Raw genomic sequence first — 115,343 nt, 5'->3', positions numbered from 1 at the left:
GTTTTAAAGAGGTATTTTCGATAGAGATCAGCTAGATAATCATAGTTCTAATGCTTTTTTTGTTCCGCATTGAATGTTATGACTGGGGACAAAGACCTTTGTTTTCTCGTCAATGGCCGGACATAGGCATAATTATTTTTTGGAGCCTTTCCTTTTGCCACACCTGCTTTATATCCTCCAGCAGCAGCCGGAATGGCAACCAAGGTTCCATAGGTTCTCATCGCCCGTTCAATTGGGAAAGATACAGAACGCATTCCATCGGTAGATCCGGCAAAATGAACTGCGGCTGCATAATTGTTCAGCCGATCGTTACTGTCATTCAGCCATACGGAACCCGAATCTCCAGGTCCAGTTCGTCCCTGGGTAAAACGAATGACGGTTTGATCACGGAAAATCTCGATTCCCGAATCGCCCCTCACTCTTTGTTCCACGCCAATCGCCTCCACGACTCCTCTGGCGAAGCCGTTTGTTTTAGCCATTCTTTTAAACGTCATTCCCAGACGATAGCTCAATAAGTGCCCAGGCACGGTAATAAGACCACCACTTTGGTTAATCAGATACCTCGGATTAAGCAGACTATTTGAATTGGCAATAGCTATGGCAGAGTCCTGAAAGTTAACACCTGTCGTAGTAAGCGGGACAAATTGAAAAGCTCTCCCGATCTGATCCGCCGTTCTGCCGCCATCTGCCGGAGAAGGCTGAATGGTATTGTGAAATTGGTTTGTATTCGTTGGGACTAGGACATGGGCATTACTCAAAATAAACAAAGTATTATTCTTAATAACAATGAGTCCTCCGGTTCCTCCTGCAGTGGTGGGAACCGTCGTTCCTACACTGACCGCACCGGGCACGGGGCGCCATCTTTGGCGTGGGTTCGTTTGGGTAGGAGTCGCCGCTTCCCTTTTGAAGGAACCCACACCTAAAATTCGGATAGGTACCGCAGAAGCCTGACTTATATTATGGGTTACTGCCTGCAATTTGGTTTGCGTCACAGCCGAAAGATTTCTCAAGGTGTATACCACAATCGCCGCGCCCTTTGCCGGTCTATTGGGATCAGCATAACCTACTCCAATCCCTGTTACTCCGTTCCGTTTGAGCATCGTTCGCCATATCCGACTCTTCAGCTTGAAGGCTTGATAAAAGGTAGCCACAGCCACATACATCTCCTTTTCATAGTCAATGATGTATATACATATGACTAATCCGCACATCATGACTGTGCGTTTCCCCAGAACAGTGAAAAAGGTGTGGGCTGGAAGCAAACGACTGCTTTTATTGATCAGCCTTCCTAAAGAACTCTACCATTTCGATAAATGATTGCTGAGCTGAATGTACGTGATATCGGGGAGAGTACGGATCACTGAATCCGTGCTGTCCGCTGAATTTATGTACCCGGATATTATGGTTGTCTAAAGCTGAAATGAGCTCATCCACATTAAATGATATTTCTTCCTGTGGGAAAAAAAGTAGTGTTGGACAATGTGGAGTTATTTCCAAATAATTTCGAATACGAGAGCCATAGTATCCTACGATTCCATCAACATATTTTTCTTTGCTACACAGCCAGGCAATCGTTGCCCCGATGCTAAACCCGACGATAAATACCTTTTTATAGCGAGCTTGAATACTTAACAATAAACTTTCAATATGATAAGAAGCACGTTCGAATCCTATATTTTTTATGAAATGGGCATAGGCAGCTTCCTCTTGCGAATAGTCAAAAGGCGTTTCTTTGCCTATTAAATTTGGACAAATCACGTCATAACCCTCATCTGATAATAAGCTGCAATAATTTTGTATATGCTGGTTAATTCCATAAATCTCATGCAGCACGACAATGAGGGTGTCCGACTTCTTATCTATGCTTATCATGTTGCCCCCTAACCAGGTTTGAATATGGGAAAACAATTCATCCGGATACGCATATTTATACTCTTATATTAACAACCTGTAGATAAGCCTCTTCAGATATCGGAGGAGTATCTGGGATTATTGTGGTTTGAGGGATGATGTGGTTGCCATTTCCCGTCTTATCGAGTCAGAAAACTCATCAAAGGGCTTATTCTCTTGCCCGGGACCCTACGATATAAATCGCTATATTTCATCATTAGAAGTTTCCCATTCGAATATTCGCTCTTCGAGCACTTCGTAAGCATTATTCATAATTCCTAACCTCCCTTTTTTAGAAAATACTATATCCAATATGATCATTTCGCTATATATTTTTAGTTGAAATCTTGAGAAATGCTACCTGGCATACACCACTCATCCAATCAATTCTACATCTTCACCCTATGATATAATTCTCTCAGTATTATCGTATGGAAGGAGGATACAGATGTGGAGCAACAAGTATACGTCCGGTTCCCAGAAGAGGTGGACGTTGCAGAATTGACAGCAATGTACAGACGCAATCGGGAGTTCTTTGATACGTTTTCGCCAAACCACCAAGAAGAGCACTATACGGAGGAGCACCAGCTCCAAACGATTATTAAGAGTAAGGCTGACATGGTAGAGGATCGGAAATATTCCTTCGTAGTGTGCCACAAGGAAGACAATCAGATTATAGGCAGCATAGGTCTATCTTTTGTAGTAAGGGGACCACTTCAGAGCTGTATGATCGGATACAGCCTAGACCAAGCCTATAACGGCAAGGGTTATATGACGGAGGCGGTGAAGCAGGTGGTTCGCTACGCTTTCGATGAACTAAAATTTCATCGGATCGTCGGAGAAGCCTCTCCTCGGAATCCAGGGTCCATCCGTGTGCTTGAGAAGGCTGGCTTTCACAAAGAAGGCATTTCTCGAAGCAACGTAAAAATTAATGGAAAGTGGGAGGACCATCAGGTTCTGGCGATTATCAATCCATCAGAGGATATCTAAGTTTAGTGAATATTGGTCTCGAAAGTTAATGGAAAAGAAAAGTTATGACAACCTATTAGAATGCGTTAGTTGAATGACAACAGCGACAGTCTAAGACTTTACTTTTTAAGTCTTGTTCTGCCGCTGTTTGAATTTTTGCTCAATCTAAAACTTTATTTCCAATGCACATTTTACAGAAACTATATTCGTTTTGCTGGGAATCTCAGTGCATGATTTCTTTCTTATTCACCTTAACGCCGGATAAGGACTGATCAAACATTTCGAGAATAAAGAGGAAGCGCTCAGCTTCACGAAATACATGATCAGCTAATAGAGGATGGATAATGCTTTTTATTCGGCACTCGTCAATCAAATCACGCGCTGTTTTCTTAAAATCTCGCAAGGACTTAACAGAGATACGGTTTTCATCCACAAATTGACTCAGAAGTGGAACGGTCTGCGACTGTGGACGCATATAACTTAAATCAATCGCCTGAAACATCAGTGTATCAAAGTCATTACTAAACTCCCTAGCTTGTTCAACCAGTTTGCGTTCGGATGGATCCAGCAAATGGCCTATGAATTTTGCGTGATCGGCCATGATCTTTAAGAAAAAAATATTTTCATCAATAATAGCATCAGGTAATGGTTCAAGCGTTCCTGAATTGAGTTCCCCTAAACGATTTCTGAAATAATTCGCTTCCCGGCTTACATGATCTACCAGCAGGGGGAAATTGGTTTGTCCAGGAAGTTTGCATTGTAATATAAGCCCCAATACCATTCTCTTAAATGCCCAAATATTTGTCGCCGCATTCTGTACTTCCGTATTAAACCCTTTGATTGTATAAGGATCTGTATTGATATTAAATTCATACGATCTTTTCTCAATATCCTCAAAGATAGCGTAAAACCGATTGGCTTCTGTTTTAAGTTGAGTATCTTCCGCTCTAAAGCCTAACCCCAGAAAAAAGGAATGCTCCTTCATAATCCTGGACCAAAAACGTATTTCATCTAATGAGCGTGAAACAAATGCATCCAATGATATCCCTCCTCTAAATGAGCAAAAAAGCACTTACTTAGTCATATGGGATATGACAGGTCATTATGAATATCGAAGTTCAACGTCTCATACGAATCCAATTCCGAAATTGAGCCGGAGTTATTAAATCATTCAGGGTTTTCTTCCGCTACCAAGTCTACCCGAAACTCAAGCTGGTCTCTCATAAAAATTTTACCTGCTATCTTGGCCGATTCTGGCTTAATCTCCTCTACTATTCCCCCATGATCCTCACGAAAAATTAAATTCCATAATATAACTCATATTTGAATATATATCATTTAATGTTTGGACAATTATCCCACTCAAGTTCTATAATTCACTTGTTATTACATAATTTTAGGAGGAAGTCATGAAAAATCTTTATAAAAAACTAGGAACAATAGTGTTAGCTCTTCTTATTGGAGCTTCGGTGTTCTCATTGTTCCCCACTGTTACAAAAGCTGAGACTACAAATGTGACTTGGTCCGATGGATCTCTAACAAAAACCATAACTGAATGGAACCAAACCGATATTGCTAATGTAGGTAAAAGCTCAGGGAAATGGTATTGGGAGATAAAGCTTGATGGTGGATATGGTGAAGTTGGATTATTCGGTCCAGGCAAACCACCAATTAGGTATGAAGGGTATAACGGAGTAAATTATGGGCCTACAAATGACTCTATTAAAGCTGGAAGTTATAGTTACGGGAATGTGTATACAGTAAATGATGTTATATCTGTTGCTTTAAATCTAGAAAATGACACACTAACCTTTTATAAAAATGGTATCTCACAAGGGGTCTCGAAATATACTCCTTCTTCACTAGGTAAGACTGTATATCCTTATATAAGAAACCCTCAAGATCAACCTGCTACTTATACTGCTAATTTTGGGGCAAGTGATTTTAAATATCCAATTCCCGAAGGATTTTTGCCTTACCAAGAATCAAGTACATCAACAACACCTAATCCGTCCACAACACCGGATCCATCTACAAAACCCGATCCATCTACAACACCTGATCCATCTACGGCGCCTGGTTCATCTACAACACCTGGGTCGTCCACAACACCTGATCCATCGGATACAGATGGTTCCTCACAACCAACTGGTGACCGCGCCATTCTAACTGTAACGATGGACAATGGATTTGATAAAGAATTCGATCTGAGTAAAAAAGAATTGAATGCCTTCATCGCTTGGTATGACGCTAAAGATGCGGGCAGAGGTGCTTCATTCTTTGCCATCGATAAACATAATAATAACAAAGGCCCGTTCAGCAATCGCAAAGACTACGTAATCTTCAACAAAATTCTCACATTCGAAGTAAGTGAGTATTCAACCAAATAAACTTTATGAAGGACTTCATATCAGCTAATATGCCATTGAAGTCCTTTTTTCATCTACTCATATCTAAGTCACGCTTAAATTGCTTTACGGACAATATACCTTTTAGGCAAAAGATTTGTAAACCGCCTATTTTCAATAAACCTACACTTGCCTTCCAACTTGATTTGGATTAAGATCCATATTTTTAGTGTACACCTTGTTCATACTCTAATTAAAAGTCATTAATTATTATGCTTTTCCAAAGAAACGCTAGCTGTCAGGTAATGTCTATCTCATAACATGAAAAAAGCTTTCCATAGCCACCTTTGGGGTGATTATAAAAAGCTAATCTGCTTTGCGGCGACTGCACCACTCGCTTAAAATTTTTCAGGAAACTGTTTGACAATACCTTCTGTCAGGAAGTCCGCTAAATGAATCATATGGATCTCATTTTTATCGGTTGCGGCAATATCTGCTTTCCAGTCTCCTTTGATACAGTTAAGGACTATTTCCGTAATCAACTGAAGGTGCGTATACAGCATATCTTGTAGCGTTTTGAACTGCCAGTTCGGATTCGCTTCACTTAAAAATTTGGCGATATCATCGGCGTTTGTATGCCAATCCGCCTCTAGCTTTTTCACGTCCGCCTGATTGCCCGCTTTGGCAGCCGCTACGATTTTCCCTGCGATCAGAATATGCTCTCTCAGAAGATCAGCCAGCTCATTACCGGCAGCTTCCCCATAATAAGGCTTGATCACATTACCTATATCCTGTTGGTTCCGTAAAAGTCGGTCCAATACATCCTTTTGGTCTGGACGATTAGATATGGCGCTGACAATATAGCTTCTCGTCCATATCGTATGATCGATCCATACCTTCTGCATATCGACTTTCAGTTGCACCATTTTGGGGATTAGGCAAATGTTCCCCTTATCCTCCCCCGCCTTCGCTTGCACGACAACTAGTGGATTCATGCTAAAAACGAGCGCCAAGGTTAACGACAATGCCAGTAACCATTTATTTTTCACATTCTTCTGCTCCTCTTACGTTTGGATTAAACAGGCTGTCTTATTATGGTTGAAATATCTAATTCTATACCACCCCTGCAATCATCTTACAAAAACTTGATTTCGTATTTCAACACACAAAAAAGGCCTGCCGGTGGTAAGCCAGCAGAGCCTATGACTCCATGGTCCAAGTAAAAGAAGCAATTCTGATGAATAAAGCTACGTCCTGGAGTACCCGTATAATCGTTTCGAAGCTAAATCCTTTTTGGAAAATAAGCCTGATGGGCATAACCTATTTTGCCCGGTGGACCGTCAGGTTGACCCGATTCGTCTCACACATAAATGTGGAGAGATGAACAGGCTCATCGTTTGCATCAAAAGCAATCTTCAATATCCGGAATAAGTTCGCCCCGATATCACATTCCAGAAATTTCGCATAATCTTTAGTCGCACCGATCACATCAATGATCTTGTCATTGCTCACGATCTCGGTGTTATAATCCTCCGCCAGAATCTTGTAAGTCGATTCTTTCATTGCGATCTTTTTTTCCAAATCCGGAAACCGGGTCAGTGAATAATGGGCTATATCATAAAAAAGCGGGCGGTCATCTACATACATCAAGCGTTCAAGCTCCAACACAGGGCTGCCTTCTTCAATAAGAAGATGTCCAGCCACCTCTTCAGATGCCGGGATTACTTCGCTTCTTAATATCCGTGAGTTTGGAATCATGCCCAGCTGGTGGCTGAACTCTGAGAAACCGCTTACGGATAACAGTTCATTATGAAATTTGTTGGAGGCTACAAAGGTGCCTCTACGAGGAATTCGCGTCAGGGTTCCTTCCCGCACGAGCTCCTCAATTGCTTTCCGTATAGTGATTCGGCTTACACTATAAGTATCACAGAGTTCTGCTTCGGTTGGAATCTGTTCATCCGGTTTGTATCGTCCGTCCTGGATATCGTTCTTCAACATTTGCCTGATCTGCATGTACAGCGGCTGCGGGGTTGAAGGATTCAAATTCATGGTAAATTCATCCTTATCCATCAATGATTATAATAAGTATTATACATTGATGATCATCTCCAGTCACCATGCACCGAAATAACCTATCGTCTTCCCAGCTGTAATTGTCCCAAGCTCCAGGCAGTCCTCCGCTGAAAGCCCTTTCAATCGGCCGTAAAGGAACCCGGCAATGAAGGAATCCCCAGCTCCCATCGTATCCACGACGTTCACCTTACCCACGCCGTGCGGAAAGAATTGTTCCCCATCGTAAGCAAGCGAACCGTTCTCCCCCAAGGTAGCTACAGCAATCTGCGCTCCTCTTTGCTTGACCTCTACCAAAAGTTGGCGGATATAATCATCATCCTGAGTGTACGAAAAGAATGGATAGTCTACATAGGGCGTTAACGTTTGTACCCGATCATCCTGCAACTGATCCGAGAAATCAAAGGAAGTGATCAGGCCCTTTTCCTTAAAGAGAGGAAAGTACGGATCGGCATGGCCCCATATCCCTGAGTGGACAAGCTGATAATTGACAGCAAAATCGATCTCTTCTGCTGTAAGGAAAAACTGTGCCATAACTCCCTCGTCGTATTCGCCGAACCTCCGGTCATTCTCCACCATCTCCACGTGGGTTACCGCTGTTTTTCCGTCCTTTTTTAAAATTCGGGAAGTATCCACACCCTTGTCCTGAATAGCCTGGATCATGATCTCCCCATAAATGTCGGTGCCCACCCAGCCCAGATAGGCCGTCTTTGCACCCATTTCAGTTAAATAGACGGCAACATTCACCGGATTGCCTCCAGGATAGGCTTTGCCGCTTGCTTGATAGACATCCATGCAATTATCCCCGACTGTAATGATTCTCATCTTGCTCCCGCCTTCCCTGCTATTAAAGAATGAGCACTACGAAGTAGTGCTCAAATCAAATGCATCAATATAGAATGAACTAAGGCTGCGTATCTTAATATTCCATTTGGCGATAGTATCTTCTAAGTGTTAACGGATGATTTCTCTCACGCTCCAGGTAGGCGCTGATACGGCTTAGTACAGACCAGTTGATACTTACGGCAAAATGCTTTCTGAACTCCTCGCTAATGCCTTCCATGGCAAAGTCTTTGGTATCAATAATGGTCAGCTTCTTCGTAATCTTCTCAGCGAATCTTTCCACCCGATCCATTAGAGGTCTTGTCTCATCTTCGCCTTTCAGCAGAATAACACTGGTATCTTCAACCACAAGCTCAAGCGTGCCATGGAAGAATTCCGCCGCATGAATCGACTTCGCATGAATCCACTGCATTTCTTCCAGGATACACATCGCGTAGGAGTACGTGTTCCCCCACAGGTTGCCGGAGCCAACCATCATATGATAGTCAGTATCTTTATGTTCTTTTGCAAAAGCTTCCGCTTTAGGGTCAAAGGTTTTGACTGCGTCCAGAATCGCACGCGGCAATAAGGCAACTTCCTTCGTGAACTGTTCATATTGAGGGAACTCATTGTTGTTATACATGAACCGGAACACAACCATGTACAGGAGCATGAAGAATGTATCGAAGGAATGTTTCTCCGAGCCGGTTGTGATACAGTGATCTACAATTTTGGTTAATGGAGTATCCCTTTCTGCCACAAGTGCAATCGTAGTCGCTCCCCGTTCCTTACAGAACTCGGCTGCCGCAACAGTCTCCTGCGTGGTTCCCGACACAGACGTAAAAATACATACGGAATCCTTACTGAAATGTCTGTTGTTCATCACCATAAACTCAGCAGCAATCGCCGCATGCACATCGATGGTCGAGCTTGATTTCAGAATATACTCATAAGGATACATCATCGCAATTGTGCCACCCGCACCAATCAGAAAAATATTGCTGTACCCTTTCTTGGCAATCCCGTCTACAATCTCTTCAATTTGTCCTCTAAAGGCCAGGCCCTCTTGTTCCACAAGCTTAAGGAATAACTGTTCGTCAAAATTCAACATTTACGTTCCCTCCCTATACTGGATCGGTTCCTCTCCAATATCATCCATTTTTATTTATTATATATAGTATCATAACCAGACAGTACAATTATAACAACTATTTTTGTAAAATCTGAAGGAAATCAGCGAGTCAGCATCGGCCCCCTTCAGTTCATCCGGACTAAGTCACTATATTACTACTGTCATGACTGCTTTTAGATCCATACTTCTTCTCCCAGTAGTAATACACAGGCAACCCCGTTGCGATGACTATCGCCGCGGCAATCATGCCCTGCACTGGAGCCCACGTAAAGGTTCCCCAAGCCAGCCATCCTGCCCCAAGGATAGCCAGGATAGTAGTTACTCTCCACATTGGCATGCGGTAAATCGGGTTATAATCCTCTCTCTTACGGCATTTATAGACCGCGGCAAAGTCCAGAATGTTAATGACCAGCTGAATCAGCGTGAAATAACCCAGCAGTTCGGTTAAATTGCTGAAGAACACAAGAATACAGGCCAACGTAACCTGAGCAATAATCGAAAAGCTTGGTGTTTCGAATTTGGGATGAACTTTCGCAAAACGCTGAAAGAACAGCCCATCCTTCGCCATGGCATACTCCAGGCGAGGCTGAAACATAATGCAAGAACTCAAGGAACCCAGGATAACAATAATCGCGGTAACAGCTACAAAAGATGAGGCCATGCCGGATAATCCGGGGATGTACTTGACGGCGTCGGACACAGCGGAGCTGGAACCCATCAGTTTATCGAACGGCATTAGGCCGGTGACACATACCGCAAGCAGCGTATATAAACCCAATACAATCAGTACCGAACTAATTAAGGCCCGAGGGAGAACTTTCCCTGGATTTTTGAATTCTCCAGCCATAAAACAAATGGCGGCCATTCCCGTGTAAGCCCACGTCGTGGCAGATACGCCACCAATTAAGCTTGAACTTGTCGCTCCTGCGACGGGCGTGTAAGCAAAGTTGTCAAAGTTCATATACATGAGGCCCAGCACAATGACAATCAGGAAAGGGATGATTTTGATAGCCGTAATAATGACCTGAAAACTACCGCCTGCCTTAACACTACGGTAATGGATGGACGTGATGATCAGAATGATCGCTACTCCTAGCAGTTTACCGGCAATTCCAACGAAGAAAGGGAAGAAGCTCGCCAGGTATGCAACAATGGCCAGAGCCATAATTGAAATGGACGGAGGATCGAGGGCCCAGAAGGTTGCCCATCCGTATAGAAAAGCCAAAGGCCTCCATCCTGCTTTATTCAAGTATACGTAACCGCTTCCATTTTGCGGGTAGGCAGTCGCCAACTCAGCCAGCACCATGACCTGAGGAATCGCAATAACTCCACCAATAATCCAGGCTAGAATTGAGATCGAAGGCATACCCGCAGCTTTTGCGACATCACCGGAAGAGACGAAGATTCCGGAACCTACCGTAGTTCCAACAGCGATGGCTAGGGCCGACCAAAAGCCCAGTTTTCGTGTAAGAGAGTCATTACTCATAACGAGTTCCTCCAAATCAAGGTGATAAGACTTCCATTCCCCTTATTTTCCTGACTGATTCCCTAAGTACTTCCTGTGGATTCTGATAATAATTGAACCCCATAATCTCTAGTGTACAAGCTCCCTCGTAATGATGGCTCTGAAGACTGGTTAGATATTCCCGCCAATTCAGCACCCCATCATCCAGAGCAAGATGCGCATCAGACAAGCCGTCACCGTCAATCAGGTGGAAATGAACCATCTCCGCAAGTAGGGAGAAATAATCTTCGGGTGTCTCGTTAGCGAGCTGCATCGCTACGGTGTCGATCATCCCTTTTAATGACGGAGAACGGATCTCCTCCAGCATCCTCTTGATTCCCTTAGCATCGATAATTAGATTCGATTCGAATCGGGTCAGAGGTTCCAACGCTAAAGTCACCCCTTCCTTCTCCGCCACCCTGGATATCTGATAGATGGAGTCGCTTGCATATTTCCATGATTCCAATTGTGATACAGCGAAGTCCCCTATTCCTGAAGTCACAAGCATCATATTGGTCTCCAGCTCCAGAGCCGCGTACAGATTATCTATGAAGTATACGATACTCTTCTGCCGCAGTTGGGAATCGGAAGCAGCAATATTGAAGGGATAGACACACTGTTCCGGCGTATAACAGACGACCTTCATGTCTCGGGATTTCAGTTGCTGCCTTATGTGCCTCAAGTTGCCAAGAACATTCCGATAGACGTATAAATGAGGCTCGCCCGCCCACAACTCGATGTGCTCGATCCCGAGTTCAGTCACGTGATCTAGGAAGTGCTCGAAAGGAAAATGCCTATACGTAATATTCATTCCCGCAATCTTCATTTGCTTCACCCCCTCTCATGTAAGCGCTTTAATTTGTTATGTCTTGTATTATAACTAAGGGTTACAAAGATTTCAATGCCTTTTTAAAAATAAATAAAAGCCATTCAGCCGGTTCTTAATGTGGGTTGCTCAGCTCCTATAGGGGCAAAAAAAAGCAAGCCTCAACGAGTACATTTGCTCGTTTGGCTTACTTATCATCCCCCTTATACCTTACACTTGAGATGTGGGGCGAATTACGATCTCGTTCACATCAACGTCAACCGGCTGCTCGATCGCGTACGCAATGGCACGGGCAATCGCCTCCGGTGGCATTGCGAACTGGTCACGAGACTCTTCGAGCCGGGTCCTCACCTCCAGATTCGTCACACCTTCAGCGAAATTCGTCCGAACCAAACCGGGTGAAATGATCGTTACCCGCACCTTATCACCAGCTTCCTGTCGCAAACCCTCGGAGATGGCGCGGACGGCGAATTTCGTGGCGGAATAAACGGACTGGTTTGGTACAGTTTTATGTCCCGCTGTAGAAGCAATATTGACGAAATGTCCGGAACCCAGCTTGCGAAAGACAGGCAGTGCTGCGGCGATGCCGTACAAAACACCTTTAATGTTGACGTCGATCATGTTCTCCCAATCCTCTACACGCAAGTCATCAAGGGGGGAAATCGGCATCACGCCGGCATTGTTCACGAGAACGTCAATCGTGCCGAATCGCTCACATGCCAAATGGATGAGCTTGTTTACGTCCTCCCGCCGTCTGACGTCTGTGCTAGCATACACGACTTCACCCCCAGCCTCCGCGATACGGGCCGCAAGAGCTTCAAGACGATCAGGTCGTCGTGCCCCAAGTACGACTTTTGCCCCATGCTCAGCCAGTAAAAGCGTAGTCGCTTCACCAATCCCACTGCTTGCACCCGTAATAACAACAACTTTATCTTTGATTCCGGACAAGGTTGTATTCTGGATTAATCTCATAGTCGAATCCTTCTTTCATCTGGAAATTGTCTTTCGCCTTGAATTATAAGAAATATCAAAATAAAGCAGGTAGACGATTCATACGCGTTCCTTGCCTAATCCTGTCTAGTTTGAGTTACAATATTCATATCAGCTTAAATGAAAAAGGATTGGTGAATAAGTTTGAACCAACTCATTACGGAGTTAGCTAAGCAAATTGCACGGCATACGTCTACGGACGGTTTACACCAAACTGCGATTTCAGAGCTTTGTTTCAGGCGCACATCCGCGGAAACGGAACCGACGCATACCCTCAACATGCCCTCTCTTTACGTAATTGCCCAAGGCTCTAAAACCGTCACATTTGTTGGGGAAAGCTTCATATGCGATTCGTCCAGTTATATGGTCGCATCCGTACATCTACCAGTGATTGGGAAAATTACTCATGCTTCTCCGCAGTTGCCGTACCTAAGTTTACAATTAACACTTAGCCCTGATGTCATTATAGATATAAGCAAGAAATCTAGTTCACAGAAAAAGGGAGACACAGGAAGGGGCATTTTGGTTAATCCGTCCACTTCCTTTCTGTTAGATGCGATTCTACGCCTCGTCAATCTTTTAGATTCACCCACGGATATCGAGATACTAGCTCCACTCTACATCCGGGAGATATTTTATCGTGTGCTGGAGGGAGAGCAAGGAGCGCTCCTCAGGCAGTTCGTTGTGATCGGAAGCTATGCACAAGGTATTTCAAATGCAATACATGTAATCAATCGTGACTATTCTGAACAGTTAGTCATTGAAGAGTTAGCAAAAAAAGTGAACATGAACCCAACAACCTTTCACAAGCATTTTAAAAGAGTAACGGGTATGAGCCCACTACAGTATCAAAAGATCATTCGATTGCAGAGCGCACGTCGGCTGATGCTCAAGGAAGGCTACGATGCTGCTACGGCAGGATTTCGCGTCGGTTACGAAAGTCCTTCCCAGTTCAACCGAGAATACGCCCGCTTATTCGGACGCCCACCGATGAGAGATATCAGTCACCTGCGTGACATAGAATTCAATATTGGTTCTGCCTTAAATAATAAATAGCCCATCGCCCTGTAATTTGGAAGTAAAGTACACCGTTAAACTAACCGGCAGTAATCCGTAACGGGTATCCTAGACCTCGGATTATAGGGTCTGTCTCGTAGATAATTCCCTAACTTGTCCTCTCTCAATTATTACCCTGTTCCCCGTTCTTTTCCATAAACACAGGGACCAACAAACGGCGCCTACGAACCCAGGCGAACTAAAATTCTCCGTAACGTAAGCAATTTCTTTAATTAAAAAGCTCTGCCAACCATAAGGTTAGCAGAGCTCTCTATCTAATTTAATTTCGGGCAAATCTCGGAAGAAACTTGATGAATGCGGGATGTATACAATCTTTTCAAAAAGTTACACCCAACATGATTTAAGGATGATAACCAAAAGGATATAGAGCACCAAGATTGCTGTTGTAGAAGTCCACGCACCGCAAACAGCTGGACCTGCGCATCCACTCATAACTTTAGCCCTCCTTTATTTGTCGTCACCTTAATATATGTGTGAATACACACTGTGACTGGGCATGCAGGTAAATAGAAAGAAAATATCCCGCCACCAGTTAAGGTTAGCGAGGAGTTACTCTGCTTATGTTTAAGCTCCTCCAATGCTAACTTCGCTCCGTCACTCTCTAGCCACATCTGTTTTGCCTTGTCCCGCTCAGGACTCCGTTCTCTCGCCATGTTACACAATCACCACCCCCACGAATGTAAATGCAATTATTTTAATTTATTTAATAATATGATGTGACCTTTGGCAAAACAAAGAAAGCCCCGAACCAGAAAAGGTTGGAGCTTTCTTCCTTTGTTTGATAGCTTGGTTTAATTAAAGTTCATCTGGGGCACGGCAATAGCGGAAGTCCGCAAAAATGCCACGCGTGGCGGGCCGCTATTCAGCCGGAGGATACGCTGATAATCAGGGGGACGTTACAGTATAGCGGCCGCAGCTTCACCATATTTGGGCATTACTTCAACAATTGTTTGCTGGTTCGTACCTGCCTCTACTACAGGAGCTAAATATACACTCATTTCATCAATAAGTCCTTGCAGTTAAAATTCTAGTGCTTTCTAAATTGAAACTCCCATCCAAATTGCTATCTGAGCGTCAGCACCAACTCCATCAGTCCACTATTTGTAGCGGGTTGAGTTTTTCTAATTGATTACTATCGATATTCTTTCTCATCTCCAGTATTTCCACTGTACCTATGGGCATGAGGAATTCTACCGTTTACTGTTGTATACCCTTCAAAATGATGGTAATGCCCGCCACCAGTCAAGGGAATAGCTGGTCCTGTAGTTCCTCTAATTAAATGCGTATGTTGATCGTTAAATGATGTTTCTGCATAATAATTATGAACATGCGGAACACCACTTGGAGCTGGTTCTGTTACCCCAGCGTAATGATGGTAGTGTCCCACATCAAGTGATGTATTCCCTTTAAAAGGATGTACGTGAACATTAACTGGTCTACCATCCCACGAACTAATAAAAAGCTTATGCGAATGGTTAGAACCGGAATCACCGGAATGAACAACAAAACCTGTTATTGGTATTTCCATCAGTAGCCTCCTCTCTTTATCAACTGCCGTATACTATGAAAGAGGTAGTGTAAATGTTCAAAAGGTTATTGGGGTTGGTTTCCACTATTCGGGTGGGTGGCTAATAGGCTGTCAGAGCGTGTGCATGCCCTCTCTCTGTTCTCTTCTGCACTCCTTCCGGCATTCCCATGTAACGGAAAGAGCACTCAAAATGGCTTACATCCTGTCGAATAAATGCAAAAGAAAAAGCACTCCGTTTAGAGTGCTCACTTTATTTTACATACAAATTGAACCGGCCAATCCTATTTGTGAGATGTTAGCTGCATTATTTGATATCATATAGAACTTCCCATTTTGGAAAACTAGATAGGTGAAGTCTCCATAAGTTGAGTTTTGAGGGTTAGTCTCGGGTGATACAGAATGTATAAAGACTCTACAAACTCTTTGCCCACTATTAAGTGTAAAGTCAACCGTTTGATTTATAAACGAGGCCACTTGATTTGGATTTAGTAGATACGTCGGTCCTCCTAACCCACGTTTCCCACTTTGTCTATTCTGATTTGCATTCTTCATTTTACCCACTCCCTCAGGAATTTTTTCGTTACGGTGTATGCTATTCAATTTTCCCTTAGGCGTTAATGCATAGTTAATATTTGTGTTTTAGCCCAGTTTTGAATTCTTCCGGCGCCGTTACACGTAATGAGTCAAAAAAACTGAGCATTAGCAAGAGAAAAAGCACCCTGCAGGATGCTCCTTTGCTATTTGCCCTTTCGAAAATGGCCACATTGCAAAACGTACCATTCTCGTCTGCTTGAAGCGTGAGACTGTGAAGCTTCCACCCTCCAGATAACGATATCCCGTAGTTTAGAATTATCCTGCCCCCATAAAGTTAGGTATCTTGCTCTAAGACAAGCAACCTAACTTTTATGTCCTCTGTGCGCTTCCCATCTTTATCCCTAGCTTCTTAATAGCTGGTATCTTACGGTGGCCTATTGAAGCATGTTGACTGAAAGGCGACGTTAAGTTAACGGGTAGTCTATAAGAGTTATAGCCTGACAATAATCAACCACATCCACTTTAAAACAATCAGACCGTGGTTATAGTGATCTCGCTAAAATAATGTCATAATTAGGATGAAGAGATAAAAGAACTTGCGGATAGTCGTCTAAATTTATATACCAAAATACGATTTTATGGAATCGGCCTCTATAAAGTCAGAGTTCAGTATATACTAAGTCGTTGATACCCTTCGACAATACTTAATGAATTTTCACAATCGATTGGAGGTAAAGATTATGATTAGAGCTGCTAAAATGGAAGATTGGAAAGGTATATCCAAACTATTAACACAATTAGGTTACCCAGATACCGAATTTTTTATTAAAGATAATATGGAACGGCTTCTTACTCATCCTGACGAAGAATTAATGGTCTAAGAAGATGAAGGGTGTATCGTTGCCTGCATCTCGATACATTTTACCCCACAATTAGGGATAAGAAGAGATACCGCATTGATTAGTTATCTTGTTGTTGATTCCACAATTAGAAGTAAAGGAATTGGAAAAAAGTTGGAGGAATTTGCCACCGCTTCTGCTAGAAAAAGGGGATGTGAGAGCATCCAAGTTCATTGTCATTCCAGAAGAATAGATGCTCACCGATTTTATGAGCGTCAAGGCTATAAAGAGGCTCCTAAGTACTTTTCGAAAAGATTAGACAACGACGGATCAAACACTCGCTAGAAAATAAATTTTTCAACAATAAGAAGATATTGATGGCAAGAGAAGCAGCACTGAAATAATTGAACTAACGGGAAACGTTATTCAATGCAACAGCGACAGGTCTAGAGCATATTTCCCCGTCTTAGACTTTCGCTATTTCTTTTATTGTAGTTATCAAAACTTTATTTTTATCGAACATTTAAAAAAGTGGATGCTTAGCACCTTGAATATCCGTCTGTAAACAATTTTTTAACTAAAAAGTTCTGCCGACCCATTAAGGTTAGCAGAGCTTTTATATTTATTTAGAGTATTCACTTACTTCAAACGTGAGGATACGATCATACAGCATGTAATCCTTTCGGCTGCTGAATGGGCCTTTGTTGTTATCGTGCTTATTGATTGCGTATGAAGCTGATCCAGAACCAGCCTGTTTGCCTTCGTACCATGCAATAAAGTCGTTGACCTCTTTCATACTCAAATCAAATTCCTTCTCTAAGCCAGTTGTCATGGTGACTATCCAGGATTGCGCGATCTCCAGTAGTTGGCTCTGGGTCAGGTTGACTCCCTCCTCCTTGTGGAGTGGCAGATGCCTCATTGGAGTACTCAGAATCAACACCATTCAACTTAGCACTAACAACAAAATAATATTTTGTTCCATTGGTCAAACCTGGAATGACGAAGTTTCCATATGCGTCTTTTGTGGCAGTTGCAGTTTCGTTGTATTTACCTGATTCTGTTCCGTATTTTACTGTGTAGCTTTCTGCATTCTCAATTTTATCCCATTTTAAAGTAACCTGGCTGTCTCCAGGCGTTGCTTTGAGATTAGTGGGAACATCAATATCTATTAGTTCTCCATCTTTATCAATATCAATTGAATCAAGGTTAATTCCTCTTGTTTCAGTACGGACCACTGTAGATATTTCAACTGTATGAACTTTGTTCTCTAGTCCTGAAGTTTCAAAAACCAATGTTTGCTCCTGTTGTTTATCCAAGTTCATGTTAAAATGCTTATCAATTCCATCTATCGTAACTTTAACATCTTTGGCAAATCTAAAGCTGCCTTCATTATGCACAAAGCTCATTAATCGTAGTTTCGTTCCTAGAAATTTAAACATCACTTTACCACTAATGTCAGGCCCAAGTTGATGATGTCCATCACCCTTGTATCTTCCGCTTACATTTTCTGAATAGCCCCAGCCTGTGCCAATATATTTGATTTGTTTAGCAGTATCATTGTATCTTTCCCATCCGTCTTCAGGAGTCTCTAGCCGGCTTCCAATAGAAGCTGCGTATGTGTTGGCAGTGGAAAAGATAATAACGGAGCATAAAAATGCACTCATTAATAATCCAATTCTTCTTAAAAGTATCTTCATCAAAAAATCCCCCTAATTAATCTCTGTTAACAGATACTAAGGTAATATATTCCTCAAAACATGTCTAAACATAAACTTGCTGATCTATAAATATAATCTAAATATTTGCATATTTATTTTTTATTGGGTATGAAAGAAGGGCTCATACTGTTCAAATACCAGTTGAGCCCTTCTTGACATCTACTCTAAATTCAAACTGCTTACGGAAGAAATAAGATCCGTTAATCTTGATCGACTCCGGTGTGTATTTTTCGACCGGTCTGCCGTAGTCCACGATATCTATCAAATCCTCACCCAACGGATGAACAATATATACTTTCACTTGGCTTAATGCAACTGCAAATAGTTCTACATCGGACTTTAACACTTTATATGTATGGTTCATGCTGATCACCTCAATTAGCTATTCGATGGATTCTGTGGTAATTCCTTCAACTACAAAAAAGGCGCTCGTACCGAACAATTGGGTAGATCCTTTTTAGTGGTTTTGGATTAATGATTATACCGTGACTCTCTCTGCCTTTATGCTGGTACCTTGCTGTATGATTTTTGCAAAATCCCCAACAATAATAACACCATATTCAGACTCGGATACTCTTATTTCCTCTCGACTTCCGTCTTGAAATTCACATGTAAAATAATAATAACGAACAGAACTATTTTCTAGCCAATTCATTCTTTTATCAACAACTTTTGCAACTCGTTCAATTTTGGGTTTCTTTAAATTTCTTGCTTCTTCGCGTCTTAAAGGTAACATTAAAAGCCAAAACAAAATTACTAGAAAAGCAATAAAAGAAAGGAAGCCTAATAAATATTGCATACAAATTCAACTCCTTAGAAGTAAATTCTACAATATTCAAAACATAAAAACACCCCACCAACTTAGGCAGTAGGGTGTCACCGATGTTTTCAGATTGAAGAGCGTTGTTTTCTTACGTGTGAAATTGTTTATAAACGAAAATAAGAGTTATTAGATACAATATTAGTATTTAATTCTAATCGTTACTGTTTCCACTTCATCACCAAATCTATCAACAACCGATATCTCACCAGCATATGCTCCAACTCCAACATACGAAATATTTTCTGGGTCTGGGAATATTTCAATAAGCCCTCTTGAGGATACTGTAAAATCATTTGATTTTCCACTCCCCATGTAGTACCAATAACCTGGACCATATCCTAATTGATAAGTCTCATTCGGATGAAGAGTAACTGTATACCTAAGCGGTTTTGCATCAGCAACTGATGTAAAAGAAGAGAAGCTTGATACAGATAAACCAGTTGTTATAAGCACTCCTAAAAATAATGAAATAAACATTTTCTTCATAATAAGTCCCCTTTTCTCAGATATAGATTTACTATAATTTACCACAGATAAATTTGTCAAGAATTTTCTGGAAAATAAATTTAAGAATTCATAAATAAAAGACACCCCACCAACTTGAGTCAGTAAAGTGCCCCTATGGGTTTGGATTGCACAACGGTGCTTCCGTATGTGTTGTTATAAGCATAATTAGTTTGGGTTATTTTGTAAATACTATATATAGATTATGCTGATCACCCCGATAATTCATTCGGTGAATAGTGTGGTAACTCCTGCAAGGAAAAAATTCCCCGCCAAACAATAAAGGTTTAGCGGGGATTTGCTTTGCTTACGTTTAAGCCCCTCCATGTTGTACTTGAGGCTGTATATCATGCGAGTGAACAGGTACAGTAACAATTAACAAAAAGCTAGCCGCGATGATCAACAGTGCCATTTTTTTAACATAGTTCATCCACTCCTCAAATTCTGATACAGCGTTCAGGCCCCACCAATTGGATCATAGTATGGAGTAACCTGATGGCTATTCGACTGAACAGGCACAGTAACAATTAACAAAAAACTAGCTGCAATGATTAGCAGTACCACTTTTTTTAACATTGTCTAACCACACCTTTTCAATGAATTTTGAGTATTTTTCCTTTGTTTCAGGAATTGCATGGATGCGGAAATGCTCAAACATTCCTCCACAGTTTAAATAATAAGTCTCATTATTTAGTGTATGATAACTTTCCAACGAATACATCAAATATTTAAAACCATCTTCGTATGAACCTTGATGTAAATAATAATAAGCTAGCTCATAACTCAAACGCGCATACTGCTCTGGTATAACTTGTTTCGTATACATATCCGTTGATGGCTGTTGCACAAAAGAAGCAATAATCGTTTCAAACCGTTTAATTATATCATTAACATCTAACATATATTGGTTAGCTGCAAACATTACGTTCAAAAGCTTTACAATCATTTCCTTATCGACTTTATCACTTGATGCAATAATGTATTGAACGTAATCGTTTAGCACACTTACATCCCCAGATAAAAGCTTATATATGTAAGTATTACCTTCTGCCCAACTTTTGAATAAGCTGATCCAGTGTCGGGTATCCTCGTCAGTCTCCTTTACCCAATCTAAATTAGCGTAGGAGTATGTATACTGTAGGGCTTGGTGGTAATCGCCCTTAGCTTCGCAAGAACCTGAACACAACAAATCAGCATAAGCGATGTACACAAACAGTGGACGACTTAGTTTCTCGGAAGACTCATCACGTATTCGACTCTGCTGTTGGTGTTCCAAAGTATATTGAATTTCAGCTTTAGTCCTCATTGTTCTAGCAATATCCTCTACCTTGTCCCATTTACGCAAAGACCTGTACACGTTAGCTAAATCCTTCAATGCGTCAAGCTGGTCTATTTCATCAAGGCGCTCAACAAAAGCTTCAAACACTGCTGCTGCCCTGATATTACGGCTTTGGTCGTCTCCAACTTGAATCGTGAATATACGATATTGGCAGACTGCCAAACGTTCAGAATGTTGATATTTCTCCGCTTCAGCTACCCCCTCATAGAGCAGTAATGCAGCCGCATTTCTTCCCTGCGACAACAATTCTTCTGCAATTTCAAATAGCTTGGGTGAATACAGTAGATTATCCATGATAGCTCCCACTACTCGGCGGATCGCCTCCAGCTTGTCCAACTCCGCACATCGAAACAAAAGCGGCTCGATTCGCCTCATATTGGGTGGATGATCGATGATGTAGTTTTCTATAAATAGATCATAAAAGTGACCTTCTGGTAAGCCCATAGCCTCAGTGATTAAATCAAGCTGGTTAACAGACATGGACTTATTCCCTGTCACAATGGCGCTTACGATTCCCCTATTCATGCCTGCTATATGCCCAAACTGCGTTAGACTCATGCCCTCTTGTTGTAAATATCTATCTAATTCCGCTCGAATCGTAGGTGTATGCTTCATGTCATAGCCACCCTTCGCTTAGAAATTCCAGTATTTTATAATCATTTACTATTTTTGTCCATAAATTAACCGGTTGTCAATATCTTTTTTGCGAATTATGTAGAAATACTACGTTTGTCATAGGAGCACTTCTGTAAACAAAAAAAGCACGACCTCCAAAAAGCTTGGAAGCCGCGCTGTGCTTGAGTTGATAGCTATGCTGGTGAAGGGAATTGAACCCCCGGCCTGCGCATTACGAGTGCGTTCCGGTACAGTTCCCGTTAGTACCCACATACCCCCAAAGTCTGTAATTATTGAATTACGTTCGCCCTAATGCTCTCCAAAGTCCCCTTCTCGTCTCCTGCGAGCATGATGTTCTTTTGATTGTAATCCCAGCCCTCCAGATGACGATATCCCGTAGTATAGTTATCCGCCCCCATAAACCTAACTATTATGTCCTCTGTACGCTTCCAGCTCCTTAATAGATGGCATCTTACGGCTGTCTGCTGAAAGCTTGTAGACTGAACGGCGACGTTAAGCTAATGGACCTCTCCACAATATAAACATAGTTGCAATGGATTGGTATGCGACCATCTTTTGACAAGAACAGTACATATAAACTGTGGAATAGCAGCATATTACAGTTGACCGATATCTAGAAGGGAACTATATGGCATGGTTGACAAGTTAAAAAAATGGCTGTTTAAACAGCCTTCACGATCTAAAAATGGCATGAACTCTGAACCAGTTAATGACGAAAAATCGACTAAAATATCCAAAGAGCTGAGTGGCACGCTTAAGGAAAATGTGACCATACTGAACCAGGAAATAGGGCATAGCGGGGATTTCATTCTTCGTTGTTTGAATGATAAGCAGGGCAATCCGGTTCTCGCTATAGGTTTTCTTCAAGGCCTGATTGATCAGCAAATTTTAACGACACTGCTAGAGGAACTCACTGCAGGTATTCGTGATGGAGATGTCTCTGATCATAATGTCGAAAGTTGGTTGATGGATCGTATTCCTATTGGGGGTATAACTTGTCTTGACAATGAGCAATCGCTTATCCATGCCGTTCTTTATGGACAGGTGGCTCTCCTCGTCGAAGGCAGCACCAAGGCCTTTGCTGCTTCTATCAGTGGAGGGGCTAAAAGAGCAGTTGAGGAGCCAACATCACAGACAGTAGTTCGCGGCCCTAAAGAGGGGTTTACGGAGGATATTTCCACAAATATTGCGCTTCTCCGGAGAAGGATCAAATCAACTGAACTCCACTTTGATTCTCGAATTATCGGATCATACACACAGACGAAGGTATCGGTAGCATATGTTCGAGGCATTGCAGATCCAGAGGTGGTTAAGGAAATCTCCAGACGGTTAGACTCCATCAACACTGATAGTATACTCGAAAGTGGATATATCGAGGAATTTATTCAAGATGGGGTATGGACACCTTTTCCAACCATGTATAACACTGAGCGTCCAGATACTGTAGCAGGTAGCCTGCTTGAAGGGCTGGTAGCGATATTAGTTGATGGGACTCCATTTGTGCTGATTGCTCCCGTAACCTTTTTTCGATTTATAGCATCCAGTGAGGACTACTACCAGCGTTATGATCTGGCATCTTTTCTTCGGATCGTTCGGACATCATCCTTTTTCTTGGCATTGCTATTACCTTCGTTCTACATTGCAACAACTACGTTTCACCAGGAAATGCTGCCTACAACACTGCTTATCACTCTGGCTGCACAGAGAGAAAACACACCATTGCCAGCCCTGCTTGAGGCGATGTTAATGGAGCTGACCTTCGAGGTTATCCGCGAAGCAGGTGTACGAATGCCGCGCGCCGTAGGGCCTGCAATCTCTATCGTTGGGGCATTGGTTCTTGGACAAGCTGCTGTACAGGCGGGATTGGTTTCCGCAGCTATGGTCATTGTGGTATCATTCACAGCTATCTGCAACTTTGTGCTACCTGCCATCAATATGGCGGGGTCTGTTCGTTTGCTCAGATTTGGACTCATGCTGGTGGCAGGTTTATTTGGGTTATACGGCGTTTTGGCGGGAATGGTCCCCATCCTCATTCGATTAGTAGCTTTAAATTCGTTCGGTGTTCCTTATATGGTACCGATCGCACCTTTCTATAAGAGCAATATGAAAGACATGTTAGTGCGTGTACCTTGGTGGAAAATGAAGAACCGGCCGGAAATGATTGGGGATGTCAATCCAGTAAGACAGGCAACGGAACAGGAATCATATGCAGAACAAGCGGGGGAACACGGAAGAGATCCCATGGCGTAAGGAGGAACCGATATGTCCCAATTAGGCAGGTTTATTTTGGCCTTGATCATATTATTCATTTTGGCAGGTTGCTGGAACCGAGTCGAACTGAATGAGCTGTGGGTAACTGCGGCTACAGGAGTAGATATGATGGACGACGGAAAGTGGATGATGTCCTATCAGATTATTGTTCCCTCCGCCCTTGCAAGTGGTATCGGAGGAGGAACGGGAGGGTCTTCTCAACCGGCATCCCATGTATTCTCAGTAAAGTCGAAAACCTATAACCAGGCCTTATCTTACAGCAATTTGAAAACATCAAGACAAATTTACTTAGCACATAATCGTGTTGTATTTATCGGTAAAAGAGCGGCTGAGAAAGGAATGGACCGTTTAATCGATTTTTATCTTCGTAATACAGAAGCGAGGGAGATGGTAAATATGATTGTAACGGATGGACTAGCATCCGATCTATTAAAGAAATTGTTGCCGCCTGATAAACTTCAAGGCGCCGCCATGGCTGAATTGGTCGATAAGGAGAGCGATATTTTATCGGTGTTTCCAAAGGTTAGGGTTTATGATTTCGTATTAAGCATGGACTCGGATTCCAAATCTATTGGAGTACCTGTCGCCGAGATGATCGGAGAAAGGGACTATCAGGATGAGAAGGAAGCAGAGAGTCTGGATGTCTTCAAAAAAACCTCGGCCCCGCTCAAGCTGGCATTAACTAAATTGGCGATATTCCAAAACGGAAAGCTCAAAGGGTTTCTCGGCAAGGAAGAGAGTCTGGGTGTATCTTACCTGTCTCAAAAGGTTAACAACACCGAAATTTCGTTCCCATGCAGCGAACAACCAGGTAGGGAAATGTACTCTTCCATACTAGTAAACTCTGCTAATATAAAGCTTACACCCAGAAAAACGAGTTCTCATTACACTATGCAGGTTAGAGTGAAAATTAACGGGACTTTAAATGAAACTACATGCACTAAGGATATGTCCAAGACGCAGACCATGCATGATCTGGAAGAAGAGATTGCTAAAGAAGTGACCAGTACGATAAATGAGGGTTGGGCTAAACTTCAGGAACTTGGTGTAGACGCAACTGGTTTTGCTGATCGAATTCACCGGAAGTTCCCAGGGGAGTGGGAGACTGTGAAAAGCAACTGGGATCAGGAGTTTAAGAAGATAGAACTGGACATTCGAGTGGAAGCACGGATTCAACGTCCTGGACTCCTACAGAAGCATATCGGAAGTCAATCCTAACCCATTTGTATAAAGGGGCTTAAACAGTATGAATAAAACCGTCACCAAGGTATCCGGGTTAGCTATCGCCTTTTCCTTGTTTCAGGTAGGCAGTACAACGTTATTCCTATTGGGGGGTAAAGCCAAGCAGGATGCATGGCTAGCCATGTTGATCGGTGCACTTGCAGGCTTCGTACTGCTTATGATGTACTTATACATGCATAAGCTTGACCCACACCGGGATTTGTATGAGCTTCTATGCCATTATTGGGGAAAATGGGTTGGTAGTCTGGGTGGGCTTTTGTTCATCAGTTACTTTGCTTATGAAGCTTCCAGGAGTGTCAGGGACATTGGTGAGCTCGGTGCATTGACATTGCTGAACAAAACCCCTACTGAAGTCATTACGCTTATAGCGTTAATTGTCTGTGCTGATGGGGTACGGTTTGGACCGAGAGTCTGGTTCCTTGCAAGTCATATATTTCTGCTTCTGTTGGCTTTGGGTTACGGCATTCTACTATTGCTTACTCCTTTTACGGGACTTATTCACTTTGAATTTTTGTTTCCTGCACTGGAGAACGGTTTAACTCCCGTAGTGAAGGCTGCCATTCCCGAGATCGTGTCTTTTCCCTTCGGGCAGACGGTTCTTTTTCTTGTGCTGTTCAAGCTTGTCACGGATAAACGTAAATTACAGCGGTCGATCGTCATTGCTTACTGGATCACTGCTGTGTTCCTTATTGTAATGAATGAACTAACAATCCTGGTTCTAGGTCCGGAATGGGCAGCCTCAAGCACCTATCCCTTATTTGAGGTTACTCAACTAATTCATCTTCCGAAGATCGTTGAGAGAGCTGATGTCCTGTTTTCGATGGTTCTATTTATTGGAATCGGAGTCAAAACAGCTGGATTTATGTATGGGGCCGTCATTGGACTTCAAACGATAACCCCCTTTAGATATAAGCCTGCGTTACTGTTGCTAAGCATCATCATATATGCTCTTACGTTTCTCTCCCCAAGGTTAACTGAATTTTTGTGGTTCGGTCTCCATGTAGCTTTGATTCAGATCTGGCCTATCTTTCAGATTGCACTGCCTGTCCTCCTTTTCCTGACCATGCTAATTCGGAAGAAGAAGAAAAGGGCTTATAATTAGCAGCTGTTCTAGTTACGAACATGTTAATTTGCCCGCAACGGTAGAAGTGGTCAGTAGAAATAGAAACATGCATGCCTATACCAGAGGTCAAGCATATCAGTGCACTAAAGACCAGACTTCGAGAAGTTTCCTATTTTTCCCTTTGGTTAATAAGCGGGGTAAATAACCATCAACTATTGGGCTTGCGGGAAACGATGCTCAATAAGCACAAGGAGACAGCAGCGATAATTGTAGCTGTTTCTGTTCTAAAATAAAACTAAAAGACCTTCATATCATTGAAGTGCACCAGACAGCTTATTTTGTATTATTTGTAAGGCAGCATTGCTTTTAATTACACATAAATTTTTCACTTCTGGGAATCATAAATTTGTACAAGGGGTACTGTACAACATACTGTCCTTAGATTGTTCAACAAAAATCCCCGCCGACCAGTTCAGGTTAGCGGGGATTTGCTTTGCTTACGTTTAAGCTCCTCCAACGGTAACTTGAGGCTGGATACGATGGTGGTGGTTAAAGGCTTGATTAGGCACAGTTACAATAAACAACAAAAAGCTAGCCGCGATAATCATAAAGGCTGTTCAGAAAACGAATTAATCTCCGCTTCAAATCGAGGAGTATTTCTTCTACATCTATGCTATATTGGTTTGCGGCAATTATAACATTGAGCAGATTTGATATCTTCTCGTTTTCGTTAGTCGCTGATGTCGCTACAATATATTCTAGTGTTTTTTCTAAATGGGCATATTTTTATAATTAGTACTAAGTACTATTATCAAGTGTTATAATCAAGCCATAAATTTTAATGGAGTCCACCCAGCACATAATCTCAGCAAAGGAGTACATTTATGAAATTTAATGATTTTTTTGTCGGACAAACATTTAAAACCAAGTCCATAAAGATAACTAAAGAGAATATCACGAGATTTGCAGCTGAGTTCGACCCGCAATACATGCACTTGGACGAAGATAAAGCAATGCGGGGAAGATTTAATGGAATCATCGCCTCAGGAATCCAAACGCTAGCAGTTTCTTTTAAGCTTTGGGTTGAAACAGGTATTTATGGTGACGATGTCATTGCGGGAACTGCTTTTAACAATATCAGATTTATAAAACCCGTGTACCCGGAAGATGAATTACATACAATTGTGGAGGTGACTGAGCTTAGGGAAAAACGAAGTGAAACAGGAATAGTTACTGTTTTGCTGACCACTTTTAATGACAAAGAAGAGAAAGTCTTTGAAGGTGAATTGTCTGCTTTAGTTAATAAATAAAATGAAAGGCTGTTCTATCCTTTGTTGAGGAGACACTTGATAAAGGAATCACTGCTGAACCTTCCGGATTAGATAAAAACGGTTTGGAAGAGCCACAAATTCAAAAAGTTTTAAAGTATTTTGAAAAGGTGCTCCTCATTAAAAGGGGAACACCTTTCTTACTAAATTAATATATAAAAGAATAAGGTACCAGATAATATCTATCTGGTACCTTTAAATCAATTAGAGGTAATAAATAGGGTCTATCTATACATGTTTGATGCTGGTGAAGGAAATTGAACCCCCGGCCTACGCATTACGAGTGCGTTGGAATAGAGTTTTGATGGGTTTTACAAGGCTCCTATAGCCTATCCAACAATAAATAGGGTTCCGTCAGGTATTACAGATATCCGTATTTCGGTAGAAGATTTGGTAGAAGAAAATAATTGAGCCAACAAGTACAAGGCAGATGCCTTAATGGTCTCAAGTCCCTCCGTCTCATCTCCAGATCCTTCATAGCAGCATCCTACGGTCGCCTGCTGAAAACTGTAGGCTGAACCGCGACGTTAAGCTATACCAGCTAATAGCTTGTCAAGATTACCAGTAAAGTGATTCTAAATCATGTGGTATAGTTAAAATGAGCATGCCAAATAACCCTCCAATTTCCGTTGTGTCTTGGAAGGTTATGCCAATGATAATCTTTTAAATTGGACGAAATTCCTTTTTGTTTTTCAAGATTGCATAAAGCCAATGGATGAGCTTATTTGCACATGCGATTAGAGCTACTTTATGTGGTTTTCCTTCTGCTCTCTTGCGATCATAGAACGCTTTGATTCGCATATTTCGGGAGCGTATAAGCCCACACTGGACAGCCATTACCAGTGCGTAACGCAACTGCCTGGAACCACGTTTCGTGATTCGGTTTCGAGTTGCTGTAAATTTACCGGAAGCAAAGACACTCGGGTCAATGCCTGCAAAAGCCACTCTTTTTAGGATGATCAAATCGGTTGACTTCTCCAATTTCAGATAAAATTGTTGCAGCAATTTTATGCCCAATACCGGGAATCGACTGAATTAATTCATACTCTTCAATTTCTTCAGCCAGAGCATCTATGTTCTGTTCCAGTTCAGCAAGATGCTCTTAGTACTGAAGAATAAGGGTAATAAGAACTTTCAAATTGATTAAGTGGCTTGCATACATGGTTTGCTGAAATGGGTTTTGCTTTGCCGCGTCTAGCAGTCGCTGAACCCGTTGGTTAATCCAGCCCTCTGAACGCCCCCGTTTCGAAGAAAGTAGTTCTTTCATCTTAGCTTTGAGTGTAATTTCATCCGTCTGCAAAACTGAATATGAGGTTGGAAATTTACTTAAAAACCGTAGTGAAATACGGGAATACATAGCTCCAAAGACGCCTTTGTAAGCTGGGAAAACCTGATCTAAAACGGCTTGGAATTGCAGCTTCGTCTGTACACACATCTTTGAAAGGGACTCATACTGTCTTGTAAGATAGCGCAGATTGAGAAGTTGCACACCTCTTTTTTTAAAAGGTTCAAACTCTTCCTTGTAGTACAACTCTCCCAATAGGTAAGCGTCCGCAGCATCCGTCTTTACTTTACGAAGTTGAGACTTTCTAAGCCGATTTGAGATGAGCGGATTAATGATAATGTAAATGTAGTGATGTTCTTCTAGGAACTGAACAACGGGACTTTGGTAATGGCCGGTTGCTTCTAGAATAAGCAGAGGACGTAGTTTGGATGCAGTCTCAACATCCTTCAAAACTTGATGTAAATTTGCTAGGCCATCACGAGTGTGCTCGAAGTGGAATGTCCCTCTGAAGGGCTTTCCGCGCGCTAAAAAGGCTTGTCCATGACTTTCTTCTTTTGAAATATCTAGACCGACAACTGGATTCATTTCATCTCTCCCTGTAAGTTTAGATTCCCCGGCATCCCTAAGGTTCTTCTTGTCGCTCCATAGCATCGCTTGTTATACGGGATCTTACGTCCCAACCAGCCTCAATCATGGTCATGACAAGTAGGGCGAACACTATAGCGCTCGGGATCAAGTCCCACGGGCAGGATAGTTCAAATACATGGTATCATGTGGTGAGTAATTAATGGAGCTCACTTCCATCTGTTAGGCTGTAAAAACAAACGCTTGTGCCGCCTCAATTATCACTTTTTGGTGACTATATCACAAAAAAGTGGGTACTATTTTTCTTGTAACTTTTCCCCCATACTATCGTTCATAGGAGGTTCATGAAACAGACAGAGCATTCTATACCATATAAATCATTATAAAAGGAGTGTAATAGAATGGGGAAATTTGACGGGAAGGTAGCAGTTGTAACCGGAGGTACAAGCGGCATCGGTCTCGCGTCGGCACAACAGTTCGTAAAAGAAGGGGCTTACGTTTTTATCACGGGACGCAGACAACGTGAACTGGATGAAGCAGTAAAGCAGATCGGAAAGAATGTTACAGGTGTCCGAGGTGACATATCTAAATCGGAAGATCTAGATATATTATTCGAAACAGTTAAGCGAGAAAAGGGACACTTGGACATTCTCTTTGCAAATGCCGGACTAGGGTCATTTCTTCCATTAGGAGAAATTACAGAAGCACACTACTACAAGACTTTCGATGTCAACGTGAAAGGAACCATCTTTACAGTACAAAAGGCATTAGCTTTGTTTCCAAATAAAAGAGGTTCGATTATTCTAACGGGATCCACTGCTGGCTCGACGGGGATGCCAGCGTTTAGTATCTATGGTGCATCCAAGGCAGCGATCAGACAGCTCGTCCGCAGCTGGATTCTTGATATGAGAGGGACCGAAATTCGTATAAACATCCTTAGTCCGGGAACAATCGTAACGCCGGCGTACGATGAGTTATTTGGCTCTGAACTAGATCATTTACTGGAACAGGCAAAAAATGATATTCCGCTCGGCAGAGTGGGGCAGGTTGAAGAGATCTCCAATGCTGTCATGTTCCTAGCCTCTAATGAAAGCAGCTATATGAACGGCGTTGAATTATTCGTAGATGGCGGAGTAGCTCAAGTTTAACCAGGACATAATAATTTTCAAACGACAAAGATTTTTAAATCAACTTAAATGCGATTGTATTATCCCCTCCATGTAACGTTCAATTTTTCCTTCAGTGATCCTTGAAGGATCAAGCGATACATGAAGGGGATATTCTTAGATCGGGAGATGGTGCATTGATATGAAAACATTTTTCTGTGAACTGGAAGTTACACTAGAGGTTATCGGAGGAAAGTGGAAGGGGCTTGTTCTGTACTATTTAATAAAAGGACCTAAACGGACGGGAGAGCTCAAGCGACTCGTTCATAATATATCGCAAAAGATGCTGATTCAAACTCTTCGGGAACTGGAAACAGACGGATTAATTCGCAGAAAGATGTACAATCAGGTACCGCCTAAGGTGGAATATTCAACGACGGAACTGGGTCAATCACTTGAACCCATTTTGAGATCGCTTTGTGATTGGGGGGGGAATTACGCAGAGCAATCCTTCGCTCCGGGCGAGATTGAGATTTTGTATCTGGATTAACTGTCGGGGGACAAGAGCATAGTCCCATTTGAAGTCGCTATTTTAGCGGCTTTTTTGTTTTATCGTTTTACGTTGATGTTTTCGAGTGATGAGCAATATTCTAGTACAGGTTACTTCGTAATTAACAAGGTGCACTACAAAACTAAGGACACAAAACTTGTCTCAGAGATTAATAAGTACGTCTTGGATTATGGCAAAAGCATCATGCCCCAGCTGTTGCCAGGAGTCTGAGCAAACAGGTAAGCGGTTGAGGCTAATGACAATGAACCCATTACGCTAACGGGAAACGTTAGTTCAATGAAACAGATGAAGCAGCGACAGTCTAGGGCATATTTTCTCGTCCTAGCCTACCGTTGTTTCTTTTATTGTAGTTATCAAAACTTTATTTTCTGCGAACATTTAAAGTTGGTTCATATCAGTTCCGCCTTAAATGTCCGTCTGTAAGCAATTTTCCAACTAAAAAGCTCTGCCGACCTTAAGGTTAGCAGAGCTTTTTAATTTATTTAGAGTATTCACTTACTTCAAACGTAAGGATACGATCATAAAGCATGTAGTCCTTACGGCTGCTGAATGGACCTTTGTTGTTATCATGTTTATTAATGGCATATGAAGCCGATCCAGAACCAGCCTGTTTGCCTTCATACCAGGCAATAAAGTCATTAACCTCTTTCATGCTCAAATCAAATTCCTTCTCTAAACCGGTTGTCATGGTGACTACCAGAATAGCACGATCTCCCACCGGGTTATTGGGTTGAGAGGTTCCTGGATCTCCCGGTTGGCTTGGAGAGGTTCCTGGATCTCCTGGTTGGCTTGGAGAGGTTCCATTATCGCCAGGCGTATATTTCTCAAAGACTGAAAAGTATACGGATTTATTAGAGCCACCTGCAACATATATTGAATTATTCAAACTAATTGCTGACAAGAATCCCCTTGCAGTCGGCATGCTGGTTACTTTAGACCAAGTGTCTGTCTTAGGATTGTATTTTTCAACTTCAGCTGTTCCTGGTCCGCTTATTGTATCAGTAGCTGTATTACCTCCAATGGCATATATTTCATTATTTAGTACAGCCGATGCCAACCCCATACGTGGAGTGGACATCGGTGACTTTGTTGTCCAGGTATTATTCTGAGGATCATACACTTCAATAGAAGAAAGCATCCCTTTTGATTCGTTAATACCACCTATGACATACACCTTTCCATTTACTAATACAGAAGTTGTATATCTACGAGGAGTGGATAAATGAGCCTTCTCTGTCCATATGTTGGTACTTGGGTCATACTCGTAAACTTTGTCTGATGAATCGGTATACTTGGTGAATCCACCAATTACAAGAAGCTTTCCATTTACAAATTGAGCAGCATAACCAGCTACATCATTAGGAAATGATTTTCCTTGTGTCCACTCATTTTTCAACGGGTCATAGATATCTAATTTGTTATTTATAGGCTCGCCACCTACAATGTATATTTTACCATCATATACAGCAGCGTTAACCGTTCCTCTCACTGCTGGAAGTTTTCCCTTTTGTGTCCACGTTTTAGCTTCGGGATCATAAACATCAATCGTGTCATAAAATTTGTTCTGGTCATGTCCCCCTATTGAATATATCTTTCCATCAATAGCTAAAAGGTTTACTCTGTCGATTTTTTTAGTTAAATCGGTCACGCTTGTCCATTCATTTTGTTCAGCAAATATTTGTGTTCCTGTTGACAAAAAAACTATGCAAATAATAAAAACGGTAAATACTTTTTTCAAAACAATTTCTCCCCTCCGTGTTCTTGTATGCATAAGATTACTCGATTCAATCTAGTGAGTCTAAACATAAACTTGCTTATCTATAAATATAATCTATATATTTGCATATTTAATTTTTATTGGGTATAAAAAAGACTCTATTGGCCGTCAACCGTTAGAGTCTCTCATCCTTATTTCACTATGAATCTTACCTTTGTTCCATCAGCATACTTATCTAACTGATGACTTACCCATGATCCTGCTCCCCGGTTATCACTAGGGGTTATGTATCTGATATCAGCACCTGCGCCACCTTCAGCACACATTGCCATTGGCCACTCGTCGCGATCATATCCTTTTTTAGTCGGATAGCCTTTGAGCGACTCCCTTCTGTTTTCTTCAGCTCCATCACGGTCAATCGTACATACAGCAGAATGTCCAGCTGCTATTCCATCTCTAATATGCGCCCTGGTTTCAGGGTAGCGTGAACTTGGGAACTCCAACGTATACCCAGCTGCTGTATGTTGGTTGATTGCTGTCGGTTCAGCATAAACACCTTGTACCGAGAAAATAGCAGCTAGTAAAAAACAATTAATCCTCTTACGATTCCTTTTATCATACGACACCTCCATAGTATTTCAAATCTTCTCAATACTATATTGGGAGACATGTCGAAGTATCGCATAGCTTGTCGCAAAACAAAAAAGCCTATCAGTGTATAGAGTGACAGAGAGTAATTACTGCTATAAAAATTTAAATTCTCATTTCAACTTTTATTTGAATATATATACATTAATGTTTAGACATACCTTTTTCTTTTTTGTATGCTTACCAAGCAAATAAAACAAAAGGGGCATATTTATGAAAAAACTAGCATTAACATCTTTGTTATCCTTACTTCTTTTACTTGGTTTTAATCAGAATATCTACGCCGCTTCAGTAGGTGAAAAATTAACTTCTCCCGAAGCTGGTTGGACAAGATTTGATGACAAAGACCCTAATATCATATACCGAGGAAATTGGAGAGATAATCCTGGTTCTTTATACTACTCCTCAAGTATGAAACTCACAAGTAGCATTGGTGATACAGCTTCTTTTCCTTTTTTCGGAGATAAAATAAGGATTATCACCGATTCAAATACAGACCATACAAACAAATTAAATATTGAGATTGATGGTGCATTAGAAAGCTTCACACTTAATAGAAGTGCTGGAGGACAGTACTTGGTCTATGAAAAACTTAACCTAACTAATAAATGGCATACTGTGGTAATCACAACAACTGAAACAAAAGTTTCTTCCATTGACGCTATTGATATTAGTAAGGACGGGTTATTGGGTGATTCTACTATCATCGAAAGAGTGAACGTAACTCCTGAAGAATCAAGCGTTGTACTGGACTGGGGCCAAATGGGACTAGCAACTACATATTCAATTAAAAGATCAACGATTTCTGGCGGCCCCTATAAGACAATAGTCGACGATTTAAAACAACTTAAATATAGTGATACCGATGTTATTAATTTCAAAAAATATTATTATAAGATTGAAGCATATGATGATTCAGGCAATTTAATCTATGCTACTAAAGACTATAGTGTGACTCCTCCTTATGCTGCCGTTGAGAGTATGGAAGGCTTCACACCTCCCATCGGTACAACTGCCAAGGCAACTAGCACTTATAGTAATCAGACCGCAGATAAAGCATTGGATAAAAGTTTAGATACAAAATGGAATGCGTCAGTTCCTGTCGCTTCACTTGAGTTAAATTTTCCTAGGCGTTTGAAAATGAATTTTATTCAGTTAGCTGCCCAAACAACGCCTCAAGCTCAAGTTGATTATACTATTTTTGGACTAAAGGATGGAGAATGGACTCAAGTAAGCCCTGTCTCAACTAGAACTGTGAGCGCAAATACACAAATGAGAGTATTAGATCGTATTGATATTACTGAGGGCGTGTACAGCGCTATTAGAATTAATGTTGATGCCCGCTCATCATGGGCTTCCATTCATGAAGTAACGCTTGGTATTATGAGTGAGTTACCCATCGATCCAGATTTCCCTGGTACCGAAACGCCAACTCCCGATCCGAACCCAACACCAAACCCTAAACCTGAACCGTCTAATCCTAGCGTTCCAACCGAACCATCACAACCAACTAGTGACCGCGCAATTTTGGTTGTGACACTGGATACAGGGTTGGAAAAGGAATTCGACCTGAGCATGAAAGAAGTAAACTCTTTCATTTCTTGGTACGAAGGTAAACAATCTGGATCAGGTACAGCATCTTATGCTATTGATAAGCACAATAATAACAAAGGTCCATTTAGTACCCGTAAAGACTACGTAATCTTCAACAAAATCCTTACGTTTGATGTTAGCGAGTATTCAACTAAATAAACAACAAAGGACTCCATACTGGTTACATACCAGTGGAGTCCTTCTTCACATCTACTCTAAATTCAAATTGATTCCGTATGTAATAAGCTCCGGCAATCTTGACCGAATCAGGCGAAACCTTTTCTATAGTGCCACCATAATCTACAACCGACACCATATCCTCTCTCAACGACTGAACAACGTACACTCTTGCTTGATTTAAAGCAGCAGCAAATAGTCCGATATCGGACTTTAACACTTTATATGTATGGTTCATGCTGATCACCTCAGGATAGGTAATTAATGGATTGTGTAGAAACCCCTTCAATGTATAAACCCGCCGACCAGTTAAGGTTAGCGGGTATTTGCTTTACTTACGTTTAAGCACCGCCAACTTGGTCAAACAATTGTACGATTTGGCTATGGTTATTCGACTGAACAGGTATAGTACCAATAAACAAAAAGCTAGCCGCAATGATTAGCAGTACCATTTTCTTTAACATTATCTAACCACACCTTTTCAATGAATTTTGAGAATTTTTGTATTGTTTCAGGAACCGCATGAGTACGGAAATGCTCAAACTGCCCTATACAGTTTATATAAAAACTCTCATTATTTAGTGTATGATAACTTACCATTGAATACATCAAGTATTTGAAGCCATCGTCGTATGTACCTCGATGTAAATGATAATACGCTAACTCATAACTCAAACGTGCATACTGTTCTGGTATAACTTGTTTCGTATACATATCAGATGACGATTGCTGCACAAAAGAATCAATAATCATTTCAAACCGTTTAAGTATATCATTCACGTCTAACTGGTACCGATTAGCAGCAAGTATTAAGTTCAACAGTTTAGTAACCATTTCATTATCGACCTTTGAGGCAGCAATGTATTCTACATAATCCGGAAGTACACTTATCTCCCCGGACAGGAGTGTATTAACATAAATATTGCATTCTGCCCAGTTTTGGAACAAGCCAATCCAGTGTTGGGTGGCCTCGTCCGTCGTCTCTTTGACCCAACCTAAATCAGCGTAGGCATATGTATATTGTAGAGCTTGTTGATAATCGCCTTTGGCTTCACAGGCACTTGCGCACAACAGGTCAGCATAGGAAATATATACAAACAACGGTCGACTTAGCTTATTGACAGACTCATCCCGCTCTCGACTCCGTTGTTCATGTTTCATTGAATATTGGATTTCTGCCTTGGCTCTCATTTTCCTCGCCATTTCGTCAACCTTGTCCCATTTACGCAAAGACCTGTATACATTAGCCAAATCCTTCAACGCATCAAGCTGGTCACTTTCATCCAGCCGTTCGACAAAAGCTTCAAACACCGCTGCCGCCCTAATGTTACGACTTTGATCGTCTCCAATTTGAATCGTGAATATGCGATATTGACAGACTGCCAAGCGTTCAGAATGTTGATATTTCTCCGCTTCAGCTACCCCCTCATAGAGCAGTAATGCAGCCGCATTTCTTCCCTGCGACAACAATTCCTCTGCAATTTCAAATAGCTTGGGTGAATACAGCAGATTGTCCATGATGGCTCCCACCACTCGACGAATCACATCCAACTTGTCCAACTCTGCACAGCGATACAAAAATGGCTCGATTCGCCTCATATTCGGAGGATGGTCGACGATGTAATTTTCCACGAACAAGTCGTAAAAGTGACCTTCTGGTAAGCCCATAGCCTCAGTGATTAAATCAAGCTGGTTAACAGACATGGACTTATTCCCTGTCACAATGGCGCTTACGATTCCCCTATTCATGCCTGCTATATGCCCAAACTGCGTTAGACTCATGCCCTCTTGTTGTAAATATCTATCTAATTCCGCTCGAATCGTAGGTGTATGCTTCATGACATAGCCACCCTTCGCATAGAAATTCCAGTATTTTATAATCATTTACTATTTTTGTAAAGGAATTAACCAGTTGTCAATATCTTTTTTGCGAATCATGAGGAAAGGCTACGTTTATCATAGGCCACTCCTGCCGACTTGGCATTGAAGCATCCGTTTTAAGTTCGTTTACCCTTGTCCCTGCTCACAGTTCGACCGTCGCACTAAAACACTACTTATCCCCATTCCGTCCTTACGCATAGATTGCGTCCTGCTTGCATGCGTCCACAAGCCTTGTGTTATCAAATTCCAAACACTACGGGCATAATAGCGCTCAATAAGTTTACTCAAAACCAACTTAAAACAAGATGAATCCAATCAACCGCTTCTAAGATTTCTCTTACTTGATCCACTATTAGCATTCAAGAAGCGGCATTAAGAAACATTGGGAATTCTAATTACAGGGGAACCCATGAACATTGAAAAATCCACTTTACTATACTAAAGGGTAGAAAAATGGTAGAAGATTGTCCAAAATCACAAAAAAGCGCAGCCTCCAAAAAGCTTGGAAGCCGCGCTGTGCTTGAGTTTTATAAGATGCTGGTGAAGGGAATTGAACCCCCGGCCTACGCATTACGAGTGCGTTGCTCTACCCCTGAGCTACACCAGCAGGTCAGTGTGACTGACAACAAAAACTATTATACTCTTAGTTACATAAAAATCAATCACTTACATCAACTTTATCAACTAAGATTTGGATTTAATTCTGTAACATTCCCTGCCGTGGTTCCGGATAGCTTATCTGCGACGGATCGCAGCTTTTGGCGACTGGAGGAAGGCTTGTCACGGCGATCATCGATTTTGACCGAAGTGGAAACGCGTTTGGCTCCTGCTAGGAATGGCGCTTCGTGTAGCGCAGCAATAGCGGTGAACACATCGTCCAACGAACCTTCAATAATCGTACTCATAGAGGTAAGTTCATAGGTAATTCCCTTTTGCGTCTTCAACACTTTTTGCATTTGAGCAACGTAGTCGCTCAGGCTCGTACTCCCCGTTCCAATCGGGATTACTGTCACTTCTGCAATGGCCATCACCAAGTTCCTCCTTTAAATTGAAAAAATCATCTTTTTTAAAATTCTAAAAACTCAGTCGATAAAGCAACCTTGTTCTTCAAAAAAGTTCCATATGTATACGGCTTATTTTAGTAGGAAACATCTTTATCATTTATTGTACCGTTCACTCCGTCTCAATTCAAATACAGCCCGCGACTTCTCTGCATATTTTGATTTTCCATTCCTTTTCCTTTACGTATGGCTTCGAATGTTGCTATAATACTCCTTGCACTTATTTGAAATTTTAAGTTTATATACACAATATGTTGGGTTAAATATTCATAACACCTCTAAATATAGTGATGTAGCCGATGATTCCTACGGAAACCATCTTTTTTCCTTCATTGGCAGGCGCATCGCTATTTCTATGTTATTGGATTACATACAGCCCCAAAATGCTGTCTGACCATCGCTTTTTTCACCAGTTTCTTTTCTCAGATCATTTTCATGCCTATTCCCTAAGTATGAATTCCAAATCAAGAAAGCGAGGAATTAATCCTATGCCACAACTCGTAACCAAACCAAACAATCGCCAGTTGGCCTTTGATGAAATACGTATATCCGTATATGCTGACCGTGTACTCAGCGGGCTGGACAAGCTGGATAAAGATCGACTCATTCGCGGTGTAACTAGTAAGCTCCGCCGGGACGAAGTCACTGGAGATGAGATTAGCAACGCATTTGCAATGGCTGCTCTAGAACTGGTTAGCAAGGAAGAACCGGACTGGAAATTTGCCGCTGCGCGTGCTTTGCTCACTTCCCTATATAAAAAAGCGGCTACTCACCGCCGTTACAAATCCTATGCAGACGAGCCTTACGGCGCTTTTTATCCACTGATCACTGATTTAGTTCAAAAAGGAATCTACCGTCAGGAACTGCTTGACTGCTACACCAAGGAGCAGATTGATGAGCTCGGCGATTCCATAATGCCGCAGAATGACCTGCTGTTCGACTATATTGGACTGTTGACGCTGTCTGAGCGCTATTTGGCCAATGATTTTGACGGACGCGTAATGGAGCTTCCACAGGAACGCTACATGATTATTGCAATGTACCTGATGCATCAAGAGCCTGCCGACAAGCGTATGGAGCTGGTCAAGGAAGCATACTGGGCGATGAGCAACATGTACATGACCGCAGCTACACCAACCATGTCTAATGCCGGAAAAAAGGTGGCCGGACAGCTCTCCAGCTGCTTTATCGACACCGTAGACGATTCATTGGAAGGTATTTTCGATTCCAATACCGATGTAGCCCGTCTTAGCAAAATGGGTGGCGGTATCGGCGTATACCTCGGTAAAGTACGGGCGCGCGGCTCCGATATCCGTGGACATAAAAATACAAGCTCTGGCGTTATCCCTTGGATTCGCCAGCTAAACAATACAGCTGTTAGCGTAGACCAGTTGGGTACACGCAAAGGTGCAATCGCCGTTTACTTGGACGTATTCCACAAAGACATTCTGGCGTTCCTGGACCTGAAGCTGAACAACGGTGACGAGCGGATGCGTGCACATGACGTGTTCCACGGCGTATGTCTGCCCGATTTGTTCATGGAGCGGGTCGAAGCACGGGGCGAATGGAATCTGTTCTGTCCGCATGAAGTGAAGAAGGTGATGGGCTGGAAGGATGACAAGGGTCGTCCACTGGGACTGGAGGATTTTTATGATGAAGCCTTCGGTTCAGGCTCCTTCCGTGAGAAGTATGAGGAGGCGTCACAGCATCCGATCCTCTCTCGTATTACGGTGCCTGCCATTGACATCATGAAGCGTTTGATGAAATCACAGCTGGAAACAGGTACGCCGTACATGTTCTACCGCGATACGGTAAACCGTGCTAATCCAAACCGCGCCCATGGTATGGTATATTCCTCCAACCTGTGCACGGAAATTATGCAAAATCAATCTGCAACGGTAGTGGAAAAAGAAGAACTGGTCACCAAGGATGGACAAACACGCATTGTTATTTCCAAAATTCCTGGCGACTTTGTTGTGTGCAACCTGAACTCCATCCATCTGGCTCGTGCGGTTCCGGCAGGTGTGCTGGATCGTCTCGTACCGATTCAGGTACGTATGCTGGATAATGTTATTGATATCAACAACATTGAGGTGCTGCAAGCACAATACACAAACAGCCAATATCGTGCTGTCGGCTTGGGTACATTTGGGCTGCATCATCTGCTCGCACTTGAGGGCATCCGCTGGGAGTCCGATGAAGCGGTAACCTATAATGATCATTTGTATGAAAAAATTAACTACCTGGCCGTAAAATCCAGCATGGAGCTGGCGAAAGAAAAAGGCCGTTATGCCAAATTCGAGGGTTCTGACTGGTCGACCGGGCATTATTTCACTTCCCGTGGCTATACAGACGGTACACGTGAAGGCAAATTCGTCACTACGTCCGAGTGGAGCGAGCTTGCGGAACAAGTCCAACAAAACGGTGTCCGTAACGCATGGCTGTTCGCCATTGCGCCTAACGGTTCTACGTCCATTATCGCAGGCTCTACCGCTAGTATTGATCCACTGTATGAGTTGCTTTCCTATGAAGAGAAAACAACCTACAAGATCGCTAACCCTGCACCAGATTTGAATGAAAAAACCATCTGGTACTACAAAACAGCTTTCTTGCTGGATCAACACGCTTCAATCAACATGGCTTCTGCACGTCAGCGTCATATTGACCAAGGTCAAAGCTTTAATCTATATGTACGCCCAGATATTAAAGCTACCGAATTTTTAGCGCTGCATATTCATGCCTGGAAATCGGGTATGAAGTCGACCTATTATGTACGCAGCCGCGCACTGACGATTGAAGAATGCGAAAGCTGCGCATCCTAAACTAAAGGAGAGAGGCTCTCATGCAGTTACAAAAGATTTTTAACACGGAAGCGCCTAACCGCTCTACCCGTATTATTGAAGGCGAAAACTCCGGTATCCTGAACTGGAACGATATTCGGATGCCGCATATGTACAAACTATATAAAGTACTGCTGCTGAACCACTGGATTCCAGATGAAATTCCGATGTCCAAGGACGCGTCCCAATTCCCTATGCTGGATGCCGAAGAGCAGCGCACATTCAAAATTAATATTGGCCTGCTAGCTGTGCTGGATTCCATGCAAACCATGTTTGTCGGAGATGTAAAACGATATTTTACCGATTCCTCGCTGGAAGCTATTTCGGCCATTATCGGACAACAGGAAGTCGTGCATAACCAGTCCTACTCTTACGTGCTGTCTTCCCTGGTATCAGAGCAGGAGCAGAAGGAAATTTTTGAATACTGGAAAAATGATCCTGTCCTGCTGGAGCGTAACACATTCATCTCGGACATTTATCAAGAGTTCCGCGATGAGCAGAACCCGCAAACCTTTTTCCAAGCCATGGTAGCGGATTTGATTCTGGAAGGCATATTCTTTTACAGTACATTTGCTTTCTTTTACAATTTGGCCCGTGACCAAAAAATGATGGCCACCAGCCAGATGATCTCGTATATTCAGCGCGACGAAAATCAGCATTGCTACTTCTTTGCCGAAGTGTTCAAGCAGCTTTTGGCTGATTTCCCTGAGTTGAATACCAAGGAAAATACGGACTATGTCTATCGTATGATCAACCGCGCTGTGGAACTGGAAACGAATTGGGCGCATTACACGCTCAAAGAGGTTCGCGGCATTGACTTGAACGAGCTGAGCGATTATATCAAATACATGGCAAACATGCGCCTGAGACTTCTGGGTATGGACAAAGCATACGAAGGTGTAGATGTAAACTGTATGCCTTGGATCAAGCCATTTTCCGATGAAGCGCTGAATGCAACAAAAACGGACTTTTTTGAAGCAAAATCACGCAATTATGGCAAGGTCGGAGATGACAACGGATTTGACGATTTGTAAATCATAAACTACAAGCCTTAACTCGGTTATTGCTGAGCTAAGGCTTTTTTCTATGGGGATGAAACTTGCGTAAATATGCAAAAAATTCATGAAACATATGAATTACTATTCATATTTTCCTAGTTAAACACGATATATAGGAAGGTGAAATAATATAGTAAGGAGCATATTATGAAAAGCAAAGTCAAAAAAAGATTGGGATTACAATCCAAACTCTACTTCATCTTGCTCATTCCTTTAGTTGTGATTGGCGTCATGATTCTGTGGACGACCAAACTATCTATTCAGAATGCTTCTCTATCAACCATGCAGCTAAACAATGAAGCGTTGGCGGTGAATACGGCCAAGCTACTGGACAAATCAGCCGTCAAAAGCTTAAACACGAATCCATCCGAGCAGAGCAGTGAGTATAAAAAACTTCGGAACGAGTTAAATACGCTCAGGCTGCAAAGCGGAGTCCTGTATATGTATATGTACAATCGTGTTGGCGATGAGTGGAAGCTTACAGTGGACGGAGCTGCTTGGGACGACAAAGACTACAGTCCTTTTGGAAGTCCTGTAAGTTTTACCCGTAAAGAAACGGCAGATAGATTGAAACAAGGGGAGACGGTAACTACAGATATCACAACGGACCCTGATTGGGGAACGATGTTTTCTTCCTTTACACCCATTAAAGATACAGATGGAACCATCATAGGCTATCTGGGAATCGACAGATCCCTAGCCTCTGTAACTGAAGTATACGAGAAAACCTTGCCTGAGGCCTATCGGCTAGTTATCCCTGTGGTCTCCATCATTCTGATCATTTCCATTGCGGCAATGATGCTGGTAACACGTCGAATACTACGTCAAGTGCGGTTTATTAAAGATACACTGGAGCAAGTAGCTGATGGCAATCTTACGGCTACATCGCAGCAAGTTACGTATGATCAGCTAGGTGAAATCAGCGGCTTGACGAACCGGATGGTAGAAGCCATGTCCAATATGATTGTGGACATTCAAAGCAGTTCGAGTACACTTCAGCAAGCATCCGAGAATATCGTCGTGACATCAGAAGGAACCCTTCACCAAACCGAGGAACTGTCCCGCACACTCCAACAAATTGCCGATGTATCTACAAACCAAGCAGATCAAACGATAGAGTCGGTTCAGCAATCTGACCGCTTAGGACAAACGCTGGATGAAGTCGGAAGCCATGTGCACCAATTTACGGATACGGCGCGCCATCTCAATGAAGTCCGTAATCAGGTAGCCAGTGAACATGAACTGCTATTGGAGAAGGGACGAGAAAGCGCTCTGCGAATCAAGCAAATGCAGCGTATGTCACACGCGCTAACTGAAAAGTCCCGCGAAGCAGCTAACATTGGACAGCAGGTACAGGGCATCGTAAAGCAGACGCAGATTTTATCCTTTAATGCCTCGATTGAAGCTTCGCGTGCAGGGGAAGCTGGTAAAGGTTTTTCTGTCGTAGCTCATGAAATGGGACAACTTGCCCAACAATCTGCCATATCTATTCGTGAAATTGACGAAATCTTAAGTAGTTTTGTCGAGCAAATTGAGCAAATGGGCGATCAATTTGATGAAAATATAAACACTGTCAATGAACAAGAAAAACAAATTGCATTATGTCTACAGTCTGTTGATAAAGTCACCCAGGTATCAGAGGAAGTTGAGGAACTGGCTGCACATCTGGCCCAATTGACTACAGAAATGCAGGAGGTACGTCACAGCGTAGATCAACATCTGAAGCACACAGCCAGCGCGGCGCAGCAAACTGCCGGAATGACAGAAGATGTATCCGCAAGCGCACAGAAGCAGGCCCTAGCGGTAAAAGAACTATCCGAAGTAGCCCGTAATCTGACCACACTCTCCAACAATCTACAACGTCATGCTGATCAGTTCCGGGTGAAAAATTCCGACCAGTAATGATTTCGGTGAACTGTGACCCGTAAGATGGACACTTGATTGAAAGTGTCCATCTTACGGGTCATTTTACAGACGAAAAGGAGTACACTCAAAAGGAGCATTCGCTAACATAGCGAATGCTCCTTTGAGGTTAGAAAGCCGAGCTGAGTACACCTTTATCCAGGTAGATGCATACATATATAACCTAAAGGTCTATATAAGCACTTAAGAGTTATAGCCGTTATGCCCACGATGGGGGAGTCGCAGCTGTTTTCTTCGGCTTCATATAAGAAGGATAGCCTCCCGTATGCTGGAGCATTTCAATTTCACGCAAAATACGCGGCAAGTCAGCGACCGAGTTCATCACGATGTGGGCCCCTGCCCTTTTCAAACCATATATACTTTGTCTGCGTCGTTCCTCGGCTACCCTATCGTCCACTTCACAGCTTGTAGTGTGGTTCGCGGCCAAAGCACTCTCGTTATGGTTCAACACACCAATCGTCCAAACGCCGGCATTCCGTCCTTCTTGCATATCGGCTGCTGTGTCTCCTACCTTCACAATATCGCTAAGCGGGAATACCTGCAGGCGATGTGCAATTTCATAGATCATCCAAGGATAAGGCCTCCCCTGCGAAACTTCACATGGGGCTACCATACAATCCAGCGTATAGGGTGACTGTGCAGGCGTGAATACATGACTTAGCATTTCCATCGGGCAGGATGCAGTAGCGCCTGACTGAATGCGGCGATCTTGAAGCTCCTGCAACGCCCTATCTATACCGACAGCAGTCTCAGCCCCTTGGATCAAAGAGCGAAGAACAGGGACAAGCTCAAGATAAATATGCTCAATATCCACTCTGCCAGGATGCGCACCAAAGCACTCCAACCATTTTCTACGAACCTCTGAAAGTCCGAGCACATTCGCAATATGATCCCGGATGGGCAGTCCCCGTCCATGAGATACCTGCTCTTCAGTTACCTGTATACCCTTCCATCTGAAGATGTCGCACATTCCCTGGATTAAGCCCCGACCTCCGGGGTCTAACAATGTACTTTCCAGATTAAAAATAACCGCCTGTATCATGCAATCCCCGCCTTTCCGTACCGCGGCTATCCGCAATCTTTATTTTGCTTAGGAACATGATACACAGCTAACGTAAACTCAAATGTCGTAAACGGTAAGCGGATTGTAATTGAGAATAAATTCCTTCAATGGTTTTGATTTACCGATTGAAATGAGGAGGGAGTCGCAATATGAGACAGCCTTGGAATGAATTTAATTCTAAAATGCCTTGGCGGATGGAGCTTGGTTGTTATGCGCTGAATAAGCTTGCCTGTGGAGGATTGGTTTTTGGTCTGTTATGGGTCTACTGCTATCTGACAGAGGAAATAACGGGATTGCCTGTGAGTATAGCAGGCAATAGCGGTGAACTTACCGCGCAGTTATGGGCCTATGGCTTTGCCCTTCCGGCGGCTCTTGCCGCTGATGCACTACGTGATCTTTTACCCTGGCTTCGCAAGCCTGAGCAGTTCACGCTATATCTTGCCGTAGGGTTCAGTGTCTTTCTTCTGCTAGGATCTTTGATGTCGCCTGCTGGAACGGGCATCTCGTTGAGCAACGGCATGGCAGGTGCAGGGATTACACTGCTCTATTATGGCGGAAGGCACTGGCTGAACCGTGAATATGGAGTACAGATCATGCTGGCCTTCCTCCTGCCACTGCTGCTATGGATTATAGGGCTTCAATGATGTCGCCAGCTACCACTGAGGCGGGATGCTGGCGATGGCGCGCGGCCGTTTCTCCAGCCGCACCATGCAGATACACGCCAAAGGCTGCTGCCTGTGAAGCGTTCAAGCCTTGGGCCAACAACCCTGCGATGATGCCTGTCAGCACATCGCCCGCACCGCCTGTCGCCATCCCGGCGTGGCCTGTGGTATTGACGTAGGTCGCTCCGTCGGGACACGCAATGACCGTGCGTGCTCCCTTGAGCACCAGCGTGACTCCATGTGTCCGGGCGTACTCCCGGGCATGGGTGATACGGTCACGCTGCACCTCCGCTGTCGATATTCCCAGCAGACGTGCCATTTCACCGGGATGCGGCGTTAACACGATTGCCGCATCTCTCGACTTCCATGCATCCAGCTCAGGCCCCGCCGAGGCGAGGATGTTCAAGGCGTCCGCGTCAAGCACGAGCGGACCGCTGTATTCCTCCCATAGGCGGCGCAGCCAGCCAGTGTCCCCTGCGAAGCGGCCGAGGCCAGGCCCGACGGCCAGCACATCGCGCGCCTGCGCGAGCTGTAGCAGCTCATCTGCGGAGTCGGCGTTCCATTCGCCGTCGCTGCCTGTTGCTGCGGCAGCGAGCATCAGCTCTGGTGCGGCGCCAATGACGCGTGGCAACAGCGCTTCTGGCACCGCCCACGTCACAAGCCCGCTGCCTATGTGCAAGGCGGCACGTGCGGCCAGCAGGCCCGCACCGCTCATGCACAGGCTTCCGCCTGCGACCAGAACGTGGCCGTAGGTGCCCTTGTGCCCGTCCGGCACACGGCTGCGGCTGACGTCCACGTCCAGCGCGTCGCGCAGCGTATCGCTGGTCAGGAGCCGCAGCTGCACGCCACGCTCACGGGCAAGGCCGGGCGGGATACCGATGTAGCGTACCACCACATCACCAGCGTTTCCGGCGCCCGGATATTGGGCGAGCCCACACTTCAAGTAGGCAAGGCATACGGTGACACGCGCATGAATGCACGGCTCGTGCAGCGCACCTGTGTCGGCGTCGAGTCCGCTAGGCACGTCTACCGACACGATCGGCGCGCCGCTGGCATTAGCCTCGTGAATCAGCGAGGCGTAAGGTTCGCGCGGTGGACCTTGCGTGCCTGTGCCCAGCAGGGCATCGACGATGCCAGAGGCACCGCGCAGGTCGAGGTTATCCCGACCATAGAGGATAACCGGGATATCCAGCGCCGCGATGATATCGCGCTGGGCAGCCGCTTCACCGCGCAGCGTTGCAGGCGGCTCGGCATACACAACGGTGACGCGCAGACCTGCATCGGTCAGATGGCGGGCTGCCACCAGTCCGTCACCGCCGTTGTTGCCTTTACCTACGAGGATATACCAGTGTGCTCGTTCACGTACGCCATATTGCCCACCGCTCGATGAATCCGTCCGTATAACGCCGCCATGTCCTGGTACATCCCCCGGTCCTGTGTGTGTGACCTCATTTATGCCATCGCTTGTTCCACGTCTCTCCGCACAAAGCTTCAGTACCTCGTCAGCTACTGCTCGCCCGGCATTTTCCATCAAGATCAGGGCCGGGATTCCCAGTTTGTTAATCGTGTACCGATCCAGTTGCCGCATTTGTTCGGCGGTCACCATATACATGCTTTTTCGCCTCCCATATAGCCATCCCTGTTGATTAATATCCGACGGTAAAGCGGGAATTGACAAATTCCCCTTCTACTAACTCATCAATCAGGGCTACCGCATAATCCTCGACAGAGATGCGACTATGACCTAATTCATCAACCACCAAATGATCCAAGCCAATACGGAACTGTCCTGTACGTTTACCTGGTTCAATAATTCCGGCAGGACTGCAATAGGTCCAGTCTACATCCGCAGCACGGTACAGCTCCAGGGCATCAGCGTGCGCAGCCGCCAGCGGCTTCACTTCCTCCGGAAACTCAGCGGTATCCATGAGACGCTCACCGGATTCTGTTTTCAGACTGCCCGCTCCGCCAACGACAAGTATGCGCTCCGCGCCGGAACGCCGTGTTCCTTCCAGTAAAGAACGAGTTGCTTCGAGCAGTTCCTCCTCAGCTCCAAACTTGGGACCATAGGCGCTAATGATAGCATCGTGCCCTTTGGCTACCTCTGTAACGGAATTCGGGTTTAGAATATCCGCCTGAACCACCGTCAAATATTCACTTTGCTCCGTCACTCGTTGCGGATCGCGCACTGCCGCCGTCACCTCATACTTACGCTTGATCGCTTCCTTTACTAACGCTTTGCCAATTGTTCCTGTCGCTCCAAAAATAATTACTTTCATATTAAGTTGCCTTCTTCCTATCTATAATTTTCTTACTGTTAATTATCCGTTTTATAACTAGCTCAAACTCGTACGGGATTTTCAGCTTACAGTCCCCCCGGCTGGCGCCAGTACATCCCTTCTGACCCCGGACTGACCAGTTGGAAGCCGAACTGCGCATATAACCGGTCGGCTGGCTTATCCGCAATCAGCGTTGCAAAGCTGCCCGCCGGAACCTCCCGTCTTAAATACTCCATAATCTCTTCCATAAGCTTACGCCCATAGCCCTTCCCCTGATGGGAAGGCTTGACTGCAATATCCGTAACCAGAAAAAACACACCGCCATCACCGCTCACCCGGCCCATCCCGATCAATTCCTGTCCAAGACGTAGCGTTACAGTAAATAGGCTGTTCGGCAGGCCCTTAGCTGCCGCTTCTTCCGTAATTTGCGATAAACCAGCCTCCTTGCGTAAAGCCCGATATTCCTCGACGGCTGGAATGGCGTAATCTACGCGAAGCAGCTCGTACGGTTGATTCGATATCTCATGATGTTCTGTTGCAAATTCAATTTTTTTATTCATGCCGAATCTTCCTTCCTGCTGTAATCTTGTCTATTTTACCAAAAAATACTTCATAGTTCTTGGTTTAGAGATATACAAGCCCTTGAAATGCCTGTGTGGTCTGTGCAATAGTGTAGAAAGAACAATGGAAGGAGGGATTGCGGGTGTCCCCGACGGACTTCGCGGCATTAGCCGCATATATCTCACCCGGTCTGATCGCCTTCCTGCTGGCGTTGTCCTTGCTGGTATGGCTGTATGTTCACAGTGCAGCCCAGCTTCGCAATTCGCGTCAGCAGCGGCTCGAGGAATTACAGGAATCACTGCGTATCTATGGCCGGTTAGCTGGTTATCTCCAAACGGCTACCCAGAACGCGATCAACAACAGTGAAAAGCAGCAGCACCAGAATGGACTAATCCATGCTCTTCAGGAGGCTAAGGCCGCCCCCTATTTGACCCCTCACCTTCAAGAGCAGGTTCAAGCATCCCTTCGGGAATGTGATCCATTCCGCCGGGAATTGCTTCTCAAATCACTGGAGCGTGAAATGAACAAACTGATCGAGGAACGACGACTTGTTCTACTGGAATCCCATGCTCCAGGCTGGGGAACAGCATTATGGAAACTATTGCGCCCAGCGGCCGGTCCGCTGGCGCTGGCGGGAATGGTCTGGTTAATCTCAAGATTGGTTATAGAACTGATAACCTACAGTCATGTCGATGTTAGTCTACCCGACACCACACAATCTGCCTCATGGCTTATAGGGTATGCATGGATAAGGTTCGTTTCTGGCTTAATCGCCTTGCTGTATGTCTATCGTCTGATGACCCTGCGTAAACAAAATGATCTGGACGTGACGGCATCCCATTTCCCAACAAGCCTGTTGTGTATGGTCATCGCCGTTGTCGCCCTGTTTCAGTGGCTCGGGCCAGAAGCATCTCCCTACATACTGGCTGCACAGCTTGTGCTGTTCTTGATTGGCTTCCGACTTACCCGAGGTCGCTCGCGAAGTGATCGTCCTTATGTGGGTCATCCCGGCTTGATGAAGTCCGATGGTTCGCAGCACCAGGAATTACACACAACTGACAAAGATACAACCGCTGATACTTCTGTGGCTGATGAACATATGCGGTCCTAAACACCAGGTGCGCCTGAAATAGATCCCGTATACATCCCGCAAATCACATACCATCACAGGACATCCCAACACACAAAGAAAGAGTTCATGGGGTGTCCTGTTTTTTGAACAATTTTTGGCTTTTTGCCGGGTTAGGCTTGTGCCAGCGATCAAGGAAAGGGTATATTGTTTATATAAATGTAAATCATATCGTTTTATATGTATGAATATTGAAAAAAATCCATATATGTTAAACTACCATCAATTTATGATGTGCGTTAGAATTGGAGGAATTATGCAACTGGACATTTCTGAAAAATCACTTCCCGTTTATGAAGCGCTGGCCAGTGAGGTTCGGCTGAATATGATTGTTCTGCTTGCGGAGAAACCGATGAATATACGTGAGCTAGCGGAAGCGCTGGGACTCAGTAGTGCGATTATGACAATGCATGTTAAGAAACTGGAAAGGGCATCCATTATTTCGACTAAAATGCTGCCCGGACGAGGCGGGGTTCAGAAAGTATGCTCATTGGCTACGGACAAAATTGAAATCGCCATGCCACGCTATCAGCAGGATGTACGGCAATTTCATCAGACGGAGATTTCCGTCGGACACTTTACAGATTTTGAGATTCAGTCCACCTGCGGTCTAGCCACCGTCGAAAAGATTATCGGAGAATTTGATGAGCCTCGTTCATTCTTGGACCCTGAGCGCTTCAATTCCAAAATTCTGTGGTTTAGCCAAGGGTATATGGATTATAAAGTGCCGAATTTCCTATTGTCCAGTCAAAAAGCTGAGGAACTGGAAATTTCAATGGAATTATCATCAGAAGCCCCATTTACCAATGATAATTGGCCTTCAGACATCACATTTTTCCTAAATGATGTGAATTTGGGCACTTGGACCAGTCCAGGGGATTTTGGGGATAATCGTGGTAAATATACACCTTCATGGTGGCCTGATTTTATCAATCAGTATGGCCTACTTAAGAGACTTCGCGTTACGTCTGAAGGCACCTTTATGGATGGCAAGCAGATATCCGATGTGACTCTAAGCGACGTGCTGATTGACCAGAAGCAATGGAAATTCCGTATCGCTATTTTGGATGATGCCCAGCATATTGGAGGGGTAACCCTGTTCGGTACCGGATTCGGTAACTATAACCAGGATATCCTGTTCCGTTTGTACTACAAACCTGCGGAAAACCATACCAAAACAGCAACGGTAGAAGCTGGCGAGAGCAGCAAGTAATCATTAGACCCCTTCAAAACCTGAACACGGCGTTTTGCCCATGCCTTTCTTGGGAGACAAAGCGCCGTGTTTTACTTTATCCTCTTTTACTGGTCCTTCGACCCTTTTTTGCCATGCGCTGTGTAATTAACGTACAGGTTCAATACATACCGGTGAAGGAACCTCCAATACATATCCCGTTCGGGTCAGCCGTCCATCATCCTCATGGATAGCAAAGGATACAATGTTGTTTCCCTCCTGATTCGCCACTAGCAAATAACCAGACAAGATGTTGAAGTTACGCGGCGTACTGCCGAAACTCTCGACCCATTCAATCGTCTTCAGCTTCCCGCTGTCTAGATCGACATGGTAGAGTACGATGCTGTCATGTCCTCGATTGGATACATACAGAAAACGTCCACAGGGAGTAATCCGAATATCCGCTGCTGTATTTTCTACATCGATAATGCCTTCTGGCAGTGTGGACAGACTTTGCAGCAAGGTAAGCTTACCATTACGTTCGTTATAACCAAACACAGCGACGGTATTATTCAATTCATTGGCGACAAAGGCATATCGACCCGAGGGATGAAAAACCAGATGACGTGGGCCGGAACCAGGTGGCAAATCTGTCTCACGGTGGGTTACCAATTTCCCATCCTCTGTCAAACGATAACCTATAATCTGATCCAGCCCCAGATCACATACCATAGCATACTGTCCTGAAGGATCAGGAATAATCGAGTGTGGATGTGGCGCATCCTGACGGTCCTGGCGAATCCCTGACCCCGTATGCTGAACCTGCCCCGACATGTCTCCCAGTCCTCCTGCTTCTGTCGCAGGGAATACAACGGCATTGCCCCCAGAATAGTTAGAAGCCAGCACATAGCGTCCATCTGTTGTTACGGATACATAGCAAGTATGTGCTCCCTCCGTTCCTTTTCGATCCAAAGGATGCAATTCCCCCGTCTGGGTGTTCACCTGATATGTGTACAGTTCGCCTTGGTCTGTCTCACTGGCAGCATACAACTTCGCCCCATTCGGATGCAGTGCCAGAAAAGAAGGTCTCTCGATTCCTTCCACACCTCCAACCATACGCAAATCACCATTGTCCATATGCAAAGCGCCTATATAAATTCCTCTTTCTTCACGAGACGCATAAGTTCCTATATAAAACAACTGCTCATTCCGCTCTTCCATCCGATCTCAGCTCCTTTTAGCGTATTACTTACATGTTATCCGACTTTTAAGTTCTACTTTTTATCTGGTTATAAACTTATCATGCATTATTACCCAAGATTCTGCCGTTTCATTAACAAGTGGCTATGTATGCAAAAAAATAGCCTCTTCCGCTGCAACCTGTGGTTCATAAGAACGTCACAGTTCACACCAAAAGAGACTATGTTTACAGAGAAAATAACGTTAAACCGCTGTGGATTGCGTATCTCTACTTTTCCATTTTACAGCCAGCCCCAAACTAAGCATGAGAATGACCGCCCCAAAAATGTACGGCAAATTGATATGCACCTCAAACAATGTACCCGCAAGCGCAGGTCCCAGAATATTACCAATACTCATATAAGCATTGTTCATCCCGGCTGCAACTCCCTGCTCATCTCCTGCCATTTTGGATAAGGCCGTATTAATGGCTGGTCGCAGCAACGATGTAGCGGTAAAGAAGATAAGTGATACTCCGAGTACATAATAAAAGTTCCCTGAGAGCAGCATAAGCACAAGGGAAATCGCGGAAAACAGAAAAGAACCGATAATCACACCTTTTTCACCAAAACGGTTCAACATCGGACTAATGACCGCAGCTTGAATCACGGTCCCGACCAATGCACCTACCGTAATAATGATAGCAATATCACGTTCATTGTAATGAAACTTGCCTGTTACAAAGAACGGAAACATCGTTTCAAAATGCGTCAGGCCAAAAGTTAACGTGAATATCATAATCAGCAGCATAAAGTACGGCTTGCGGAAAGACAGCGCAAACTGTTTAATCACATTGTCACGTTTTACCTTAACATTTCGAAACTTCAACTGCTTCTCCAACGACAAGGTTTCGGGCAGTAAAATCAATGAAATCAGTGCCGCTAAACCGGATACCGCCGCCGAAACGTACAAGGGTGTACGAAGCGAGATATCTGCCAGCAAACCACCTACACCAGGACCGATCACAAAACCAAGCGACATAGCGGCCCCCAACAGCCCCATTCCTCTGCCTCGGTTATGGACTGTTGTGATGTCGGCAATATAAGCCATCATTGGAGGGATCATAAATGCCGCTCCTGCACCCCCGAGCAAACGGGAAATATACAGCATCGTCAACGAGTGTCCAATCGCAAACAATACAGAAGACACCGTCATGATGACCAAACCGATAATAATCATTTTTTTACGTCCGTATTTATCGGACCATTCCCCAGCTAACGGCGAAAATATAAACTGGGTCAAGCCAAACACGGCAACCAGATAGCCTCCCGTTTCACCACTGCCTCCCAAGGAACCCATGAACTTGGGGAGGATCGGAATAATGAGTCCAATCCCCAGCATGGCAATAAACATATTAATCATCAAAATGACGAGCGGCCCCATTTTCAACTGTTGTGAATCCGACATGTTGCGTTTTGTCCTCCTCAGGTTCTTTATTTCGTATACGAATTTCTTATTTTGCAACTATTTCAGCAAAACTCTTCATTATATTAATAGAGCGGGAGGCAAATAACAATCATAAAATACTTCCGATAACCCTGAATGTTACCTTTGACAAGGTAGCAAAAAGGAACAACCACTAAATCATGAGGTTGTCCCTCTTATAACGTTTCACCATCCTTTATTTTTGTACAATAGCGATCGCAATATCATAATCAAATTTCTGAATTTCTGAGGATGGAATATCAAAAGGGTTCACCGGCTTCAGCCGATTCGACTCGATCCAATATACCCCCTCTGTCGTATTACGCTCATAGCCATTACGATCCAACCAAGCAAATAAGTCATCATAAATCGTATTTAATCGTTCCCGATCTCCCTGAAAACGGGTCACCGCATACTCTCCTTCAGGCACCTCAATGCGTTCAAGACTATCCGGCACTTCATTCCACGAGAACACTTTAACACCCACCTTGACTGCCGTACTTCCATTCTCTTCAACAACTGTCCATTGGGGAGTTAACACATAGCCTATATCTGCGTCCAAACGACCTGAGTGGTTCTCTGGAACGTTCTGTTGCACTTGTTGCCACTGTCTGCGTACCTCATCACCCAATTCTGCAAAAGGGGCTTGCGCAGTCAGCGCTGCTACCTTGAAAGCCGATATCCGCTGAATAACTACATCGAGATTTGAACTCATACGGTTTCCTCCTCATCAAGTGGATACTACCAAACTTCCTATATCCTTATGGTGAATCTTCGAATAGCTCCTGCAACAACTTTTCCTTGTTATTCAGAAATTGTTTGGTGATGATGTAATGATCGGTTTCCTCTAGCGTCCGTGTGTCGATCCCTTCATGTGTCAGATGATACAGGACCGAATCTGGATAAGACATCAAGATGGGGGAATGTGTAGAAATGATAAACTGCGATCCCTGCTGCACAAGCTCATGAATCCGTGCAAGCATGGCCATCTGGCGTAAGGGCGAGAGTGCTGCCTCTGGCTCATCCAAAATATACAATCCTTGTCCTCCAAACCGATGCACAAATGCAGCAAAAAAAGACTCGCCATGCGACTGCTCATGTAGCGACTTCCCCCCATACGAATCTCGAATGGGCCGTCCTCCTCCTTCTCGATCCAGCTCGTCGATATGAGTCGCCACATTATAGTAGCTCTCCGCCCGGAAAAAGAAGCCGTCTCTCGGCTTTTCGATCCCTCTCACCAACCGAATATGCTCATGCAGCGCGGAATGCGTGGCTTGTGTAGAAAAGTTAAAATTTTTAGTGCCACCCTCCGGATTAAATCCCCACGCGACCGCGATTGCCTCCATAAGCGTCGATTTACCTACACCGTTTTCTCCAACAATATAGGTAACGAAAGGATGGAATTTGAGTTCATTCCACTGTTGAAGAGCCTTTAAGTTAAAAGGGTATTGGCTCCTGTCAGCATCTGGAGGCCATAATAGCTCCAATCGACGTATAAAAAGATTACGATCCCATATACTCATATCCAGTCAGCTCCAATGCCAAGCAATTTACTAGGTATTCCATCATTATATTGGAATTATTTACAGCAATCAATCTGAACTCCCATTTCGTAACCCTTCTGTTGTTATTCAAGCTATTATTACAGGTATAATATAACGAAGCCTTTTATTTGGGCAGGAAATTTTTCGCGCATTATCAGTCTCAATCTTATCCTTTTTCAAGCAGGTGAATCTATGAAGTCAAATCACAAACCGATCCAATCCTTTAAAATCGTACAGTATATGATGACCATCTATAGGCAGCGATTGACGCGTATTTTGCTACCGCTGGCTGTACTGGCTTTTATTATATGGGAGGCTGGACGAGAGCTAAAAGACTTTAATCTGGCACGGATGCTTCATGAGCTGCGGCGAATGGATGCCACGTTTCTCATCGAAATTGGCTTGTTCTCCCTGGCAGCCGTGGCAGCTATGAGTGCTTACGATTATGTAATCAGGCATCATTTTAAGCTTCAGGTTAAGCCTGGAACGACATTCCGGTACGCCTGGATCTCCAATACCTTCAATAATGTCTTCGGCTTCGCCGGCTTTACAGGAGCTGGACTGCGCACTGTGCTGTATAAAAAGAGCGGTGTGCCATTGGGTGTTATCACCTCGGCGGTCGTATTTCTTTCGCCTGTCGTTATTACCGGACTATCTTTGCTGGCTTGGGGCGCTATTGTCCATCTATATCCAGTGCAGCCTGTGCTGGATGCTCACCCATGGCTTCATTGGGCACTGTGGGGAATGGCACTATACCTGCCTCTATTTCTGATCATGCAGCGCTCCAAAAAGTATGCCACCTGGTTCAACAAGGGAGAAGGACAGCTCTCCTGGTTCACCATCTCTGCCTCCATTGGCGCCTCTCTGCTGGAATGGCTTCTGGCTGGTCTTACCTTTGCATGGATCGGCTCGCACTTGCTCCATGAGCTGCCGCTCCATGCTGTGTTCGGTATCTATGTGATAGCCGCAATTGCAGGGTTAATCAGTCTTGCACCCGGAGGCGTCGGCGCATTCGATATTATTGCCTTGCTTGGGCTGCAAATGGCAGGAGCCAACTCGGACCGGGCGCTGGCTGTGCTGCTGGTCTTTCGCGTCTTTTATTTCATCATTCCGTGGCTCATCGGCCTGGTATTAGCCGCGCTGGAAATGATCCCGCGTAACGAGCGCCTGAGCCAGCTCGCTGAGACAGGCTGGGATTACTCCCTGAATGCCTGGCAGAAGGTATGGGGCTGGCCTGGTCAATTTCGGTTTTTAGCCGATCTGGGGGTGTGGGCGCTTGGCAAGCTGGTACTCATCTCTGGCGTAGTGCTTCTGTTGTCGGCCGCTACGCCTGGTCTACTGTATCGGCTCCGTTTTGCTGAACATTTGCTCACTCTACCCGTTATGCGCTTATCGCATGAAATCTCGGTCATCATCGGAATTATGCTTGTCGTTTTGTCCCACGGAATTTCTCTGCGTATTCGCAGAGCATTGCGGCTAACATTGATACTGCTGCTGACAGGAGCCATTTTCACCTTCACGAAAGGTCTGGATTTTGAAGAAGCCTTATTTTTGCTGTTCGTAGCGTTAATGCTGTGGATTTCGCGTTCACGATTTTATCGGGTCAGTGCGCCGCTGAATCGGCACAACATTTTAATATGGGGCGGATTATCTCTACTCGTAACTGGTGCTTATTTTATAATCGGGGCAGGCTCCAATACTCCATTTATGCGTCATTTGCATGCCAAGGTCCACCTGGACTTTTTTATGAACCGCAGCGATTACGGAGTTACAGCCGTATTTAGTTTGATTTTGGCATGGGTATTCTTGACGGTGTATTTCTTTCTTCGTCCTCAACGTAGCATCAGCAATCTACCCGACGCACTGGAGCTGGTTAAGCTAAAAGAATTTTTGGAACGACAGGGTGGTAATCTCGTTTCTCATATGCTTTTTCTCGGCGATAAATATCTGTATTGGACCAAGGACGAACAGGTAGTTCTCCCCTATGCTCGCAGTCGGGACAAACTGATTGTATTAGGTGACCCCCTCGGTCCAAAGGAACGTGTGAGTGAAGCCATTCAGGAATTCCAACGGTTCGCGGATCGCTATGCTTTGACGGCTGTATTTTATCAAGCATCACCGGAATATTTGTCCATCTATCACGAGAACGGCTATCGCTTTTTTAAATTGGGCGAGGAAGCGCTCGTGCCGCTGGAGTCCTTTACACTAACGGGCAAAAGCAATCAGGCGCTGCGAAGCGCCAAAAATCGCTTTGACCGCGAAGGCTATTCATTCGAAATGATCCAGCCTCCTCTAGAGGCGTCATTGATTGAGGAGATGCGTCATATTTCGGATATTTGGCTGGACGGGCGCAAGGAGAAGGGATATTCACTCGGCTGGTTCAAAGAACCTTACCTTCAGTTGGCTCCAATTGCATTGCTGAAAGACTCTGAAGGGAAGGTTATTGCTTTCGCCACGATGGCCCCTGCCTATGATCATGGGCAGACGGTCTCTATCGATCTGATGCGTCACCTGCCTGACACACCCAATGGAACGATGGATTACTTATTCACACGGGTCATTGAGTGGGCCAAGGAGAGTGGATATACGACATTTAATCTGGGCATGGCACCGCTGTCCCAGGTAGGACAAAGCGAAAAGGCACTGCGCGAGGAAAAGCTGGCTCGACTTGTTTTTCAATACGGGGGACATTTTTACGGCTTCCAGGGGCTCCGACGCTTCAAGGATAAGTTCAAGCCGCAGTGGGAGCCGCGCTATCTAGCCTATCCAGCTTCTGTTTTTCTACCGATCCTGACGCTGGAACTGGTGTATCTCGTGTCCAAACGCTCAGACTAAACGAGGTACGAAATAAAAGGATTTTGACAGTTCAAAACGACGTAAAAAAGGGTGTTCCTCGCCACAATGGTTGCAGGAACACCCTTTTATATTCACTATTCGTCTTAGAAGCTGCCTTTTACAACAACGTCAGACAGTGGGAAACGTCCTGATGGACGTGCTGGTACTTGTGCTTTACCTACACTAATAAGCATGGTTGGCAGGTAACGTGCCGGAATATTGAATTGCTCGATCAATTGTGCTGGAATAAATCCACCCATTGCGCAAGTATCGTAGCCCAAAGATTTAGCAGCCAGCATAATGTTTTGTGCTGCAAGAGCAGAGTTCAGAATCGCTGCATCGCGAGCTACCTGCGGGTTTTGGTACGCGCCATTGATTTGTCCTACCAATGCGTCACGGATTTCCGCTGGCAATGCTCCTGCTTCTACCGCTTGATCATAAATGACAGCATTACGGTTCGCTTCCAGATCACCCAGTACGGCAATCGTAACAGAGCTCTCTGCTACTTGACCTTGGTTGTAGGCGATAGGCAACAATTTTTGTTTGTCTGCTTCGCTTTCGATAACGAGGAATTTCCAATGTTGAAGGTTCCATGCGGAAGGAGCTTCTACCGCGGCAGTCAAGATTGCTTCCATATCTTCCTCTGGCATTTTAAAATCCTTTACATAGCTTTTTACCGCGTGTCTTTCACTAATAACAGATAAGGTTTCATTTTTCCGGCTGCTCGACATTCTGGGCACACTCCTAATTTCTTAATATATATCTTGAATCTTCATTAACTTCCCAAACTACTGCAATTATAAAAATGATAGTGAATGATGTCAATATGTTTAAGTATGACCCCGCACTCAAAATACAGTACAATACGGATAAAGACATGCATATCGGCAAATGCCTGCCGATGGGACAAGACACGATGAGTTCATACTGTTCTCATTTGAATTTAAAAAGGAGCGTTACTATGATCGGATCGTTTAAAAAAACGGATATTGCTTTATTTGCCGCCTGGGTAGTAGCTTGTGTGGCGACATTGGGCAGTCTGTATCTCAGCGAGATCTTGGGATATGAACCTTGTAAACTGTGCTGGTTTCAGCGTATTCTGATGTATCCCCTGACCCTTCTACTCGGAATCGCATATTTTCGAGGTGACACAAAAATACGGATTTACGTTATGCCGTTAGCTATCATTGGAGGTGCGATTTCGGCCTATCATTTTATCATTCAGCGTATCCATGCAGCCGCCAAAGCAGCCACGCAAACTTCGACGGCTTGCGGTAGAGTATCCTGCGAACAGGATTATCTGAACTGGCTGGATTTCATCACCATTCCTTTGCTTGCACTCATTGCTTTTATCCTTATTATTGTAGCGATGGGTTATGTCATGCGCCAAGAGAAAAAATCTGCTGCTGGAGAGGTACAAGCACAAGAACTCGCATAAGATGAAAGAGACCCGATTATAGGGCCGGTTACCACCAAGAGGCGTATAATCCGCTTGCCGGAGGAAAGACTGTAACTAAATATATCCATTGCATATGTGCTATAATGTAGAAGGTTTGCAGTCTGTCCAATAACGCTTATATTCCTTATAGAGGGGGCCAGTCCATGTTTCATATCAGCACCCCATTGCTGCAATATGGCGCAACTTTCGGTATGATCTTAATCGCTATATCGGCTATTTTCATCCGTATGAAGACAGGTCATCGCCCGATTAATGCCAAAAAAATCATCATTCCTCCGCTCGGCATGAGCACCGGTTTTATGATGTTTGTGGTACCGGAAGTACGGGTTCCCTGGCTTTGGGCGCTGGGCGCTTTTCTGGTCGGCTGGTTTATTTTTTCCTACCCGTTGATCCGCAGCACTAAATTTGAGTTGCAAGAAGGGCTGGTTTTCGTGCAACGCTCACGCACCTTCTTTTTTATCCTGATCAGCCTACTGATCGTCCGATTGCTGCTGCATGAATTTATTCAGCATTACATTACCATTCCGCAAACAGCAGGGCTATTTTTCATCCTAGCCTTCGGGACCTTGTTACACTGGCGGCTTCGTATGTATTTTCAATATCGTCAGTTCGTTCCGGACGAGACGGAAGTCCGCATCTGACCAACGGATATTTAACGTGCACACTCGCATGTTGCTGTATAGACCAAAAAGACACGTTCTCCCCACAGGAACCGTGTCTTTTTGGTCTTTTTAGTCTATCGGGGGCTGCCGCTTCTCTCTTTTTACATTTGATTGTTTTCTCCTGAATGATTAATATAATGGACGATGTTATGAACCTGCCGTATTAAAATTAGAGATGAGGATTACGATGAATAAAGCAAAGATTCTTATTATTGAAAATGATGCTCCGATTACCGACTTGCCTTCGTACGGACCACCGGATGCATTACTACCGTCTTCGGAGCCGGATACAAATTTTAAAAAATGGGTGGTTAAGCATGATACGTAAAATCAGCATCAAATTTCTGATCGGTTTTTTTCTGATTTTTTCGCTTTCTTTTGTCGTGCTTAATCAGACAGTCAAGGAATTTATCCGGACAAGCAATCAGAATCTGGTTACCTCCGAACTCGTCGGACTGAAAAATAATAGCAATGTGTATGTACGCCAGGCTTTCCTGATTAACCATTTCAGCAGCAATGAGCTGTATTTTGGAGAAATCGCCAGGGAGATAGCCACTAATCTGAACCATACCACGGACAGCAGTATTGGCGTGTATACGGTGGAAGGCAAATTGCTTTATGCCCCAGACAGCTCCATATTTCAGCAGCAAATGCAAAGCGATCTGCAGCAAGCGATTGACGGCAATACAGCGTACAGCATTACTTATGATCGTAATAAGACGACTGTTCTTTTCTCCTATCCGGTTGTTATAGACGGTTCAAAGGTGGGCATCCTGCGTTTTTACAAAGATTTCAGCTCACTTTACGAACAAACTGGACAGATTCGACAGATTACCCTCTATATTGCCCTAGCGATTTTTGCGGCAGCCTTTCTGTTTTCCTATATTCTTTCCAGGCATATTACCATCCCGCTGACCAGACTGACGCAGGCCTCCACCGAGGTAAAAAACGGAAATCTGGATATCCGCCTACATTTTAAACGCAGGGATGAAATTGGCCGACTGGCTGAGAATTTTAACGATATGATTGGTCAAATTAGCAGACAAATTCATATTATTGAGAAGGATCGGGACCATTTAAAGCAGCTTCACCAGCAGGAAAAGCGCTTTTTTGACAATATTACTCACGAACTGAAAACGCCGTTAACCTCCATTTTGGGATATGCGGAGCTGATCAGGCTTAACGGTGAGAAAGACCGTGCTTTTTTTGATAAAGGAATGAATCATATTATCGAGGAGAGCAGGCGCCTGCATGCGATGGTGCTAAAACTACTGGAAGTTTCACGCAAAAATATCATGCTCCAAGAGCTTGAACGGGTGGATATCGGGCTGATCCTGCAGGATGTGTGTGAATCAATGATGATCCGCTCTCAGCGCTATAAAAAAACCATTGAATATGAGATTAATGAGGAATTGATCATGTTGGCCGATCGGGACAGAATCAGACAGATGTTCATCAATTTGATAGATAATGCGATTAAATACAGTTTGCCTTTTTCGGCAGTATCGGTAAAAGCGGTGCGGGCAGAAGAAAAGATTCGCTTGATCTTCAGCAATCCAAGCGATCCAATTGAAGCAGAACATCTGTCACGCCTATTACAGCCGTTTTATCCGGCTCATTCCGACAGCGCCGAAGAAGGCAGTGTAGGATTGGGACTCAGCATTGTGAAATCTATCGTTGAAGAACTTGCGGGTTCCATCTTAATTACAAATGAGCATAATGAAACTATCGTTACGGTAGAATTTAAAGCGCTGGAAACCGCGGGGAACGGAGAATGAATAATGGGCAATAAATATAAATATGTTGTAATGCCGCTGGTCGTATCTCTCGTGATATTACTGCTGTCAGGATGCGGTTCAGAACCAAAAACAGAGACTGTCGTCATCGCCGACAGCAATGAAGTTTCCAGTACCGATCAAAGCTCTCGTCCGTTTCAGGTCCAAAAAATATATCGGCTTCCGGATCGTTTTGCAAATCGGGGCCAGCTGCTGGGCTGGTCGTCTGGAGATGCCATCATCGCATCGTTCGGGGCCATGACCATACTGAAGCGAGGCACGCTGGAACGTTTAACTTATCCGTATGAGCAAAGCAAGGTCATATCCGAAATCGACAAGGTAACTTCCAATACAATACTTTCCCCCGATGGGAAATATATTTGCGAAGTTTCCCCTTCTTCCTCGGAGACAACCTTAAAGCTTATTTCCTTGCAGGATGGCAAGGAAAAGGAAATAGACAGGATCAGCACCAGAAACGAATCTTATGTACAATATGTTTCCTGGTCGTCCAACAGTTCGTATATCAGCTACCTGGTAGAAAACCTGGTTGATCATGGAACTGATAGCCTATACATCTACGATGTTGGGTCTCAAACTTCCAGCAAATATCAGTTAAAAGGGATCCTAAAGGAAGACACACTTTTGAGTGTTAACCTTGCAAATGATGGCCGCAGCGTACTGCTACAGTTATTTGGTGCAAAACAAGGCCAGAAAAAGGTGCTAACCCTTGGGAAGGTTTCGGGAAAGAATATTGAATTTCAATACGAGCGTCAGATTGGTGGAGATTCAGTAGCCTGGATGAATAACGACCAGTTTGTGTTTCTCGGAACGGATAATTCATTGTACGAATATGATCAGCGAAACGGCGAGCTCTCTGTCATTTTGGAAAAAGTGCTTGATTTTGAATTTTCGCCTGACAGGAAAAATATCGCATACACCGTGTATGATCAAAATGTCACTTACGTAGCCAAGGTGCAGGGAAGAAATATACTGTACAACGAACCGGTGTATCGCGGAATTGTGCCAACGCATATGTATTGGAATCCGAACAATAAAAGTGTACTACTTCAAGGACAAAAACAGTTGGATTCCTCGCAGACTGCGCCAACGGATTCTCCTAGTAAGGAGTCATTGATCATTGAGTTGAAATAGCGATTAGGATTTCTATATTTGTGGATGTCAAAAACCTTACTTCGGTTGTTCAGCCGGAATAAGGTTTTTCTTTTTGCAACCGTTGTGACAATTTGTTTACATGTTGATCAAACTTTCGCGACATCTTTTTTCTATAGTAAATGAAGCAAGATCATTAGCCTATAAGGACAAGGAATGGACCATAGTGAATGAAAATCCGAATCTGCACCTAAATCAACCCATAAAACGTTATATGACCGGTCTGGATGGGCTAAGGGCCATCTCTGTGCTTGCTGTTATTGCTTATCATCTTCATCTTAGATGGGCAGAGGGTGGGCTGCTAGGAGTGGAGATTTTCTTCGTCCTGTCAGGCTATCTGATTACGGATCAGATCCTTTATGAATGGAGGACACGCAACGGTTTTTCCATTGTGCGGTTCTGGATCAGACGAATGCGCAGACTACTGCCGGCAATGCTCTTTATGCTGACTGCAGTGGCATTGTGGCTTTTAATTACCGATTTTTCCAGACTGCAAGCATTAGAAGGCCATTTTGTATCCTCGCTTTTTTACGTAAACAACTGGTATCTCATTTTTCATCATGTTTCATATTTTGAGAGCTTTGGCCCGCCTTCTCCAATTGGGCACCTCTGGTCACTTTCCATTGAGGAACAGTTTTACGTCATCTGGCCGCTTGTTCTACTGATCGGTCTGTGCCTTGCGCCGCGACGAGGCAGACTGATGTTATACATTCTGAGTTGCGCCGTCGTATCCGCCATAGCCATGGCCGTTATATACGAACCCGGAACCGATCCGAGCAGGGTATATTACGGGACGGATACGCGGGCGTCTGCTATTTTGATCGGAGCGGCTCTGGCGGTTGTCTGGCCCAGTTGGAGACTGAGCAACAATGTATCTTCTTCATCCCGCACCATGCTGGATATGACTGGCGTGCTGGGCATTGTAATGCTGTTTATCCTGATTGCTCAGACCAACGAGTATGATGATTCGCTGTATCGCGGCGGTTTTCTTTATTTATCACTCATTACTGTGGTTGTTATCGCTGTACTGGTTCATCCAGCCAACCGACTGGAACGATTACTCGGCTGCCGGCCTCTAAGCTGGATCGGTAAGCGATCTTACAGTCTGTATATATGGCATTATCCAATCATTATTTTATCAAGTCCCGTGGTAAATACCGATGATGCCAGCTATATGCGCATGGCTCTGCAGGTGACGGCCAGTTTCATAATGGCGGGTCTTTCCTACAAATACATCGAAGAGCCCATCCGCCGTGGGACCTTTTGGACTGGCCTGCAATCACTCCGCAGGTCAGGCGCTGGCAGCCAGCTAGGCCTTGTCGTCATTGTTATCGCCATCATTCTGGTCCTGGCATCATGGAAGACGGATTCACCAGCTCCATATCCTGTACCTGATGCACCAGCGGCCGTAAGCCGGGACCCCGTCCAGACAGAACAACTGCAATGCAGCTGTTCCGATGAAAATCATCCCGCTGAAAATACAAGCCACTCCGCAGAAGGAGCGGGGATCACTGCGATCGGAGATTCCGTTATTCTGGATGCCGCCCCGTTTCTGGAAAAGCAGCTCCCCGGTATGATCATTGATGGCAAGGTGGGCCGGCAAATGTCACAGGCAGGTGATGTGCTTGATGGCCTGCGGGAACAGGGTAAACTTGGCCATAAAATTATTATTGAACTCGGCACCAACGGCGTTTTTAACCAGAGTCAACTGAAGTCCTTACTGGCTTCACTGCAGGACTCCCAGCAAATTTATCTGATAACAACTAGAGTACCAAGAGGTTGGCAGAATACCGTAAATGACAATCTGCGTGAAATTGCTGGTGAATTTCAAAATGTCCAGCTTATCGACTGGTATTCAGCCAGCGAAAACCGGGACGATCTATTTTATGGTGATGGTGTCCACCTGAAACCAGAAGGCGCTCAGTATTATGCCTCGTTGTTAATTGATGCTATCAAACAAGATAAAACCTACTAGCATGTTAAAGGAAAGGATGAACTAGCTATGAACAAAAAAAATGGATGGATGGTAAGCGGATTATGGGGATTTATGATTATCCTTATCTTTTTAGGTGCCATAGTTCTCCATATGCACGCAAAGCAAAATTCAGATGATCACGAATCCCGCAGCAAGGACTCTTCTCTATACAATCTTGATAAGATGCAGACTGCTGCACAAAAGCGTGCGGCTTCTAGCACCAGCGGGGAACAAGCTCAATCATCTGCTTCCTTAAACGGCGAGGGCGTCACGATGATTGGAGATTCAGTTACGGTCGGAATTGAGCCTTATTTAAAAGAGCAGCTTCCGAATATGACGGTTGACGGTAAGGTTGGCCGGCAGATGTCTCAAGCTGTAAAAGTCATTAATGAATTGGCCGCCCAAGGCAAACTGGGAGACCAGGTCATTATCGAACTCGGCACCAATGGTCCGTTTAGCAAAAACCAACTGCACGACGTACTGCAATCCCTTTCCGGAGCCAGACAGGTAATCTTGGTCACCACCCGGGTTCCGAAAGGATGGCAAAACACGGTGAATGACACGATTGCACAGGTCGCCGATGAGTTTAACAACGTCAGCGTGATGGACTGGTATTCGGCCAGTGTAGGCAAAGACGAATACTTTTATAAAGATGGTGTCCATTTAAAACCAGATGGTAGCCGATATTACACTTCACTCCTCGTAGCAGCCTTGCAAAAATCTTAATACAGAAAGGGGCCTGCGCGTCTATAAATCTGGAAAGGAAGAATGACATGACACAGAGGAAAAAGAGGATATTGATTGTAACGTTGTTACTTGGGGTCGCTACTGTAAGCTTTATCTTTTATTATTTCTTTTCCATTTACAAAGGGTTAGAAGGACTTAGTAAAACCCCGGAAAACTCCCCATTTGTTAAAGTGAGCACTGATAAAGTCGAAGCACTAAAAGCACCGGAATGGGGGGGAACCGAACCTGTAAATATTTTGCTGATGGGCGTGGATACTCGCGAGAACAACAAGGGCAGTGTACCCCGATCCGATAGCATGATGGTCGTTTCGTTGAATCCTACCGATAAGCATATTCATGTGTTTTCGATTCTTCGAGACACTTATACGGATATTCCTGGGCACGGCAAAAATCGAATTAATACCGCTGTTACGCATGGACCTGATACGGCGATGAAAGCAGTCAGCGAATTGCTGGGAGTGCCAGTTCATTTTTATGTATACACGGATTTCCAGGGGTTTATTAAACTCGTAGATGCTGTAGGCGGACTCGATTTTTATGTCGAAAAGGATATGTACTATGAAAGCAAGGCCGATCTGCATGAGTATGATATTAATTTAAAACAGGGACAGCAGCATTTCGACGGCAAAACGGCGCTTCAATATGTCCGTTTTCGTCATGATGCTATGTCCGATTATTCCAGAACAAAAAGACAACGGCAATTTATTACGGCATTAGCCGAGAAGGTAAAAACAACGACTTCCATTATGAAATTCCCTTCTATTCTTGAGGAAATCAGTCCGTATATCGATACCAATTTGTCAGTCTCTGATATGTGGAATTTGGCTTCAGTAGGGTACCAAAGTACATTAAACGGAAATGAACAAATACCGCCAATGAAGCTATTAAAAGAAACTTATGTGGGCAAGGCGGCTGTTCTGGATGTAAAAAGTCGAACGGATTTGAAGCAATTTGTGCAAAGTATCATAAATTCCGACTCCTCAAATTCGATTACAGACAATTCTTCGGGGCAGGAGCAGAAAACAGATTTTGAATAGGGTTAGACAATATATTAGATCGTATTTGCCGGACAATAGTCTGTTAAATGCTCTTTGTGAATAAAGAAGAGCATAACATGATCTTCCGGTTATCTATAGGGGGAAAAAGAATGGGTACAAAACAGATCGTAAGGTTCTGCTTGGCATTAACTATATCCGCCGCCATGCTTCTGGAGATCACTGCTCCGCACATGGCTATGGCTGATGCTGCGCAACGTGCAAAAAGCACGTTGTTGAACGATAAGAGTGAACCAACAAAAATAATTTCAACGCAGGTTAAAAATACCCCGACACTAAAATTGGATAGCCATGTGGCATCCATGACGAAGAAAAGAACCATTAAGGCTAGATTTAAGCTTCCGAAGGGTACCGATATAAAGAAAATAAGCTGGACCTATGGTGGCAAGCCATTATCGGAATGGAAATCGTACAAGAATCGCGGTTATAATGGCGCCCCCTTTATCACCGTTACTCAGGTCAAAGCCGTACACGCAGAAGTCACTGCCAGTATCAATTTCGGTCTTACCTATGGTACGGAGAATCTTTCCGAACCGAGTCTGCAGCGTCCACTGTACGCATCATTGATGGGAACCTATGAACTGGCTGCAGTAGTCAACGGCAAAACCGTTGCCCAAGCACCTATTAAGTTGGTCCCGTACGACAGCTTCCGTACCTATGATGAACTGAAGCCGGAGATTGATGCGATTACGGCACAGGCAGCTCAAAAAAACGACAGATACATTAAAACGTTGTCGATCGGCAAATCCGTTGAAGGCCGCGATATTTTTATGACTATGGTTGCCAAAGATCAAGCAACGATTGACAAATATCAGAATGTAACTCACCCTGCCATGCTAAATGATCCTGCAAAGCTGGAGAACGATATTCAATCCGGTGCATTCGGAGATTATCAAGTGCCCATCTGGATCAACAATATTCATCCGAATGAAGCGCCGGGCTTTGATGCGATTATCAATTATTTTAAGACTATGGCACTCGATAAAAATGTTACGTACAAGACCACCTTGTCCAATGGAAAATCGAGTACGGTAACTCTCAATATGGATGATGCGCTTGAACATGTGTTTTTCCTGTTCCTGTATACAGAAAATCCAGATGGAAGGGTTCATACCGAACGTTATAATGCTGAATATTTTGACTTAAATCGGGATAATTCATATCAAACCCAGCCTGAAACACGCAGTATCACAGAGCAAATCGCCAAGTGGTCGCCGATTTCTTTCTTAGATCTGCATGGGTTTGATAAGAATTTTCTGATCGAGCCTACCACACCGCCTCACGATCCGAATATTGAGTACGATCTACTTATGGATAACATGGTAGAACAGGCCAAAGCGATGGGTGAAGCAGGTATAGCAAACACGAAGTATGATTACTACCATATTCCTTATGAAGAACATCGTAAAACAGTTGAAAATCCTAAATATGTTTCCAAGGGGACTTCTTCAGGATGGGACGATGCGTCTCCAGCCTATACAGCTGTCTTCGCCATGCACCATGGTGCAATGGGACATACGCTGGAAACACCTGAATCGAATGAAGAGTCGACCAAAGCATTGTATTATAGTGTCGCTGCAGCAACTGATTTTGTTATGCAAAAGAAAGAAAAGTTATTTTTGAACCAGCTAAAAGTATATGAACGTGGAATCAATAATATCGATGATCGATCCGTAGATCGGTATCTAGTCAATGCAAAAAATCAAGTCATTGGTCGCCCCCGTCACGGTAATGAGAATTTTTTTCCTGAGTATTACGTTTTGCCGATCGATAAAAGTCTTCAAAAAAATCCGCTGGAAGCCTATCGGATGATTGAGTATCTTATCCGCAATGGAGTAACGGTTGAACGCTCGACAGAGGCTGTAAGTACTGCTGGCAAGACCTACCCCGCGGGTTCATTTATCATAAATATGCATCAGGCTAAACACGGCATCGCAAACATGGTTTTATATGACGGTATTAGCGTCTCAGATTATGCTTCGGTAGCTGGCGAGATTGTGCAGGACTTTCCCGTCATGCGAGGATTTGAACGTGATGTGATTAGAGAAGCCGGCGTGTTTGCGGGCAAAACGACTCCGGTGACTTCCGTATCGATTCCGGCCACATCATTGCCGAATGATTCTGCCTATGTTTTAATCCGCAACACCAATAACGATGCCATCAAAACGGTCAATGAATTACTTAAATCCGGCAAAGTGGTTACGATGCTATCCAAAAGCGGAACAGGATATGAAGCGGGTGACTTTGCAGTGGCCTATGATGATCTGCATCCGCTGGTGTCAAAATACTATCTTGATGTCACGGCATTCGGCAATAACAAACCCGTTGGCAAAGTTCTTAAACCTTCTACGGTAGCCGCTCTCGGCGAACCAGCTTATGTGCTCAAAAATCTCGGTTTTAAAGTGACCGATGATCAGCAGCATGCCGATGTGCTCGTGAATACATTCGATTCCGACAAACTTGTTGAGAAAGGAAAGCCATACATTGCTTATGGGAATATGGGGATGGGTAACGTGAAAAACTGGATTCCTCAATTTGCGTTTGCTGGACCGACATGGGAAAGATACGAAGGGGTCTTCCTGGCGAATGTCCAACAGGATCATGTGATTACAGCCCCTTACGATAACGAAGAATATTTCTACACCGTTACAGGTTCTTACATTACGAAGCTACCTAAAGCCGCAAAAGTTCTTGCAACCATTAGCAATAAAGAAAACTTCTTCAAAGCGGGCTGGTGGCCAGGTCACGATGCTGCAAGAGGAAAGATCATGGCCTTCACCTATATGGAAAACAAAAAGAATATCACAGTTTTCTCCAACGATCTAACCAATGGCGCTCATCCGCAGCATCAATTCCGACTACTGGCCAATTCGATTTTCAATGCCGTTCCCAGCAAACCCTGAATGATTTTGCAAACAACCTTATTCCGGTGATCAGCCGTGAGTAAGGTTGTTTTTGTGATAAGGGTTATTGTCCTCTGTGACATTTTGTTTACAACTTGATCAAATTTTAGCGACATCTGAAGGCTATATTTGGATTAGAACGTGACATGAATCCTGTTTACAACAGGGATTTATGGAATGTATGAATTCAATATTTTAGGGAGGAATGTAATTTGCTAAGTAGCATCAAACTGACAAGCAGATCTGTCAGAAAATATGAGGGGGACACAAAGGTTGAAGATCCGGTTGCTAATAACATGGATAATAAAGCAGCGGACACATCAGGGACCACCTCATCTCACGACAGTACAGAAACCGATAATCTCCCCCAAAGCTCTGTGACAGAGCCACGGAGAAAGACACACAGCATCAAAGGACGTCTCGTTGCGCTTGATGCTGCGCGCGGACTGGCCGTGCTGGGAATGTATTTGCAGCATTTCGGATCAAATCCAAGCGTTTCTGCAATTGTTTCCGGAAATACCACCCTATTATTTGTGTTGTGCGGCGGTATCTCCTATTCTATTATGGGACAGCGTATGATGGATCGGGGAGCAGAGGCGACCGCTTTTCGTGCACGAATGCTGGCCCGTGCGGTGTTTGTTGATATTATTGGTTATTTGCTTATTATGCTGAACACTTCATACGGCATCATTTTGCCTGCCTATGCAGCTATGTTTGTGTTGGCCCTCATGTTATTTCGTCGTTCGACCCGCACCATTGTCACAACAGCAATAGTTTTGCTCGTAACGGCCCCGCCGCTAATGATTCTTGGATCAAGCATTTTCTCAAAAGCTTATCTTCTTGGTGATATCGCGGGAGGTCCGATGTCTGCCCTCGCCTTGACTCCTGCATTTGTTGCTGGTATGGCCATTGGCCGCGTTGACCTCACCAGATTACGTACAGCCCTCTCACTCGCAGGCAGCGGTATCGTTATGCTTGTTATTGGCAAAGTAATGGCCGCTTTTGTGCTTCCGAATTGGAATCTTCACTTTGAACAATGGCTTATAAGTGTGCAAGGAGCTGCTCCTGTACAGCCGGATGAATACGCAATTTGGCCTCTTAATACGGAATCACCGATGTGGCAGCTCCTTTTGGGAACGGCTCCGCACACCGCTTCGACATTCCAGACGATGATAGGATTAGGAATTTCATTTCTGGTAATGGGAGTTACGTGCCTCGTATCCAAAAAAACTTCCGCTGTATTAATGCCTTTCGCAGCAGTCGGACGTGTCGCCCTGACCATGTATGCCTTTCAGTTTGTAGTGGTGTGGATTCTTGATCTGACAAAGATTGGGCACAGTCTGGATGGAATTCCGTTCGGCAACGTAATGATCGCAGTTGCAACACTACTACTAGGATTATTGATTGCTCAGCGTCCTGTTGGTCCGCTTGAAGGATTGATGCGCCGCTTTGACCGATTGTTCAGCTCTACCCAACCAGTCTCACAAACAGTAAAGTAGATAACCTTCTTGATACTCTATATAACGGACTGATCAAAAAAGATACCAGATAAAAAGTTCTCTATCTGTATAAGAAGCCTACAGAAGGTGTCTAGATTAACTAGGGTAATAAGATAATCATTGAACAGAGTTATAAGGAAGGAACTAATTCCTTGCTATTTTCCCCCGGATTATCCGGGGGACTTATCCCCCGCCGTTTTAGCAACACCCAGTATCGAAACTGGGATTCCTTTGACTGTTTTCTGAATTCTGCTTGTCTCGCTGATTTTTCTAAGCTGCTATATAGTCTTTGTTTTCTTATCCATCCAATACGCTCCTATCGGACACTCCTGACTGCTTCAGATCTTGAACAAAGATATCGAACATTGGACTCATTTTATGACACCCTTATTTTTCGCATAAGACCAATGAAGCCATCTACTACACGTATGTATTATGAAAATTCACATTCTTTGCCGTCATTGAGCTACATAAAAGTGCCAACCGGAATTGTATTATCCCTAGCAGATATATTGTTAACGCCTAGAGAATGGGCGTGTGCAACCTAAATGTAACTCGCTGGACTTCAATCGCTCGCGGCGGGCATTTTACTGCCATGGAAGAGCCTGAGCTTTTAGCTCAGGACATTCGTGCCTTCTACAAACCTTTTAGAGCAAAAAATAAATATTAACCAAGGTCCGCCCCGTGCATTAACTGGATTAATAAGAAGAGCTATTATAAGCGGTCGTAATCTAACGGGAAACGATAGCTTAATAAATACAAAAAGAAGAGATGGCATAAGCCATCTCTTCTTTCATCTATATAAAGCGGGTGATGGGAATCGAACCCACGCTACCAGCTTGGAAGGCTGGAGTTCTACCATTGAACTACACCCGCAAAAAAAGTGGTCGGGATGACACGATTTGAACATGCGACCCCCTGGTCCCAAACCAGGTGCTCTACCAAGCTGAGCTACATCCCGAAATAGATGCCGGTGAGAGGACTCGAACCTCCACGGTTTCCCTCACGATTTTGAGTCGCGCGCGTCTGCCAATTCCGCCACACCGGCTTATGAAATTAATGGCGCGCCCTGAGAGATTCGAACTCCCGGCCTTTTGATTCGTAGTCAAACGCTCTATCCAGCTGAGCTAAGGGCGCAAATATGGAGCGGACGACGGGAATCGAACCCGCGACCCTCGCCTTGGCAAGGCGATGCTCTACCGCTGAGCCACGTCCGCAAAAACAGGTATGCGCGTGGAGGGACTTGAACCCCCACGTCAAAGACGCTAGATCCTAAGTCTAGTGCGTCTGCCAATTCCGCCACACGCGCATACAATGATAATGGTGAGCCATGAAGGACTCGAACCTTCGACACCCTGATTAAAAGTCAGGTGCTCTACCAACTGAGCTAATGGCTCTTAATGGCTGGGGATATAGGATTTGAACCTATGCATGACGGAGTCAAAGTCCGTTGCCTTACCGCTTGGCTAATCCCCATTATGTAATCAACAGGGCGATTAATGGGACTTGCACCCACAAATGCCATAGCCACAATTCAGTACGTTAACCCATTCGTCACGACCACCATGGCAATAAAACTGGTGGAGGATGATGGATTCGAACCACCGAACCCGTAAGGGAGCAGATTTACAGTCTGATGCGTTTGGCCACTTCGCTAATCCTCCAAAATGGTGCCGGCGAGAGGACTTGAACCCCCAACCTACTGATTACAAGTCAGTTGCTCTACCAGTTGAGCTACACCGGCATATTAAATTAAATGGCGGAACTGACGGGATTCGAACCCGCGATCTCCTGCGTGACAGGCAGGCATGTTAGGCCTCTACACCACAGTTCCAGAGGCATTTCCAACAGGAAGTTAATTGCGGGGGCAGGATTTGAACCTACGACCTTCGGGTTATGAGCCCGACGAGCTACCGAACTGCTCCACCCCGCGACATCAAAGATATTTCTTAATACTATTAATGGTGGAGGCTGAGGGGATCGAACCCCCGACCCTCTGCTTGTAAGGCAGATGCTCTCCCAGCTGAGCTAAGCCTCCATACTACTATGACCCGTAGGGGATTCGAACCCCTGTTACCTCCGTGAAAGGGAGGTGTCTTAACCCCTTGACCAACGGGCCATGCTATAAAATAATTCTGGCGGAGAGAGAGGGATTCGAACCCTCGAGACGCTTTTGGCGCCTACACGATTTCCAATCGTGCTCCTTCGGCCAACTCGGACACCTCTCCATATGGCTCCCCGAACAGGACTCGAACCTGTGACAACTCGATTAACAGTCGAGTGCTCTACCAACTGAGCTATCAGGGAATATTGGTGGAGCCAAGGGGGATCGAACCCCTGACCTCCTGCGTGCAAGGCAGGCGCTCTCCCAGCTGAGCTATAGCCCCATCTTAGAAATAACAATTAATTCTGACTATGTAGAGGTCAGTCTTACAGGCGAAAAAAAATCCCCAGAGAAGGGGCTTATGCTTGGCGGCGTCCTACTCTCCCAGGACCCTGCGGTCCAAGTACCATCGGCGCTGGAGGGCTTAACGGTCGTGTTCGGGATGGGTACGTGTGGAACCCCTCCGCTATCGCCACCAAACATGAATTTGCCTCGCAAATTCTTCCGTAAGCTTATTCGGTTCATCACGGATCGTGTGAATGAATAGCCATACGCTTGTCGTATGTACTTCTACATACCTTCAAGGTTACACCCTGAAAACTGGATCCGAAACTTCATTGCGCCTTATCTTTAGGATAAGCCCTCGACCGATTAGTATTGGTCAGCTCCATGCATTACTGCACTTCCACCCCCAACCTATCTACCTCGTCGTCTTCAAGGGGTCTTACTAATTGGGAAATCTCATCTTGAGGGGGGCTTCACGCTTAGATGCTTTCAGCGCTTATCCCTTCCGTACATAGCTACCCAGCGGTGCTCCTGGCGGAACAACTGGTACACCAGCGGTACGTCCATCCCGGTCCTCTCGTACTAAGGACAGCTCCTCTCAAATTTCCTACGCCCACGACAGATAGGGACCGAACTGTCTCACGACGTTCTGAACCCAGCTCGCGTACCGCTTTAATGGGCGAACAGCCCAACCCTTGGGACCTACTTCAGCCCCAGGATGCGATGAGCCGACATCGAGGTGCCAAACCTCCCCGTCGATGTGGACTCTTGGGGGAGATAAGCCTGTTATCCCCAGGGTAGCTTTTATCCGTTGAGCGATGGCCCTTCCATGCGGTACCACCGGATCACTAAGCCCGACTTTCGTCCCTGCTCGACTTGTAGGTCTCGCAGTCAAGCTCCCTTCTGCCTTTGCACTCTTCGAATGATTTCCAACCATTCTGAGGGAACCTTGGGGCGCCTCCGTTACTCTTTAGGAGGCGACCGCCCCAGTCAAACTGCCCACCTGACACTGTCCTCGTACCGGATTACGGTACCAAGTTAGAACCTAGATACGATCAGGGTGGTATCCCAAGGATGCCTCCCTTCAAGCTGGCGCTCAAAGTTCTACGGCTCCCACCTATCCTGTACAGATCGTACCCAAATTCAATATCAAGCTGCAGTAAAGCTCCATGGGGTCTTTCCGTCTTGTCGCGGGTAACCTGCATCTTCACAGGTATTAAAATTTCACCGGATCTCTCGTTGAGACAGCGCCCAAGTCGTTACGCCATTCGTGCGGGTCAGAATTTACCTGACAAGGAATTTCGCTACCTTAGGACCGTTATAGTTACGGCCGCCGTTTACTGGGGCTTCGGTTCATAGCTTCGCCCGAAGGCTTACCACTCCCCTTAACCTTCCAGCACCGGGCAGGCGTCAGCCCGTATACTTCGCCTTGCGGCTTCGCACAGACCTGTGTTTTTGCTAAACAGTCGCTTGGGCCTTTTCACTGCGGCCCCCTCGGGCTATTCACCCTACCGAGGCACCCCTTCTCCCGAAGTTACGGGGTCATTTTGCCGAGTTCCTTAACGAGAGTTCTTCCGCGCGCCTTAGAATTCTCTTCTCGCCTACCTGTGTCGGTTTGCGGTACGGGCACCTTCTCCTGGCTAGAGGCTTTTCTTGGCAGTCTGAGATCATGACCTTCGCTACTGTAATTTTCGCTCCCCATCACAGCCCAGCCTTACGATGTGCGGATTTGCCTACACATCAGCCTCACTGCTTAGACGGACATCCATCAGTCCGCGTCACTACCCTACTGCGTCACCCCATCGCTCATAGCGGATTACGGTGGTACAGGAATTTCGACCTGTTGTCCTTCGACTACGCCTATCGGCCTCGCCTTAGGTCCCGACTTACCCTGAGCGGACGAACCTTCCTCAGGAACCCTTAGGCTTTCGGCGGATCTGATTCTCACAGATCTTTTCGTTACTCATACCGGCATTCTCACTTGAATGCAGTCCAGCGCTCCTTCCGGTACACCTTCAACCCGCATTCAACGCTCCCCTACCCCTGATGCAAAGCATCAAGCCATAGCTTCGGTGGTGTGTTTAGCCCCGTTACATTTTCGGCGCAGAGTCACTCGACCAGTGAGCTATTACGCACTCTTTCAATGGTGGCTGCTTCTAAGCCAACATCCTGGTTGTCTGTGCAACTCCACATCCTTTCCCACTTAACACACACTTGGGGACCTTAGCTGATGGTCTGGGCTGTTTCCCTTTCGACAATGGATCTTAGCACTCACTGTCTGACTCCCGGAACTAAATCTATGGCATTCGGAGTTTGACTGAGCTTGGTAACCCTTGCGGGCCCCGCACCCAATCAGTGCTCTACCTCCACGATTCTTCTTTCCGAGGCTAGCCCTAAAGCTATTTCGGGGAGAACCAGCTATCTCCGGGTTCGATTGGAATTTCTCCGCTACCCCCACCTCATCCCCGCATTTTTCAACATGCGTGGGTTCGGGCCTCCAGTGCGTGTTACCGCACCTTCACCCTGGACAGGGGTAGATCACCCGGTTTCGGGTCTACGTCCACGTACTCATTCGCCCTATTCAGACTCGCTTTCGCTGCGGCTTCAGCTCTTCACCTTAACCTTGCACGGGAACGTAACTCGCCGGTTCATTCTACAAAAGGCACGCCATCACCCATAGATCGGGCTCTGACTTCTTGTAAGCACACGGTTTCAGGATCTATTTCACTCCCCTTCCGGGGTGCTTTTCACCTTTCCCTCACGGTACTGCTTCACTATCGGTCGCCAGGGAGTATTTAGCCTTGGCAGATGGTCCTGCCGGATTCATACGGGGTTTCACGTGCCCCGCACTACTCGGGATCCGTCTCGGAGGGAACAGGTTTTGAACTACAGGGCTTTTACCTTCTCTGGCGGGCCTTTCCAGACCTCTTCATCTAACCGGTTCCTTTGTAACTCCATGTGAGACGTCCCACAACCCCAAGGAGCAAGCTCCTTGGTTTGGGCTAATCCGCGTTCGCTCGCCGCTACTGACGGAATCACTATTGTTTTCTCTTCCTCAGGGTACTTAGATGTTTCAGTTCCCCTGGTCTGCCTCTCACTCACCTATGAATTCAGTGAGTAGTGACTGTCGATGAAGACAGCCGGGTTTCCCCATTCGGACATCCCCGGATCAAAGCTTGCTTACAGCTCCCCGAGGCTTTATCGTTGTTCGCCACGTCCTTCGTCGGCTCCTGGCGCCTAGGCATCCTCCGTGTGCTCTTTGTAGCTTAACCTAGTATCTACATAGTAAATACGATTTGCTACCTTTATTTCACTTGTTTACACAAGATCAGCTTAAAGGAATATTCTAAAACGCAATTTCGTTTCGGTATCCAGTTTTCAAGGTGCAATTCGAGAGTTTGAACTCTCAAAACTGAGCAACGAGTGAGTAACAGGCCTAAACCTGAGTTTTGAAGCTTACGCTTCATATTTGAATGTTTCCGTTGCAGGAAACGATTCTCCATAGAAAGGAGGTGATCCAGCCGCACCTTCCGATACGGCTACCTTGTTACGACTTCACCCCAATCATCTACCCCACCTTCGGCGGCTGGCCCCTTGCGGTTACCTCACCGACTTCGGGTGTTGTAAACTCTCGTGGTGTGACGGGCGGTGTGTACAAGACCCGGGAACGTATTCACCGCGGCATGCTGATCCGCGATTACTAGCAATTCCGACTTCATGTAGGCGAGTTGCAGCCTACAATCCGAACTGAGACCGGCTTTTCTAGGATTGGCTCCACCTCGCGGCTTCGCTTCCCGTTGTACCGGCCATTGTAGTACGTGTGTAGCCCAGGTCATAAGGGGCATGATGATTTGACGTCATCCCCACCTTCCTCCGGTTTGTCACCGGCAGTCTGCTTAGAGTGCCCAGCTTGACCTGCTGGCAACTAAGCATAAGGGTTGCGCTCGTTGCGGGACTTAACCCAACATCTCACGACACGAGCTGACGACAACCATGCACCACCTGTCTCCTCTGTCCCGAAGGAAAGGCCTATCTCTAGACCGGTCAGAGGGATGTCAAGACCTGGTAAGGTTCTTCGCGTTGCTTCGAATTAAACCACATACTCCACTGCTTGTGCGGGTCCCCGTCAATTCCTTTGAGTTTCAGTCTTGCGACCGTACTCCCCAGGCGGAATGCTTAATGTGTTAACTTCGGCACCAAGGGTATCGAAACCCCTAACACCTAGCATTCATCGTTTACGGCGTGGACTACCAGGGTATCTAATCCTGTTTGCTCCCCACGCTTTCGCGCCTCAGCGTCAGTTACAGCCCAGAGAGTCGCCTTCGCCACTGGTGTTCCTCCACATCTCTACGCATTTCACCGCTACACGTGGAATTCCACTCTCCTCTTCTGCACTCAAGCTCCCCAGTTTCCAGTGCGACCCGAAGTTGAGCCTCGGGATTAAACACCAGACTTAAAGAGCCGCCTGCGCGCGCTTTACGCCCAATAATTCCGGACAACGCTTGCCCCCTACGTATTACCGCGGCTGCTGGCACGTAGTTAGCCGGGGCTTTCTTCTCAGGTACCGTCACTCTTGTAGCAGTTACTCTACAAGACGTTCTTCCCTGGCAACAGAGCTTTACGATCCGAAAACCTTCATCACTCACGCGGCGTTGCTCCGTCAGGCTTTCGCCCATTGCGGAAGATTCCCTACTGCTGCCTCCCGTAGGAGTCTGGGCCGTGTCTCAGTCCCAGTGTGGCCGATCACCCTCTCAGGTCGGCTACGCATCGTCGCCTTGGTAGGCCTTTACCCCACCAACTAGCTAATGCGCCGCAGGCCCATCCACAAGTGACAGATTGCTCCGCCTTTCCTCCTTCTCCCATGCAGAAAAAGGATGTATCGGGTATTAGCTACCGTTTCCGGTAGTTATCCCTGTCTTGTGGGCAGGTTGCCTACGTGTTACTCACCCGTCCGCCGCTAGGTTATTTAGAAGCAAGCTTCTAAACAACCCCGCTCGACTTGCATGTATTAGGCACGCCGCCAGCGTTCGTCCTGAGCCAGGATCAAACTCTCCATTAAAGACGTTACAAAGTAACGTCAACCTGTTTCATCTTCATCCACTCCAATGAGAAGAACCGAAGATGAAACAATATAGAAAGAGCGATTAGCTCATTTTGAAACTGACGAGATAAAATATCTCTTTGTTGCTTCCATTTCATACAGCCAGATAGCATGTACCAAAATTTCAGCATTGGACTTTATAAATAAAATCCGTACTCACTCGTTGTTCAGTTTTCAAAGATCAAATTCTTTTTCACTGCGTTTTTCAGCAGCTATAAGATCATATCATGTTCATTTCAAAAATGCAAGGGTTATTTTATTCTTTTTTATTAAAATCATTTCACCCTAATTATTCTTTTTTGAAACGGCTGTTTTATTGTCAGCTCAAATAATATACCACTTCGCTTTACTGATTACAACATGTAAAAAATACCAATTAAAAACCACTAACTGATTTTTGAAAGTCGGCTCTACTACTGTATCCATCAAACTTTTGAATTTGTTTTTCTTCATTATAATTATCGTGAGTATTTGACTGGATCTATTGCACTTGAAAAATGCTTTTCATGCATAGCGATTAGATATATTACAGGCCTAGACTGGGCGATCAATAATGCAGGCGGTGCTTTAGAGCAAGCACCATTAGCTAAAGTCAGGGTAATGACCTTCCTTTTTGAGTACCATAAAAATTAATGCATTCAGGTGTATATTGGAACATGAAAATTGAGATCCAACAAATGCTTGCAGAGAATCAATTGTCAACGTTTCTTCAATAGTTGGTCTGAAAGCATTTCTGGCATACGGTGCTTACGTGGCATCAAAACATGCAATTCAAAGTCTTACCAATGCAACTGCGCTTGATTATGCAAGTCAAGGCATTCGTATCAATACTGTAGCTCCACGACAACCCAATAGGGCAGTTGAATATCAAGGAGTGCTAGCAGTTATGCTGTATTTGTACCAATTGAAGCCAGCTGGCGATTTCAAAAGTTGCAAAAGGTATTGCTTGGCTTCTCTCTGACGAAGCTTCCTATATAATATAATTGGATCTAAGTTAACGATTGATGGTGGCTTGATGCTTTTTAAAATTACTTCCCCCAATAAATAGCATCCTTTACATTCACATATACGCTTTCCCATCACCGTCCGCATCCCCCTATATCCCCCGTACCTCTGGATCAGTGCCAGGTTCGTCTTTTCTTCATCAGAAAAACGACCTTCTTTTATAGGCTGTCAGTCCGGTCATCCTCACTACATGCAGAAACGGGGATATGGGGCCATTAACAGAATCAAATCCGCGTCAGAAAATTCTTTTTAGAATGCACGCGGCAAAAGAGACTGTCCTCTGGACAGCCTCTTTTCTGTAATAGGTCTAACTCATTTAATTCGCTAGTCTGTAGGTTACTGATGGATGCCTGCTTTTATTGCTGGGTCAAGATGATAGGACCGTCTGCTGTAATTGCCAGCGTATGCTCGTATTGTGCCGACAAACCACCGTCCAACGTACGTGCGGTCCAGCCGTCCGCATCAATTTTACTGCGGTATGTGCCTGTGTTGAGCATCGGCTCAATTGTAATGACCATGCCCTCTTTCAAGCGTGGTCCACGGTGCGGAGGTCCGTAATGCGGAACCTGCGGTTGCTCATGCATTTCTTCCCCGATGCCATGCCCAATAAATTCGCGTACGACCGAAAAGCCTTCCGCTTCCGCGTAAGTTTGGATCGCATGGGAAATATCCCCGATCCGATTACCAACAACAGCTTGCTCAATCCCTTTATACAGAGACTCTTTGGTAACGTCCAACAGCTTTTGGGCCTGCTCAGACACATTCCCCACCGCATACGACCAAGCGGAATCTGCCAGCCAGCCATTCAGGTTCACAACCATGTCGATCGTCACGATGTCGCCGTCCTTCAATGGTGTTTTGTTCGGAAAACCGTGGCAAATCACATCATTAGGGGAACCACAAGTTGCAAACTGGTAGCCGTTATAACCCTTTTGCTCCGGCGTTGCGCCGTGCTTCTTCATAAATGATTCTGCAAAGGCGTCAATTTCCAGTGTCGTAATACCTGGCTTAATCATTTTAGCAATTTCCCGGTGGCAAGCAGCCAAAATTTCGCCGGCTTTTTTCATATTTTCAATTTGTTCTTTGGTTTTAATGATAATCATTAAATGTTCTCCTTCTTATCCATGTTCGTTCCACTTTTCACTGCTTCTTTTTTTCTGCTTCTATTGTAACGCTAAAAGCAGTGAAATGGAACCGATGTCAATTGATACCGTTTACAAGGGCTTAAACGGGGTTTATAATACTCCATAATTTGTATACAAGTATGCAAAATTATTTGCAAGATAGGAGTATTCTATGAAATATCCAACAACCTGGTTACAGGGCGCATCGCTTGGAGAGAGGATTGCTTGTGAACTCCGACTTCAGATTATACGTGGTATGCAGACACCCGGCACTGTTCTATCTGAAAATCAGATTGCTACCGATTTTGGTACCAGCCGTTCTCCTGTGCGTGAAGCCATGAAAGTGCTCTCAACCGAAGGACTTATCCGCTTGGAGCGCATGGGGGCGGTTGTGATCGGCATGACACCCGATGATATGGAGGAGCTATTCGACGTACGAATGCTGATTGAGCATTTTGTTGTTCAAAGGTATGTACATAGGGATAATACCATATTGGTAAACACTTTAAATCAGATGATCGACAAAATGGAAGTCGCTCTCAAGCACAGAGATATCGCTGAATTTTCACTTCAGGATTTTAATTTTCATGAAGCTCTGGTTCTGGAAGCAGGCCATACCCGTATTCTCCATACCTGGAATGGTATGAGACAGTTGATCCTGACGGTTATGCTGGCTGCGACAGAACAACGTTTTGCGTCTAACATCGAAGAATCTCAAGTCACGATTCACAAGCACCGCACCTTTGCAAATGCTTTAAAACAAGGAAATGATCAAGAATTATCCCGACTCATTGAGGAACATTACCGAGACACTCGCAACGCGGTTAACGATAGTGTTTTGTCCTCCTATAGAAAGACATTATCCTAGCCGGAACATACCCGACAAAGAGCCAATTGTATCGCGTCTTTATGCCCACTCCAACTGACGCGGTTCTCTTTTCAGACTAAATTGTCGACAAGTATACAATTAACTATACATATTAGCACCTTTACTCTTTGAATGTTATGGAACCATCCTCTCCCTAGTCGCATTCGGTTTGATTATACTGCTGGATGTGTTAATTTAACGATAATAGCTAATAAGGTAAGTGAAGGGGAGAATGAATATGACTGAAACCCGATATATGATCGGCGTCGATATTGGCACGACCAGTACCAAGGCAGTGCTTTTTGAAGAAAACGGCAATATTGCCGCGCAGCATCATGTGGGCTATCCACTCCATACACCTGAGCCAGATGCGGCAGAACAGGACCCTGAAGATATTCTCAAAGCTGTCGTAGAGACGGTGCAAGAGGTCATGACACAAAGCGGAGTACCCGCCGAACATGTGCTGTTCGTCTCCTTTAGTTCGGCTATGCACAGCGTACTGGCGGTGGACAAGAACGGTAAACCACTGACCGCCTCCATCACGTGGGCAGATAATCGTAGTGCCAAATGGGCTGAAGCGCTCAAACATAAATACAATGGACACGATATTTACTTACGCACGGGAACGCCCATTCACCCCATGTCACCGCTGACAAAACTGATGTGGATTACACGAGATTTACCGGATGTAGCGGCCCAGACGTACAAGTTCATTTCTATAAAGGAATATGTCTTTGCCCGGTTATTCCACCAATATGTCGTGGATCACTCGATCGCCTCTGCTACCGGACTCATGAATTTGAAGCAGCTGGATTGGGACGAGGAAGCGCTCACTATTGCAGGTGTGACGAAGGAGCAGCTGTCCGAGCTGGTACCGACAACTCATGTGCTAAAAGGACTGGACGCAGCCTATGCACATGACATGGGCCTGCTGGAGACGACCCCTTTTGTGATCGGGGCCAGTGACGGTGTCTTGTCCAACCTCGGTGTGAATGCAATCAAACCTGGAGTTGTCGCTGTTACACATCGGCACCAGCGGAGCCATCCGTACTGTAGTTGATAAGCCTCTCACCGATGCGAAAGGGCGCTTTTTCTGTTATGCCTTGACCGAAAAGCTGTGGGTCATCGGCGGCCCGGTGAACAACGGCGGTATCGTGTTCCGCTGGATACGGGATGAATTTGCAGCCTCTGAGGTGGAAACTGCCAAACGCTTAGGAATTGATCCGTATCATGTGCTGACCCAAATCGCAGAACAGGTGCGTCCAGGCTCGGACGGTCTGCTTTTCCTTCCGTATCTATCTGGCGAACGCGCTCCTCTGTGGGACCCAAATGCGCGTGGCTCCTTCTTCGGCCTGTCCCTGCGGCACAAAAAAGAGCATATGATTCGCGCCGCACTGGAAGGTGTACTGTTCAATCTGTATACAGTCATGCTCGCTATGGAGGAAGTCATTGACAGACCGTCTGTCATTCACGCCACGGGTGGATTTGCACGCTCGGAGCTGTGGAGACAGCTCATGGCAGATATTTTTGATCAGGAAGTCATTATCCCCGAAAGTCTGGAAAGCTCATGTCTAGGTGCAGCTATTCTAGGCTTGTACGCGTTAGGACGAATTGATTCGCTAGATGCAGTATCCGGTATGATCGGCACCACTCATCAGCATAAACCTGCGGCAGAGCACGTAGATATCTATCGCGATTTACTGCCGATCTATATTCGCATTTCACGTAAATTTGAAGAAGAGTTCAAGGATATTGCAGAATTTCAGGCCAAGTCCCTACAGTCTTAAATTAATGGAACCTGTTCTAACACTGTTGCGTATTATCGTTTTATAAGACCTGTCTATACTCAGTTGGATAGGATAAGAAGGAGGATTAGACGATGCTCAAAAAATTACTGCACCGCCTGCTACATTCCACCTCTCATTCCCATAAGCGGCGATACAGCAGCTCAGATCGTTATTACGACCGTAGACGCCATTCTTCATCAGACGGATACAAGAACAGCCATAACGGTCACCGATATTATAAGGATAAACGCCGTCACTATTCCAGTTCCTAGACACACAACAAAAAGCAGTGGCGGAGTACAACGTAACACAAGAAGCAAGCCACAGGCTCCTTAAGCTTATAAAGCGAAGCCCCTTCTCATCAAGGGCCTTCGCTTTATTGTTGTGCGCCCTTCGTTACGCAGAGCAACATCAGTGCATATTACAGGAAATCGGCTATAACCGAAATTACAGAAATAGGGTTTTAGAGATAATCACCAACAAAATAAACAGTACCAGAATCGCTCCTACAGAGGTCCAGGCTCCTACGCCGCAACCCATACCGCCTACTCCACACATATGACTCATTTACAACACTCCCTTCGCTCATTTCAGGATCATTGTATGTAGACCTAGTCAAATGCGTAAGGGGCATTCCCCCATTTTTGCGGCGAATGCCTGTTTATTTTTAGGGATTAAAGTTATGGATTAACCTCTAACTGCAACAATGCTTCCTCCAACTCCTGCATAAACTGTCGACTATGTTCATAACGTGGACGAATTTGAAAAAGCCGCTCCAGTATATGACGCACAGGTTGACTCAGCATTAATTCTTCCTGCCAGCTTCCAGGGGGTTGATCCGGCTGAGGCTCATAACTGCTATACAGCATAAAAAGCATGAAATGCCCGACATCATACAAATCGCTGTAGAAGGTGACATCTTGTCGCTCAGGTGCGCGCTTTTCCAGCATGGCTTCGGTGAATACATCCTCCTGTCGTTCTCCCACGGCCAAAGCAAGCCCAAAGTCGATTAGGTACGGCTTCCCTTCGCGGTGAATTACGTTAGGAATACGGATATCGCGATGGATGTATCCCCGTTCATGCACATGCAGAACTCGCTCCATTAACTCTAAAATGTAGACGATACATTCCTGTTCCGTAAAGGAACGCTCCTGTTCAAAGATAAGCTCTTCCAAGGTCATACCGGAGACGTATTCCATGACCATATACATTCCGTCCGAATGTTGGTCAATTTCAAGCAACTTTGGAATAAAAGGGTGCTCCATCTTTCGCATAATGTGAGCCTCGCGCTGCAATAGTTGAACTGCCTGCGCTCGTTTGCTCGGTCTGGGCAGTTTTACCGCCACCTCCTGTCCGCTGTGCCGATCCAGACAAAGGTAGGTTAGACCATAGCTACCCATGCCTAAAAGCGAACGAACACAATAACGTCCGCTCAGCAAATCACCAGGCTGTTTGGGATAATCTATCCATGATTCATAAATGTTCCGCAACCAAGCAAACATACTTAGATCCTTTCCTATACATGCCGCAGCCACGTTTCCTATGCGACTTGTCCTCGTATTCTTGTATTCCGTTATTATATCATCCACGCCAAAAGACCATCAGAGCCGGGTAGGTCTGATGGTCTTATTAGACAAGATAATGATCGTTATGCCTCTCTGCGGCTACGTGGTGTCAGACCGAGCCAGGACAACAGCGAACTGCGCGTTTTGCGTTGCCGGCCCTGATAGGTACGTAGATTAGTGATTAACTGCCGATCCCGTTCTTCCTCGACCCTTTCTTTCATCCAACGTTTATGGTCCTCTAGTTGGTTAGATAAGCTAACATTCTTCTCCATCAAACGGCTGTGCTCTGCTTCCAGTTCCTCCAAACGGCTCCGCATTTCCAACAAAGCGGTTTGCACCATATCCTGCATCTGCGCCAGTTCTTGTGGCTCTACGGACTCCTGCGTTTGTACGGATACAGGTGCTTGCTCCAATCTATACTCCATGGTTGGGGTCAAAGTCTGGAACTGTTCCTGCGACTGCATGGGTTCCTCTGATAGCTCCTGAACATTCATTTCATCCTCTATCTCTGTCAGCTCAACCGTAGCAGCAGCTTGCTCCTGCATGACCGTCTCTTCCCTACCCTCAGCCGCCGCCATTATTTCTTGCCAGGTTGCGGTCAGTGACTCAGCATCCGAGATGGGTGGCAAGCGGAATTCTTCATCCTCCAATTGGAAGGGAGCGGTTATTCTCTCAAGTACCACCTGAACGGATTGCTCCATTGTCATATGCTGCTCACGCAACGCCCTCCGCATCACCTTCAAGCACTCAACATCCTCTGCACTGAACATTCTTGACTGATTAGTGGAACGTTGAAACACGTATCCCTGTTCCTCCAGCGCCGCTGCATATTTACGAAGGGTACTCGCCCCGATTCCCAGTTGCTTTGCTGCTTCCGTCGTCGACTTGCTTTCTTCCATTTAATCATTACCTCCCCGGATGGTATGGAAAGAAATAAGCTTGTATATGTAGAATTCGCGGAAACCATTGGAAATCCTTTGGCAAAAAAGTTCTAATATTGCAGACTACTAAGAACCTTTGTCATAAACGAATACATTATAAAAATACAAGAAGCGACATCGCTAAGAATGCTCCTGCACTGTATACTCTTGAGACTCATTAAGATACGTCACATAAATGTCATACTCCCAATATTGTTACGTAAACTTTTCTTCCATGGATATGGCTCATGTTATGATTTATACGGAAACCACTTATAAATAAATAGATAACTTACATCCTGTCTTCCAATAAAAGAATATGGATAATCTACACTTATTCTTTGATTAATCCTAAATTGCTCCCCCTATTCACCGTTCTTTTTTGATTTATCGGAATGAGGGCAAAAAAATGGATATTTTCAAAAGATCAGCAATATGTTATGTTATGTAACGTAAAATGGATTTCAGGCATAATTTGTAGCATATTAACGTTCGTTGGAACGAGGAGGAAACATAAATGAAGGGGAAGGCAAGGAAAGTAGCGATTGTCGGCGCGGGAATGGTCGGTTCGAGCTGTGCCTACTCAATGGTCAATCAGTCCATTTGTGACGAAATCATGATGATTGACCGCACGTATGACCGGGCTTTGGCCCATGCACTGGATCTGTCCCATTGTATGGATTTTACGTCTACACGCACCAAGGTCCGTGCAGGCACATATGCAGACTGCACGGATATGGATGTTGTGATTATAACGGCTGGGTCCAATCCTAAACCGGGTCAAGACCGCCTATCTGTATTGGACGATGCCGTGCATATCACCAGAGAGATTGTAACAGCTATTATGGAGGGCGGTTTCGACGGTATTTTCGTTATTGCCGCTAATCCTGTCGACATTGTTACTTATCTGGTGCAGAGTATATCCGGTCTGCCGCGCAACAAGGTGATCGGCACGGGCACCTCTATCGACTCATCCCGGCTCAAGACGTTGCTTTCTGAGGTGTTTTCCATAGATCCACGCAGTGTACAGGGGTATGCCTTGGGCGAGCATGGCGAATCGCAATTCGTGGCCTGGTCTCACGTTACGATTGGCGGCAAGCCGCTCTTGCACATTTTGCGTCAGCATAAGGAACGATTCAGACACGTTGATCTGGATGACATCGCCCGTAAAACAAGGGATGCCGGTTGGGAGATTTTCACCCGCAAAGGTGCCACTTATTTTGGTATTGCCAATGCGCTGGCGTACATTACCCGTTCCATTTTGAATGACGATGGTAAAATTATAGCGATCTCTGCCGTATTGGACGGCGAGTACGGTCACACTGATGTCTGCACGGGCGTTCCAGCAATCATCGGCAGTAGAGGAATTCAGGAGGTCATCGAGCTTGAGCTGAGTCCAGAAGAACAAGCCAAGTTTGACGCCTCTTGCCGCCTGATCAGCGATAATATTCGTGCTATTTCAGGCTTAGTGTAAGCCCATAGAGTAAGTGTCTTATTCAGAACACGAACCTGCAGCACAGCAAAAAAGCTCCTTACCCTCTTTTTAGGATAAGGAGCTTTTGCAGTTTCCACATTTCGTCTTATATCTCTTTATAACGAAATATCATCAGGCCAGCAAACGCAAACACGACAAAGCTACCCAGTACCACCATCAACAGTGTATCCGTTGGCACCATGAACGCCCCGAAATTGTCTCCCCCACTCGGCATCATCGCCAATAGAGGCTGTGTCCATGGATAGTATGGACCATAGGTCTGAGAGTTGGCGACCAGCATATTGGGCACGGTGAAGACGAAATTCAATGCAAGCGGTGCAGCAAAGCTAGACCACAAAAAGGACACCATCAGCTGCAGGGCAGCCAGCGGCAGACAAGCAACCCAGCCTGCAAGCAGGCTTTGGGCGATCACGGCCCAAGGGATCGGTCCGTTCATCCCCTGCACAGCTCCAACACCCAGCAGCGCTCCTCCAAACAGCAGCTGAGTCAGTCCGACCATAGCCATGATGATGGTCAGCTTGGCTGCGTACAACCCCGTGCGAGACAACGGCAACGACATCAGTTGCTTCCAGCCGCCACCTCCATGCTCAAAACGACAGACAAGAGACCCAAACACGGCGGTCAGCATCGGCAGAAACAGCATCGCATGTATTGTAAGCATAGCAGCCAGCAGCAACAGCCAGTTTCCTCCCGGATTCGCCAGCAAACCAATCAGGACGGCAATCGCTGGACTGACGAGCGCGAGCAGCCAGACGGGCGATTTTGCTATTTTCATGCGTTCGACAGAAAGTAGCCGCACGTATCCTCCAAGCATTACGCCACATCCTTTCGACTAAAATGAGCTGCAGTCAGCAGGCTGAGAATTGCACCTGTTCCGCATCCGATGGACGCAAATATCCACGCTTGTGGCGCAACCCATGCGAATTGCGGCCAAGCCAGCGGAAACCATTCGGACAACTGGGAAGCAAACAAGCTCCCAATGCCTAACGTAATGCCCAGTGTTACAGGTAGCGCTTGATTATGGAACGTGACCGTTAGCCACAACAACAATACGAGTATAGGCAACGTGCCGCCCAAGGGCCAAAATCCGAGCCGCAGTAGCTCCCCTATCGGTGCAGGCTCTCCCCCAAAGCCAAGAAGCATTCCTAATGTCCAAGTCCCAATCGTCAAAAGTAGACAGGACACGCATAGCATTCCAATGGCTAATGTTAGCTTTGCCATATAAACACTAAATTTGGAAATAGGCAAAGCCAGCAGCTGCTTCCAGGAGTTAGATGTATGCTCCACATTCGCCAACATGGAAGCGACCATCGTAGCTCCAAGCACCAGCGCAAGGGGGACAAACAACGCGATGTTATCCATCAAGCTTTCCCATAAGCGACCCTTATATCGTGGAATCAGATAGTCATAGCGGAGTCCGAAATTCAGTCCCTGCATGGCCACCAGCCCAAGAGGACCGAGGAATACCAGGAACCAGATTCCCTTTCTGCGTGCTTTAAGCAAATCCGCTGTCAGCGCTCGCCGCATCATAGGGAACCCCCTCCTTTGCCCACCACCTGCATGAACATATCCTCCAGCGATTTGCGGCGTTCCTCTACACGATATACAGCATGTGTGTTTTCCACCAATCTTCTGACCAGCAGCGCAACAGCCGCATCATTCATGTTGTCAAAATTCAGTGCTGACCCATCCTTCACTGAATGATAGCCCTGTTCACGTGCAATCAATTGGGCTGCTTCGGGTTCCGATACTACAATCCGAATCCCCCCTGCGGACTCCTGTCGAAGATTGTGAATCGTATTTTGGAAGACTAGTTGCCCTTCACGAATAATACCGACGGTATTAGCCATATGCTCTACCTCACTCAGCAGATGGCTGGATACCAGTACAGTGATCCCCCGCTGCTTGGGCATCGCCTGTATCAATTCGCGTATTTCTTGAATGCCCTCGGGGTCCAAGCCATTCGTGGGCTCGTCCAGAATTAGCACTTCGGGATTGCCGAGCAGGGCTGCTGCGATACCAAGTCTCTGCTTCATGCCCAGCGAGTAGCCTTTAACCGAGCGTTTGGCGTGCTTGGTCAGGCGAACGACCTCCAATACTTCCGCAATGTTCTCTTTCGGTACATTCAAAATACGACGGATAGCCTCCAGGTTTTCGATGGCGTTCAAATGACCATAATATGAAGGATACTCTACCAACGAACCGACTTTACGCAAAATATCGAGTCTATGTCTGCGGATATCTTTGCCGAATATACGGATCGTTCCTCGAGTTGGGCGAATAAGCCCAAGCAGCATGCGGATTGTTGTCGTTTTCCCTGCTCCATTGGGACCGAGAAATCCGTAAATATCTCCCCGTGCTATTTTCAGGTCCAGCTGATTAACCGCGGCGCGGCCTTTGTATATTTTGCTGAGACTGTTCGTTTCAATAATTGTTTCGTTCAAGTTCCTCACCTCGACACCTATCGTAACGTGCCAAGTTTAAAGCCAAGGGAACTCTGAGTTTAAGTTTTGTTTAAAAAACGGATTTGTGTCCCGGCTGATGAACTAGAAATCTCTCTCTCCAAATTCATTTCGCGCGCCAAGAGCTCTGTAATCGCCAAGCCAATTCCAGCTCCTTTTTCACTGGATTGCTGCTCCATTCCCGGGCCTTTATCTGCAATGACCAATGCCTCTCTCCCGTTATCCCTCTGTACTTGAATGCCGATATATCGACCGGAGGCGGCATGCCGAACTACATTTTGAAAAAGATTGTCCAGCAGACGGCGAAAGCCTTGCTCATCGACATTCCATACCAAACTATGCTCAGGCAGGTCGATATCCACTTCAAAGCCTTCCTTTTCCCACACTGGGTACCAGCTGGCTGCACACTCGCGCACCAGCCGCAAGATATCACGCGGCTCGTTATTCATGGTGTATTTGCCACTGGATAGCAGATTATAGGTTAGCAAGTTGTCGATCAGACTCCCAAGGTCCTTTAACTTATTTTCCATCAGTGTAATCGACTGCTTCCCTTTGCTGCTGAGATTTTCCGCATCCAGGGTATACAGATGGCTGCGCACAACCGTAAGTGGTGTTCGAATATCGTGTGACAGATCGGCGACTAGTCTCTTCCGCAGTTCCTCCTCCTGACGCTCACGTCCTCGACTCTCTGCCAACTGTTCAACCATCCGATTAAACGACTCTTCCAGTTTGCCGATTTCATCCGGGCGTCCGGTAGCAACGAGGATGGGCAATCCATCCTCTCCTCGCTGTGACATGGCGGCCTGAAGCCGCAGCAGTCTCCGCCGAATGCCTCCAAAAAACAGAAGCGATACGAATATAAAAGCCCCCAGAACCAATAGAATAAAAAGGAGATAATACATCAACATGCCATTGTCACTAGTCGGATGTTCAAAGAACGAACGAGGCACTTTTAATACCATATAGCCCTGATTCACATCATCCTTGCCCCCGCCAATAAAGGCCACGACCGTAAACGGCCCCTCAGAGCTGGCTTGCTTCATAAAAGCTATAGCTTGCGCCGCACTCCATTGTTTTGGAATGGTAGGTTGTGTCGGTAGCTCCAGTCTGGTTAACCCTGCGGTATCGACCCAAAATATTTGTGAATCTGGGAACATATCCTGCTGTATTTTGCGCAGATGGGCTGAAATTTGCTCTGGACTAGCTCCCTTCAAGGCGATAGCTTCTCGATGCCAGCTATGTTCAGTTTGGGTCGTAGAGGGATAGTAAGGATTCTTAGGCTTGATATCCGTCTGCAAATTCAACAGTATGCTATATATCAAGGTTGTAACAGGCAATACAATGGGCAACAGCATCATAGCCAACACAATAATGACCAAATAGCGGAACAACAGTGAATTACGAAACCGCCCTCTCTGAGCTGGACGGGAACTGCGACGCCACCATGCCCACCTCTTACGCATACCGCTCATTATGCTTTCACCCGATAACCTACACCACGGATCGTCTCAATGATGCGGGGTGCCGCAGGATCAATCTCCAGCTTTTCCCGCAAGTGCCGAATGTGTACCATTAAGGTTTTGTCTCCGTCGATATACGGATCTCCCCAGACTGCCTCATACATTTGTTCCTTCGTCATAATCTGGCCCAAATGCCGCAGCAAATAAGCAAAGATATGATACTGCTTTCCTGTCAGCGTAATTTCCTCCCCGGTATCACGATTCACAATACGATTATCTGGAGGAAACACAGACAGATGCCCCAGTTGTAGAGATTCTTCGGACACACTTCCTGAACGCCGCAGCAAAATCTCCATACGTGCTATGAGTTCGTCGGGGTGAAAGGGCTTTGTCACATAATCGTCAGCAAAATCCAGTCCTTGTAACTTATCATCAATGGACGTACGGGCAGACAACATGAGGATGGGAAGCTCCGGGTACTCTTTCTTGAGCCGCTTCCCAATGGTGAACCCATCCAGGCCGGGTAACATCACATCCAAAATCACGAGTCGGCACGCGCGAGCTGCTTCCACAGCTCCATCCCCACTGCGAAGCCAGGTTACAGCGTAATTCCGCTCTTCCAAATACTGATGCGTCCAAGCACCAATATCTTGATCATCTTCGATGTATAGCACATTTGTTTTCATAATAGACACCTACTTATCGTTTTTCTTTTATGTAATGGGCATTATAGCAGTTATGGTACATAACCCACTTAAAAAGGTTAATAACTACCTTATACGACATACGCTTCACAATTTCAAATTTGAATGCAGGTGAACAAGGAGGCCTATCTGATGCTGCTGGAAGCGATATACCACCACCCGAAACGTAATTGGGCTTTTGGTTATGATGATGAAACGATAATTTTACGGCTCCGTACAAAGAAAAATGACCTGACTGCTGTTCACGTTCTTACCGTAGATAAGTACGACTGGGATCGTACTCGGCAGCTTATTCCGATGTCTAAATTTGCCACCGATGGCAGGTTCGATTACTACGAATGTACTGTAAAGCCTACTCACCGTCGGCTGAAATATGGATTTTTGCTGGAAGATGGCGAGGAACGAATTTGGATGAACGAGAACGATTTCACCACCGAGGAACCTCAAAATGCAGACAGTCTGTTTCAATACCCGTTTCTAAATCCGATTGATATATTGAAGCCACCTGCATGGGTGAAGGATGCTGTTTTTTATCAGATTTTCCCGGAACGTTTTGCCAATGGTGACCCCTCCATTAGCCCGGAAGGTGCTGAACCCTGGGGGGGCACACCGCAAAAGGACAATTTTTTCGGTGGTGATTTACAAGGAATTCTGGATCATTTGGATCACCTGAGCGAGTTGGGGATTAACGCCATATATATGACCCCTGTCTTCAAGGCGACGACCAATCATAAATATGATACCGAGGATTATATGGAGGTGGACCCGCACTTCGGGGATAAAAAGACATTAAAAAGGCTGGTGGAGGCGTGCCACGACCGGGGAATCAGGGTCCTGCTCGATGCGGTGTTCAACCACTCGGGGCGTACTTTTAAGCCATTCGTTGACGTACTGGAGAAAGGTGAAGCCTCTCCTTATAAGGACTGGTTCCATGTCCATAGCTTTCCACTGGAAGTGAACGATGGCACACCGACCTACGATACATTCGGGCTGGAACCGATGATGCCCAAGCTGAACACAGAGCATCCTGAGGTAAAAGAGTACCTACTGAATGTGGCAAAACATTGGATTGAAGAGATCGGTATCGACGGCTGGAGGCTGGACGTGGCAGACGAGGTGGATCACGCCTTTTGGCGTGAATTCCGTACGACGGTCAAGCAGGCTAATCCAGATGCATATATTTTGGGTGAAATGTGGAATGAATCGTCTGAATGGCTTCAGGGGGACCAATTCGACGCGACGATGAATTATCCGTTCACCTATGCGGTGAATGATTTTTTCGTCAAAAAAGTGACCGATGCCCAGAGCTTTGCCTTTGCCATTGGGCGACAGCTTGCCCGCTATCCACAACAGGCATCCGAGGTTGCCTTCAATCTGCTGGATAGTCATGATACACCGCGCCTGTTGACACTGTGCGGGGGCGACAAGCGACTGATGCGGCTGGCTGCTTTGTTCCAGTTCACGTACATGGGTGCGCCCTGCATTTTTTACGGCGATGAGGTCGGTCTGGATGGAGATGCTGATCCAGGCTGCCGCCAGTGCATGGAGTGGGACACCGATAAGCAGGACCACGAGCTGTTCGACTTTTATCGTGAGCTGATCGCTCTTCGCAAGGCACACCCTGTCCTTCGTGATCAAGGAAGCATCACTTTCCTGGAGGCACAGCCGGAAGGCGCTTCACTCGCCTACGAGCGCCGCAGCGACGAAGAAGTGCTGCTTGTGCTATTCAACCGTTCCGATGAGCATCACACTTTTGAACTGTCTATTCCAGAGCAGGAATGGGAGGTAGCCTTTGGCGAAAGCCAGTGGTCCGTAGGACCGGAGGGGCTGCATGTCGAGCTTCCACCCTACGGATACGCTGTGCTGAAGGCAGCACCTCCCCGGTCAGTAAAACCTGCTTAAGATGGTGGTGTGAAGACGAGAAGAAAGGCATAAGTTATGTAGGCGCGGATGCTGATGAAAGCACCTGCCGACTATGGCAAAAAACGAGATCGCCGGGAACAAGTTAGATAATTTGTTGCCGGCGATCTTTTTACGTCGAGGATGTAGCTTTTGCACAAGCTGATTATTTATTTTTGACATCTGTTCTTACTACCCCAACATCCGAAGCATTGATCGAAATGGGGTTACCGCCTTGCCCTGTGTGAGCTGAAGAAGATTGTCTAAAGTCCACCCTAATTCTTTTGCCCTTAAAGCCAGTTCGTCTCCTTTTTCCCAATGCCATGGCCTCCTTAAGTCTTCGTGGCTTATAAACCTCTCAATATGACCTAACTGTGAAGAGATATGCTATATGCATATGCCGCTGAAAAAAGCAGGTCTCGGCGAATATCAGATCATAGCGAAAAGAGGCGATTAAAATGATTTTATCCACACAAAAAAACCGCTTCAAATGAAGTACCTTTTGAAGCGGTTTTTGAGCGGCTACCTGAAACAGTACAACAGTCTACGCAGGTAGCGTCTGTGTTTTCAATTGCACGTACAACTGGTGTGTCACCTGCTGCGGCTCAATACCCAACTCATCTTCCAGTAAGCTGACGAAGCTTTCATAATGCTTTTGAGCAGCTATATACTCTCCCAGTTGGGCATAAGCAGTCAGCAGCAAACCGCAGATATCATCTGAATAAGGTTCACGCTGCTGTAGGTTGAGCAAGCGTTGGACGGACTGCCGGGCACGACCTGAACGGAGCTCTTCTCTAGCCAGTTCTGAAGCACATGCCAGATACATATTGCGCAGCTTTTCTCTTTTTGCATACGCCCATGGGTAATCGTGTTCCTCCAGATAATTGCCACGGTACAGAGCCAACAGGCTCTCGATACGCGGCGTACCGCCGTTGCCAGATGCCGCCCATTCGGAAATTCCCCGCTCTAATAGCTCCACATCTGTAACCCAGCCATTACGGTTCAAACGATAGCGATCCAGATTGTACTCCAGCTTCGTATCTTGCATCCGTTCTTTCAGCGCCTTGCGAATTTGGTAAATGGACGTATGTAGATGAACAACAGCCTTGTCCAAATGATATTCGGGCCACAGCGCATCCAGCAATTGCTCCTTGCTAACCCATTCCCCTTCATGGTGTAGTAAAAAGGAGAACAGCTCCTGCGACTTTAATGTACGCCATTTGAATGGCTTTGCTCCCACGGCTCCTTGTCCATCCTCCAAAATTTCAAGCCTTTGAAAACAACGCACTTTGGGTAATTGCTCTGCTGCGACGACCGAGCTGGAAGGACGGGAATCTGCCAGCGTGGCTACAATCCGATCCAACGTTTTATTAAGCCGCCGGGCATGAACAGGTTTTAACAAGTAATCCAGTGCTTGCAGTTCGAATGCTTCAATAGCATATTCCGAGTACGCAGTCACAAAGACGATATGAATATGCGAGTCCAGCTGTTGAATCCACTCGGCGGCCTCCAGTCCGTTCATCTCCGGCATTCCGATATCTATAAAAACAATATCCACACGTTCTGCCGCCAGATGATCCAACCCAGCTTGTGCAGACGTATATTTGCCCATGACCGTTAATCGTCCGTCCGCCTCCAGCAACCGTTCCAAGTAGGTTAGTGCCGACCTCTCATCATCAATCAATATCGCCTTCATCTGTGTCCGCGCTCCCTTCCTGCTGCAACCATCCATTACATTGCTCCATGACCAAGCTGTCTGCTTTACCATCCGATTTTTAATTTCTTATATTTTATATATCGTATAAACTCGGGCGCGACATTAGCTTTTTTCGGCAGATGCACTGTATTTTTTATTCATTCACTAGGGCGAGATAAGGTCATTTCCGGCACACGGAAGCTTACTGTCGTCCCTTGCATAGGATTGCTTTCAATCTCCAATCCTTCTCCATACATATGGATCAGACGGCGATGGATATTACGCAGCCCCACACTGGAGGATACATGCTCCTCCGACAGTAAGTGTCGCAGTCGCTCTGGCGGAATCCCTACGCCGTCATCGGTCACGCTGACCACAAAATCGGCTCCAGCCTCTTGTACAATCACCCGCACCGTTCCACCTGTGGCCCGCTGCATTACACCATGTCGTATTGCATTTTCCACAATGGGCTGAATGCTTAATGGCGGGATCAGCGACCGGATGTTCCTCCCTACCTCTATAGTCATCTGCAAACGTTCTTCAAAACGGGCTTTTTCCAATGCCACATACGATTCTACCAATTCCAGTTCCTTGCATAGCGGAACTGTATTCTCCCTGTTCTGAAAATCAAAGCTTCCCCGCAAATACTGGCTCAGCTCCATAAGCAGCTCCGCTGCTTTGTCCGGGTCTACCGCTACGGTCGAAACAATGACATTTAATGCATTGTACAGAAAGTGCGGCTTGATTTGTGCCTGTAAAAAGGCCATTTCCGAACGCACCGCTTCCTCTGCCGAATGGCGCATGTTCAGCAGGGTGCGCACACGCGCCTTTAATTCCTCAGCATCAACAGGCTTACGTAGAAAGTCATTGGCTCCAGCCATGAAGCCTGCACGGATATCGCCGGGCAGGTCGCGTGCCGTCAGCAGCAACACGGGTAGTTCGGAGAGAGAATACCGTTCGCGAATCCGTTGGCACAGCTCAATACCGGACATTTCTGGCATCATCCAGTCCGTAATGACTAGGTCAAATCGGGTACGGCTATTCAGCAGCTGAAGCGCCTCCTCAGCATGTTCCACAGCCACCACACTACAACCTGTGGTGTATAACAGCTCTTCCAACACCCGAAGGTTAACCTCATCATCATCTACAGCCAGCACTCTGTAAGGAACATTCCTCACTTGCTCCAATCCATCTTCTTCAAGCGGATTCACATCCTGACTCGAGGTCACACCAGGCTGCAATATAACCTCAGACAAAACATTTTTTTGAGCTTCATGTGCCGACGTACCAGTCTCCGCTAAGGGCAGTGTAAAATAAAAGGTCGAACCTTTACCCAATCTGGACTCTACTCGGATATGGCCTCCATGCAGCTCCACCAGACGACGGGTTATGCCTAACCCAAGCCCAGTTCCACTATATCCTTCGTCCTCAGCATTCGCCCCTCGGTTAAAAGGTTCAAAGATGTGCAAAAGATAGTCTGGGGCAATACCTGGTCCGGTATCCTTCACACTAATTTCCATTTCGCGGTTCCTGGTCTTGGCAGAGATTACGATTTCGCCTTCCTCCGTAAACTTCATCGCATTCCCCAATAAATTGTATAAGATCTGATTCAGGCGATGTTCATCTGCATCCACCTTAGGCAACGAATTAGGCCATTCTTTGACGAATTGGAGCTTTTTCTTACCTACCGAATGACCCAATACCTCCAGCACAGAGTTCACTGCAGCTTGTACGTTTACAGGCCGGCGGTTTAAGGCTAATCTTCCATTTTTCAAATTAGAAAAATCCAAAATATCGTTAATCAAATAGGAAAGCCTGCGCCCTACATTCGCAATCAAGACCAAATTGTGCTTTTGCGGCTCATTGAATTGTGTCCCATAGCGGTCTAGCATGGATTGAGCGATATTAATAATTCCATGTAGAGGAGTACGCAGCTCATGTGACGTGTTCGCCAGAAATTCGTCCTTTAACCCATCCAGGGTTAGCAAACGTCGTGATAGGTTCTCAACCTCCATGAACGAATGTACAAAACGTTTGGCCAGCAGCAGCGTTTGAGCCAATACGAATATGAGCATTTCATAGGCTGTTACCCCACGTACATCTCCCCATCCCAGAACATACACAAAACTGGTCACCACAATCATAAGAATGCTCATAATACTAATGACTAGCAGTGCAGCGTCGTCCGTCCGTTGAACAAGTCCACGAATTAGGATCAGTAATACATATCCCACACTGACTACACCAAAAAGAAGGATAAACGTTTCAAAGGATGAGAGTACCAGTGTAGGCAACAATAGCCCCATACCCAGCATCAGTGCGGTTGTAATACTATAGAGACGCAGCACGATCCGATTCATAACAATCTGTGTCGTAAGATGAACATACCGAATCAGAAAATAGTAGAACAGCGTCGAAGAGAACGATTGAATTTTCAATATCCATTCATAAGGCAAATCCGGCATTCCCCAGACTAGCAGCTTCTCTCCATGTGTCAGAATGTAAAATATTGCCGCGACGCAAAAGCATGCTAAGTAAAGCAAGGCCTTCTCTTTTTTACGTAAAAGGTACAGCATGATAAAAAATACAGTAGGGATAAAAAATCCTGCGACCAGTACGGTGTCCTCTGCCATCGCTACTTCCCGGCTATGCGTAATACTGGCATAATCACCAAACAGCAGCGGATAAATGATTCCCCCGGAGGAATAGCTATAATTAGCCACATGCACGATAATATCAGTCGCATGTCCATCTATTGCAGCAAATCCAACAAAGGGGGCGTTGCCCTGTTTGCCTTTTTCGGCCGAAACAGAGGGAATACCGCTTGCCCCCACCTCTGCTCCATCAATCCATACTCGGCTAGAGTTGCGAATGTTTTGCATATGGATGCCGTACAGATTTTCCAATTTTTCAGGTAAAAGTACACGAACATGGTAGGTACCATATCCAGTCGCCTGTCCCCCAGGCATCCACTGATTCCATCTACCAGGCACATCCACAATTTTGGCGGAAGATCCGGTGCCTGATCCCAATTTGGAGGAGTTTCGACGATTTCCCCAATCCTGATCTCGCGTTTCCTGAAAAGATGAAGGCTGCAAAAGCTGATTAGGATAAAACTCCCACTCTCCTCCCAACTGTACAGCGCCTTCCTTGTCGGGGTCCCAATTACGCAAATCAATAACACCGTTGTGAGCTTTCCAATGACTGTTTCCGGATAATACGCCCGACACTAACGGATACACCGGCAACGCAACCGCAAGCAGAAGTATAATAAAAAATAAAACACCCTGTTTTTTCATAAATCCCCCGCTCTTTTCAATAACGTCTATCTTTTTGTATCGGTTATTCTATCCAGCTACATTAGAAGCGTTGTCCATACAAAAAGGGACGCCCGCCGCAGATAAAATCTGTGCGGAATCGTCCCCTTCTATACATCCTTGTAGTTCCTAACTTTTCCTATTAAGGAATCAAACCGTCATCATTGCCACCGCCAGGAATCGACCCTGAACCGTCGCCGCTTCCTGTTCCGGTGCTATCGCTTGGCGATGTTGCTCCACCATTGCTGTCGCTGCTTCCTGTTCCGCTGCTATCGCTTGGCGATGTTGCTCCACCATTGCTGTCGCTGCTTCCTGTTCCGCTGCTATCGCTTGGCGGTGTTGCTCCACCATTGCTGTCGCTGCTTCCTGTTCCGGTGCTATCGCTTGGCGGTGTTGCTCCACCATTGCTGTCGCTGCTTCCTGTTCCGCTGCTATCGCTTGGCGGCGTTGCTCTACCATTGCTGTCGTCGCTTCCTGTTCCGCTGTTATCGCTCGGCGGCGTTGCTCCACCGCTGCTATCGCCGCTTCCTGTTCCGCTGCTATCGCTTGGCGGCGTTGCTCCACCACTACTTTGTTGCTGGCTGTCTATAAAATCTTTATACTCCTGAATCGCATCTTCCAGATTCATATAATTTTTCTTAACTTCCGGCATAGGATAATACGGGTCCAGACGATTGAATGCATCCACTACTCTGTGAAAGTAGACCGTCGTAGGATCTGTACCATTTACTGTAAGCAGATTGTTCGCAATGTTCTTGAGCTCTTGGATGTCAAGATCAGTTACGATCCATTTGGATTGGTAGTTTGAAATCGCCGTAATCAAATCTGTGTTAGCCTGATCTACCTGAAGCTGTGTAATATACGGAGTATTAAGCACAAGGTTTGCCTGATTAATTTGTCCTTGAAGTTCTACGTTATCTTGTTCGGTATAATGACGACCGAACGTCTGAACTTCATTATTAGCTATACTTATGTTGAAATTTAACAACATGGTATCCACTGCTATTGGTGCAGCATACTGGCTCTGTACCCGTTGCAGCTCCTCGTATACGGGAACAACGTCTTGCAATTCAAAGCTGGACATCCCCAAGAAGATGGAGGCATGCTCAGAAGCAAAAGACAGGGCTTGTTGGGCTTCAGCGCTTAACGCTCCTGAGTTTTGCAACAAAACTTCATTGATCGATGTCTGCATTTCAATGATTTCGTGTCTCAATTGTAGCCTTTTCTCGTTATATTTTTCAATATAGGTCTCTTTAGCCTGACTTAATTGGTTATAAGAGATCACCAATTGCTCCTCGGGAGTAAGCGGAAACATGAGTGCAAAGTGGGCTTGCATTGTTTGTTGATCTAAAAGCTGCATTTCCGTATTCAAGTAATTACGAGCCACAGGGTTAGACAGCAGCTTGAGTTGAACATCTTGAACCAACTGCTGTAGTTTTTCACGAGCTGTAGCAGGCACTGGCGCAGTGAATTCCGTAAGCCTTTGACTCAGCTCCATGTTCAAGTTCAATACATCCAGCTGCGTCATAGCGGTGTGCATCTTCTCTGTATATTCCTGAATGAGGTTGTCTAGTTCAGTATTTTGAGAACCACTCTGATCGTAGATAACCTGCGCTTCTTGTAAAGTATTTTTAAGCACTGAGAAGTCCGCTGCTTGCAGTGCCAGGAATGATTCTGTGGCACCTTCTATTTTTTGTGTCCATTCCTCCAACTGCTCAGTTGTAGATAATGGATTCAGATATACTTTTGATCCTTCCCTCACTATGGACTTGTAACGCGCTTTGTCCGTTTTCAAATTCTCCACACGATCCGTTACATCGAGAAAATGCAGATAGGCATCTCTGAGTTTTACTGATGCTTTGTATACCTTGATTACTCGATCCAAGCTTTCTACTTCCCGATCCACAATATTCTGAGGCGCATTCCCTTCCAACACATTGTTGCCAAATCGAATCGCTTGACTTAGTGAGTCATCCCAGAGAGGCGGAAATTCGTCACCAATCATTCGGTTTTGTTCAAGGGTAGTCGAAGCTAACTGAATCAGTCTAGTTAATTCCTGTGTTCCAATCACCGGTTCTGTGGCTGAGGCTGTGTACACAGAAACGTCCTGTTTCAATGTGCTGAGCGCTTGATCTACTTCTACTTGTGTAGCTGCTGTATTGTTTAGTACCAGCATAGCTTGATGGATGGCTATGGACAGGTTTTCCTTCGCTCCGGCTGGGTAAAGTGCTTGATCCGTTCCACCCTCGCCTGCACGCTCCAGCAGTTCTTTGGCTGCATGGACTTCTGTCTCCAGCCGACTGCGGTCTACGCTGATAATGTCACTGTTGTGTTTTTTCTTATCTTTGCTGTCTGTATCCGTGACAACCGCTCCAGTAGAGGACGATTTCGTCGTACCATTCACGAGACTAACAGCTTCTTTCATCGCATTATAGTTGATAATAACATCCTGTGGCTGTTTTTGTTCCGGCAGGTTAAGCTGGCTGATTGCTGCTCCCTTAGCCAACGTAATAAAAGGAACGCCCACATATTGAGATGCATCCAGCAAACCAATACTACCGTTAACCAACAGCTTGCCAAGTCCCTGTTGCAATGAAACACGACTAATCGCGGCATTACCTTCGGTCACGATCGATGCATCATTTTTCAGCGTCAAGTTGTCAATCTTTGTCGTCCCAGTTGCTGTCAATTGTGCATCTTGAGAGCCAAGCTCAACACCAGACCATGTCGTATTTTCCAAAATGGCTGATACCGGCTGGGTACCTGAGCCTTTGATTTCTAATACGCCTGTGGAGGACATGTTTTTCAAGGTTACCGAACCATTGACGATTAGGCGTCCATCAAAAGACACACCCTTACCGTCAAATACGCCACCGTCTGCGTTAATTTCCAGCTTATTTACACCTGTGAGTGTACGCAAATTACGGTTAAGATCGATTTTTGCCCCTTTTAATACCGCTTTATTATTTTCACCGAACAAACCTTGCAAAGATCCTTCCAGCTGGTAAGGGATATTTCCGATTCGAACCGTATTGCCCTCTGATTTCACTTCTCCTACTGGATGATCCAACAGGCTAACAAATACTTCGGCACCACTCTCCCGGTTCAACGGATTTTTCAAATCTGTTGCAGAAGCATCCTCTGATAATAGACCATAATTGCGAGCTACCTGAACTGCATTTTGCTGTGCGTCCGCATTACCTGCATCCTGCAAGTCCATTGCGCGTACTAGCGATACGATCAGTTCTTCCTTGGTAATGGCATCCCCCGGACGGAACAGTTCTCCGTTGCCTGTCATATACCCGGCTGCACGTACAGCCTCAATATAGGGAGCACCCCATGCATCCGAGGATACGTCCATAAAAGAAGTTTGCGGCTGATTGTTAACTTCCAACTGGAACAGACTGCACAAAATCTTAGCCGCTTCGGCGCGGGTCAAATTCTTTTGTGCCATAAAATCGCCCTGATTACCACCTGTCATCAAACCCAAAGTGCGAGCTTGTGCTACAAATCCAGTTTCACTTTGCGTATCTGCTGTCGCTGCATAAGCAGTCTGGGCGCCACCCATCCAAGGCAGAGATACAATGGAGCCTGAAGCAATCCCCAGCACCATTGCAGATGCAATCCATTTATTTCGATTTACAAGTTTCAATATTTTCACTCCTAGACGCTATTTATTGGCATATATCCTGTTATATCAAAGGCTTTAGTCATGTTTAGTTCTACGATTTATGCAACCAAGGAACTATTCTAAAAGAATTATATGAAATCCCACTGAACCGATTCTGAACAATTAGACCTATACAACGTGTTTCGTAGAATATTGCTTGACTTGGAGCTAACTACACATGGCCTAATATGCTTGTATTCATTTAATTTATTGCTGCGAATGGTTATTTAGACAGAACTAGCGTGGATGGGTGAGGCGGTAGAAAATGACGCTATGAGCGTTCTAATATAAGAAATGACAAGAACGCCCTATCCATTGATATAGGGCGTTCTTGATCAGAAATGAGGAGGTGAAATCTAAATATTTGCAATTTGCTCATAATGAGCGAGGATGCTCTTGGATAATGGAATAATGCTAAAACCTAACATGCCAACTACATATGTTGAATATCCGTTTTGTTCATTAACCCCTGCGTGCTTTGCGGGAAAGCAGGTTGCCCAAGGATTGAACCCCTTGTACAAACACGACTAGAATGACGACGGTTATGAGCATAACCAGCGTATCAAAACGTTGATAGCCGTACGCTATCGCCAGATCGCCAATGCCGCCGCCGCCGACCGCACCAGCCATAGCCGTTGCACCAATCAGTCCAATGGCGGCTGTCGTTAACGACAAAATCAGAGAACTGAATGCCTCGGGCAGCAAAAAGTATCGAATGACCTGAAAGGGAGTCGCTCCCATCGCATCTGCTGCCTCCAATATCCCCGGATTGACCTCCAACAGCGAATTTTCGACCAGCCTACCGATATAAGGTGCTATATAAATAATTAAGGGGACAATTGCCGCACTGGTCCCAATGGATGTATGCACAATCAGACGGGTTAACGGAATGATCGCGATTAGCAATATAATAAACGGTAAGGAACGAACAATGTTAATGATCGGATTTAAAATACTGTACAGCCATTTGTTCTCCAAAATTCCGCCTGAACGGGTGACGACGAGTAAAATACCGATAGGGATACCAATCAGAGCACCAATAAATAATGATATGCTGACCATGAGCACGGATTCATACAAAGCTTCCCACAGTTGATCCCAAGTTATCGTGGTACCTGTAATCATCATAGACTCTCCACCTCCTGAATATGAACTCCTTTGCTCTTGATAAAATCAACAGCCTGCTGAACGGCATGCTGCTCACCGCGCAATTGAAGTGTCATATAGCCAATCGTCGTTTCTTGAATCTCCGTCATGTTGGCAAACAAAATGTTCACATGGATATCGTGCTTCCGAATCAATTCATGAACCACTGGGTCGGAAGCTGCCTGTCCGATAAATTCCAGCTTGTAGATGCGTTGCGACTCTTGCTGCTCGAACGTTTGCAGCACACTATCCGGCACTTGATCGTGAATAACTGTGCGTACAAAGCTTTGCGTCGTTGGATGCTTCGGCTGTCCGAATACCTCCAGCACGTTGCCCTGCTCAATGATTTCTCCCTTTTCCATGACGGCCACCTTATTGCAAATCCGCTGAATCACCGACATTTCATGGGTAATGATCAAGATGGTGATCTTGTATTCCTTGTTGATTTTGCGAAGCAAATCAAGAATAGACTGCGTGGTCTGCGGATCAAGTGCCGAGGTTGCCTCATCACAGAGCAAAATGGACGGGTTGCTCGCAAGCGCCCGCGCAATCCCGACACGCTGCTTTTGCCCGCCGGAAAGCTCGCTGGGATAGCTATTTGCCTTATCCGATAATCCTGTGAATGCCAGCAACTCTGTTACACGCCTCTCAATTTCCCGCTTGTTGCGCTTGAGCAACACCAATGGAATGGCAATGTTTTCGAATACTGTTTTCGATTCCAGCAGATTAAAATGCTGAAAAATCATTCCGATCTTTTTCCTTACTTTTCGCAGCCCGGAGGTCGAATAGGCATTTAAGCTCTCCCCTTCGACAAGAACCTCACCAGTCGTTACTTTCTCCAGACGATTGACCAAACGGATAAGCGTACTTTTCCCTGCACCACTAAATCCGATAAAACCAAAGATATCTCCTTTATCTACTGTGATATTTATATTTTTTAACGCTTGAATGCTTAAGCCTTTTCTTACATAGGTTTTGGATACATTCCTAAGTTCAATCATAGCTCCTAACTCCTTCCGCTCCATCAAGTATGTAAGATCTCTCTGAGTTGATTTCTTTCCTATGGCATGAATACTCGAATTAAATCCGAGTATTTTAGTAAGTTTTATAGAGTATACTACTTCGATTTTATATTGATGTCAATATGTGTTTTAAGTTTGGTGCAAGCATTTCTTTCTTTGCATAAATGAACATGATATTGCAGATGGTATGGAATATGCCGAAGTATACACATCTTACCCGAACCGGGGCGGAAGCGGAGGAACATAGATGAAGCGAATATTGACCTTGTGGCTATGCATTGCAATGATGGGAATGTCCACAGTTATGGGAGAATCGGCATCAGCTACCCAAGCTGTGGACGGACAACCGTATCATTTTGGGTTTAAAAAAAGCAAAGGAGGCGAGCTGCCCTCCATCGCACAAGAAGGCTTTATGCACCTGATTGAAAGACAAGGCGGCATCTTTTTGGGGGATACGACTAAGAAAGAATTATTTCTTACTTTCGACAACGGTTACGAAAATGGATATACTCCCAAGGTACTGGATGTATTGAAAGCAAAAAAGGTTCCGGCCGCCTTCTTTGTTACTGGGCATTTTGTAAAAGACCAACCGGATTTGATGCGCCGCATGGCGAGTGAAGGCCATATCATCGGAAACCATTCATGGAGCCACCCTGATATGAGCACCATCTCTTCGGCAGAGATTCGATCTGAGCTGGATCGGGTACGAACTGCATCTGCAGAACTGACCGGGCAAAAGGAAATGAAATATGTCCGGCCACCACGCGGCATTTTTAATGAAAAAGCATTGGCATCCTGTCGAGAAGCCGGATATACGAGTGTGTTCTGGTCGGTAGCCTACAAGGATTGGGACACGAATATTCAGCGAGGGACAGACTATGCCTATCGTCAAGTTATGCAGCAGCTCCACCCTGGAGCGGTCATTTTGCTCCATTCCGTATCCAAGGATAATGCCGAGGCACTTGGCTCGATCATTGACGAGGCTCGTAAGCAAGGATATGAGTTCAAAAGCCTGGATGACCTTAAAGTTAAGCATTATCACTAAAAATAGCTCTAACTTAATGACTTAATACCGTCATCAGCCCGATCCATATCTGCTTTAGCAGACAGTGTGAATCGGGCTTTTTAGTTTACGAATAAGGAAGGTCATGGATATAATGACGTAAGAAACGATTTGGAGAGCACTTTTTTGGAGGTACATCTATTATGCACTTTGTATTTGATTTGGATGGGACGATCTGCTTCAAGGGGCAGTGTGTGTCGGATAAGATTGCAGGCTGTTTGGAACAGTTAACTCAAGCGGGACATGAAGTCATTTTTGCCTCGGCACGACCAATCCGCGACATGCTGCCTGTACTTCCTGAACGCTTTCACAACTATACCCTGATTGGCGGTAACGGCTCAATGATCTCCCAAAATGGCAGTGTAAAATACGTAGAGTCCTTTCTTCCGGAAGTACAGAATGCTCTGCTCCCACTGCTGGAGGAACACCGAGCTACCTACTTGATTGACAGTGAGTGGGATTATGCTTATACAGGCCCAGCTGATCATCCCATACTCAACAATGTGGATGTTAGCAAGTTGGCGCAAAAGCTGCCTTTGGCGGCCCTGAAATCTATTGTAAAAATACTCATTTTAACTGCTGACGATATGGAAGGCTTGGCTGCTAAGCTTCTACCGCTGGGTGTGGTCATTCATCAACACCGCAATGAACAGGTACTGGACATTAGCCCACAGAATATCCATAAATGGAACGCGCTTCAGAAGCTAGGTGTGCAGCCTCGTCAATTTATCGCCTTTGGTAATGATGCGAATGATATTCCAATGTTCAAAGAGGCACACCATGCCGTCATGATTCATCATCATGCTGAACTGGCTGCCTACGCGACTGAATCTATCCCTAATGAGGGGGAAAATCAAGAAGAACGGATTATCGCTAAAATACGTGAATTGGCTGAAACAGTAACTGTGTAGTCCAACGCTAAGGAAGGGGAGGCTCCTCTATGAGCCTCCCCTTCTTTTATCATCTTAAGGATAACGAACATTTATTTTAAGGTTAGCTTATACACTCTAGCTTCATAAGGGCGCAGCTTCAAAGCGTGCAAATTTTCTCCTTTTACCGGTTCATAGTTGGAGAGAAGCAACTCCGCCTTGGCGATAGGAAACTCCTCACCGTCGGGCCAGTGGAACACTGGATCACGGTCAAAAAAATTCAGAATGACTAGCAAACGCTCTTGTCCCAGCATGCGCGCAAATACATACAGTTCTGTATCAAGTGGCAACAACAGCTTGTATTCGCCATAGACTATGACCTCATGTTGTTTGCGCAGAGCAATCAACTTGCGATAATAGTGAAAAATCGAGTTCGGATTATTTCTTTCCGCCTCTGCATTAATGTGCGTGTAGTTATCATTAATTTTCATCCACGGCTCTCCATCGGTAAATCCGGCTGCAGGTCCGGCATTCCACTGCATGGGAGTGCGTGCATTATCCCGACTTTTTCGCCAGATCGCGGCCATAATCTGCTCCTCTGGCTCACCGACCTTTCGTTGCTGCTCATAATAGTTTAACGTTTCCACATCCCGATAATCATCAATCGACGGGAAGGCAATATTCGTCATTCCAATCTCTTCACCCTGATAAATATAAGGCGTGCCCTCAAGCATATGTGTGAAGGTTGCCAGCATTTTAGCTGATTCCGCACGGTACTGGCCATCATTCGCAAAACGCGAGAGAGCCCGCGGTTGATCATGATTGTTCAGATAATTGGCATTCCATCCTTCCTGATGAAGCACCGTCTGCCAACTACTCATTATTTTTTTCAGTTCCACCAGCGTCCACGACTTGTACTTCCATTTTTCCGTTCCTAACCCTTGGGCATCAATAAACATGTGCTCAAACTGGAACACCATATTCAGCTCATGCCGCTGATCTCCCACATAATCCAGTGCCTGCTCTGGCCCTAAACCGGACGTTTCACCAACCGTCATTAAGGGATAACGCTCCAGTACCTTTTCGTTCAGCATCCGTAGAAGTACATGTACCTGTTCAAGGTTGGAAAAGAGCTGATAGGCACGCACCAAGGTTTGTTTGTCAGGATTATGCGCATCCGGCAGTCCTTCGGCTTTGACAATATGGGCAATAGCGTCAAAGCGGAAGCCATCGACTCCCTTTTTTAACCACCATTCCACCATACGATAGAGTTCACCCACCATCTCTTCATTTTCCCAGTTCAGATCCGGCTGATGCTCGGAATATAGATGCATGTAATATTCGTCTGTAAGCTTGTCATATTTCCATACAGAACCGGAGAAATACGATTCCCAGTTGTTCGGATATCCGCCATTTTTGCCTGTTCGCCATATGTAGTAGTCCCGCTTCGGATTATCCTTGGACGAGCGTGACTCCGTGAACCACGGGTGCTCATCCGACGTATGGTTTAATACCAAATCCATCATAATTTTGATACCTCGTTCATGCGCCTGATGAAGGAGTTCATCAAAATCCTCCATCGTTCCAAACTCATCCATAATGGCATAATAATCGCTAATATCATATCCGTTATCATGATTGGGCGACTTATATATCGGGCAAATCCAGATCACATCAATACCCAGCTCAGACAGATAATCCAGCCGAGACAAAATGCCGCGCAGGTCCCCTTTTCCGTCTCCGTCAGAATCCTGAAAACTGATCGGGTATATCTGATAAACAACAGCTTCCTTCCACCATATTTTTTTAGGCATGTTTCCCTCCTGTATCTTCTCTGTACATCCAATAGCTTATGCTCTTAACATACACGCAATACCTGTATGCGAATCGTCGGTGCAGGGAAATGAGGGACTTGTAAGCTTGCTTAGGTACACAAGCAGAGCTGCTATAGCCTACGATATATTTTTTTAATTTATTTTTTTGAAAAACAGGTTGTATACATGGACTTGGCGTTACCTATATTTATGAACTACCCATATACTTGAACCAAAAGCGGTGCCATTCTTGAATTTAGGGAGGAATTGATATGAACCTTCGACCCAAGGAGCCAAAGGATTTGATTGTGGAGTCAGCTGTGATCCCGCCCAACATCCATGTGGATGTGGAGTCAGCCACGGAGGGGGGAACACGCCGCCTGATGCTTAGTGATAACCCAGAGACGCTTACCCACGTGACGGTACCTACCGAGCAAGCCACTTTGTGGCATGATGTGGTTCGCACCACCACCCGGACAGTCAAGCACCGGATTTTCGGCTGGCATTATAACAAAATCGACAGCCCTGTTAAACTGGGCATCACCATAGAGAATAAAAGCACGGCCCGCCTGGAAGTACGCCATATTGAACGTGCCCTGGAGATTGTACCTGAGGATGGCAACTGGATTATTGATGTCGGGCAATCTATTGCCAAAAGCTGTTTGGCAGGTACAATGAAACGTCTAAAGCCAGTAGACCGTCACAAATTCGGCAAAGACACCGCCTTGCTGGAGGAATTTGAGCTACTCGTAGGATCGCTGGCTGGATTCATCTATGACCTCACGGTAGAATATGCCGAAGGTCACGGTACGCTGGACTATGTGATTCGCACCGTAGTCAGCAAAGATACGCAGACTGATCTGCGCGAGATTCATGAGGATGCGCTCCCTCCTGTACCCCCGCCACAGGCGCATCCACGGGGCGTATGGTCCTTTTCTGAAACAAATGCGCGTATGCCGGAGTATGTAGTAGGACAAAGCGCCAACTACCGAGCATGTGCCACTAAGAAACTGAACGGCGAAACTCCTGCCGATCTACTGTTTACAGGGGAACGCAGCGAGCTGGGGCCTGCGCTTGATAATCGCGGACAATTCGGAACAATATATAACGCAACCATTCCTATCGTTAATCACAGTAGTGAGGTACGTACCGTACGAATCTACGCTAATCCACGTGGAGGTGCATTCGCCGGGTCTGTACGCATAGATCGTCATGTATACGGTATCCCCTTACTACAAGATAATACCAAGGTATGCCGACTGACTGACATCCGCGTCCCGCCTGGCCAGTCGAGCTATTCTCTTAGCTTCATGGTTGCAGGTAGCGCGACTACTCCGCTGGGTTTATACGTGATCACACTATAATCGTAATAACATTAGATGGACACATGGGTCGCCTCAATAGTGCAAAGAATATAATTAAGATGTAATTGTTCTAAAAAATCAAATAACCCGGTGACCATAGATCATCGGGTTATTTGTGTCGATTTCTTTATAGAATACGCTATTTCAGATTACACTACTCTACTAAGTATAAAATTGGATGGTGGAGTAGGCTCCGGCTTACCAAACAAATAACCCTGGGCTAGCGACACACCTGCATCACGACAAAATTCAAAATCCTCCATTTGCTCTACACCTTCAGCCAACACCTGACCACCAAAACGAAAAGCGGATTCCACTATCCCAGTAATTTGGCGTTTTTGATCACTGTTACTGTGACAGCCATCAATTATACTGCGGTCAATTTTAACATAATCGGGCTGGAGGCAATTCATAAGCTCTGTCGTAGAATAGCCTGCCCCTACATCGTCCAGTGCCACCGAAACTCCCCGTGTACGATATTGTTCAAAGATTTGATGCAAAAAATTCAGGTCGTCTATTTCTTCCGTCTCTACGACCTCAAACACAAAATCCTCCGTATTCATGGATAACCGATCAATTGTCTCAAAGGTGTGATTCAAGCAATAAGTCGGATTATAAATAGTTGAAGGGAGAAAGTTAATAAATCGTTTAATTCCCGTCGGAAGGCATGTCGCACTTTTTTCAATGGCGGAAATACGAGCCGAGCGATCCAAATGAGCATGCAAGCCAGCTTCACGAGCAACTTCAAACAGTCGGAAAGGCTGAAAAGACTTATCGGGCTGTGATGGACGCAGCAAAAACTCAAAGCCGATGATATTCAGCTTGTAGTCAACAATAGGTTGCATATGGCTGGTAAAGTTTTGATTCTTAATAATACTCACCAGATCCGGATGTTGCAGTCGAGCTTGCAATTGACTAAATAAAAGCCAGTCCTCAAATCCCTCAACATGTTGCAAACCAGTCACCACAACTTGCATTCGGTCCAAGCACTCCTGCGGCAGACGAGCCAGTCCGTTAACCAACTGTTCCAACTGTGAACGGCTGTCGTAGCGAAACACGATGTTATCCTCACACCAATGTTTTGGTTTCATTTGTTCCGATAGCATACCCAAGCCCTCTAATGCTGGAGTAAGCGACACCCTAGAATGCCTAATTTTCAGCAATCCTTGATCCTTAATAGGTAATATGATGCTGCAATTGCTGCAAGTCATAATGGTCCTCCTCGGAACAATTTCCCGGTTTTTTCACCATTATATCACAAACAATTAGAACAAAAGTACTATATAATTACGTGTTTTGACAAAAAATAAGCTTATTCCGAACAACAACTTAGGACTTAAGTACATATTCGACAAAAACAAAGCCTTTTTTACACTCATAATAAACACGGTACTATTGTATTGGGCATCAAAAAAAGCAGCAAATCTCTTGTTTAAAGAGACTTACTGCTTCATTCTGTTATGGATATGGAAACTAAAATCCCAAGTTACTTGGACGCCTTTGGCTTCGTTGTTTTAGCTGGTTTTGCAGCCGCAGGCTTAGTTGTTTTGACAGCTGGCTTCGCGGTTGCTTTCGCAGGTGCCGCAGCTTCCTTCACAGAGGTCGTTGCTGCACTAGGCTTAGCGCCAGCTTTCAAGCTGTATTTGGCAAACCCGTCTGCCGCGCTGCTCAAGTATGAAATTTGTTGATTTCCGGCCAGCACGTCTTTGGCATCAGGAGAGGACTCAAAGGTAACCTTGGCCTGACCAAAAGGAGCAATAGACCAGTTGCCGTCCGCTGACGGATTAATCGTTCCGTTCGTACGGATATAATCAACAACGACTTGGCGACTTTCATCAGGTGCTGCCATCACAATTCGTTTGCCATCTGGGTTGGCCAGTTTGGAGGAGGAAGCACGATAGTTATTGGTCGCAACGATAAATTTCTGTGCAGGATCAATAGCCTTCCCATTGTATTGCAGATCCTTGATACGATGGGCTGAAGAATCAATAATAGTTCCCTTGGCATCATATCGTGCAGGCTGAGTTACATCAATCTGGTAATTCACACCGTCAATCACATCAAAATTGTAGGTTGGAAAATCTTTGTTGATCAATGATTGTTCCTCTGTTTTGCTAGGATCAATGCGGTTGAACTGACCCGCAGACCACTCTAGCCACTCCTGAATTTCAGCACCAGTAACTTCTACAGCATGAACCGTGTTCGGGTACACATACAGATCGGACACGTTTTTAATCGCTATTGTACCTTCAGGAATGTTGGTATAATACTCGGCACCGTTGCGACCACCGGCTTTGAATGGAGCGCCTGCCGATAATACGGGAAGATTTTCGTATTCGGTTCCTTTAAGATGGTTTTGAACATACCATTTCTGTGCATTTGTCACAATTTGAATGGACGGGTCATCCTGTACTAATGCAAAATAGCTGGTAATCGGTGCAGTCGTTGTTCCGACAGGTTGACGAACATAATCCAGCGTTCCTTGATGCTCTTCTTTGATCGCATCAATCAGTTTAAATTCAGGAGTAAACTGCACAGACTGATTGGTAGTACTCACAACTGGACGCACTTGAGACTGAGAGTTGATTACGTTCCACTCGTCTTTCTTCTTTTCCAGGCTCAGGTCAATAATCCCCAGATCCTTACCCCATGAAGAAGCTTCCACGGCCGGCACGCCATTAATGGTTCCTCTATCCAGATCTACACCCTTCATATCTTTAAAATCAGGGCCAGGGAAAGATTTATGAGCATGCCCAAACAGAATCGCGTTAATTCCGTCCACCTGGCTCAAATACTTAACGGCATTCTCCATCATTGGTGTTTGCGGCACATCCTCATAGCCTGTATGTGCAAGCACAACAATAATGTCAGCACCTTCTGTTTTCATTTGTGGAATAAACTTTTTGGCTGTTTCCACGATATCCTTTGTAACGACCTTATCCTTCAAATTAGCTTCATCCCACTGCATAATTTGAGGTGTTACTAGACCGATAACACCCACTCTGAGTGTATGCTCTTCGCCTTTCTCATCTGTTACTGTTTTATCAAGAATCTGATAAGGGGTAAAATAATTTTTAGTAGCTTGCCCCCCTTTATCAACATAAACGTTCGCATTTACGTAAGGAAAATCAGCACCCTTGAGCGATTTGTCCAGAAAGTCGAGACCGTAGTTAAATTCGTGGTTGCCGACAGTAGCCGCATCATAGCCCATCAAGTTCATCATCTTATAGACCGGATGAACACCGCCTTCTTTCTCAAAGGTTTTGTTGCGGGCCATATAATCGTCTAATGGATTGCCCTGCAGCAAATCACCGTTATCGAACAGCATGCTGTTTCTTGTTTCACTACGCGCTTGTTGGATCAAGCTTGCTGTCCTAATCAAGCCATATTCGTTGGTTTCTTTGTCCGAATAATAATCATAATTCATGAGCGCTCCATGAATATCCGTTGTCTCCATGATCCGCAAATTCACCGTAGCGCTATCGCGAGAATTGCTAGCTGCCCAGGATGGAGCGGCTGAAAACACCAGTAGGCTACAAGCTACAACTGCTGCTGTAAACCCTTTAAACCAATTTTTACGAAATAACAAAATATACCCCTCCTCATTAAGGTGTATGCCTCATATACATACTTTTGCACATATATGTAAGCTTTGAACCCACCATTCCTATTTTAATCCAACGCCAGACAAAAGAGTAGTCATTTGCTTAAAATATTTATGAAAAAATAATTATTTTGCGTATAAAAAAAGCCAATAAATCTCCTGAAAAAGTTGGAAATTTACTGGCTTGTTCGTTTATATTGTTTCTATTTCGTCCACACCTGGCGCTCCGTTTGTTGACCCACGTACTCAATACGAGTCGGATTGACGTCTAAGATGACATAATCGGGATCATCTGGTCCGGAAAACCATTTTTTCAGAGAATCATTCCACACTTGTTTGCGTAACCCCTCATCAGCTGTAATCTGGACGGTAGCCTCCACTTCCAAGACTTCCTTCGTGCCACCCACTTCATAGCCCAGCAACAGATAAGCATTCGGATTGTCCTTTAGCTCATCCACTTTATGTGTTTTGCGATCCGTCGCCAGATGAATGTTCATTCCATCGTTAAAAAGGGCCATATAGCGTACTTTCGGTTTTCCGCCCTCAACCGTACCTAACGAGCAAAATTTGTTGTTATCCAAAGCCTTCACAATGGCTTGTTCCAGCTGACTGCGATCCAGTGTCTCCGTTTTACCCACAGTACAACAACTCCTTTTTACGAATTAGAATTCTATAGGGCTATGCCACTTGGCACCAGCTCTCCTAAACATACAGTGTAGCTGTTCTGAAAATAACATGACCGAAACAGATCTGAATGATTCATGTCCATTTTCAGATCAAAGCTCACAGTAAAAGTGTACCCTGTCGTTCGACAAATGAACCGTGAGCGCTCCCTCAAGGCTGGACAGACCTGCTTTCAAGGCATATAATCGTCGTAGTAAACCCGAATAAACGAACCCATTAAACCATACAATGCCAGGGGTGCTGGAATCGGCCGGCTGAGAGTGTGTCCCAAGACACTGACCCTTACAACCTGATCTGGGTAATGCCAGCGTAGGAATGCTTAAGCAAGATGTGCCTTTTATTAAAACAGGACATCCCTTACTTTGGTATATACAAGCGCAAGCGTCCCGGAATCTCGGGACGCTTTTTTTGTTGAAGATAAAGTTGTTGGAAAGATTGCTTCCGGCAGATGTGATTTTTGTGAAAATGGGGAATATAAACTGTCTGATTGGACGGATAACGGGTAATTAAAAAGGAGAGAACACAACGATGAAGCGCATGAAAATGTTAAGCCTGGGTCTGATCAGTCTGTGGCTCATGGCTATGACTCTGACCGCTTGCGGCGGCAATCCCCCTACATCTCAAAAGGAGGTTCCTGCTGCCGACACTTCAACGTCTACCTCGGCAAAGGGGCTCAAAGATGTTAAAGTCGTGCTCGACTGGACACCCAATACGAATCACACGGGACTCTATGTCGCCAAGGACAAAGGATTTTACGAAAAAGCAGGCTTGAATGTCCAAATTGTTCAACCAGGTTCAGGCGGAGCCGACCAAATGGTTGCTTCGAATGCTGCACCTTTTGGTATCAGCTATCAAGAAGGCGTCACTCAGGCTCGTATCCAAGGCGTACCGCTCGTATCCATCGCTGCGGTGATTCAGCATAACACCTCTGGCTTCGCAGCTCCGGTAGACCGCGGAATTAAAAGCCCGAAAGATTTCGAGGGTAAAAGCTACGGCGGCTGGGGTTCTCCTGTAGAAGAAGCGGTCATGAAATCCATCATGGATTCAGACCAAGGTGATGTGAGCAAAGTGAAAATCGTCAATATGGGCAATGCAGACTATTTTACAGCCGTGAAGCGGGATATTGACTTTGCCTGGATTTTCTACGCATGGACCGGGATTGAGGCCGAGCTTCGAGGCGAGCCCTTGGATATGCTGTATGTAAAAGATTATTCCAAAAGTCTCGATTACTATACACCTGTAATTGTGAGCAATGAACAGACGA

At 45.3% G+C, this 115,343-nt stretch carries 87 protein-coding genes, 19 tRNA genes, 3 rRNA genes, 4 pseudogenes and 1 riboswitch (2 of these 114 running past the window's edge); of the genes and pseudogenes, 40 read left to right on the top strand and 73 right to left on the bottom strand.

Translation table 11 applies throughout. From position 1 onward, the window contains the following. On the top strand, positions 1-35 hold the 3' portion of the coding sequence (locus ACH59B_RS02800) for an ArsR/SmtB family transcription factor (RefSeq protein ID WP_404303276.1). 655 nt of this gene lie to the left of the window's left edge; only the last 35 of its 690 coding nucleotides appear in the window; its start codon lies off the left edge, out of view; the stop codon is at positions 33-35. Between the two features lie 12 nt (positions 36-47). On the opposite strand, the gene ACH59B_RS02795 is transcribed toward ACH59B_RS02800, so the two are convergent. Together ACH59B_RS02795 and ACH59B_RS02790 are read right to left on the bottom strand one after the other, a co-directional pair. After that, the gene (locus ACH59B_RS02795) at positions 48-1,214 is read right to left on the bottom strand and encodes a hypothetical protein (RefSeq protein ID WP_404303275.1); all 1,167 of its coding nucleotides are present in this window, start codon (positions 1,212-1,214) and stop codon (positions 48-50) included. 58 nt (positions 1,215-1,272) lie between these two features. Next, a complete protein-coding gene (locus tag ACH59B_RS02790) occupies positions 1,273-1,872 on the bottom strand; it encodes a dienelactone hydrolase family protein (protein WP_107734780.1) in 600 nt (199 codons plus the stop codon). 468 nt (positions 1,873-2,340) lie between these two features. On the opposite strand from ACH59B_RS02790, the gene ACH59B_RS02785 reads away from it, so the two are divergent. Further along, entirely contained in the window at positions 2,341-2,880 is a 540-nt protein-coding gene (locus ACH59B_RS02785) for a GNAT family N-acetyltransferase (protein WP_107734778.1), read from the top strand. A gap of 202 nt (positions 2,881-3,082) precedes the next feature. Here the strand turns inward: ACH59B_RS02785 and ACH59B_RS02780 are convergent, their stop codons facing one another. After that, positions 3,083-3,898 (bottom strand): DUF2935 domain-containing protein, encoded by an 816-nt coding sequence (locus ACH59B_RS02780; protein ID WP_107734777.1) that lies wholly within the window; start codon positions 3,896-3,898, stop codon positions 3,083-3,085. Between the two features lie 370 nt (positions 3,899-4,268). Between ACH59B_RS02780 and ACH59B_RS02775 the strand changes: the two genes are divergently transcribed. After that, the gene (locus ACH59B_RS02775) at positions 4,269-5,249 is read left to right on the top strand and encodes an SPRY domain-containing protein (protein WP_107734776.1); all 981 of its coding nucleotides are present in this window, start codon (positions 4,269-4,271) and stop codon (positions 5,247-5,249) included. Between the two features lie 356 nt (positions 5,250-5,605). On the opposite strand, the gene ACH59B_RS02770 is transcribed toward ACH59B_RS02775, so the two are convergent. The 7 genes from ACH59B_RS02770 to ACH59B_RS02740 all read right to left on the bottom strand — a co-directional run bounded on the left by ACH59B_RS02770 (position 5,606) and on the right by ACH59B_RS02740 (position 12,533). Then, the gene (locus ACH59B_RS02770; RefSeq protein ID WP_017428051.1) at positions 5,606-6,256 is read right to left on the bottom strand and encodes a hypothetical protein; all 651 of its coding nucleotides are present in this window, start codon (positions 6,254-6,256) and stop codon (positions 5,606-5,608) included. A gap of 271 nt (positions 6,257-6,527) precedes the next feature. Beyond that, positions 6,528-7,256, bottom strand: coding sequence for a GntR family transcriptional regulator (locus ACH59B_RS02765; protein ID WP_016819462.1), 729 nt, complete (start codon positions 7,254-7,256; stop codon positions 6,528-6,530). Positions 7,257-7,319: 63 nt separating this feature from the next. Then, entirely contained in the window at positions 7,320-8,102 is a 783-nt protein-coding gene (gene frlD, locus ACH59B_RS02760) for a fructoselysine 6-kinase (RefSeq protein WP_017428052.1), read from the bottom strand. Positions 8,103-8,196: 94 nt separating this feature from the next. Continuing rightward, on the bottom strand, positions 8,197-9,210 hold the full coding sequence (locus ACH59B_RS02755; protein WP_016819460.1) for an SIS domain-containing protein: 1,014 nt from the start codon (positions 9,208-9,210) through the stop codon (positions 8,197-8,199). A 160-nt stretch (positions 9,211-9,370) separates the two neighbouring features. Then, positions 9,371-10,717, bottom strand: coding sequence for an amino acid permease (locus tag ACH59B_RS02750; RefSeq protein WP_017428053.1), 1,347 nt, complete (start codon positions 10,715-10,717; stop codon positions 9,371-9,373). A gap of 16 nt (positions 10,718-10,733) precedes the next feature. Then, on the bottom strand, positions 10,734-11,561 hold the full coding sequence (locus tag ACH59B_RS02745; protein ID WP_017428054.1) for a TIM barrel protein: 828 nt from the start codon (positions 11,559-11,561) through the stop codon (positions 10,734-10,736). Between the two features lie 210 nt (positions 11,562-11,771). Then, positions 11,772-12,533, bottom strand: a complete 762-nt coding sequence (locus ACH59B_RS02740) for an SDR family oxidoreductase (RefSeq protein ID WP_107734774.1) — start codon at positions 12,531-12,533, stop codon at positions 11,772-11,774. Between the two features lie 162 nt (positions 12,534-12,695). Here ACH59B_RS02740 and ACH59B_RS02735 point away from each other — a divergent pair, with 162 nt between their 5' ends. Continuing rightward, positions 12,696-13,607: an AraC family transcriptional regulator gene (locus ACH59B_RS02735; protein ID WP_107734773.1), complete on the top strand. Its 912-nt coding sequence runs from the start codon at positions 12,696-12,698 to the stop codon at positions 13,605-13,607. A gap of 345 nt (positions 13,608-13,952) precedes the next feature. Here the strand turns inward: ACH59B_RS02735 and ACH59B_RS02730 are convergent, their stop codons facing one another. From ACH59B_RS02730 to ACH59B_RS02720, 3 genes are all read right to left on the bottom strand, one after another. Beyond that, the gene (locus ACH59B_RS02730; RefSeq protein WP_017428056.1) at positions 13,953-14,060 is read right to left on the bottom strand and encodes a hypothetical protein; all 108 of its coding nucleotides are present in this window, start codon (positions 14,058-14,060) and stop codon (positions 13,953-13,955) included. Then, entirely contained in the window at positions 14,057-14,281 is a 225-nt protein-coding gene (locus ACH59B_RS02725; RefSeq protein WP_017428057.1) for a phage terminase small subunit-related protein, read from the bottom strand. The genes ACH59B_RS02730 and ACH59B_RS02725 overlap by 4 nt, the downstream gene beginning before the upstream one ends. Before the next feature lie 479 nt (positions 14,282-14,760). Continuing rightward, the gene (locus tag ACH59B_RS02720) at positions 14,761-15,156 is read right to left on the bottom strand and encodes a YmaF family protein (RefSeq protein WP_017428058.1); all 396 of its coding nucleotides are present in this window, start codon (positions 15,154-15,156) and stop codon (positions 14,761-14,763) included. 1,274 nt (positions 15,157-16,430) lie between these two features. Between ACH59B_RS02720 and ACH59B_RS02715 the strand changes: the two genes are divergently transcribed. Both ACH59B_RS02715 and ACH59B_RS02710 read left to right on the top strand, forming a co-directional pair. Then, entirely contained in the window at positions 16,431-16,571 is a 141-nt protein-coding gene (locus tag ACH59B_RS02715) for a hypothetical protein (RefSeq protein ID WP_220450164.1), read from the top strand. A gap of 12 nt (positions 16,572-16,583) precedes the next feature. Then, a pseudogene (locus tag ACH59B_RS02710) lies at positions 16,584-16,874 on the top strand (GNAT family N-acetyltransferase); the annotation flags it as partial. Between the two features lie 277 nt (positions 16,875-17,151). On the opposite strand, the pseudogene ACH59B_RS02705 reads toward ACH59B_RS02710, so the two are convergent. The 6 genes and pseudogenes from ACH59B_RS02705 to ACH59B_RS02680 all read right to left on the bottom strand — a co-directional run bounded on the left by ACH59B_RS02705 (position 17,152) and on the right by ACH59B_RS02680 (position 21,789). Beyond that, a pseudogene (locus ACH59B_RS02705) lies at positions 17,152-18,226 on the bottom strand (fibronectin type III domain-containing protein). A gap of 151 nt (positions 18,227-18,377) precedes the next feature. Next, positions 18,378-18,611 carry a hypothetical protein gene (locus ACH59B_RS02700; protein ID WP_117290082.1) on the bottom strand — a complete coding sequence of 78 codons (234 nt, stop codon included), beginning with the start codon at positions 18,609-18,611 and terminating at the stop codon, positions 18,378-18,380. A gap of 114 nt (positions 18,612-18,725) precedes the next feature. Then, a complete protein-coding gene (locus ACH59B_RS02695) occupies positions 18,726-19,046 on the bottom strand; it encodes a DUF2500 family protein (RefSeq protein WP_117290080.1) in 321 nt (106 codons plus the stop codon). 162 nt (positions 19,047-19,208) lie between these two features. Further along, the gene (locus ACH59B_RS02690; RefSeq protein ID WP_117290078.1) at positions 19,209-19,556 is read right to left on the bottom strand and encodes a hypothetical protein; all 348 of its coding nucleotides are present in this window, start codon (positions 19,554-19,556) and stop codon (positions 19,209-19,211) included. A 556-nt stretch (positions 19,557-20,112) separates the two neighbouring features. Beyond that, the gene (locus ACH59B_RS02685; protein ID WP_404303273.1) at positions 20,113-21,528 is read right to left on the bottom strand and encodes a transcriptional regulator; all 1,416 of its coding nucleotides are present in this window, start codon (positions 21,526-21,528) and stop codon (positions 20,113-20,115) included. Positions 21,529-21,728: 200 nt separating this feature from the next. Further along, positions 21,729-21,789, bottom strand: a tRNA-Thr gene (locus tag ACH59B_RS02680). A 393-nt stretch (positions 21,790-22,182) separates the two neighbouring features. On the opposite strand from ACH59B_RS02680, the gene ACH59B_RS02675 reads away from it, so the two are divergent. From ACH59B_RS02675 to ACH59B_RS02660, 4 genes are all read left to right on the top strand, one after another. Further along, positions 22,183-23,799: a spore germination protein gene (locus ACH59B_RS02675; protein WP_404303271.1), complete on the top strand. Its 1,617-nt coding sequence runs from the start codon at positions 22,183-22,185 to the stop codon at positions 23,797-23,799. A gap of 12 nt (positions 23,800-23,811) precedes the next feature. Beyond that, positions 23,812-25,038 (top strand): Ger(x)C family spore germination protein, encoded by a 1,227-nt coding sequence (locus ACH59B_RS02670; RefSeq protein ID WP_404303269.1) that lies wholly within the window; start codon positions 23,812-23,814, stop codon positions 25,036-25,038. A gap of 28 nt (positions 25,039-25,066) precedes the next feature. Beyond that, complete coding sequence (locus ACH59B_RS02665) at positions 25,067-26,164, top strand: endospore germination permease (protein ID WP_045245083.1); 1,098 nt, start codon at positions 25,067-25,069, stop codon at positions 26,162-26,164. Positions 26,165-27,009: 845 nt separating this feature from the next. After that, complete coding sequence (locus ACH59B_RS02660) at positions 27,010-27,435, top strand: MaoC family dehydratase (RefSeq protein WP_017428063.1); 426 nt, start codon at positions 27,010-27,012, stop codon at positions 27,433-27,435. A gap of 681 nt (positions 27,436-28,116) precedes the next feature. Here the strand turns inward: ACH59B_RS02660 and ACH59B_RS02655 are convergent. Then, positions 28,117-29,323 (bottom strand): annotated as a pseudogene (locus tag ACH59B_RS02655) (IS110 family transposase). A gap of 401 nt (positions 29,324-29,724) precedes the next feature. Between ACH59B_RS02655 and ACH59B_RS02650 the strand changes: the two are divergent. Together ACH59B_RS02650 and ACH59B_RS02645 are read left to right on the top strand one after the other, a co-directional pair. Then, positions 29,725-30,471, top strand: a complete 747-nt coding sequence (locus ACH59B_RS02650) for an SDR family NAD(P)-dependent oxidoreductase (RefSeq protein ID WP_031462735.1) — start codon at positions 29,725-29,727, stop codon at positions 30,469-30,471. Positions 30,472-30,631: 160 nt separating this feature from the next. Next, positions 30,632-30,979, top strand: a complete 348-nt coding sequence (locus ACH59B_RS02645; RefSeq protein WP_019685981.1) for a helix-turn-helix domain-containing protein — start codon at positions 30,632-30,634, stop codon at positions 30,977-30,979. A 499-nt stretch (positions 30,980-31,478) separates the two neighbouring features. Here the strand turns inward: ACH59B_RS02645 and ACH59B_RS02640 are convergent, their stop codons facing one another. Together ACH59B_RS02640 and ACH59B_RS02635 are read right to left on the bottom strand one after the other, a co-directional pair. Beyond that, the gene (locus tag ACH59B_RS02640) at positions 31,479-32,738 is read right to left on the bottom strand and encodes a Kelch repeat-containing protein (protein ID WP_404303265.1); all 1,260 of its coding nucleotides are present in this window, start codon (positions 32,736-32,738) and stop codon (positions 31,479-31,481) included. A gap of 170 nt (positions 32,739-32,908) precedes the next feature. Beyond that, positions 32,909-33,349, bottom strand: a complete 441-nt coding sequence (locus tag ACH59B_RS02635; protein WP_167441022.1) for a NucA/NucB deoxyribonuclease domain-containing protein — start codon at positions 33,347-33,349, stop codon at positions 32,909-32,911. Between the two features lie 229 nt (positions 33,350-33,578). Here ACH59B_RS02635 and ACH59B_RS02630 point away from each other — a divergent pair, with 229 nt between their 5' ends. Continuing rightward, positions 33,579-35,117, top strand: a complete 1,539-nt coding sequence (locus tag ACH59B_RS02630) for a hypothetical protein (RefSeq protein WP_404303263.1) — start codon at positions 33,579-33,581, stop codon at positions 35,115-35,117. Between the two features lie 22 nt (positions 35,118-35,139). On the opposite strand, the gene ACH59B_RS02625 is transcribed toward ACH59B_RS02630, so the two are convergent. The 4 genes from ACH59B_RS02625 to ACH59B_RS02610 all read right to left on the bottom strand — a co-directional run bounded on the left by ACH59B_RS02625 (position 35,140) and on the right by ACH59B_RS02610 (position 38,044). Then, positions 35,140-35,373 carry a hypothetical protein gene (locus ACH59B_RS02625; protein WP_167441023.1) on the bottom strand — a complete coding sequence of 78 codons (234 nt, stop codon included), beginning with the start codon at positions 35,371-35,373 and terminating at the stop codon, positions 35,140-35,142. A 188-nt stretch (positions 35,374-35,561) separates the two neighbouring features. Beyond that, positions 35,562-36,974, bottom strand: coding sequence for a helix-turn-helix transcriptional regulator (locus tag ACH59B_RS02620; RefSeq protein WP_167441024.1), 1,413 nt, complete (start codon positions 36,972-36,974; stop codon positions 35,562-35,564). Between the two features lie 577 nt (positions 36,975-37,551). Beyond that, positions 37,552-37,623: transfer RNA gene (locus tag ACH59B_RS02615), tRNA-Thr, on the bottom strand. A gap of 73 nt (positions 37,624-37,696) precedes the next feature. Then, positions 37,697-38,044, bottom strand: a complete 348-nt coding sequence (locus ACH59B_RS02610) for an MTH1187 family thiamine-binding protein (protein ID WP_016819451.1) — start codon at positions 38,042-38,044, stop codon at positions 37,697-37,699. A gap of 521 nt (positions 38,045-38,565) precedes the next feature. Here ACH59B_RS02610 and ACH59B_RS02605 point away from each other — a divergent pair. The 3 genes from ACH59B_RS02605 (at position 38,566) to ACH59B_RS02595 (ending at position 43,877) form a co-directional block, all read left to right on the top strand. After that, a complete protein-coding gene (locus ACH59B_RS02605) occupies positions 38,566-40,899 on the top strand; it encodes a ribonucleoside-diphosphate reductase subunit alpha (protein ID WP_026065484.1) in 2,334 nt (777 codons plus the stop codon). A 20-nt stretch (positions 40,900-40,919) separates the two neighbouring features. Continuing rightward, positions 40,920-41,951 (top strand): ribonucleotide-diphosphate reductase subunit beta, encoded by a 1,032-nt coding sequence (locus ACH59B_RS02600; RefSeq protein ID WP_016819449.1) that lies wholly within the window; start codon positions 40,920-40,922, stop codon positions 41,949-41,951. 171 nt (positions 41,952-42,122) lie between these two features. Further along, positions 42,123-43,877 carry a methyl-accepting chemotaxis protein gene (locus ACH59B_RS02595; RefSeq protein WP_123796693.1) on the top strand — a complete coding sequence of 585 codons (1,755 nt, stop codon included), beginning with the start codon at positions 42,123-42,125 and terminating at the stop codon, positions 43,875-43,877. A 220-nt stretch (positions 43,878-44,097) separates the two neighbouring features. Here the strand turns inward: ACH59B_RS02595 and ACH59B_RS02590 are convergent, their stop codons facing one another. Beyond that, positions 44,098-44,940 carry an HAD hydrolase-like protein gene (locus ACH59B_RS02590; protein WP_404303259.1) on the bottom strand — a complete coding sequence of 281 codons (843 nt, stop codon included), beginning with the start codon at positions 44,938-44,940 and terminating at the stop codon, positions 44,098-44,100. A gap of 170 nt (positions 44,941-45,110) precedes the next feature. Here ACH59B_RS02590 and ACH59B_RS02585 point away from each other — a divergent pair, with 170 nt between their 5' ends. After that, positions 45,111-45,605 (top strand): hypothetical protein, encoded by a 495-nt coding sequence (locus ACH59B_RS02585; RefSeq protein ID WP_045245087.1) that lies wholly within the window; start codon positions 45,111-45,113, stop codon positions 45,603-45,605. On the opposite strand, the gene ACH59B_RS02580 is transcribed toward ACH59B_RS02585, so the two are convergent. The 3 genes from ACH59B_RS02580 to ACH59B_RS02570 form a co-directional block, all read right to left on the bottom strand. Beyond that, positions 45,589-47,235, bottom strand: coding sequence for an NAD(P)H-hydrate dehydratase (locus tag ACH59B_RS02580; RefSeq protein WP_045245088.1), 1,647 nt, complete (start codon positions 47,233-47,235; stop codon positions 45,589-45,591). The two genes, ACH59B_RS02585 and ACH59B_RS02580, sit on opposite strands and share 17 nt — an antisense overlap. A gap of 34 nt (positions 47,236-47,269) precedes the next feature. After that, positions 47,270-47,902 (bottom strand): NAD(P)-dependent oxidoreductase, encoded by a 633-nt coding sequence (locus ACH59B_RS02575; protein WP_016819444.1) that lies wholly within the window; start codon positions 47,900-47,902, stop codon positions 47,270-47,272. A gap of 86 nt (positions 47,903-47,988) precedes the next feature. After that, positions 47,989-48,462, bottom strand: a complete 474-nt coding sequence (locus ACH59B_RS02570) for a GNAT family N-acetyltransferase (RefSeq protein ID WP_045245089.1) — start codon at positions 48,460-48,462, stop codon at positions 47,989-47,991. 143 nt (positions 48,463-48,605) lie between these two features. Here ACH59B_RS02570 and ACH59B_RS02565 point away from each other — a divergent pair, with 143 nt between their 5' ends. Continuing rightward, on the top strand, positions 48,606-49,574 hold the full coding sequence (locus tag ACH59B_RS02565; protein ID WP_045245090.1) for a hypothetical protein: 969 nt from the start codon (positions 48,606-48,608) through the stop codon (positions 49,572-49,574). A 274-nt stretch (positions 49,575-49,848) separates the two neighbouring features. After that, positions 49,849-50,805: a transcriptional regulator gene (locus tag ACH59B_RS02560; protein WP_016819441.1), complete on the top strand. Its 957-nt coding sequence runs from the start codon at positions 49,849-49,851 to the stop codon at positions 50,803-50,805. Between the two features lie 126 nt (positions 50,806-50,931). Here ACH59B_RS02560 and ACH59B_RS02555 read toward each other — a convergent pair whose 3' ends face one another. The 4 genes from ACH59B_RS02555 to ACH59B_RS02540 all read right to left on the bottom strand — a co-directional run bounded on the left by ACH59B_RS02555 (position 50,932) and on the right by ACH59B_RS02540 (position 54,950). Beyond that, a complete protein-coding gene (locus tag ACH59B_RS02555) occupies positions 50,932-51,984 on the bottom strand; it encodes a lactonase family protein (RefSeq protein WP_404303255.1) in 1,053 nt (350 codons plus the stop codon). Positions 51,985-52,206: 222 nt separating this feature from the next. Continuing rightward, positions 52,207-53,409, bottom strand: coding sequence for an MFS transporter (locus ACH59B_RS02550; RefSeq protein WP_117290673.1), 1,203 nt, complete (start codon positions 53,407-53,409; stop codon positions 52,207-52,209). 214 nt (positions 53,410-53,623) lie between these two features. Next, complete coding sequence (locus tag ACH59B_RS02545) at positions 53,624-54,142, bottom strand: GyrI-like domain-containing protein (RefSeq protein WP_153794428.1); 519 nt, start codon at positions 54,140-54,142, stop codon at positions 53,624-53,626. Positions 54,143-54,188: 46 nt separating this feature from the next. Beyond that, positions 54,189-54,950 (bottom strand): AAA family ATPase, encoded by a 762-nt coding sequence (locus tag ACH59B_RS02540; RefSeq protein ID WP_117290669.1) that lies wholly within the window; start codon positions 54,948-54,950, stop codon positions 54,189-54,191. A 213-nt stretch (positions 54,951-55,163) separates the two neighbouring features. On the opposite strand from ACH59B_RS02540, the gene mprF reads away from it, so the two are divergent. Beyond that, on the top strand, positions 55,164-57,806 hold the full coding sequence (gene mprF / locus ACH59B_RS02535) for a bifunctional lysylphosphatidylglycerol flippase/synthetase MprF (protein WP_250248606.1): 2,643 nt from the start codon (positions 55,164-55,166) through the stop codon (positions 57,804-57,806). Between the two features lie 104 nt (positions 57,807-57,910). Here mprF and ACH59B_RS02530 read toward each other — a convergent pair whose 3' ends face one another. Then, positions 57,911-58,537 carry a nitroreductase family protein gene (locus ACH59B_RS02530; RefSeq protein ID WP_257126606.1) on the bottom strand — a complete coding sequence of 209 codons (627 nt, stop codon included), beginning with the start codon at positions 58,535-58,537 and terminating at the stop codon, positions 57,911-57,913. 230 nt (positions 58,538-58,767) lie between these two features. On the opposite strand from ACH59B_RS02530, the gene ACH59B_RS02525 reads away from it, so the two are divergent. The 10 genes from ACH59B_RS02525 (at position 58,768) to ACH59B_RS02480 (ending at position 71,051) form a co-directional block, all read left to right on the top strand. After that, positions 58,768-59,244 (top strand): disulfide oxidoreductase, encoded by a 477-nt coding sequence (locus ACH59B_RS02525; protein WP_045245092.1) that lies wholly within the window; start codon positions 58,768-58,770, stop codon positions 59,242-59,244. 164 nt (positions 59,245-59,408) lie between these two features. After that, positions 59,409-59,906, top strand: a complete 498-nt coding sequence (locus ACH59B_RS02520; RefSeq protein ID WP_016819434.1) for a CcdC family protein — start codon at positions 59,409-59,411, stop codon at positions 59,904-59,906. 208 nt (positions 59,907-60,114) lie between these two features. After that, positions 60,115-60,255: a hypothetical protein gene (locus tag ACH59B_RS02515; protein ID WP_173426151.1), complete on the top strand. Its 141-nt coding sequence runs from the start codon at positions 60,115-60,117 to the stop codon at positions 60,253-60,255. Further along, entirely contained in the window at positions 60,245-61,705 is a 1,461-nt protein-coding gene (locus ACH59B_RS02510; protein WP_113050482.1) for a HAMP domain-containing sensor histidine kinase, read from the top strand. The genes ACH59B_RS02515 and ACH59B_RS02510 overlap by 11 nt, the downstream gene beginning before the upstream one ends. A gap of 3 nt (positions 61,706-61,708) precedes the next feature. Further along, on the top strand, positions 61,709-62,854 hold the full coding sequence (locus ACH59B_RS02505) for a hypothetical protein (protein WP_404303250.1): 1,146 nt from the start codon (positions 61,709-61,711) through the stop codon (positions 62,852-62,854). A gap of 184 nt (positions 62,855-63,038) precedes the next feature. Further along, positions 63,039-64,847, top strand: coding sequence for an acyltransferase family protein (locus tag ACH59B_RS02500; RefSeq protein WP_257126605.1), 1,809 nt, complete (start codon positions 63,039-63,041; stop codon positions 64,845-64,847). Between the two features lie 27 nt (positions 64,848-64,874). After that, the gene (locus ACH59B_RS02495; protein WP_107734761.1) at positions 64,875-65,573 is read left to right on the top strand and encodes a hypothetical protein; all 699 of its coding nucleotides are present in this window, start codon (positions 64,875-64,877) and stop codon (positions 65,571-65,573) included. A 47-nt stretch (positions 65,574-65,620) separates the two neighbouring features. Then, positions 65,621-66,631, top strand: a complete 1,011-nt coding sequence (locus ACH59B_RS02490; RefSeq protein WP_257126604.1) for an LCP family protein — start codon at positions 65,621-65,623, stop codon at positions 66,629-66,631. A gap of 110 nt (positions 66,632-66,741) precedes the next feature. Next, positions 66,742-69,552, top strand: coding sequence for a M14 family metallopeptidase (locus ACH59B_RS02485; RefSeq protein WP_257126603.1), 2,811 nt, complete (start codon positions 66,742-66,744; stop codon positions 69,550-69,552). A gap of 212 nt (positions 69,553-69,764) precedes the next feature. Next, a complete protein-coding gene (locus tag ACH59B_RS02480) occupies positions 69,765-71,051 on the top strand; it encodes a DUF418 domain-containing protein (RefSeq protein WP_257126602.1) in 1,287 nt (428 codons plus the stop codon). An 805-nt stretch (positions 71,052-71,856) separates the two neighbouring features. Here ACH59B_RS02480 and ACH59B_RS02475 read toward each other — a convergent pair. The 20 genes from ACH59B_RS02475 to ACH59B_RS02380 form a co-directional block, all read right to left on the bottom strand. Beyond that, positions 71,857-71,927 (bottom strand) — tRNA-Gly (locus tag ACH59B_RS02475). 8 nt (positions 71,928-71,935) lie between these two features. Then, positions 71,936-72,012 (bottom strand) — tRNA-Pro (locus tag ACH59B_RS02470). A 7-nt stretch (positions 72,013-72,019) separates the two neighbouring features. Beyond that, a tRNA-Leu gene (locus tag ACH59B_RS02465) sits at positions 72,020-72,099 on the bottom strand. 12 nt (positions 72,100-72,111) lie between these two features. Further along, positions 72,112-72,188: transfer RNA gene (locus tag ACH59B_RS02460), tRNA-Arg, on the bottom strand. Positions 72,189-72,193: 5 nt separating this feature from the next. Beyond that, a tRNA-Gly gene (locus tag ACH59B_RS02455) sits at positions 72,194-72,268 on the bottom strand. Positions 72,269-72,279: 11 nt separating this feature from the next. Continuing rightward, positions 72,280-72,360: transfer RNA gene (locus tag ACH59B_RS02450), tRNA-Leu, on the bottom strand. 12 nt (positions 72,361-72,372) lie between these two features. Next, positions 72,373-72,448, bottom strand: a tRNA-Lys gene (locus ACH59B_RS02445). A gap of 4 nt (positions 72,449-72,452) precedes the next feature. Continuing rightward, positions 72,453-72,527, bottom strand: a tRNA-Gln gene (locus ACH59B_RS02440). A gap of 102 nt (positions 72,528-72,629) precedes the next feature. Further along, a tRNA-Tyr gene (locus tag ACH59B_RS02435) sits at positions 72,630-72,715 on the bottom strand. Between the two features lie 4 nt (positions 72,716-72,719). Continuing rightward, positions 72,720-72,795 (bottom strand) — tRNA-Thr (locus tag ACH59B_RS02430). A 13-nt stretch (positions 72,796-72,808) separates the two neighbouring features. After that, a tRNA-Asp gene (locus ACH59B_RS02425) sits at positions 72,809-72,885 on the bottom strand. 25 nt (positions 72,886-72,910) lie between these two features. Beyond that, positions 72,911-72,984: transfer RNA gene (locus tag ACH59B_RS02420), tRNA-Met, on the bottom strand. 29 nt (positions 72,985-73,013) lie between these two features. Then, positions 73,014-73,089: transfer RNA gene (locus tag ACH59B_RS02415), tRNA-Val, on the bottom strand. Positions 73,090-73,098: 9 nt separating this feature from the next. Next, positions 73,099-73,170 (bottom strand) — tRNA-Glu (locus ACH59B_RS02410). Between the two features lie 17 nt (positions 73,171-73,187). Then, a tRNA-Ser gene (locus tag ACH59B_RS02405) sits at positions 73,188-73,279 on the bottom strand. Between the two features lie 3 nt (positions 73,280-73,282). Continuing rightward, positions 73,283-73,358 (bottom strand) — tRNA-Asn (locus tag ACH59B_RS02400). Positions 73,359-73,362: 4 nt separating this feature from the next. Beyond that, positions 73,363-73,438 (bottom strand) — tRNA-Ala (locus ACH59B_RS02395). Between the two features lie 80 nt (positions 73,439-73,518). Further along, a 5S ribosomal RNA gene (gene rrf / locus ACH59B_RS02390) occupies positions 73,519-73,635 on the bottom strand. A gap of 151 nt (positions 73,636-73,786) precedes the next feature. Further along, positions 73,787-76,712: ribosomal RNA gene (locus ACH59B_RS02385) — 23S ribosomal RNA — on the bottom strand. 233 nt (positions 76,713-76,945) lie between these two features. Then, positions 76,946-78,499, bottom strand: a 16S ribosomal RNA gene (locus ACH59B_RS02380). Together the 16S, 23S and 5S rRNA genes with 17 tRNA genes alongside form the textbook arrangement of a ribosomal RNA operon. Positions 78,500-79,235: 736 nt before the next feature. On the opposite strand from ACH59B_RS02380, the gene ACH59B_RS02375 reads away from it, so the two are divergent. Beyond that, positions 79,236-79,502 (top strand): SDR family NAD(P)-dependent oxidoreductase, encoded by a 267-nt coding sequence (locus ACH59B_RS02375; RefSeq protein WP_080724253.1) that lies wholly within the window; start codon positions 79,236-79,238, stop codon positions 79,500-79,502. A 400-nt stretch (positions 79,503-79,902) separates the two neighbouring features. On the opposite strand, the gene map is transcribed toward ACH59B_RS02375, so the two are convergent. After that, a complete protein-coding gene (gene map / locus ACH59B_RS02370; protein WP_013369117.1) occupies positions 79,903-80,649 on the bottom strand; it encodes a type I methionyl aminopeptidase in 747 nt (248 codons plus the stop codon). A 193-nt stretch (positions 80,650-80,842) separates the two neighbouring features. Between map and ACH59B_RS02365 the strand changes: the two genes are divergently transcribed. From ACH59B_RS02365 to ACH59B_RS02355, 3 genes and pseudogenes are all read left to right on the top strand, one after another. After that, on the top strand, positions 80,843-81,538 hold the full coding sequence (locus ACH59B_RS02365; RefSeq protein ID WP_019685953.1) for a GntR family transcriptional regulator: 696 nt from the start codon (positions 80,843-80,845) through the stop codon (positions 81,536-81,538). 238 nt (positions 81,539-81,776) lie between these two features. Beyond that, a pseudogene (gntK, locus tag ACH59B_RS02360) lies at positions 81,777-83,325 on the top strand (gluconokinase). A 92-nt stretch (positions 83,326-83,417) separates the two neighbouring features. Further along, positions 83,418-83,597, top strand: coding sequence for a hypothetical protein (locus ACH59B_RS02355; protein WP_080561121.1), 180 nt, complete (start codon positions 83,418-83,420; stop codon positions 83,595-83,597). 175 nt (positions 83,598-83,772) lie between these two features. On the opposite strand, the gene ACH59B_RS02350 is transcribed toward ACH59B_RS02355, so the two are convergent. From ACH59B_RS02350 to ACH59B_RS02340, 3 genes are all read right to left on the bottom strand, one after another. Further along, a complete protein-coding gene (locus ACH59B_RS02350; RefSeq protein ID WP_013369112.1) occupies positions 83,773-83,892 on the bottom strand; it encodes a hypothetical protein in 120 nt (39 codons plus the stop codon). A 113-nt stretch (positions 83,893-84,005) separates the two neighbouring features. After that, positions 84,006-84,827 carry a protein kinase domain-containing protein gene (locus ACH59B_RS02345; protein ID WP_025363845.1) on the bottom strand — a complete coding sequence of 274 codons (822 nt, stop codon included), beginning with the start codon at positions 84,825-84,827 and terminating at the stop codon, positions 84,006-84,008. A 146-nt stretch (positions 84,828-84,973) separates the two neighbouring features. Then, complete coding sequence (locus tag ACH59B_RS02340; RefSeq protein WP_019685950.1) at positions 84,974-85,789, bottom strand: MerR family transcriptional regulator; 816 nt, start codon at positions 85,787-85,789, stop codon at positions 84,974-84,976. Positions 85,790-86,327: 538 nt separating this feature from the next. On the opposite strand from ACH59B_RS02340, the gene ACH59B_RS02335 reads away from it, so the two are divergent. Continuing rightward, a complete protein-coding gene (locus tag ACH59B_RS02335) occupies positions 86,328-87,284 on the top strand; it encodes an L-lactate dehydrogenase (RefSeq protein WP_016818814.1) in 957 nt (318 codons plus the stop codon). Between the two features lie 106 nt (positions 87,285-87,390). Here ACH59B_RS02335 and ACH59B_RS02330 read toward each other — a convergent pair whose 3' ends face one another. From ACH59B_RS02330 to ACH59B_RS02310, 5 genes are read right to left on the bottom strand one after another with little or no spacing between them, the layout of a single operon-like run. Continuing rightward, the gene (locus tag ACH59B_RS02330) at positions 87,391-88,119 is read right to left on the bottom strand and encodes an ABC transporter permease (RefSeq protein ID WP_017427211.1); all 729 of its coding nucleotides are present in this window, start codon (positions 88,117-88,119) and stop codon (positions 87,391-87,393) included. Continuing rightward, positions 88,119-88,835: an ABC transporter permease gene (locus tag ACH59B_RS02325; RefSeq protein WP_016818816.1), complete on the bottom strand. Its 717-nt coding sequence runs from the start codon at positions 88,833-88,835 to the stop codon at positions 88,119-88,121. Before ACH59B_RS02325 ends, ACH59B_RS02330 begins: the two co-directional genes overlap by 1 nt. Next, on the bottom strand, positions 88,832-89,749 hold the full coding sequence (locus ACH59B_RS02320) for an ABC transporter ATP-binding protein (protein ID WP_016818817.1): 918 nt from the start codon (positions 89,747-89,749) through the stop codon (positions 88,832-88,834). Before ACH59B_RS02320 ends, ACH59B_RS02325 begins: the two co-directional genes overlap by 4 nt. 59 nt (positions 89,750-89,808) lie before the next feature. After that, positions 89,809-91,239 (bottom strand): HAMP domain-containing sensor histidine kinase, encoded by a 1,431-nt coding sequence (locus tag ACH59B_RS02315; RefSeq protein WP_017427210.1) that lies wholly within the window; start codon positions 91,237-91,239, stop codon positions 89,809-89,811. Further along, positions 91,239-91,913 carry a response regulator transcription factor gene (locus ACH59B_RS02310; RefSeq protein ID WP_017427209.1) on the bottom strand — a complete coding sequence of 225 codons (675 nt, stop codon included), beginning with the start codon at positions 91,911-91,913 and terminating at the stop codon, positions 91,239-91,241. Before ACH59B_RS02310 ends, ACH59B_RS02315 begins: the two co-directional genes overlap by 1 nt. Positions 91,914-92,063: 150 nt before the next feature. On the opposite strand from ACH59B_RS02310, the gene ACH59B_RS02305 reads away from it, so the two are divergent. Continuing rightward, complete coding sequence (locus tag ACH59B_RS02305; RefSeq protein ID WP_404303242.1) at positions 92,064-93,833, top strand: alpha-glycosidase; 1,770 nt, start codon at positions 92,064-92,066, stop codon at positions 93,831-93,833. 541 nt (positions 93,834-94,374) lie between these two features. Here ACH59B_RS02305 and ACH59B_RS02300 read toward each other — a convergent pair. The 5 genes from ACH59B_RS02300 to ACH59B_RS02280 form a co-directional block, all read right to left on the bottom strand. Continuing rightward, positions 94,375-95,526 (bottom strand): response regulator, encoded by a 1,152-nt coding sequence (locus ACH59B_RS02300; RefSeq protein WP_019685943.1) that lies wholly within the window; start codon positions 95,524-95,526, stop codon positions 94,375-94,377. A 158-nt stretch (positions 95,527-95,684) separates the two neighbouring features. Continuing rightward, positions 95,685-98,825, bottom strand: coding sequence for an ATP-binding protein (locus ACH59B_RS02295; RefSeq protein ID WP_285694098.1), 3,141 nt, complete (start codon positions 98,823-98,825; stop codon positions 95,685-95,687). 160 nt (positions 98,826-98,985) lie between these two features. Further along, a complete protein-coding gene (locus ACH59B_RS02290; RefSeq protein WP_186290452.1) occupies positions 98,986-102,495 on the bottom strand; it encodes an S-layer homology domain-containing protein in 3,510 nt (1,169 codons plus the stop codon). Positions 102,496-102,975: 480 nt separating this feature from the next. Beyond that, on the bottom strand, positions 102,976-103,641 hold the full coding sequence (locus tag ACH59B_RS02285) for a methionine ABC transporter permease (protein WP_107735164.1): 666 nt from the start codon (positions 103,639-103,641) through the stop codon (positions 102,976-102,978). After that, the gene (locus tag ACH59B_RS02280) at positions 103,638-104,660 is read right to left on the bottom strand and encodes a methionine ABC transporter ATP-binding protein (protein WP_016818826.1); all 1,023 of its coding nucleotides are present in this window, start codon (positions 104,658-104,660) and stop codon (positions 103,638-103,640) included. Before ACH59B_RS02280 ends, ACH59B_RS02285 begins: the two co-directional genes overlap by 4 nt. Positions 104,661-104,928: 268 nt before the next feature. On the opposite strand from ACH59B_RS02280, the gene pdaA reads away from it, so the two are divergent. Together pdaA and ACH59B_RS02270 are read left to right on the top strand one after the other, a co-directional pair. Next, the gene (gene pdaA, locus ACH59B_RS02275; protein ID WP_016818827.1) at positions 104,929-105,726 is read left to right on the top strand and encodes a delta-lactam-biosynthetic de-N-acetylase; all 798 of its coding nucleotides are present in this window, start codon (positions 104,929-104,931) and stop codon (positions 105,724-105,726) included. A 161-nt stretch (positions 105,727-105,887) separates the two neighbouring features. Beyond that, positions 105,888-106,655, top strand: coding sequence for an HAD-IIB family hydrolase (locus ACH59B_RS02270; protein ID WP_123796682.1), 768 nt, complete (start codon positions 105,888-105,890; stop codon positions 106,653-106,655). Positions 106,656-106,726: 71 nt separating this feature from the next. On the opposite strand, the gene ACH59B_RS02265 is transcribed toward ACH59B_RS02270, so the two are convergent. After that, positions 106,727-108,427 (bottom strand): alpha-glucosidase, encoded by a 1,701-nt coding sequence (locus tag ACH59B_RS02265; RefSeq protein WP_107735161.1) that lies wholly within the window; start codon positions 108,425-108,427, stop codon positions 106,727-106,729. A 272-nt stretch (positions 108,428-108,699) separates the two neighbouring features. Between ACH59B_RS02265 and ACH59B_RS02260 the strand changes: the two genes are divergently transcribed. Then, entirely contained in the window at positions 108,700-109,791 is a 1,092-nt protein-coding gene (locus ACH59B_RS02260) for a hypothetical protein (protein ID WP_123796681.1), read from the top strand. A gap of 149 nt (positions 109,792-109,940) precedes the next feature. On the opposite strand, the gene ACH59B_RS02255 is transcribed toward ACH59B_RS02260, so the two are convergent. From ACH59B_RS02255 to ACH59B_RS02245, 3 genes are all read right to left on the bottom strand, one after another. Then, on the bottom strand, positions 109,941-111,002 hold the full coding sequence (locus ACH59B_RS02255) for an EAL domain-containing protein (protein ID WP_123796680.1): 1,062 nt from the start codon (positions 111,000-111,002) through the stop codon (positions 109,941-109,943). A gap of 275 nt (positions 111,003-111,277) precedes the next feature. Continuing rightward, positions 111,278-113,380, bottom strand: coding sequence for a bifunctional 2',3'-cyclic-nucleotide 2'-phosphodiesterase/3'-nucleotidase (locus ACH59B_RS02250; RefSeq protein WP_123796679.1), 2,103 nt, complete (start codon positions 113,378-113,380; stop codon positions 111,278-111,280). Between the two features lie 218 nt (positions 113,381-113,598). Beyond that, the gene (locus ACH59B_RS02245) at positions 113,599-114,033 is read right to left on the bottom strand and encodes a pyridoxamine 5'-phosphate oxidase family protein (RefSeq protein ID WP_016818833.1); all 435 of its coding nucleotides are present in this window, start codon (positions 114,031-114,033) and stop codon (positions 113,599-113,601) included. A gap of 269 nt (positions 114,034-114,302) precedes the next feature. Further along, a riboswitch (TPP riboswitch) is annotated at positions 114,303-114,412 on the top strand. Between the two features lie 195 nt (positions 114,413-114,607). Between ACH59B_RS02245 and ACH59B_RS02240 the strand changes: the two genes are divergently transcribed. Beyond that, positions 114,608-115,343, top strand: partial view of an ABC transporter substrate-binding protein gene (locus ACH59B_RS02240; protein ID WP_123796678.1) — the 5' portion only. 308 nt of this gene lie beyond the right edge of the window; 736 of the gene's 1,044 nt are visible here — the first part of the coding sequence; its start codon is at positions 114,608-114,610; its stop codon lies beyond the right edge, outside the window.

Source organism: Paenibacillus sp. DP01 (genome assembly GCF_044784315.1).
Lineage (GTDB): Bacteria > Bacillota > Bacilli > Paenibacillales > Paenibacillaceae > Paenibacillus > Paenibacillus polymyxa.
This window is presented reverse-complemented; position numbering and strand designations above follow the sequence as displayed.

Excerpts from the sequence above, each read along its gene's own strand:
- ACH59B_RS02795 (WP_404303275.1), bottom strand. The coding sequence starts at position 1,214 with ATGATGTGCGGATTAGTCATATGTATATACATCATTGACTATGAAAAG.
- ACH59B_RS02790 (WP_107734780.1), bottom strand. The coding sequence starts at position 1,872 with ATGATAAGCATAGATAAGAAGTCGGACACCCTCATTGTCGTGCTGCAT.
- ACH59B_RS02775 (WP_107734776.1), top strand. The coding sequence starts at position 4,269 with ATGAAAAATCTTTATAAAAAACTAGGAACAATAGTGTTAGCTCTTCTT.
- ACH59B_RS02765 (WP_016819462.1), bottom strand. The coding sequence starts at position 7,256 with ATGAATTTGAATCCTTCAACCCCGCAGCCGCTGTACATGCAGATCAGG.
- frlD (WP_017428052.1), bottom strand. The coding sequence starts at position 8,102 with ATGAGAATCATTACAGTCGGGGATAATTGCATGGATGTCTATCAAGCA.
- ACH59B_RS02755 (WP_016819460.1), bottom strand. The coding sequence starts at position 9,210 with ATGTTGAATTTTGACGAACAGTTATTCCTTAAGCTTGTGGAACAAGAG.
- ACH59B_RS02750 (WP_017428053.1), bottom strand. The coding sequence starts at position 10,717 with ATGAGTAATGACTCTCTTACACGAAAACTGGGCTTTTGGTCGGCCCTA.
- ACH59B_RS02745 (WP_017428054.1), bottom strand. The coding sequence starts at position 11,561 with ATGAAGATTGCGGGAATGAATATTACGTATAGGCATTTTCCTTTCGAG.
- ACH59B_RS02740 (WP_107734774.1), bottom strand. The coding sequence starts at position 12,533 with ATGAGATTAATCCAGAATACAACCTTGTCCGGAATCAAAGATAAAGTT.
- ACH59B_RS02730 (WP_017428056.1), bottom strand. The coding sequence starts at position 14,060 with ATGAGTGGATGCGCAGGTCCAGCTGTTTGCGGTGCGTGGACTTCTACA.
- ACH59B_RS02725 (WP_017428057.1), bottom strand. The coding sequence starts at position 14,281 with ATGGCGAGAGAACGGAGTCCTGAGCGGGACAAGGCAAAACAGATGTGG.
- ACH59B_RS02720 (WP_017428058.1), bottom strand. The coding sequence starts at position 15,156 with ATGGAAATACCAATAACAGGTTTTGTTGTTCATTCCGGTGATTCCGGT.
- ACH59B_RS02715 (WP_220450164.1), top strand. The coding sequence starts at position 16,431 with ATGATTAGAGCTGCTAAAATGGAAGATTGGAAAGGTATATCCAAACTA.
- ACH59B_RS02700 (WP_117290082.1), bottom strand. The coding sequence starts at position 18,611 with ATGAACCATACATATAAAGTGTTAAAGTCCGATGTAGAACTATTTGCA.
- ACH59B_RS02695 (WP_117290080.1), bottom strand. The coding sequence starts at position 19,046 with ATGCAATATTTATTAGGCTTCCTTTCTTTTATTGCTTTTCTAGTAATT.
- ACH59B_RS02690 (WP_117290078.1), bottom strand. The coding sequence starts at position 19,556 with ATGAAGAAAATGTTTATTTCATTATTTTTAGGAGTGCTTATAACAACT.
- ACH59B_RS02685 (WP_404303273.1), bottom strand. The coding sequence starts at position 21,528 with ATGAAGCATACACCTACGATTCGAGCGGAATTAGATAGATATTTACAA.
- ACH59B_RS02675 (WP_404303271.1), top strand. The coding sequence starts at position 22,183 with ATGGTTGACAAGTTAAAAAAATGGCTGTTTAAACAGCCTTCACGATCT.
- ACH59B_RS02670 (WP_404303269.1), top strand. The coding sequence starts at position 23,812 with ATGTCCCAATTAGGCAGGTTTATTTTGGCCTTGATCATATTATTCATT.
- ACH59B_RS02665 (WP_045245083.1), top strand. The coding sequence starts at position 25,067 with ATGAATAAAACCGTCACCAAGGTATCCGGGTTAGCTATCGCCTTTTCC.
- ACH59B_RS02660 (WP_017428063.1), top strand. The coding sequence starts at position 27,010 with ATGAAATTTAATGATTTTTTTGTCGGACAAACATTTAAAACCAAGTCC.
- ACH59B_RS02650 (WP_031462735.1), top strand. The coding sequence starts at position 29,725 with ATGGGGAAATTTGACGGGAAGGTAGCAGTTGTAACCGGAGGTACAAGC.
- ACH59B_RS02645 (WP_019685981.1), top strand. The coding sequence starts at position 30,632 with ATGAAAACATTTTTCTGTGAACTGGAAGTTACACTAGAGGTTATCGGA.
- ACH59B_RS02635 (WP_167441022.1), bottom strand. The coding sequence starts at position 33,349 with ATGGAGGTGTCGTATGATAAAAGGAATCGTAAGAGGATTAATTGTTTT.
- ACH59B_RS02630 (WP_404303263.1), top strand. The coding sequence starts at position 33,579 with ATGAAAAAACTAGCATTAACATCTTTGTTATCCTTACTTCTTTTACTT.
- ACH59B_RS02625 (WP_167441023.1), bottom strand. The coding sequence starts at position 35,373 with ATGAACCATACATATAAAGTGTTAAAGTCCGATATCGGACTATTTGCT.
- ACH59B_RS02620 (WP_167441024.1), bottom strand. The coding sequence starts at position 36,974 with ATGAAGCATACACCTACGATTCGAGCGGAATTAGATAGATATTTACAA.
- ACH59B_RS02610 (WP_016819451.1), bottom strand. The coding sequence starts at position 38,044 with ATGGCCATTGCAGAAGTGACAGTAATCCCGATTGGAACGGGGAGTACG.
- ACH59B_RS02605 (WP_026065484.1), top strand. The coding sequence starts at position 38,566 with ATGCCACAACTCGTAACCAAACCAAACAATCGCCAGTTGGCCTTTGAT.
- ACH59B_RS02600 (WP_016819449.1), top strand. The coding sequence starts at position 40,920 with ATGCAGTTACAAAAGATTTTTAACACGGAAGCGCCTAACCGCTCTACC.
- ACH59B_RS02595 (WP_123796693.1), top strand. The coding sequence starts at position 42,123 with ATGAAAAGCAAAGTCAAAAAAAGATTGGGATTACAATCCAAACTCTAC.
- ACH59B_RS02590 (WP_404303259.1), bottom strand. The coding sequence starts at position 44,940 with ATGATACAGGCGGTTATTTTTAATCTGGAAAGTACATTGTTAGACCCC.
- ACH59B_RS02585 (WP_045245087.1), top strand. The coding sequence starts at position 45,111 with ATGAGACAGCCTTGGAATGAATTTAATTCTAAAATGCCTTGGCGGATG.
- ACH59B_RS02580 (WP_045245088.1), bottom strand. The coding sequence starts at position 47,235 with ATGTATATGGTGACCGCCGAACAAATGCGGCAACTGGATCGGTACACG.
- ACH59B_RS02575 (WP_016819444.1), bottom strand. The coding sequence starts at position 47,902 with ATGAAAGTAATTATTTTTGGAGCGACAGGAACAATTGGCAAAGCGTTA.
- ACH59B_RS02570 (WP_045245089.1), bottom strand. The coding sequence starts at position 48,462 with ATGAATAAAAAAATTGAATTTGCAACAGAACATCATGAGATATCGAAT.
- ACH59B_RS02560 (WP_016819441.1), top strand. The coding sequence starts at position 49,849 with ATGCAACTGGACATTTCTGAAAAATCACTTCCCGTTTATGAAGCGCTG.
- ACH59B_RS02555 (WP_404303255.1), bottom strand. The coding sequence starts at position 51,984 with ATGGAAGAGCGGAATGAGCAGTTGTTTTATATAGGAACTTATGCGTCT.
- ACH59B_RS02550 (WP_117290673.1), bottom strand. The coding sequence starts at position 53,409 with ATGTCGGATTCACAACAGTTGAAAATGGGGCCGCTCGTCATTTTGATG.
- ACH59B_RS02545 (WP_153794428.1), bottom strand. The coding sequence starts at position 54,142 with ATGAGTTCAAATCTCGATGTAGTTATTCAGCGGATATCGGCTTTCAAG.
- ACH59B_RS02540 (WP_117290669.1), bottom strand. The coding sequence starts at position 54,950 with ATGAGTATATGGGATCGTAATCTTTTTATACGTCGATTGGAGCTATTA.
- mprF (WP_250248606.1), top strand. The coding sequence starts at position 55,164 with ATGAAGTCAAATCACAAACCGATCCAATCCTTTAAAATCGTACAGTAT.
- ACH59B_RS02530 (WP_257126606.1), bottom strand. The coding sequence starts at position 58,537 with ATGTCGAGCAGCCGGAAAAATGAAACCTTATCTGTTATTAGTGAAAGA.
- ACH59B_RS02525 (WP_045245092.1), top strand. The coding sequence starts at position 58,768 with ATGATCGGATCGTTTAAAAAAACGGATATTGCTTTATTTGCCGCCTGG.
- ACH59B_RS02520 (WP_016819434.1), top strand. The coding sequence starts at position 59,409 with ATGTTTCATATCAGCACCCCATTGCTGCAATATGGCGCAACTTTCGGT.
- ACH59B_RS02515 (WP_173426151.1), top strand. The coding sequence starts at position 60,115 with ATGAATAAAGCAAAGATTCTTATTATTGAAAATGATGCTCCGATTACC.
- ACH59B_RS02510 (WP_113050482.1), top strand. The coding sequence starts at position 60,245 with ATGATACGTAAAATCAGCATCAAATTTCTGATCGGTTTTTTTCTGATT.
- ACH59B_RS02505 (WP_404303250.1), top strand. The coding sequence starts at position 61,709 with ATGGGCAATAAATATAAATATGTTGTAATGCCGCTGGTCGTATCTCTC.
- ACH59B_RS02495 (WP_107734761.1), top strand. The coding sequence starts at position 64,875 with ATGAACAAAAAAAATGGATGGATGGTAAGCGGATTATGGGGATTTATG.
- ACH59B_RS02490 (WP_257126604.1), top strand. The coding sequence starts at position 65,621 with ATGACACAGAGGAAAAAGAGGATATTGATTGTAACGTTGTTACTTGGG.
- ACH59B_RS02485 (WP_257126603.1), top strand. The coding sequence starts at position 66,742 with ATGGGTACAAAACAGATCGTAAGGTTCTGCTTGGCATTAACTATATCC.
- map (WP_013369117.1), bottom strand. The coding sequence starts at position 80,649 with ATGATTATCATTAAAACCAAAGAACAAATTGAAAATATGAAAAAAGCC.
- ACH59B_RS02365 (WP_019685953.1), top strand. The coding sequence starts at position 80,843 with ATGAAATATCCAACAACCTGGTTACAGGGCGCATCGCTTGGAGAGAGG.
- ACH59B_RS02355 (WP_080561121.1), top strand. The coding sequence starts at position 83,418 with ATGCTCAAAAAATTACTGCACCGCCTGCTACATTCCACCTCTCATTCC.
- ACH59B_RS02350 (WP_013369112.1), bottom strand. The coding sequence starts at position 83,892 with ATGAGTCATATGTGTGGAGTAGGCGGTATGGGTTGCGGCGTAGGAGCC.
- ACH59B_RS02345 (WP_025363845.1), bottom strand. The coding sequence starts at position 84,827 with ATGTTTGCTTGGTTGCGGAACATTTATGAATCATGGATAGATTATCCC.
- ACH59B_RS02340 (WP_019685950.1), bottom strand. The coding sequence starts at position 85,789 with ATGGAAGAAAGCAAGTCGACGACGGAAGCAGCAAAGCAACTGGGAATC.
- ACH59B_RS02335 (WP_016818814.1), top strand. The coding sequence starts at position 86,328 with ATGAAGGGGAAGGCAAGGAAAGTAGCGATTGTCGGCGCGGGAATGGTC.
- ACH59B_RS02330 (WP_017427211.1), bottom strand. The coding sequence starts at position 88,119 with ATGCTTGGAGGATACGTGCGGCTACTTTCTGTCGAACGCATGAAAATA.
- ACH59B_RS02325 (WP_016818816.1), bottom strand. The coding sequence starts at position 88,835 with ATGATGCGGCGAGCGCTGACAGCGGATTTGCTTAAAGCACGCAGAAAG.
- ACH59B_RS02315 (WP_017427210.1), bottom strand. The coding sequence starts at position 91,239 with ATGAGCGGTATGCGTAAGAGGTGGGCATGGTGGCGTCGCAGTTCCCGT.
- ACH59B_RS02310 (WP_017427209.1), bottom strand. The coding sequence starts at position 91,913 with ATGAAAACAAATGTGCTATACATCGAAGATGATCAAGATATTGGTGCT.
- ACH59B_RS02305 (WP_404303242.1), top strand. The coding sequence starts at position 92,064 with ATGCTGCTGGAAGCGATATACCACCACCCGAAACGTAATTGGGCTTTT.
- ACH59B_RS02300 (WP_019685943.1), bottom strand. The coding sequence starts at position 95,526 with ATGAAGGCGATATTGATTGATGATGAGAGGTCGGCACTAACCTACTTG.
- ACH59B_RS02295 (WP_285694098.1), bottom strand. The coding sequence starts at position 98,825 with ATGAAAAAACAGGGTGTTTTATTTTTTATTATACTTCTGCTTGCGGTT.
- ACH59B_RS02285 (WP_107735164.1), bottom strand. The coding sequence starts at position 103,641 with ATGATGATTACAGGTACCACGATAACTTGGGATCAACTGTGGGAAGCT.
- ACH59B_RS02280 (WP_016818826.1), bottom strand. The coding sequence starts at position 104,660 with ATGATTGAACTTAGGAATGTATCCAAAACCTATGTAAGAAAAGGCTTA.
- pdaA (WP_016818827.1), top strand. The coding sequence starts at position 104,929 with ATGAAGCGAATATTGACCTTGTGGCTATGCATTGCAATGATGGGAATG.
- ACH59B_RS02270 (WP_123796682.1), top strand. The coding sequence starts at position 105,888 with ATGCACTTTGTATTTGATTTGGATGGGACGATCTGCTTCAAGGGGCAG.
- ACH59B_RS02265 (WP_107735161.1), bottom strand. The coding sequence starts at position 108,427 with ATGCCTAAAAAAATATGGTGGAAGGAAGCTGTTGTTTATCAGATATAC.
- ACH59B_RS02260 (WP_123796681.1), top strand. The coding sequence starts at position 108,700 with ATGAACCTTCGACCCAAGGAGCCAAAGGATTTGATTGTGGAGTCAGCT.
- ACH59B_RS02255 (WP_123796680.1), bottom strand. The coding sequence starts at position 111,002 with ATGACTTGCAGCAATTGCAGCATCATATTACCTATTAAGGATCAAGGA.